Origin of the sequence: Oceanobacillus sp. FSL W7-1304, from assembly GCF_037969805.1 — a bacterium.
Taxonomy (GTDB): domain Bacteria; phylum Bacillota; class Bacilli; order Bacillales; family Amphibacillaceae; genus Oceanobacillus; species Oceanobacillus profundus.
Window position 1 is genome coordinate 4,092,227 of the sequence record NZ_CP150211.1, and the last position, 115,343, is coordinate 4,207,569.

The following is a 115,343-nucleotide window of genomic DNA, read 5'->3' on the forward strand; positions in this document are numbered from 1 at the left end:
TGCTGACTTTGCACCAAACGCTAAAGTTGCACATATCGATATCGATCCGGCAGAGATCGGAAAAAATATCAAAACGGATATTCCGGTTGTAGCTGATGCGAAGAAAACCTTGATTGCATTATTAGATAGTAAAATTGATATGCAAAATAATATCCAATGGCTTAAGGAGCTATCCAAAAATAAGCAGGATTATCCACTGTGGTACGAACGCACAGATTCACCAATATCACCACAATGGCTGATTGAGCAAATTTATAACATATCAAGTGGGAAAGCGATTGTTACTACTGATGTAGGTCAGCACCAAATGTGGGCAGCACAGTTCTATAAATTTGATAAGCCAAATAATTGGGTAACTTCAGGTGGGCTTGGTACGATGGGCTTTGGTTTTCCAGCAGCAGTTGGTGCACAGTTAGGAAGACCAGATGATTTAGTTATTTCGATCGTTGGTGACGGTGGATTCCAAATGACGTTACAGGAATTATCCGTAATCAAGGAACGAAATCTCCCGGTGAAAGTAATTATCGTTAATAACGAGGCATTAGGTATGGTTCGACAATGGCAGGAAAGCTTTTATGAAGAACGTTATTCAGAATCACTGTTTTCAGAAAACCCGGACTTCGTAAAATTGGCAGAAAGCTATGGTGTCCGCGGTGTGAAAGTTGACAAGGAAGCAGATGTAATCCAAACATTACAAGACATCTTTGCTTATGATGGTCCTGTGGTTGCTGATTTCCGAGTTGTACGAAAAACCTGTGTCTATCCGATGATCGCACCAGGAAAAGGAATTCATGAGATGGTTGGGGTGACAAAATGAAACGAATTATAACAGCTACGGTTCAAGACCGTGGCGGGGTTCTGAATCGGATTACGGGTATGTTACACAAACGTCAATTCAACATTGAAAGTATATCTGTCGGAGCATCGGAGGTAGAGGGTGTCTCTAAGATGACATTTGTAGTAGAAGTCAGTGATGATCAGAAATTAGAACAGCTGACAAAGCAATTAAACAAACAAATTGATGTGTTAAAAGTATCCGACATAACGGATAGAGCAATGGTCGCGAGAGAATTAGCACTCATTAAGGTTGTTAGTACTGGGCAGACACGTGCTGAAATACAGGGGATTATCACTCCGTTTAGAGCATCTGTCATTGATGTAAGCAAGGACAGCTTAATCATACAAGTTACAGGGCGTCCTGATAAAGTGGATGCACTTATCGCATTACTCAGACCATATGGCATAAAGGAATTAACGAAAACTGGTGTTACAGCATTTTTAAGAGGACAGCAGCCAGAACAGGTAACAGAACTAAATTCGTTGTCCATCTAAATTGAATGCAAAATATAATTAACTGATTTTTGTAACGATTCAGGCTTGAAACAAATAAATTGCGAGTTAAGTATTTATACTTTACTAATAAAAAAACTACTAATTAATGAGAGGAAGATATTAATGGCTAAAGTACTTTATGAAAAAGACATCCAAAAAGAGGTATTACAAGGAAAGAAAATTGCGGTAGTAGGATATGGTTCACAAGGGCATGCGCATGCATTGAATCTCCGTGAAAGTGGTTATGATGTTGTTATTGGTTTAAGACCAGGAAAATCTCAAGCTAAAGCAGAGGAAGATGGTTTTAATGTATATTCAGTAGCAGAAGCTGTTGAACAATCGGACGTTGTCATGATTCTTCTTCCAGATGAAATGCAGCAAAAGGTTTATGAAGAAAGCATTAAACCAAATCTTAAGGCTGGAAATGCGCTTGTTTTTGCACACGGGTTCAATATTCACTTTTCACAAATTGTACCTCCATCTGATGTAGATGTATTTCTAGTAGCTCCAAAAGGACCTGGTCACCTTGTAAGAAGAACGTATGAAGAAGGTGCAGGAGTACCAGCTCTATATGGTGTGTATCAAGATGTAACAGGTAATGCAAAAGAGCTTGCATTAGCATATGCACAAGGAATTGGAGCAGCAAGAGCAGGAGTTTTGGAAACTTCTTTCCAAGAGGAAACAGAAACAGATTTGTTCGGTGAGCAAGCAGTACTATGTGGCGGGGTTACAAGCTTAATCAAATCTGGCTTCGAAACATTAGTGGAAGCTGGATACCAGCCAGAAGTTGCTTACTTCGAATGTATGCATGAAATGAAATTAATCGTTGATCTTCTATATGAAGGTGGACTAGAAAACATGCGTTATTCCATCTCAGACACAGCACAATGGGGTGACTTCGTATCTGGACCACGTGTTGTAAATGAAGATACAAAGGCACGTATGAAAGATGTTCTAACAGATATTCAAGATGGTAAATTTGCAAAAGGTTGGATTCTTGAGAACCAGGCAGGTCGTCCACAATTTAATGCAATCAATAACCAAGAAAATAAACATCAAATTGAGACTGTTGGAAGGGAGCTCCGTGACTTAATGCCTTTTGTTAAACAATCCGTTAAATCAAAACAGAAGGATGTGAAGGAACATGTCACTAATTAAGATTTTTGACACGACTCTAAGAGATGGCGAACAATCACCAGGGGTTAACTTGAATAAGCAAGAAAAGCTGGAAATTGCAAGACAGCTTGAACGTTTTGGAGTTGATCGGATGGAAGCAGGATTTCCTGCTTCCTCCAAAGGTGACTTTGAGGCAGTAAAAGCGATCGCCGATACGATTAAAAATACATCCGTTATTGCACTTGCAAGAGCGGTTAAATTCGATATTGACATTGCTTGGGATGCATTAAAGGGGGCGGAGAAGCCTGCGATTCATGTATTTCTTGCAACATCACCAATTCATATGACTTATAAATTGAAGAAGACTCCCGAAGAAGTAATGGAGACAGCAGTCAGTATGGTCACCTACGCAAAAGAAAGGTTTTCTGAGGTCGAATGGTCTGCCGAAGATGCTACACGTTCGGACTGGAACTTTCTAGCCCAAATAATTGAAAAGGTTATTGATGCTGGTGCAACGGTCATAAATTTACCGGATACGGTTGGCTATACGACACCAAAAGAATATGGTGAACTATTCCGATTTATCCGTGAAACCGTCCCGAACATTGATCAGGTTGCATTATCCTGTCATTGTCATAATGATCTTGGATTGGCAGTAGCAAACTCCATTGCAGCTGTTGAAAATGGGGCCACTCAGGTCGAAGGAACAATTAATGGTATTGGAGAGCGTGCTGGAAATGTATCCTTAGAGGAACTTGCAGTTGCATTCAAAATTCGTTCGGATTTTTATTCCTTTGAAACAGGCTTGAAATTAAATGAGATAAAGCGTACGAGTGACCTTGTTTCCAAACTTACTGGTATGTACGTTCAAGCAAATAAAGCAATTGTAGGAAGAAATGCATTTGCCCATGAATCTGGAATTCATCAAGATGGCGTGCTGAAAAATGCTGAAACCTATGAAATTATTACACCAGAAATGGTTGGCGTTAGCTCAAACAATCTGTTTTTAGGTAAACACTCTGGTCGCCATGCGTTTAAAGATCGTGTAAAAGAATTTGGAATCGAATTTACAGAGGATGAATTGAAGCAAGCCTTTGATCAATTCAAAAAGCTTACGGATCATAAAAAAGAAGTTACAGATGATGATTTATATACAATTGCAATGGAAGTCAAGACAGATTCTTCAGCAGTGAGTAAGTATCAATTAGAAAACTTCCAAGTACAGTATGGAACAGAGAATGTTCCAACAGCTACTGTCATTTTAAAAACACCAGCAGGAGATGTTGTAGAGAATTCTTGCTCTGCTCCAGGTAGTGTTGAAGCTTTGTATCAAACCATTGATAGTTTAGTGGAAGAAGATGTAAAGCTAGTAGACTACCAATTGAACTCAGTTGGTGGAGGGAAGGATGCTTTAGCAGAATCACATGTTCAACTAGTTGTAAATGGTGAAACCGTAAATGGAAGAGGTTCAGCACAAGATGTGCTTCAAGCATCTGCATCAGCATTTTTGAATGCAGTAAATCGTTATATTATCAAAGTAAAAACAATAGAAAAGAAAGAACTTGTGAAATAACCAAGAGCGCAAGCGCCCGGAGCTAGTTATAAAATCGGGCGTGAGCTTTCTTAAAAATACTTTGAAAAAGGAGGACCCCGAGTATGGAAAAGCAAATCATATTACTTCCTGGTGATGGTATTGGGAAAGAAATTATGGATTCTGCTAAGGCTGTGTTACTAGCAATTGCAGCTGAGTATAACCATCATTTTACTTTCGAGGAACATGCAATTGGTGGAAGTGCGATTGATACGCACAATAACCCGTTACCGGAGGATACAATACAGGCTTGTAAGAGCGCAGATGCGGTTTTGCTTGGTGCTGTTGGAGGTCCAAAATGGGATTCTAATCCGGCTCATTTAAGGCCAGAAAAAGGTTTATTAGGTATCCGTAAAGCCCTTGGATTATTCGCAAATATTCGTCCTGTAAAAGGATTTTCCCCTCTGTTGCATGCTTCTCCATTAAAGGAAGAAATCATAAAAGACAGTGATATTTTGATCATACGTGAATTAACCGGTGGTTTATATTTTGGTGAACCGAGTGAAAGAAGAGAGAATGGTAATGCAGTCGTCGATACACTCTATTATAAGCGGGCAGAGATGGAACGAATTATTGATAAAGGTTTCCAAAGTGCAAGGATTAGGAATAAGCACTTAACCTCTGTAGATAAAGCAAATGTTTTAGAATCCAGTCGTATGTGGCGAGAAATTGTTGAGGAAAAAAAGCAGGAATATCCAGATGTTACGGTTGAGCACGTATTAGTAGATGCAGCCGCAATGAAATTGATTACACAACCAAATCGATTTGATGTTCTTGTAACGGAAAATCTATTTGGAGATATTTTAAGTGATGAAGCATCCGTATTAACTGGATCACTTGGCATGTTACCGTCTGCTAGTCTCAGGACAGATGGTGTTGGAATGTATGAGCCAGTTCACGGATCTGCACCTGATATTGCAGGTAAGGGGATTGCGAATCCATTTGGGATGATTTTATCTGCTGCATTGATGCTGCGTTTCTCTTTTGGATTGGAGGAGGAAGCTTCTGAAATTGAAAGAGCAGTAAATGAATGTCTTGAGCAAGGCTACCATACGGCTGATTTGCAGATACAAAACGGAAAACAGGTTGGAACTAAGAAAATAACAGAAATCGTACTAGAGAATTTAACTACGAAGAGTATTTCAGATTCAATTTGCAATATGTACGTGTAAAAGATTCATACGTATTTTAAAGAGTGAGGTGTTAGGAAATGGGAAAACCGGAAACAATCATTGATAAAATATGGAAGAAGCATGTGGTACACCAAGAAGAGGGAAAACCAGACCTTCTATATATTGACCAGCACCTTGTTCATGAAGTAACTTCGCCACAAGCCTTTGAAGGTTTACGGATGAACAATCGAAAGGTTCGTCGCCCTGATTTGACATTTGCGACGATGGATCACAATGTGCCAACTATAAATCGACAAGTTGTCAAAGATGAGATTTCAAAAAAGCAAATGGAGACATTAAAGCAGAATTGTGCCGATTTTGGAATTAAACTTGCAGATATGTTTCACCCAGACCAAGGTATTGTTCATGTAATCGGACCACAGCTAGGGTTGACACAGCCAGGAAAGACAATCGTATGCGGGGATAGTCATACTTCTACGCATGGTGCATTCGGCGCGTTAGCTTTTGGGATTGGCACGAGTGAGGTGGAGCATGTACTTGCAACTCAAACGATCTGGCAAGAACGCCCAAAATCATTGAATGTTAAAGTTATTGGTGATCTCGGTCCAGGTGTAACTGCAAAGGATTTGATTCTAGCTATTATAGGGAAATTTGGAGTTCGCTTTGGTACAGGGTATGTCATGGAATATACAGGTGAAGCAATTCGTAACTTATCCATGGAAGGAAGAATGACTGTTTGTAATATGTCAATTGAAGCAGGTGCGAGGGCAGGATTGATCAGCCCGGATCAGAAAACGATTGATTATTTAGAAGGAAGAGAATATGTTCCTAATGGAGAAGCATTCTATAAAGCAGCAGAAGAATGGCTTGCTTTAGCAACAGACGAAGGTGCTACGTATGATCACACCGTGACCATTCAAGCTGATGAAATTGAACCACAGGTTACATGGGGGACAAATCCAGGAATGTGTGTACCTGTTGGTGGGAATACACCGGTTGTTGCAGATTCGGACCATAAAGAAGATGTGAAGCGAGCTCTTGAATATATGGGTCTGGAAGAAAATCAGCCAATTACTTCTATTGAAATTGATCATGTGTTTATTGGTTCATGTACAAATTCAAGATTAAGTGACCTAGAAAAAGCAGCGGCAATTGTTAAAGGTAGAAAAGTGAAGGATCATATTAAAGCAATCGTCGTTCCTGGTTCCTTTAGTGTAAAATTACAAGCTGAAGCAGCTGGCTTGGATAAAGTTTTTACGGAAGCAGGATTTGAATGGCGAGAATCAGGGTGCAGTATGTGTCTTGGAATGAATGATGATATTGTTCCAGCTGGAGGACGTTGTGCTTCCACTTCGAATCGTAATTTTGAAGGAAGGCAAGGAAATGGAGCACGTACGCATCTTGTCAGTCCCGAAATGGCAGCAGCCGCAGCGATTGAAGGGCGATTTGTAGATGTACGTAACTTTGCAGGAGTACTTAGCTAGGAGATGACGAACAATGGAAGCAATTCAAGAGCATAAAGGATTAGTATACCCATTAGATCGCTCAAATGTGGATACGGATCAAATTATTCCTAAGCAGTTTTTGAAAAGAATTGAGCGTACAGGTTTTGGAGAATTTTTATTTTATAACTGGCGATTTGATGATTACGGTAACCCAAGAGAAGACTTTACGTTAAATCAACAGCAATACAAAAACGCATCGATTTTAATAGCAGGTGAGAATTTTGGCTGTGGCTCTTCAAGAGAACACGCGCCGTGGGCACTGACAGACTTTGGTTTTAAGGTGATTCTTGCACCAAGCTTTGCTGATATCTTCTATAATAATGCATTGAAAAATGGAATTATTCCGATTAAGATGGAAGAAGAGCAACTTCATGAATGGATGCAAGATGCTGCAGATTCACAATTTGTTTTGCATGTTGATTTACGGAACCAACAAATTTCTGATGAGAAGGGGAATGTCATAACCTTTGATATCCCTGAATATCATAAGGAAAAGCTGTTGAATGGCTGGGATGATATTGCATTAACCTTGCTTCAAGAAAATAAAATATTAGCATATGAAGCCAACAGAAATTAAATGAATTTTGAACGAGAAGAAGGAGTGAATGGTCTTGGGGATTTCTTAAACGGTGATAAGGTCTACCATGCAATGAAGCGGCTGACCCCCATTGTTCATCGTACACCATTATTAACATCACATACGACAGATAATATAGTAGGAAAACACGTCTATTGCAAAATGGAAAATCAGCAAAAAACAGGAGCATTTAAGTTTCGTGGAGCAAGCTTTAAGCTGATGCAGCTGTCAAAAGAACAGCTTGCTAAAGGTGTGCTTACTGCCTCTGCAGGAAATCATGCACAAGGGGTTGCGCATGCAGCAGCGAAGCTTGGCGTGAAAGCAACCATCTTTATGGCAGAAGGTACGCCACTTGCGAAAGTGAATGCTACACGAAACTATGGTGCTGAAGTAGTATTAATTGGTGAGAGCTTCCAGGAAGCATATCAGGCATCCATCGAACATCAATCGGTATCTGGGGCAGTTTATATCCATCCTTTTGATGACTATGATATTATGGCAGGACAGGGAACCATTGCAATGGAGATGCTTCGGCAAGAAGACAGAATGGATACGATCCTCGTCCCAATCGGTGGGGGAGGATTAATTAGCGGTATTGCTGTTGCTGCGAAGCATGTGAACCGGAATATTAGAATAATCGGTGTTCAAGCAGAAGGGGCCCCGGCAATATATGAGAGCTACCATGCTAATTCGGTGATGAAATCGAATAAGGTTTCAACTATAGCAGAAGGAATTGCTGTTAAAGAACCAGGAAGTCTAACCTTACCAGTTATCAGGGAGTATGTAGACGATATAGTTACAGTGACAGATGAGCAAATTGCTTCAGCCATTGTGTATATGCTCGAACGAAATAAAACACTAATGGAAGGAGCGGGAGCAGCTGCCTTGGCAGCCTTATTCGCCCATAATGATAAAATAAAATCAAGGCACTGTGGTGTGATTGTAAGTGGAGGAAATTTGGATATTGGTGCAATGTCCAATATTCAGCAGCTTGCCGAACAAAAAACCCCAAAAAAAGAAAAAGCTTACATGGCATTATAAGAAAAAGCTTCTTGGTATTTATTTTCCAAGAGGCTTTTTTTCTGTTTTTAGGAAAAACGGTAAGCGGATACATCCGTTGAATTGTCAGAGTTTGTCAGATTTTAGGCGAAAAAAATTGATTTAGTCAATTAAATTTATCTGCAAAATTAGCTATTAAGATTTAAAATTTTCATATAATGCGAAAAAAATTAATTAAAAAAATATTTATATGTTTACTTGTTAAACCCTTAATAATAAAGACTTTATAAAGAGAATTCTTATTAATAACGAAAATTATCAGAATTTATTACTGTTAAATTTTATCAAAAGATATTGCTTTTATAAAAATATTCACTTATAATCTTCTAATATATTAAGAAATATTTACGATTTGATTTCGGATAATACAAAATGTTTAAAAAACAAATATAAGTTTCCGAATAAGTCGATAAAGAAATACAACTTTTTTGTCTTTGTATTGACTCAGGATGTGAATTATTAGAAAAATCACAAAAGCTAATATGCTAAAAATAATTACAAAATAGTTATAAGTCTATTATATTTATTAGTTAGGAAGACTTTTTATTTTTTAATAATTATCAGAACCTTCTGTTTAGAGGGGGTGCAGTAGATTAAATTTTTTAAGTACCATGTAGCTCTTTTATATCAATCATACTTCATAGTAGAGGTAAATTAATACATTAGGGGGATTAATTTGAGTAATAAATTATTGGAAATTAAAAACCTATCAACCTCATTCCGCATCGGTGATGATTATTATGCTGCAGTGGATGATGTTACATTAACGCTAAATAAAAACGAAGTATTAGGTATTGTTGGAGAATCGGGTTCGGGAAAAAGTGCACTTGCATTCTCCATAATGAGACTCCACAATAGGGCAAAAATAGAAGGAAGTATTCTGCTCAATGATCAGGATATTGTAGACATGTCTGCTGCTAATTTAAATAAATTACGTGGTGACGATATGGCAATGATTTTCCAAGATCCACTGACAGCATTAAATCCGCTAATGGAAATTGGAGAACAGATTAGTGAAGCATTACTTTTACATAATCCTAGAATGACACAGAAACAACGTAAGCAAAGAGTTATAGAATTATTAAATTTAGTAGGAATTCCACGTCCGGAATTTGTATATGAGCAATTCCCGCATGAATTATCTGGGGGGATGCGACAACGAGTTGTTATAGCGATTGCAATTTCGAATAAACCAGAATTATTAATTGCAGATGAGCCGACTACAGCACTAGATGTAACGATTCAGGCGCAAATACTGGATTTAATTCGCAAGCTAAAAGAAGAAATGAATGCCGGAATTATTCTAATTACGCATGATCTAGGTGTTGTTGCTGAAATGGCTGACCGGGTAGCTGTTATGTATGCTGGACAAATTGTAGAAATTGCTGAAGTACATACATTGTTCGAAAATCCATTACATCCTTATACCAAATCATTACTGAATTCAGTACCAACGGAAGGACAAGACAAGCTTCACGTCATTCAAGGGATTGTCCCATCGTTAAAAAATTTACCGCGTAAAGGGTGCCGTTTTGCATCAAGAATACCTTGGATTGACGCCTCTGTCCACGAAGAAAATCCTGTATTGCATGAGGTTAAACCAGGTCATTTTGTAAGGTGCAGTTGTCACACGCATTTTTACTTCTCTGAAGAAAGTAAGGAGGCTGAGAAGAATGGCATTTCTTGAGGTTAAGGATTTACAAGTATACTTTCCGATTAAAGGCGGAGTTTTCAATCGCACCGTTGGCCATATCAAAGCCGTTGATGGTGTTTCTTTTTCTCTGGAACAAGGTAAAACATACGGGCTAGTTGGAGAATCAGGTTCAGGGAAGTCAACCACTGGAAGAGCAATTATTGGTTTAGAAAATGTAACTTCTGGACAGATATTATTTGAAGGTAAAGATATTACATCAATGAAAAGTAAGACAAAAGATTTAAGAAAAGATATTCAAATGATCTTTCAAGATCCGTATTCGTCTTTGAATCCTAAAAAGCGTGTTCTCGATATTATTGCAGAACCATTGCGAAATTTCGAAATGCATTCTAAACAGGAGGAAAAAAAGAAAGTACAAGACTTATTGGAACTTGTAGGATTGAGTCCAGAGAGTATATTGAAATATCCCCATCAATTCTCTGGTGGACAGAGGCAACGGATTGGTGTTGCAAGGGCACTAGCTTTAAAACCAAAGTTAATTATTGCTGATGAGCCTGTTTCAGCATTAGATGTTTCTGTTCAAGCCCAGGTACTTAATTTCATGCGAGAAATTCAAGATCAACTAAACTTGACATACCTATTAATTAGTCATGATTTAGGTATCATTAAACATATGTGTGATCACATAGGAATTATGTATAAGGGACGTTACGTGGAAGAAGGGACAAAAGAAGAGATTTTTACGAAACCTCATCATATTTATTCGAAACGTCTCGTTGCTGCAATTCCTGATATTAATCCGCGAATGCGTGAAAAGCAATATCGATATCGTCAAGAGGTACAAGAAGAATACAACAGTTCCTATAATGATTATTTTGATCATGAAGGATTAGCGTACAGCTTGCAATCGATATCGGATACACATAAAGTTGCTTTGCCGAAGAGAGGTTGATTCTATGTGGAAATTTATTGTTAGACGACTTTTTGTAACTTTTCCTCAAATTGTAATACTTAGTGTTATTATTTTTATTCTAGCGCAAATGATGCCGGGAGATGCACTTACTGGCTTAATCGATCCAAATATTGATCCGGCTGCAATCGAAGAGCAGCGTGAACGGCTAGGTCTCAACAATCCATGGTATGTTCAATATAGTGACTGGGTTAAAGGCGTCGTACAAGGGGATCTTGGACAATCATTTCGATATAAGATGCCCGTATCTGATCTGATTGAACAACGGATGATTAACACATTTTGGTTGTCACTTCTTACACTAATTTTTACATATGCAATGGCGATTCCGTTGGGCATTATTAGCGGACGCTGGAACGATACGTGGTTAGACCGTGCAATTACAGGCTATACCTATATTGGATTTGCAGCCCCACTGTTTATTACCGCCTTATTGATGGTTTGGGTTTTCGGTTTTCATTTTGGTTGGTTTCCAACAGGTGGAAGTGTTGCACCAGGACTAACACCAGGAACATTTGAGTATTTTATAAGTAAGTTACAACATTTATTATTACCTGCATTTTCAATGGCAGTAATTACCACAGTTTCTACGGTTCAATATTTGCGAAGTGAAATAATTGATACGAAACAGAAAGACTTTATTGTAACTGCGAGGGCTAAGGGAGCTCCTGAATCGAGAGTATATAATCGACATATTTTCAGGAATTCATTATTGCCAATTGCTGCTTTTTTTGGCTATGAAATTTCAGGGTTAATCGGAGGATCTATATTTATTGAAAGTATATTTTCTTTTCCAGGAATGGGGCAATTATTCCTTGATTCCGTACTTTTACGAGATTATAGTGTCGTAACTTCAGTTGTATTAATTTTTGGTATTGCTGCCATATTAGGTGCTTTGCTTTCTGATATTATTTTAAGTATCGTTGATCCAAGGATACGCATCAAGTAGAATCCGAGAGACACTGAGGTGAGTTAAAATGGAAATGAACAAGGTTAATGCAGACGTTCAAGCGTCTGATCAAGTAAGAAGTCCCTCCGGATTTTCAATTTTATGGAGGGAAATTGTCCGAGATAAAGTTGCGTTAATATCTTTAATCCTGTTGATACTTACATGCATGTTTGTATATGGTATTTCTTTATTTTTAGATCAAGGGGAAATTGTAAAAGTTGATTTATTTGCAATACATGAACCTCCAAATGATCAATTTATATTAGGTACGGATTATGGTGGTCGTGATGTGTTTGGCCAATTAATTATTGGAACGAGAAACTCGTTATCTATTGGAATATTAGTTACTTTAATATCAGGAACAGTTGGGATTTTGCTCGGCTTAATTTCTGGGTATTTTGGAGGCCATATTGATAACGCTGCTATGCGGTTAGTTGACTTTTTCATGGTTTTGCCAACATTAATGATCGTTATTGTTTTTGTAACCATTGTATCTGATTATAGCATTTGGTCTTTCTCTCTTATTATGTCCGCCTTTTTATGGATGGGGATTGCTAGGCTTATTCGTTCGAAAGCATTACAGGAAAGGGAGCTCGATTATGTTCAAGCTTCGAAGACTTTGGGTTCGTCCAATTTTAAAATTATGTTTGCACAAGTTCTGCCTAACTTAAGTTCTATAATTATTGTTACAATGACATTAAACTTAGCAGCGAATATTGGAATTGAATCTGGTCTTTCTTTCCTTGGATTTGGCTTTCCGGAAAGTACACCAAGCCTTGGAACACTTATCAGTTATGCTAGAAATCCGCAAACGCTTGAATTTAGATGGTGGATTTGGCTACCGGCAGCAATACTCATTCTAATTTTGATGCTTGCTATAAATAATGTTGGCCAGGCATTAAAACGCGCTACTGATGCAAGGCAGCGAAGAGGTTAATAAAGGATGGTTGTGTACACATCTTACTTTGGTACCTACATTAATACCTTTATTCAAATCGTATTAATGTTAGATATATAATTTCAGTCATTAAAAACTGAAATTAAGAAAAAGCTTTTAAAAAAAGGGGAGGTTAGAGTTATGGGTAAGTCAAAACTTATGAAGGCGCTGTTAGCACTAATGTTGGTTCTTTTAGTTGCATTAGCTGCTTGTAGCGGGGACTCTGATGATGGTCAAAGTGAAGGGACTGATAGTGGTTCTGATTCTGGGGATTCAGCAGAGGCTGATGATGGAGGAGAAAGTGATAGTGAAAGTGAACTTTATTCAATTGAAGATTTTAATCAAATTAAGACAAATGAAGGGGAAGCAATTGATGGAGGAACACTTACATTTGGTTTAGTTTCGGATACTGCATTTGAAGGAACGCTAAACTGGAATTTCTACTCAGGAGATCCAGATGCTCAAATCTTAGATTGGTTTGATGAGGCTTTGCTAACTTGGGATGAAAACTATGTGTATACAAATGATGGAGCAGCTACGTATGAAATCAGTGAAGATGGGCATGTCTTTACGTTCACGATTGGTGATAATGTAAACTGGCATGATGGTGAGCCAGTCACTGCTGAAGATTGGTTGTTCGCGCATGAAGTAATTGGCCATCCAGACTATGATGGCCCACGATATGGTTCAGATTTTACTAATATTGAAGGAATGGAAGAGTACCATGCAGGTGAAGCGGATACGATTTCAGGTATCAAAGTGATTGACGATAAAACATTAGAGATCACCTATATTCAAGCAACACCATCACTAGTAACTGGTAGTATTTGGACATATCCATTAGCGAAGCATATTTTTGGTGATATGGAAGTAGCAGAAATGTCTGCATCACCAGAAGTACGTGAAAACCCAATTGGATTTGGTCCGTTTAAGGTAGAAAGCATTGTACCGGGGGAATCCGTAACCATGGTTAAAAATGAAGACTACTGGAGAGGCGAGCCAAATTTAGATGGTGTTACTGTAAAAGTAATTAACCCGAATGTGGTAGTACAAGAGCTTGAATCCGGTGGTGTTGATACCGTGAGTGCATTCCAGGTGGATCAATACCCTGACAATGCAGAAATGTCCAATGTTGAATATTTAGGAAGAATTGATAGGTCATATTCATATATTGGATTTAAATTAGGTACTTGGGACAAAGAAAATGGTGAAGTTGTGACAGATCCTGAAGCAAAAATGGCAGATGTTAATCTACGTAAAGCAATGTGGCATGCAGTAGATAACACGACTGTTGGTGAACGTTTCTATAACGGTCTACGTTGGAATGCAACAACACTCATTCCACCGTCACATCCAGAATTCCATGATGATTCAAACGCTGGAGTTTCATATGATCCAGAAGCAGCAAAACAACTTTTGGATGAGGCTGGTTATGTAGATGTAGATGGAGATAACTTCCGCGAAAATCCTGATGGCGAAGAGCTTGTTATTAATTTTGCTTCTATGTCTGGAGGAGAAGTGGCAGAACCATTAGCTCAATACTATATCCAGGCTTGGGAACAAGTTGGTTTAAATGTGCAGCTTTTAGATGGACGTTTACAAGAATTTAATTCATTCTACGATCGTGTAGGTCAAAATGGTGATGATGACCCAGCGGTTGATATTTACTCAGCAGCTTGGGGCGTTGGAATCGACGTAGATCCTAGAGGATTGTATGGCCGAGACGCGATCTTCAACTTCTCTCGTTATTCAAGTGACAAAAACGATGAATTACTGGCTGCTGGAGTTTCGGAGGATGCCTTTGAACTAGAGAATCGTCAAAAAGTATACAATGAGTGGCAGCAATTCATGATTGATGAAGTTCCTGTATTCCCAACATTATACCGTTCAGAGCTTGTACCTGTAAATAATCGAGTTCATAATTACTATATCGGTGATGGAACAAACATGTATCGTTATGATATTGCAGTTACGCAAGAAGAACCAATTGTAGCTGAATAAATAGTAAATGAAAAGAAGGCTCGTTTTGTGAGTCTTCTTTTTGTGCGGTTACGTATCTAATATAAATTTATCAAACTTGCGATTTGAGTGTATTTATAAAATTTCTCCTGATTTTGCTGGACGGGTCGAATAAGCTATAATAATTAATAGATATATAATCAAGGAGGCGTAAGTAATGCTAACGGAACAAGATCAAATGAAAAAAGCAGTTGGAGAAAAAGCTGCGACTTTTGTAAAAGATGGTATGAAAATAGGTCTTGGATCGGGATCAACTGTATATTGGATGGTACGGAAGCTAGGTGAGCTTGTTGATGCTGGTGTAAATATTGAGGGAATTCCATCATCAAAACAAACAGAGAAATGGGCGCAGGAATTTGGCGTACCACTTACTGATTTTCGGGAAGTAAAGGAATTGGATATTACAATTGATGGTGCGGATGAAGTAGATGAAAATCATCAACTCATCAAAGGTGGAGGTGCAGCGTTATTTCGTGAGAAAATTATTGCACAGGCTGCTAAGGAACTGATTATTATTGTGGATGAATCAAAAATGGTTTCACATTTGGGAGAGTATCCACTGCCTGTCGAAGTGCTTCCATTTGCTTGGGAACGAACAGCAAATGAAATTTCGAAACTTGGCTGTGTGCCAAAGCTGCGTACGCTTGATGGAGAAATATTAGTTACCGATAATGGGAATTACATATTGGATTGTCCGTTCAATAAAATACCAGATCCAGATCAATTAAATAAACAATTGAAGCAAATTGTTGGAGTAATAGAAACTGGCTTATTTATCGATATGACAACGAAAGTAATAATTGGAAATAAAGAAACGGTTACTGTTGTCGAGTAAAATGATGTAATAGAAGAGACACCCTAGAGGAGATTCTTTGGGTGTTTTTACCACGCATTAACGAGCTGTGATATCTCGACTTCCAATCCTGAAGAAAATCAGAATGTTGAGGATAGGGGATAAAACAGCCCGTAAATTCCTGATTCTGTTCAAGGGCCTTTAGGTCATACCCTTGTGGTACTAACATTTAGTTGGAAGGAGTCTCCCCGCTAAATGAAGTCTCACTTTCACTTTATCCGGCTTTTTTGCATACGATGAGAAGTAGACTTAAAAATGTGGGTGGAAAGGGTGGCATCATTTGTGTGGAATAACTGGATTTGTTGACTGGAAGAGGCATGCGCATACACGACTAGCGGTTTTGGAGAAAATGACAGATACGTTATCATTACGGGGACCTGATGAAACAAATCATTGGATCTATGAACATACTGGGTTTGGACATAAGCGGCTGTCGGTTGTTGATTTAGAAGGCGGAAAACAACCAATGCGTAAGAAAAAGAATGATTTTACTTATACGATTGTTTATAATGGAGAGCTTTACAATACGGAGGAATTACGCCAAACGCTTCTTCAAAAAGGTTATGTATTCCAGACCTCATCTGATACAGAGGTTTTGCTGACAGCTTACTTGGAGTGGAAAGAAGATTGCGTCAATTATCTCAATGGCATTTATGCATTTGGTGTCTGGGATGAAGAAAAAGAACAGCTTTTTATGTCGAGAGACCGTTTAGGTGTAAAACCGTTGTTTTTTTATGAGGAACAAGAGCAGTTCATTTTTGGCTCAGAGTTGAAAGCAATTCTAGCTCATGATGCTGTTGATGCAGCAATAGATCATGAAGGTTTATCGGAAATCTTTGGTCTAGGGCCGTCGAGAACACCTGGACACGGATTATTTAAAGGTATACGTGAACTTCGTGCAGCGCATTCATTAATCTTTTCCAAAAATGGGTTAAAAGTTTGGCGTTATTGGAACATGGTCAGTAAGCCACATATTGATTCACTGGAAGATACTGCGCAAAAGGTAAGAGAACTAGTTGTAGATGCAGTGCAACGGCAGCTTGTAGCAGATGTACCTGTATCTACTTTGTTATCTGGTGGATTAGACTCTAGCGCGATTACAGCTATAGCTGCAGACTATTTTAAGGAAAAAGGAAAGGGAACATTAACGACTTTTTCAGTAGATTATGCTGGAAATGAGCAACATTTTCAGTCAAGTACCTTCCAGCCCTCTAGTGATAAGCCTTGGATTGAACAGATGGTTAATGTATTTTCGACAGATCATCATGATGAAATTATCTCTGGACTTGAGCTTGCTGCTTTACTGAAGGAAGCGGTAGATGTTCGAGATCAGCCAGGGCAAGCGGATATTGATTCATCTTTATTATGGTTTTGTCGTCGGATTAAAGAAAGAACAACGGTGGCATTGTCCGGTGAGTGTGCTGATGAAATCTTTGGTGGCTATCCATGGTTTCATGATCCGTCGGCCATTCAAGATGGTTTTCCTTGGATGCGTTCTTTAGATGCGCGAATCGACTTGCTTCATTCCCAATGGCAAAAGAAATTAGATTTAAAAAGCTATGTTCAAAATCGTTATCAGGAAACTATTCTGGAAACGCCAAGGCTGGATGGTGAATCACCTGAAGAAGCCAAGCGCAGAGAGCTTTTTTATTTAAATATGCAATGGTTTATGGCGCAGCTGCTTGACCGGAAGGATCGGATGAGTATGGGAGCCAGTCTAGAAGTACGTGTCCCTTATGCAGATCATCGTATTGTGGAATATGTTTGGAATATCCCATGGGAAATGAAAAATCTCGATGGACGTGAAAAAGGAATTTTACGCAAGGCGCTGGAAGGTATTGTACCAGATGATGTTTTATATCGAAAAAAGAGTCCATATCCGAGGACCTTTCAACCAGAATATACGAAGCAGGTAATAGCGTGGATGGAAACAATTTTAGCAGATCCGAATGCTCGTTTATTTGAATTTATGAAGCGTGAAAAAGTGGAAGCTATTGTAAACAGTGAAGGGAAGGAATTTAAGGAGCCATGGTATGGTCAGTTAATGCGCGGCCCCCAATTAATTGCACACTTATGTCAAATTGATTATTGGCTACGTAAATATGATGTGAAGATTCAAGTTTGATAGAAAGGTTCTCTTAAAAGGATTGGCTCCCTTTTAAAAGAACCTTTTATTATGTAACTCTTTGAAAATTGCGATATAATAATGCTAGTTTCAATTAGGAGGGGGATACATATGAAGTATTATGCTGCATTTTCACCAATGAAGAATGCTGAAAAAAGCAGGCAGTACCGTCAAGATCATTTAGACTATTTAGGCAAGTTAGCCGAACAGGGGAAAGTTTTTGCTAAAGGTCGTTTTACGGATAGTACTGGTGGACTTGTTATTTACATCGCGGAAAGCTTTGAAGAGGTTGAAGAAATTGTGAAAAACGATCCATATGTTGTTTATGGAGCAAGAGGGTATGATATTCATGAATGGGAAATGACTACGGAAGCAGTTTTACCAGGAAAGTAGATTACATGTAAAGTCAGGGCCCTTTTTCAAAGGAGAGTCCTGACTTTTTGTTATGCATTTAAAATTTGTATTGCATTTTGAACGCGTGCATCTGTTGGCGGTTCGACAGCGTCAAGCGGATATTCTAACCCTAGTGCTTCCCACTTATATACGCCCATTTTATGATAAGGTAATACTTCGATTTTCTTGATATTAGTTAGTGTATGAATAAAATGAGATAAATCCTTTAAATCCTCTTCATTATCACTATGTCCAGGAACAAGCACATGACGGATCCAGACAGGAATATTTTTTTTATCTAAATAACGAGCAAGTAGGAGAATATGATCGTTAGACATGCCAGTTAGTATTTTATGCTTCACTGGATTAATCTGTTTGATATCCATTAACACTAGATCAGTTAGTTCCAAGAGTTCGTCAAGCTGCTTCAGAAATGCAGGAGATTTGGAGAAACAGCCACCGGCAGTATCAATTGCTGTATGGATACCTAATTCTTTTAGTTCTTTAAAAAGGGCTATCAGAAACTTAACATGGAGCAATGGTTCTCCGCCACTTACGGTAACGCCTCCACCAGATGCTTGGAAAAAGGGGAGGTAATCCTTGATGTCCGTGACGAGTTCATTTACCGTCATTTCCTTGCCATCGCCCATTTTCCATGTGTCTGGATTATGGCAAAACTGGCAGCGGAGCGGGCAGCCTTGCATAAAAATTATATAGCGCAAACCTGGACCATCGACGGTTCCACATGTTTCGATAGAATGAATTCGACCTTTCACTTGAAAAACCTCCCCATTAAAATTGTTGACGTAATAGGGTGCTCCCCTTAAACAGGGAAGCGAGAACCTATATCATCTAACTATTGCATGCTTTTTTCCTTACAAGTGGTTTGCTTACATCCCTTTATGGAATGTTCGATTAATAACATCTAATTGTTGTTCTCTCGTTAATTTAATAAAGTTTACCGCATATCCAGATACACGGATGGTTAGCTGTGGATATTGTTCTGGATGCTCCATTGCATCGAGCAATGTTTCGCGATCAAACACATTGACGTTTAAATGATGTCCACCTTTTATCGTATATCCGTCTAGCATTCCTGCTAGATTTTGAATTCGTGTACTTTCTTCTCTCCCTAATGCTTTTGGTACAATGGAAAAGGTGTTGCTTATTCCGTCTAATGCGTATTCGTAAGGCAATTTTGCGACAGAGCTGAGGGATGCAAGTGCTCCTTTTTCGTCACGTCCATGCAATGGGTTCGCTCCAGGAGCAAAGGGCTCTCCAGCTTTTCGTCCATCTGGTGTATTTCCAGTTTTCTTCCCATAAACGACATTGGAAGTAATTGTTAATACAGAAAGTGTTGGTACAGAATTTCTGTATGTTTGATGCTTTTTGATTTTATTCATGAAGGCTGTGACAAGTTCAACTGCAATAGCGTCAACTCGGTCATCATTGTTTCCGTATTTCGGGAAATCTCCTTCTATTTTGTAGTCGATGGCATAGCCAGCTTCATTGCGGATTACTTTTACCTTTGTGTGCTTAATGGCACTTAGTGAATCAGCTGCAACTGATAATCCTGCAATCCCAGTTGCCATTGTCCGGAGAATGTCTCTATCATGTAATGCCATTTCAATTCGTTCATAGCTATATTTGTCATGCATGTAGTGAATCACATTTAGTGTATTAATATATAATCCGGCAAGCCATTCTAGCATTTGGTCATATTTTTCCATTACTTCCTCATAGTGTAGATATTCGGAAGTAATTGGTTCATAGTTCGGTCCTACTTGAGTGAAGGATTGTTCATCTACCCCGCCATTAATTGCATATAGCAATGCTTTGGCTAAGTTAGCTCGTGCACCGAAGAACTGCATTTGCTTGCCAATTTCCATTGCAGAAACACAGCATGCAATTCCATAATCATCTCCAAATTGTTTCCTCATGAGGTCATCATTTTCATATTGAATTGAACTTGTTTTAATGGACATAGATGCACAGTATTCCTTAAAAGGGCGTGGTAATTGATCAGACCATAAAACCGTTAAGTTTGGTTCGGGTGCAGGCCCAAGATTGTCTAATGTGTGTAAAAATCGGAACGAATTCTTTGTCACAAGCGGTGTACCATCTATAGCAATACCACCAATTGATTCTGTAACCCAAGTTGGATCTCCACTAAATAATTCATTGTAATCTGGAGTTCTTGCAAATTTTACAAGTCGTAGTTTCATTACAAAATGATCGACAAGCTCTTGTGCTGTTTCTTCTGTAATGACACCATTTTGAATGTCACGCTCAATATAAATATCTAAGAAGGTAGAAACCCTGCCAAGACTCATAGCTGCGCCGTTTTGCTCCTTGATAGCTGCTAAATAACCAAAATATAACCATTGGAACGCTTCGATTGCATTTGTAGCAGGATTGGAAATATCATATCCATAATCTGAACCGAGCTGTTTTAATTCTTGTAAGGCACGAATTTGTTCAGAAAGCTCTTCGCGGTCACGAATGATTTTCTCGGACATCACACCATTAACTCCCGTTGCTGCAAGTTCTTTTTGTTTATCTGCGATTAGCCTGTCAACACCATATAAAGCAACTCTTCGGTAATCGCCAATGATCCGTCCGCGTCCATAAGCATCAGGAAGACCTGTAATAATTCCAGCTTTTCTTGCTGCTCGCATTTCAGGTGTGTATGCATCAAAAACACCTTGGTTATGTGTCTTCCGATAATTGTTGAAGACATGCTTTACTTCTTCATCTAACTCATATCCGTATGCATGTAGAGCATCTTCTGCCATTCTAATACCACCAAATGGTTGAAGAGAGCGCTTAAAAGGTTGGTCTGTTTGGACACCAACAATTTTTTCAATACCTTTATTTAAATAGCCTGCTCCATGTGACGTAATGGTTGATACAATTGATGTGTCCATATCCAATACGCCACCATTTTCTCGTTCTTGCTTTGTTAAATCCATCACTTGTTCCCATAAAATTGTCGTGTTCCTTGTCGATCCTGCTAAAAAGCTTTCATCACCAGTATAGACAGTAATGTTTTGCATAATAAAGTCGCGAACATTAATTTCCTCTTGCCATTTTCCACTTTTAAAATCCATTTTGTTTTGAGCAGTTACAACCATAATAACCCTCCTAAAAAAGATATTGTGAAACATTGAGCATTCTTTATATATTTATCATATCACATATTTTTAGATGAAGTTATTTAAAATGTTAAAGAAGTGTGTCAGAATTGTAACTATATCGTGTCGATGAAGAAGGAATGAAATATTTAAAAATATGTTTCATTCACGTATAATGGTATAAATGATTTGAACGTCATATTTAAGGAAATCATAAATGGATGAGTGCCCTAATGAGAAGAGAGTAAGTATATTTGGTCATTCATAGAAGTGATGAGTGCCCGAATGAGAAGAGAATAAGTTTATTTGGTCGTTCATAGAAGTGATGAGTGCCCGAATGAGAAGAGAGTAGGTTTATTTGGTCGTTCATAGAAGTGATGAGAGCCCGAATGGGAAGAGAGTAGGCTCCTTTGATTGGTCAAAGATGAGTTACCAATCAAAGGAATGATAAGTTCATTCTGTAAGTTATGTAGGCTATGAGCTTCTTGGCGCAGTGAGTTATTTGATTATCTAAAGCGAATGGGGTTCCAGCATTAAGAGAGCATCAACATTTGGGGCCTATTTACTGGATTCACGGGCTTACTCGAAAGCTCATCACTGGATAGGCTGGCAACATACTAAAAATAGATAAAGGTTTGTGACAAATGAAAACACATTGGAATTTATTTATTGCTTTTTTTCGTGTTGGTATACTCGGATTTGGGGGAGGACCTGCTTCGATACCGCTTATTCAAAAGGAAGTAGTTGATCACTATAAATGGATGGATAACGAGGAATTTGGTGATATTCTTGCTTTAGCAAACACATTACCGGGTCCAATTGCAACAAAGCTACCTGGTTATATTGGTTATCGGGTTGCCCGTATACTAGGAATGATAAATGCCGTTCTTGCTACGATTGTACCTACGATTTTATTAATGATTGTTTTACTCACTACACTTTCACAAGTTAAAGAATTTGATTGGGTGCAAGGAATGACGGCAGCAGTCGTTCCAGTAGTGGGGATGATGATGGCTGTCTTGACATGGCAATTTGCCCAAAAAGCTGCTATTGGCTTGGGATGGGTAAAGACATGTATATTTCTTGCTATTTTCTTTATCACTTTACAAATTCTTCAGGTGCATCCAGGAATTTTGATTGCTGTTCTACTCATCCTGGCGCTGTCTCTGCCAGTCCACAAGAAGCAAAAAAAGAATAAAGAAGGTGAAGATGTATGATCTATATTGATATTTTTGTCGCCTTTTTTATTCCGGGTATTCTGGGCTATGGGGGAGGACCTGCTTCCATTCCCCTTATTGAAAATGAAGTGGTATTACGATATGGTTGGATGTCAGTGCAGGAATTTAGTGAGATTTTAGCGCTTGGAAACTCTTTACCAGGTCCAATTGCAACGAAGATGGCAGGGTACATAGGCTATGAAGTAGGAGGGGTTATTGGGTCGATTGTAGGCGTATTTGCTACTGTGGCTCCATCTCTAATTTTATTAATATTCCTTGGTGGACTGTTGTTAAAATATAAGGACTCTCCTAAAGTAAAGCGGTTAACGCTTTTTGTTCAGCCGGTCATTGCTATATTGCTCGGTGTTATGGCATGGAGGTTTTTCAGTGAATCTTATATAGGAATTGGAATTTGGCAGACGGTACTACTGGTTGGCGTTAGTTTTCTATTAATCGAGCGTTTTAAAATACACCCTGCATTTGTAATTGCCGGAGCTCTTATTTACGGTGGCTTTCTTTTATAAATAGATCTAGCCCTTATCGCCTCCATAAGCCTCAACTTATGAAAAAAAGCAAAACCCCTTGATTGTTGGGTTTTGCTTTTTATATTCCCATTACTCGATAACCCCGAGCTTTTTTAAGCCGTTATAGATACCAGAATCACTAACAGATGTGGTACGGTGCTTTGCGTAAGTAAATAGTTCTGGATGTGCATTATCCATTGCGAATCCTTCGCCTACAGCTTGCAGCATTTCACAATCATTCATTCCATCTCCAAAAGCGATAGCTTGCTCCATTGGTATACCGATGCGCTGAAGAATTTTTGTAACGGCTTCTCCTTTATTGACGTTCTTTCGAATAATATCAAAGGCCTTTGTTGCCCCTTCTACATTTACTTGTGACAAGCGAATATTTTCTTCTATTTCATAAAGTGATGCATCTCCTGGTTCAATATTCAATACGGTAGCACCTATGATTTGATCTGCAACTTCCTCAGTAAATAACGCATTTTGTTTCAACTGGAAAATGTCATTGAATTTTTTAACAAATGGATGGTTAAGATCTGTGAAGTAGTTTTTTTCCTTTGTATAAAGAACAAGTTCATGATTATGCTGTTTAGCGATTTCGATGAATTCTTTTACAATCGTTGGATCCATTGGTTCATTGACCACGGTTTGATCTTGATAGATTGCATATCCGCCGTTATAAGCAATAAATGAATCAATAGTTAATTCTTCAGCAAGATCCTGAATTTCAATATATGGTCTGCCGGTTGCAATAAAAACTTCAACCCCATTTTGCTTTGCTTGTTCAATAGCATCTTTTGTTGAATCTGTGTATGTGTGATCTGGTTTTAGGATGGTACCGTCGATATCTAGAAAAAGTACTTTATAACTCATAATGTTCTCCTTTATGTATGCTTTGTAGTCTATTCTAGCATAAAGGAAATTTGGATTGTACTAATACCAATTACGTTTACATAATATTAACTTTTGGGTTTTAGATACACTAAAAAAAGCAGTATCCAATTCGGAATACTGCTTTAAAATAATATTATAATGATTTATCGTCCACAGAATCGAGCCAATCTTCAATTGTTTGAATAACTGCTTGGACTGTTCCTGCCTCGAACGGAGAATTCAGTTTTGCTGTCTTTACAAGATTAAGGAAGGACTGTGAGCCGCCTTGTTTACTGAGGTTTAGATAGTCTTTCCATGTATCCTCATGGTTTTCACGCGACTTTTCCCAAAATTGGAAAGCGCAAATTTGAGCAAGCGTGTAATCAATATAATAGAAAGGTATATCATAGATATGTCCTTGACGATGCCAATACCCACCAGAAGCTAGATATGCATTGCCGTCGTAATCACGGTGTGGTAAATAGATTTCTTCAAGTTTTCTCCAAGCATCTTTACGTTGTTCTGGTGTCCAGTCTGGATTGTCGTATACAAGATGCTGGAATTCATCAACAGCAACCCCATAAGGAAGAAATTGTAGGCCATCAGCTAAATGGGAGTACTTATATTTATCGGTATCTTCCTTGAAGAAAAGCTCCATCCATGGCCATGTTAAAAATTCCATGCTCATGGAATGAATTTCTGCAGCTTCACTTGTAGGAAAAACGTATTCTGGCACTTTCAGATTCCGACTAGTATAGACTTGGAAAGCATGTCCTGCTTCATGTGTTAGCACATCAATATCACCAGAGGTTCCATTGAAATTGGCGAAGATAAATGGAGCCTCGTAATCCTCAATGAATGTACAGTATCCGCCGGCTTCTTTTCCTTTTTTTGCTTCAAGATCCATCAGATTACGATCAAGCATAAAATGGAAAAATTCATTTGTTTCATTGGATAATTCCTTGTACATTTTTTGGCCGTTTTCAATAATCCATTCTGGGGAACCTTTTGGTTTAGCATTTCCACTTTTAAATTGAAAGCTTTCATCATAAAATCTTAATGTATCAACACCGATGCGTGCTGCCTGTTTCTCATATAGCTTTGTAGCAAGTGGAACGATGTAGTCCCGAACTTGCTTACGGAATGCGGCAACCATTTCAGCATTATAACCAATTCGCTGCATTCGTAAGTAACCAACTTCCACAAAATTTTTGTAACCAAGCTTCCCAGCAATCTCATGTCGCACTTTTACGAGCTGATCATAAATGGAATTAAATTGATCCTCATGGCTCGCGAAAAAGCCTGCATATGCAGTGACTGCTTGCCTCCGAACTTCTCTATCTTCGTTTTGTGCAAATGGGGCAAGCTGTGCCAATGTATAGGTTTCACCTTGAAAGGCTACTTCTGCTGAGGCTACAAGCTTTGAGTATTCTGAAGAAAGCTTGTTTTCCTTTTGTAATAAGCTAATTATTTCAGGTGAAAAAGCTTTAATTTCGTTATCGACAAGCTGAAAGAGCTGAGAACCGAACTGCTTTTCTAAATTCTTGCGATAGGGAGAGTTAACCAGTTCTTTATAAAATTCGGTGGTCATTTCTTTTAGGTTTGGTTGAATCTCATCGAAATAGTCACGTTCCTTTTGATAAAACTCATCTTTTGTATCGATTGATGCACGTATATAGACCAAATTAAATAAAGTTGATAGTCTGTTACGAAAAGCATTGATGCTTTCTGTGCCAGCAATTGCTTCTTCAGCTGATTGTGCATCTGTAAATTTCTTTAATAGCACTTTAAATGTCGCCTGTTCCTCATGGAGTATAGGTCTTTCATAAACATATTCTTCAAATTTTAGCATGGTGGACCCCCTCAAATATATATCATTTAATAATTCGACTTCTTGTGTAAAGAAACCTCTAAATTTAAGTAATCCTTTTTAAAATTTATGATTACATAAAATTCTAAAATTATGATATATAACGTTTTCATAAGTATTTGGTTATGATATATAACCAAATTCGCATTGTTATTTAGAAGTATTACTATGCTATAATTCTTTTAATTGAGATTAAAAAAAGCTTTCTACTACATAGTAAAATGGAAGCTCTCTCATCCGAAATGGGTGAGAGTTTCTTTGTAGTGCTTTTGAATGGGTAATTAATTCCTTTCATAAGCAACCAAATCAAATATTATCAGTCTATTTACTGGGGGTTATATGATGGAAGAATCAGAGAAATATGGACTTGACGAGAAGGGGTCTTCAAGGCGTAAATTCCTTAGAAATTCTGGAGTAGCAGCTGGCGGGGTAGTAGTTGGTAGTGTGCTTGGAGGCTTAATTGGTTTTGGTGGTGAAAAACAGCACCAAGCACCAAAAACTGAGCACGAACATGCCGCTCCTGCAGCAAATCCAAATGCTGCATTAATGTTTTTCACACCTGATCAGTACCAAACTACAATTGCTGCAACAGAGCGGATTTTCCCTGCAGATGAGAATGGACCAGGTGCAGCTGATTTAAATGTAGCTATTTATATTGACCATCAATTGGCGAGTCCTTGGGGAATTAATGCAAAGGACTATATGTTAGGTGCATTTTATAAAGCAGAGGCCACTCAACAGGAACAAGTACGTATTTTACGGAAAGATTTATTCTTATTGGGGTTAAAGGGACTGGATGACTATAGTGGGAATAAATTTGACAGTAAATTTACTTCATTAGAAGGCGAACAGCAGGATGAGATTTTGACCGAGTTTGAAAATGGGGAATACAAACTTTCCGGCGTATCGAGCAGTATTTTCTTTGACTTGCTTCGTATATTAACGATCGAAGGTGCGTACGCAGATCCAATGTATGGCGGGAACAAAGACATGGAAGGCTGGGCAATGCGCAAATTCCCGGGTTCTCGAATGAACTATAACAATGAAGTGGTAAGCAAAGAATTTATTGAATTGGAACCTGAAAGTTTACAAAGCCATATGGGGCACTAAATTGAAGAGGGACTTGAAGAAAGGAATTGACAAACATGAGCACAAAACTACCTAAAGTGCCTGCGGTTATTGTTGGAATGGGATGGGCAGGAGGCATTATTGCTTCTGAACTGACAAAAGCAGGAATTAAAGTTGTAGGCATTGAGCGTGGGAAAGAGCGAACTACAAATGACTATTTAATGGGACATGATGAGCTTCGCTTTCAACATCGAACAGAATTAATGCAAGACTTATCGAAAGAAACCATTACACATCGTAATGATCCCAATATGCGTGCACTTCCAATGCGCAGTTACGGAACATTTATTGTTGGAGATGGTGTTGGTGGAGCAGGAAGTCACTGGAATGGTCAAACCTATCGATTTCTTCCATATGATTTTGAAATTAAATCCTTGACTGAAGAGAAATATGGCACAAATAAACTAGGTTCAGAGTATACATTACAGGACTGGGGAATTACATACGATGAAATTGAGCCATATTATGATACATTCGAAAAAATGGCTGGGATTTCTGGTGAAACGGTAGAAATGTATGGACACCGTTCAAATCCTTATCCAACAGGACCAATGGTGAAGACACCTACTTTTGAATTGTTTGAGGAAGCAACGAAAAAATTAGGCTATCATCCGTATATGTTGCCATCAGCTAACCTATCGGAAAACTATACGAATCCTGATGGTATCTCACGATCAGCATGTCAATACTGTGCATTCTGTGAAAACTTTGGGTGTGAGTATGGAGCGAAGGCCGATCCAGTAGTTACGGTTATCCCGGTTGCTAAGGAAACAGGTAACCTCGATCTTCGAACACATTCCAATGTAACGCGCATTTTAAATGATGGAACAAAAGCAACAGGAGTTGTTTATGTAAATACAATTACTGGTGAAGAATTTGAACAGCCAGCTGATGTTGTTATTGTAACAAGCTATGTATTTAATAATGTTCGTTTACTATTAAACTCTAACTTAGGTACACCATATAACCCAGAGACTGGGGAAGGATCAATTGGCAAAAACTATTGCTATCAAGTAAGTGCAGGTGCTACTACGTTATTCTATGAGGATAAAGCGTTTAATAACTATGCTGGGGCTGGGGCCTTAGGAATTGAAATTCCTGATTTCGCTGGAGATAACTTTGACCATTCAGATGTAAACTTTATTCATGGTTCAGGGATTCGCATGACGCAATATGGCAACCGACCAATTGCCATTAATCAAGTACCAAGCGGAACACCGTCATGGGGAGCAGAGTTTAAAAAGCAATCGATTAAATACGCAAATAGTACGTTACAGGTGAAATCACAAGGTGCAAGCATGCCACATAAAGACAATTATCTTGATCTTGATCCTGAGTATAAAGATGCATATGGCATGCCATTATTACGCATGACATATGACTATACCGAACAAGATAAAGAATTAGTAAAATATATGTCTAAAGTAACTCGTAAAATTGCGGAGAAAATTGGCGCGGATCATTATGAAACTACTGAAGAACAAGCAGCCTTTAATGTGAATGTGGATACAAATACTCATAACACTGGTGGCGTAATTATGGGGGCTGATTCGAAAACATCGGCAGTAAACTCTTATTTACAAATGTGGGAAGCCGAGAATGTATTTGTTATTGGTGCTTCCGCATTTCCGCATAACAGTTCATTTAACCCGACAGGTACGATTGGTGCGCTATCTTACAGAGCTTCAGAAGGCATTATAAAATATCTTAAAGATGGTGGCGGATCACTCGTTTAATTGTTGATTAGAATATATTCCCCAAAATATTTCACTGTGTGACAGCTGTTGTAGTGCAAGTATTAATATATTAGAATTAAAAGCACTTTCTTTTTTTGTGAAAAAAGAAAGTGCTTTTGCCTTATCCATATTAGAATGCAGCAGTCCAGCCGCCATCAACTGTAAGAACTGTTCCATTTACAAAGCTCGCTTCATCTGTAGCAAGGAAAAGTGCAGCATTTGCAATCTCTTCTGGTTCCCCAACTTTCGGAATAACACCTTGAACTGTTTTGGTTCGCTCCATCCCAAACGGATTAATATTTTTCATGGAAGCAGAAATATTTGTATTTACTGCACCAGGAGCGATTGCATTGCAGCGGATACCCTTTTGTGCGTACATATAACCTGTGTTCTTCGTTAAACCAACAACTGCATGCTTGGAAGCACCATAGGTTGCTCCCGCATGTGCCCCATTTAAGCCACCTGTTGATGCGATATTCACAATGACACCAGCGCCTTGCTTAAGGAATAACGGAATTGCTTTACGCATCGAACGCATAACACCTTTCGTATTTACATCGAATATTAAATCCCAGCGTTCGTCCGTAATGTCAGCAACTGGCTCAAACCCATCCATAATTCCTGCATTATTTACTAAAATATCTAATTTACCGTATTCATTAACAGCTGTATCAATCATGTGATCAATATCTCCTTGGTTTGCCACATTAACCTGAACGGCCACAGCAACCCCATTATCTGCAATGATTTCTTTTACAACTTCTTCAGCACCTTCAAAATTAAGGTCAGCTACAACTACTTTAGCACCTTCCTTAGCATATAACTTCGCAATTGCTTTTCCCATACCTGAAGCAGCACCAGTTACAATCGCAACTTTTTCTTGTAATTTCATTTAATTTCCTCCTTCATATTGATGAAGATAATGAACACCTGTACAATAAAATTATATATGGTCTAATAAGAAAGCGCAATCAACAGAAAATCGAGAAATGCTGATTAATATACGCTTATTAAGAAATATGTTGATTAAAGGTGGAGAAAAAGTGAAAAAAGATTTACGTATTATAAAGACTGAGGAAAGCTTGCGAAAGGCACTGCTCACACTATTAAAAACAAAGACTTTAGAAACAATAACAATTTCAGAGCTATGTAGGTTGGCGCAAATTAATCGAGGGACCTTTTATCTGCATTATCGTGATGTCCATGATGTGTTTCGTCATTACTTTGAAGTGATTGTGGAAGATTTTAGAAAGGCATATGAGAAACCATATTTGAATACAAATTTTAATATAAATAATATGACACCTGATATGATTGATATTTTTAATCATGTAAAAAAATATAAAGCATTTTATCAGATTATATTTGATGGAAAATCTCCAATGACTTATTATTATCTCGTCTTTGATACAATTCGTAAATTTATGGAAGAATCCTTGAGCATAGATAATAATGCAGTGTATTTGGATGTTGACTTCGATTACCTCATAAGCTACCACGCCAATGCAATAATCGGAATTATCATTGAGTGGCATAAACAAAACTATACAACACCGATAGAGATACTGAATGAGCAGCTAATCAAGCTCATAACAAACACTAGGTCATATAGGTGATCATCTTGAACCTTTAATAGGGTTGAGGAGGTATGAAGAAGTATAAGCATTGTGACTTCTATAAAAAAAGGCCCCCGTGGAGAAGGGGGGAGGCTTGTTCTTTCAGTAACGTGCATTTTGTTCTTAATTGACCTGTTCCTTCACAATGTCAATAAACAGCTTGGTCGCTCGCGAAACGTGCTGTAGTGAAATAGCAGCTAATGCGATATTTCGACGATAATCGGTCAAAATTGGACGAGCGTATTTCCACATTTCCGTATCTTTTATAGCAAGTTCAGGGAGTATGGATAAACCAAGCCTTTCTTGAATCATTCCGAGCATTGTATTTAAGTTTGAAACGGTATATTTTTGATGATAGGGAAGTCCTTTATCGATAAATAGTTGTTCAATCGCTTTTGGATCTCCCCACTTACCAACAATCAATGATTCATTTGATAGATCTGACAACGTAATTAATGACTTTTTAAGTAAATGATGTTCAGGAGGAAATACTGCCATATATTTATCTTCCACTAATGGAATAATATCCAGGCTGCTATGTGGAGAGTAAATAAATCCAATATCAACCATACGTGATGTGATCCAGTTAAAAACTTCTTCGACAGACCCTTCAAATAATTCGATGGTTATATTCGGATATTTTTGCTGGATTGCCTGAATAATCTTAGGCAGAAAACGTGCGGATACATCGGGAAAACCAGCGACTTTGATTGTGCCAGTTTCAAGACCTTTTTCTGCCGCAACCTCCTGATCAATTATTTTAAGGCTGTTTTCAATCGTACGGATTTGCAGAAGAATCTTTTCACCGATGTCTGTCAGAATGAGTCCCCTTGATTTATCTCGGATCAATAGTGACACACCAAGTTCAGCCTCAAGACTGGAAACAGCCTGACTGACAGCTGGTTGTGTCATTTTTAAGGCTTGACCTGCCTTCGTGAAATTGCCGATTTCAATAACTTTTGAAAAAATATGAAGCTGTGTAATAGTGGCCATATGTCTTGTTTATTCCCTTCATCAATTTCTAGTGCATTATATTGTATACTAAAAGCAGAAAGTTTTACGAAAATAATCATACGCAGTCATACACGCTATGAATGATAACCGTGCATTTTTCTTTATTTTAGTATATTATGGCTAACGGTAGAAGTAAATGAGATGCTTAAAATCAGATTTTTGTTAAAGAAATGAAGTTAGGGGAGGGAATAGCAAGATGATAGTTGATGGAAGATATCGAAAAAATATTTATCCTGGGCAAAAAGCAGAAATCGTATTGAAGCAAAATCAACGCACAGGAAAAACAACGGCAGGAGTTGTGAAAGATCTTTTGACAAAATCAGAATTTCATCCACATGGAATTAAAGTTAGATTAGAGGACGGTCAAGTTGGACGAATCCATGTAAAATAGGGATGACTTAACTAGAGGAACCGCTTCCAAAAAGACGACACGATCCACCTGAAAAGCGATATTCTAATTGACTTTGATTTCTTTCAATTGTAGACTATAGGTAATGTCATTTAATATTTATGGGGTGAAAGTTATGATTTTGGCAGTTTTTACAATCGGGGGAATTTTAACAATCGTAACACTTCTTGCAAACGTTCTACTTGTTAAAATGACCGCAAAAGAATCAAGGTCTTGCTATTATCCAAATATCTTCTTAGTGATTGTTGGATTATTACTACTAGGAGTAGCATCGATTGCTCCTAAAGTAGACATACTAGGAGCAGGATTTGGTGGTTGGGGAATTGCAGCATTATTCTCAGCAGCAATTGGATTTATTATTACATCAATTATTGACGCTTACCAAAATGTAACTGCATAAAAAACACAGCATCTTTTGAAAGATGCTGTGTTTTTTACTTTAAATAAGTCATTCCATCACGTTGTTCCACTTTACCTTCTTTTAAAAGTTTGCCTAAAGCTCGTTTAAATGCTGCCTTGCTGATACGAAATGTTCCACGGATGTCTTCTGGATCACTCTTATCGTTAAAGGGAATAACACCATTGTTTTCTTCCAAATGTGCTAAAATGCTCGTAGCATCTTCTCCGATACTATCCTGTTTTAATGGGCGAAGGGAAACATTTAATGTTCCATCTTCCTTCACATCAATCACACGCCCATGAACGAATTCACCGAGTCTTGGCTCTTCTTTACGTTCTGTATGATGAATGAATCCGCGATAATCATCTTCGGTTATAATAGCGGATCCTTCTTTGCTTGTATGATAAACGGTTCCGCTTATCGGCTGATTGTATAGTTCTTCTGGTGCTAGTTCGATTTCTCTAGCAATGACACCCTCCGTAGCAGGTATTGCAAGCAGACGTCCATTTTGATCTTTACCTAGAGTAATAAAAAGTTTATCTCCTGGATTTGGCCAAACAGCTTCGAATAATGGAAGGTCGTCAACAGATACTAGCATTTCCTTTGCGATACCAATGTTAACAAAAGCTCCTAATTTAGGAATAACTTCTACTACTTCAGCCCAATCATAGACATCCATTTGAACGGATGGCAATGTCGCTGTAGCTGCAATGTTTCCTTTTTTGTCATTATAGAGAAAAACATCAATTTCTCTTCCTTCGTCGTAAGTATGATTGGCTTCATTATGATGTAAAAGCGCCTCTTGTCCGTTTTTTTCTAATACATAGCCGGTGTCAATTTTTCGAGAAACAGTCATTGTTTGTACCTTGCCTATTGGTAATGTATGCATATATTTACCTACTTTCATTCTTTTCTAAAGTGTCCTAAATGTGCGCAATCCTAGTATGTATTGGAAAAGGAGTACCCTCATTATTAAGAGTACCCCTTTGATTTAAAAGTAACACATAAGTTTAATTTTATTTTATTATCCCGATTGTTTCGGGTGGGAAATTCTTGTTCATCAGCTATTAATTGATAGCGTGAGAAAGTGTATTACTTGTTTTATTCAATAAAGTTATTTTTCAAAAACGTAGTATTTACCAAGTCTTCTATGCAAATATTCATTGCAATATACAGATAGCAGCATTTATTCTTTTCTATCTGCCAAGAATTTCACTTAACCGCGGTACGTGTTCCACTGGATGTCCTCTAACTTAAGCAACGTAGCCCTACCTGCTCTACGTCCTTGCGACCCCTAAGTCGCGCCAGTGTGAATAAGCATCTTCAAAAACATTGTAGAATGCCAGAATTACTTATTTGTTACTAGATGAGTAATCATACCATGCATGAGTACTTCTGTCAAATCATAATTTTACACCTGAACGAAGGGGCAAGGAGCTTACGATAAAAAAGGGAGACACGATGAAATATTAGATGCTAGAAAATAAGATAAATAGTCTTTCATTCTAGAAGTGCCAAAAATTGTGATAAACTAGTGAATAGTTCTAATAAAATGGAGATGTCATGGATGAGTTTATTTCTGAATATTATTGTACCGATTATGGCAGTTTTTGCTTCAGGTTTTATATTGCAACGAATTCGTATTCTAGATGTAAGGTCGGTATCAGCTATTTCGCTTTACATATTGTCACCAGCACTTATATTTGTAACCTTATATGATACTGAGTTTAATAGTGGCTATATGGTGATTGTAGTTTACATGCTTGTATTATTTTACATAATGGTTGCCATCAATAAAATATTGGCAAAAATATTCAAATGGGATCCAAACACAGAAAGTGCTTCGATTCTAGCTTCAGGTTTTATGAATTCAGGTAATTATGGTTTGCCTGTTGTACTGTATACAGTAGGAAACGCTGCATTACCGTATGCTATTTTCATAATGGTTGTTCAAGCATTACAAAATAACTTTTTTGGTGTTTATTATGCTTCCAGAAGTAAAAGTGGTTTTCGACGCGCGTTTGAGAATGTATTGAAAATGCCTACTACTTATGCGGCGGTTTTGGCATTTGTTTTCCAGTTTTTTTCTGTTGAAATTCCTGATTCGGTTCATTCGACATTAGACATGGTTGGAAGTGCGGCTATTCCGGTAATGATGATTATGCTTGGAATGCAGTTAGCTTCGATAACAGCACTGAAACTTAATTGGCAGGTTGTTATTTCTGCAGTGACATTGAAAATGATTGCTGCTCCGATAATTGGGATAATCTTTGTTTCAATTCTTGATGTAGATCCAGTAATTGCCGCTGTTATCATTATCATTTCTGCAATGCCAACGGCTGCTACAACAACAATGTACGCCATTGAGTTTGATACAGAACCAGACCTAGTTTCAAGTATTACATTCATTGCAACATTAGTTAGTATTGTAACACTTAGTATTCTGTTAAATATCATTGTTTAATTTAGATGTTTGGTATGGAATTATAAGGGGAAACTTCTTATTAAGCTCAGGCATTCCAGAAAAGGGAGATTAATATGATTCGAACAATACTAATGATAATTGGAGCAATAGTAGTAATCGGGTTTATTATTTCATTGCTTTAATGAAAAAAGAATAAACACGTGACTTGCCCGAAGACAATTTGTCTCGGGCATTTTCGCGTTGTGTTCATGTTAAGGATTAAGTGATTAAGTTTACTCGTATTCATTATGATTTTTGCTATAATTGAAAAAAAGGTAAATAGGGAGGTTGTTCCGGATGGATTTAGAATTAAAAGGAAAGTCAGTGATTATAACAGCAGGAAGCAAAGGACTTGGGAGGGCAATTGCAAAAGAGTTTGCAAAGGAAGGTGCTCATGTTTTATTAAGTAGCAGGGATGAAGAAGCATTGCATCTTGCAGTTCAGGAAATTAAGCAGGAAACAGGAAATGAACAGGTTGATTATACTGTTTGCGATATGAAGGATTCAGAGGCGATTGATCGACTTGTTGAAAAAGCATTGTCCTGGAATGGTACGATTGATGTGCTCATTAATAATGCAGGAGGACCACCAGCGGGTTCATTCATGGATATGTCTGATGATGATTGGTATCACGCATTTGAATTAAATCTGCTCAGCTTTGTCCGAACAATAAGAGCAGTCGTTCCATTCATGCAAAAACAAAACCGTGGTCATATTGTAAATCTTGCATCATCATCTATTAAACAAAGCCTAGACCAATTAGTACTATCGAATACAATGCGTCCAGGTATTGTTGGGCTTTCTAAAACATTGGCACAGGAATTAAGTGCTGATAATATTTTAGTCAATACAGTTGGTCCGGGAACGGTTGAAACGGATCGGATACTTGAGCTATACAAGGTGAGAGCGGAAAAGCGTCAAGTAAGTGTTGAAACAATCATAGAAGAGACGGAGAATCAGATTCCAATGAAGCGATTCGGCCAGCCAGAGGAGTTTGCGAAAGCAGTTGTCTTCTTAGCATCTGGTGCAAATACATACATTACAGGACAATCTCTCATTATTGACGGTGGACAAGTGAAAGCATTATAAATGGACGTCAAAGAGGATCAGGTGATTGAGCCTGATCCATCTTTGGCAGATAAGAAAGTTTAAACTTTTTTATCCGCAACTAAGGCATTCGATGAAAAGGCTTGGCAAATGCCTTGGTTTTCTAATGATTGCACGTTTATCAGGCATTTGGAATGACCCTTAAAAAATATTAAAAATCCCGATCGCAATTAAAATAACGGGTGGCAGAAAGGTTAGGCGCTGCAGTTTCTCTTGCTGTGATAAAAAAATTCCTAGCTTCATACCGAAAAATAAAAAGAAACCACTCATACACGCTGTAAGAACGGCAGTCAGTGCAGGGGAATACCCAAGCATTGATGCGCCAATTCCAGCACCAAATGCATCAAGTGCAAGTGCTAAGCCAAGCAGGAATGCTTCTCCGGCTGAAATGGACCCGGATTGATCTAAATCAGCTTTATCAGGTGTTGTCATTACGGTTTTAATATCTTCTATTCTAGTCGTGTGAGCCTTATTAGTAGAAGTCGCATTTATTAATTTTGCTCGGATAACATTAATGAATGAAAATAAACCGATCGCGATTAAGATAATACCTCCAAGGATCTTTGCCACTTCTTTTGAGATAAAAAAGCTAAGCAAATCGCCAACCAGCATGGATGTATAAACTATAATACCTGAACAGAGCATGATGATGATTAATGCAATCACAGGTACTTTAATTTTTCGCAGTCCATAAGTGATTCCTACGCCGAATCCATCTAAACTAACTGCTGTAACTAATAAGAGTAATCCAGTATAATAAAGCATCTAACCATATCCTTTACAAGGTTCTAGATTATAGTATGGAAAGGATGGTTACGTTGTGCTTGCGGCAGTTATGCCTGCACGAAAGAGTTAATTTGTGATAAAGTATCTTTAGATGTTTCCTTCATTTCATAACGAAACAAGTAAGTGAAATCCGAATGGATCGTTCATATAGAGAGGATTTTTTGATGAGTAAAATAGTTGTATTAGCAGAGAAACCATCCGTTGGTCGTGACATTGCAAGGGTGCTTGGATGTACGAAAAAGGGGAATGGTTATTTTGAAGGTTCAAGGTATATTGTAACATGGGCGCTTGGTCATCTGGTTACATTGGCAGATCCAGAAGTCTATGATGATAAATATAAAACGTGGCGTATGGAAGATTTGCCAATGCTCCCGCCGAAATTAAAGCCAGTCGTTATTAAGAAGACAGGTAAACAATTTCAGGTTGTCAAATCCCAATTAACACGCAAGGACGTCAGTGAAGTCGTTATTGCTACTGATGCCGGACGTGAAGGGGAGCTGGTGGCCCGCTGGATTTTGGAGAAAGCCCGAATTAAAAAGCCGACTAAACGTCTATGGATTTCCTCGGTTACGGATAAAGCGATACGTGAAGGTTTTAAAAATCTCAAGCCTGGTGCAAAGTATGTGCATCTGTATGAATCGGCAGTTGCAAGGTCTGAAGCTGATTGGTATGTTGGTCTGAATGCAACACGTGCATTAACGACAAAGCATAATGCCCAATTGTCCAGTGGGCGAGTTCAAACGCCAACACTAGCGATGATTGCTGCAAGAGAGCAGGAAATCAAAGAGTTTAAGCCGAGGGCATTCTACGGTATCGAAGCAAAAACAGACAAAGGATTTAAATTAACTTGGCTGGATGAAAAAAATAATTCGCGTATTTTTTCTGAAGATAAAGCAAACCTTTTGCTTAATCAATTGAAAAATGAGTCCGCAACTGTTGTCCAAGTTGATAGGCAGCATAAGAAAAAATTTGCCCCACAGCTTTATGATTTGACGGAATTACAGCGAGAAGCCAATCGGATTTTTAATTTCTCTGGAAAACAGACGTTGTCGATTATGCAAAAGCTTTATGAGCAGCATAAGGTTTTGACATATCCACGGACCGATTCACGCGTTATTTCTTCAGATATTGTTCCTACATTAAAGGATCGCGTAAAAGCTTGTGGCGTAGATGAGTACGCAAAATCAGCTGCGAAAATTTTAAAAAAGGATTTGAAGCTTTCCAAGGCAGTTGTCGATAATGCGAAGGTATCGGATCACCACGCGATTATCCCCACGGAACAGCCGGTTCTGTTAGCGGATTTAGATGATAAGGAAATTAAAATCTATGATCTTGTTGTGAAACGTTTTTTAGCGGTGCTTTCAGATGCCTATGAATATGAACAAACAACAATTACAGCTGAAATTGGACCAGAGCGTTTTACTGCGAAAGGAAAAGTGATTAAAAAGCTCGGTTGGAAAGAAGTCTACAATAACCGAAGAAGTGAAGATGATCTTCAAGATGACCAACGTTTACCAGTTATGCATAAAGGTGATAAGCTAACGGATATCCGTATTTCTCGTACGGAAGGAGAAACGAAGCCGCCAGAACGATTTACAGAGGGTGCCTTATTACAGGCGATGGAAAATCCAGTTCGTTATATGAGCTCGGATGAAAAACATTTGGCAAAAACAATTAATCAAACAGGCGGTATTGGAACGGTAGCGACAAGAGCGGATATTATTGAGAAGTTATTTAATAATATGTACATGGAGCTAAAAGGAAAATATATTTATTTAACTCCTACAGGTCGTCAGCTGCTTGATCTTGTGCCAGAAGATTTGCGTTCTCCGGCCTTGACTGCGGAATGGGAGCAGAAGCTAGCCTTAATTGCAGAAGGCAAGCTTGCAAAGGATAAATTTATTTCTGAAATAAAAACCTATACGAAACAAGCTGTTCAGGAGATTAAAAATACTGGGGACACGTTCAAGCATGATAATATGACGGGAACGAAATGCCCTAGTTGTGGAAAGCTCATGTTGGAAATTAAGAATAAGCATGGACGTAAACTCGTTTGCCAAGATCGTTCTTGTGGGCATAAGAAAAATATTGCCAAACAAACGAATGCCCGCTGTCCAAACTGCCATAAACGTATGGAACTTCGCGGTGAAGGAGAAGGGCAAATGTTTATATGCAAATGTGGACACAGAGAAAAACTTTCCACATTTAATGCACGTAAACAAGAAGAGAAAAAACATAAAGTATCGAAAAAAGATGTAAATAAGTATTTGAAAAAGCAGGATGATGGCTTTAAGAACAATGCACTCGCTGATGCGTTGGCAAAGCTGAAGAAATAGAGGTTTAGGGATAGCTTACAGTAGATAAGCTATCCCTTTTTTGTGTGTTGTGATTTAATACTTCTTTTCTTCCAAAACATTATGATATTCATCTTGTATTTCGACAATGCTTGGTGTGTTTTCCTGTGCCAATTGTTCTGCTGCCTCAATGGCTTCTGACTTAGTGTCGTAGACTTCCTCTGGTGCAACGTCCTCCAATTTTACAAACCAAGCACTTGCATCTACATTTGGTGTGACACTATACGTTTTCAATTAAAAAACTCCTTTATTTCTTAAGTTATAATTTATTTTCCCATTTGTATTGAAACTAAAACATCATCAACTTTATATAAACAAAATATATACAACAGGTTAAAAATTCTGTATAATCCATTTTAACGGAATATTAAAGGTAATTTTCCGTAAATGAGTTATATTTTTGGAGGTAGATTAATGCAACGAAAGTTAGACACATATTTGAAGCAAGTGGAACAGGAAATTATCGCTAACCGACGTCATTTGCATCAATATCCAGAGCTTAGTAATCAAGAGGTCAAAACATCCCACTATATTCAACAGAAGCTAACAGATTATGGAATTCCCTTTAAAACTGGCTTTGCCGAACATGGGGTTTTGGGGATTATTAAAGGTAAAGATTCCGATAACATCGTTGCGTTACGTGCAGACATCGACGCATTACCAATACAGGAATTAAATGAAGATGATTTTGTATCTAAACACCCAAATGTGATGCATGCCTGTGGACATGATGCTCATACAGCTATGTTACTTGGTGCAGGATATGTTCTTCAGCAACTAAAGGAGGAGATTAACGGAACAGTGCTGCTTGTTTTTCAACCGGCAGAAGAAGCATCACCAAAAGGTGGAGCGCAGGTCATGATGGAGGATGGTGTATTTGATACATACAAGCCGGATGTAATTTTTGGCCAGCATGTGTGGCCATATATGCCAACGGGTACTGTCGGTGTGCATGACCGGGAAGTAATGGGAGCGTCAGATCGTTTTAAAATAATTTTAGAAGGGCGAGGTGGTCATGCAAGCATGCCGCATCAAGCAAATGATGCTGTTATAGCAGCAGGGCATTTGATTACTGCATTGCAGACAATCGTTAGTAGAAACCTAGATCCTATGGAGTCTTCTGTTGTTACAATTAGTATGCTGGATGCTGGCAGTGTACCGAACATTATTCCGCGAGAAGTGACGCTGCAAGGATCTGTTCGAACGTATCATTCAGAAATTAGAGAGCGATTAAAAGAACGCTTTTACCAGATTACAAACCAGATTGCGGAAGCCTTTAATACAAAAGCATATATTGAATATACGGATGGGTATCCAGCAACAATTAATACACCACAATGGGCTAAACTTGCCAGAAGTTCTGCTCAGAAGATCCTTGGAGAGAATGCAACACCTTCACAAAAGCCGTCTTTAGCAGGAGAAGATTTTGGAAGATTCCTACATAAATACCCTGGTGCATTTATTTGGCTTGGAACACAATTGGAAGATAAGGAAAAGCAGACACCACTTCATGATGCGAATTTTAAATTGAATGAACGTGCCTTGCCACAGGGAACTAAGCTATTTGTCCAATTTGCAATCGATGCATTACAAAAATTAAATGAGGAGTGAGTATATGTCTGATTTTGTAAGCCATATGGAACCAAAGTTGATTAGTTGGCGACAATCCTTTCATTCATACCCTGAACTTGGTTTTATGGAATATGTAACAACGTACCGTCTTGGAAAAGTTCTAGAGGGACTTGGATTTACGATTCATTTAGGAGAAGAAGCACTAGAGCGTGATGCGAGATTAGGAGTTCCAAATAAAACTGAATTGGATAAACATGAACTCCAAGCAAAAGCAAAAGGAGTGGAAGAGTCCTGGCTTGCTAAAATGCGTGGAGGTCTTACAGGACTTGTAGCAACATGGGATACTGAAAGACCCGGAGACCATGTGGCATTCAGATTTGATATCGATGCCTTACCAATTACGGAAACAAAGGATACGAATCATATACCTGCAAAAGAAGGTTTTCATTCTATGATCGACCAAACCATGCATGCTTGTGGCCATGATGGCCATATGACAATTGGTTTAGGGGTTGCCTCCTACATTGCTGCTTATCAATCAAAATTAAAAGGAAAATTTACGTTATTGTTTCAGCCAGCTGAAGAAGGTGGACGAGGTGCTAAAGCAATGACTGAAAAAGGGTGGTTAGATAATGTCGATTATTTTTATAGCGGACATATTGGCATCCAGTCCTTGCCAATTGGAACCATTGCTGCAACGGTAGATGGATTTCTAGCATCCTCAAAGTTCAATGTCACATTTTCTGGTGTTGCTTCTCATGCAGGAATGCACCCGGAGTTAGGAAAGAATGCTTTGCTCGCTGCTGCAGTATCAGCAACAAATCTTTATACAATTCCTAGGCATAGTGATGGCATTACTCGAATTAATGTTGGGAAAATGGTTGCTGGTAGTGGTAGAAATATAATTCCAAGTGACGCCTTTCTGGAAATGGAGACGAGAGGAGAAACTAAAAAAATTAATGAATATATGCTAACAGAAGCAACCCGAATCATAAAAGCAGCAGCAGACATGCATGACGTGACTTGTGAGATCACTCCTGTCGGTATTACAGAGGAAATGATTTGCAGTGAAGCATTAATACCAACAATAATAGAGGCATGTAAATCAAGTGATTATGTAAAGGAAGTTCTTCCGGTAGCGAAGGTTTCGGGTTCAGAGGATGCAAGCTTTATGATGAATCGTGTACAGCAACAGGGTGGGAAAGCAACTTATTTGTTATTTGGAACAGAGTTGAATTACCCGCATCACCATCAAGCTTTTGATTTTCAAGAAGATGTTCTTCCTATTGCATTGGATGCATTTATCAAAATCATTGAAGGAGGGTCAGGAATTGAGTAATTTGACTAAATGGCTAGAGGACAAACTGCTAGCCCTCAATGTGACGGATACAATGGCACGTCCAGATGGGTTTACGAGGCTTAGCTTTACAAAGGAAGAAAAAGCAGCGCATATCCAATTTGAACAAATCGCTGCTGAACTCGGTTTGAAAACATATCAAGATCAAGCAGGGAACTGCTGGGCTGTTTGGGAGGTTGATCCGTCTGCATCAACAATTGCAATGGGATCGCATTTAGACACCGTTGATTGTGGTGGTGGCTATGATGGGGTTGCAGGTGTGTTAACAGCATTAACTGCTGTTAAAGGATTACAGGACATAGGATTCCACCCGATAAAAAACATCGCTGTCATCTGTTTTATTGCTGAAGAATCTGCCCGATTTGGTGTGTCGACGATTGGAAGCAAAGCAATCACGGGTCAACTAAAACTAAAGGAAATGGAAGCAATTAAAGATCGTAATGGAATTAAAATGAAACAAGCAATGACAGATTATGGACTTGACTGGGAATCTATCGAAGCGGCTGTCCTCTCACTTGATTCATTGGAAAGCTTTATTGAGCTGCACATTGAGCAAGGAATGGAGTTGCAAGAAACAGGTGCAGAAATTGGTATTGTAAAGGGGATCGCGTGCCCAGTAAGACTTGTAATTACTGCAAAGGGAATGGCCAATCACACTGGTACAACCCGGATGCATCAAAGGCAGGATGCTTTTGTAGCCATTGCACCACTCGTAAATTTTGTACAGGAGGAAGCACTAAAAGTAAATGAAAAAAGTGAAGTTCCACTTGTAGCTACAGTAAGTACAATCCGTTTACATCCAAACGCAATGAATGTAATCCCTGGAGAAGTTGAACTTGGTATTGATATACGAAGTGTTGACGATAGATTAAAACGGGATTTCGCTGAAAATATTCGTACTTTTGTTTCTGAGCTTGAAGTGAAAAAGCAAATTAGGATTGGCGTAAAGACGCTTGTAGATAATGATTCAGTCAAGATGGATAACATAATGCATGCAAAATTAACCCAAGCAAGTAAAACAATTGGGTATGAAACATTGTCAATGAATAGCGGGGCTGGTCATGATGTAATGAATATGGCGGCGAACTGGCCAGCAGGTTTAATTTTTATTCCGTGTAAAGATGGATTAAGTCATCATCCACGTGAATTTGCATCGATAGAAAGTCTTGAAAAAGGAACAAAGGTTATGATGACATTCTTACAACAGGAAGCAGGAGAACCAATATGAAAGTAAGAATTGGGGTCATCGGTCCTGCTGATTCTGTAAATCAAATTATGACTGTTGCAAAGGAATTTAGCGATACATCAATTGTCCCATTTACCTATGAATCGCTCGAGGAAATAGACGAAATATTGAAGAATAATAAAAATCAATTTGATCAATGGTTCTTTTCGGGAATAATGAATTTTTCTTATGCAATGGAGCATACGCTTTTGTCAATGGATCATGCAATCTATCCAGATATGAATGGATCAGCTTTTTTAGGGACATTGCTTGAGGCGCAGCTTGATGAGGATAAGGTCTATAAAAAAATAAGCATTGATACGATTGAAAATGAAGAAATAGACAAGTTATTATCCTTTTATCAGTTACACTCCATGATTTATAATAATATTCCTTTCCAAGGATATGAACATAACGAAAAGCAAATTGCTTTTCATGAGGAACTATATGAAAAAGGTAAATCGGAAGTTGCTATTACATTTATTCGTTCTACTTATATCGCTTTGAAAGAGAAAGGAATTCCTGTTTACAGGGTAATGCCATCCTATTTATCGATCGAACAATCGTTTAGACTATTAATTCAACGGGCGCTATCCAGTCGCTATAAAAATGCCCAATTGGCTGTAATCGGGTGCAATGTAGTGTTTAATACGAATGAAGAAGCGATGTATTATTCGTTCAAAATGAAACATAAAGAACTCGAATTGCGGAAAACATTGCTTTTTTTAACAGAAAAAATAAATGGATCATTAATGCAGCTAGGTGATGGATTATTTTTTATATTTACAACCCGGGGAGAAATTGATGATCAATTCGAAGTGGCGATATTTGAAATAATGGAGGATGTTAAAGTCCAGGAGAATATTCAATTGACTATCTCGATTGGATTTGGTGAAACAGTATCCCAAGCAGAAGACCATGTAAGACTAGGATTCCACCAACTGGAAACAGAGAAATCAACATCCATTATTATTGTCGATGAAGACCAGTCAATCACAAAAAAGAATGCAGATAATGAAACAATTGCATTTAAAACGATGGAGTTAGATGAGGAATGGCAAGAAAAAATTAGACACAGTGGTGTAAGTCCAAGTATCGTTTCAAAGATAAGAGCTTATTCAAGAAAATATAATCGATATGAATTTACAGCTAGTGATGTGGCCAGGTGGCTGAAAAGCACAGAAAGAAATGGGAGAAGGATTGTCAGCCTGCTAGAAAAGGCTGCAATTACAGAGCAATGTGGAGAGGTGCAATCAAATGTACGAGGCAGGCCCAAAAAAGTATTTCGTTTTTGTGCATTGAAATAAGAGAAAATAGAAGGGATGGATTTGATGGCAAGAGGACAAAAAAGGTTTGGCATGCAAAGTTTTTTGAACGGAATTGAAAGAGTGGGGAATAAATTACCGGATCCATTTATGTTGTTTGTCATTCTTGCAGGTATCGTTATCGTATTATCATGGGTAATCTCACTATTTAATGTCACGTTCACATTACCAGGTGAGTCTGAGGTGCTCGCTATAAAAAGCTTGATCTCAGCTGAAGGGCTGCAATATATTTTAACATCGATGCTGGACAATTTTGTTGGTTTTACACCATTAGGGATTGTTTTAGCGATGATGCTGGGAATTGGCCTGGCTGATAAGGTAGGGCTTTTAGAGACTGGAATAAAGAGTACGATTCTAAAGGCACCAAAATCATTGGTTACATATGCAGTGGTTTTCACTGGTATTTTGGGGAATATCGCATCTGATGCTGCGTTTGTTATTATTCCACCACTGGCTGCAATGGTTTTCTATAATATTGGCAGACACCCTCTCGCAGGACTTGCTGCAGGATTTGCTGGTGTGGGCTCCGGTTTTACAGCTAATTTAATGATTACTGGCACGGATGCATTGCTATCTGGAATTTCAACGGAAGCGATTCGTACTGTAAATCCAGATCTCTATGTAACACCTGTTGATAATTGGTATTTTATGTTGACATGTGTGTTTATTTTAACTTTTGTTGGCGGATTTGTTACGGAAAAGATAGTAGAGCCACGCTTAGGTACCTATGCAGGTGGAGCAGCCAAAGAAGTAAAGGGAACAACTTCCTTGGAAATAAAGGGATTGCGTAATGCTGTGCTTGCGGGTGTTGCATATGTTGCATTAATTGTTACAGTAATTCTTATTCCTAGTTCCCCACTGACGAATGAGGAAGGCGGAATCATCCCTTCACCATTTTTATCTGGAATTGTGCCATTAATTTTGTTTTTGTTTATTCTAGTTGGTACGGTCTATGGGGTAACAGTAAAAAAGATTAAAAGCTCGAAGGATATCGGGACCTATATGGGAAATGCAATAAAAGACATGTCCGGATTTATCGTACTCGTATTTGCGGCAGCTCAATTTATCTCCTATTTCGAATGGACAAACATGGGAGCTTGGATTGCTATTAGTGGAGCGAACATGCTGGAATCCATTGGTTTAACAGGAATTGCTGTTATATTAGGGTTTGTTATTTTAACAACACTATTGAACTTGTTTATATTTAGTGGATCTGCACAATGGGCGTTAGAAGCACCTATTTTTATACCGATGTTTTACTTTTTAGGATACAGTCCAGCATTTGTTCAAGCGGCATATCGAATTGCAGACTCATCCACAAACGTAATCACACCGATGAACCCGTATTTGATTATCGTGCTTGGATTTATGAAGGAGTATGATAAGAAAGCAGGAATTGGTACATTGATTGCATTAATGTTACCATATACGATTTTCTTTTTGATTACATTTACGATTCTTCTGTTAATTTTCTTCTACTTTGGAATTCCGTTTGGCCCAGGAGTAAGTGTTTATGTATAATGTTGTCGGAATTTCGAGTCAAATGGTTTACTTCAAGACGTTTAAGCATTATCATTTAATAGAGAGAAAGTGATGTATGTAAGGAGGTAAATCATAAATGGCTTTTGTAATATTGGATCCATGTGGACCGGAAAAGGCAGCAGAATGTGTGAGTGTCTGTCCGGTTGATTGTATAGAAGAGGGACCAGATCAATTTTATATTGATCCTGACATTTGCATTGACTGTGGTGCGTGCAAAGCAGTTTGTCCTGTTTCAGCGATCGAGGAGGAATACGATTTGACTCCTGATCAAGAAGTATTTTTAGAAAAGGCGGAAGAATTCTTCGCGAATAGATAGATTTATTGGATAGTAGACGAAATGTTCTAGAAGAAACGTCTATTTGTTCAACTAGCAGTGCTGTTAGATTGGCAGTGCTAAAAATATGCATTATAAATAGTCAACCCTGCTATTCACAGTAAAGAGTCACGAAGTGTATCCAGCTGGGTTGACATTTGTATTTAGTGGGAAAAAATCGGGTAGCAATATGCGAGGTTTGTACTGTATTACAGTTGCGTTTAGAAGATTGAATCTCATTAAGCTTCCTGGTATACCTATTTCGCGCTCATGCTTATTGCTTTTCCCAAAGAAGATTGTTATCTACTCTAATAATGTTTACTGCGTCTATAACCTCATGATGCCAGGTGTTATTCTTTTCTTTTATCGATGTGATATCCCAGCCCGCTTCAGTTTGTTATTCGATGTCTGATCCAACAGTTTTAACTAAAGAAGTAAGCATTTTTTCCATACAATTTAACTGTTCTGGACGCATCAATTGCGGAAGGTTATAGCTTACTTTTCATTTTTAACTTCTTCTGCCAAATTACTAGCAATCCACCGCTTTGCTGTCGTTTCATCAATTTCATATACTTTGCCTGCTCGCAGCAATTCACCATGATATGCTGTCTGTACGTTCATTTTTACTTTCATTATTTAAGACCTCTTTCTATTTTTTCTAGTTTTAGTATACATGAAAATGGTATTTTTTTGGTTCGAAAATAAAAAAGCTGTGTGAAATCTAGCCTACAACTCGTCTTTAAACTGTATTATTTGAAAAATCCAGACTTTGCAAATTTTTCTATTTGTGGTAAAGTAATGATAAGTAAATACGTAGCGTTATTCACTAGGGGAACCCTTGATAAGGGCTGAGAAAAAAGTAGTTACTTTGAAACCCTCAAAACCTGAACAGGCTAGCACCTGCGTAGGAATGTGGCAAGGGCAAATTGTATTGTTAGTTTCATTATACAAATACGATACCACTTTCTGTGTGCAGGAAAGTGGTTTTTTTGTGTGCATAAAAGCTGTAATTGCATTATTAGGTAATGATTCTTGATGAAACCTGAAAGAAAGGGGCGGGAGTTTGATGAAGCTAATTGCTGTAACCGCAGATAGCATGACTGTTGAAAAGCTAACAGATACCATTATTGACATCATCGACGAGATTGATTTTCTCCAAATTCGTGAAAAGTCAAAAACAGCCCGTGAAATTTTGCAGCTACTAGATTATCTGCAAATGAATGGGGTTGATAAAGAAAAAGTAATTCTAAATAATCGGCTTGATATCGTACTGCTTAGTGACATCCCAAATCTTCACCTGCCAGAACATGGCTTACCAGTAAAAACAGTGAAGAAGCAATATCCGCATCTAAGAGTTGGTTGCAGTGTACATTCATTCGAAAAAGCGAAAGAAGCTGAAGCGGATGGGGCGGATTATATAATATTTGGTCATTGTTTTGAGACAAGCAGTAAAAGGGGAATACCTCCAAATGGAATTTTGCCAATTGAACGAATGAAAAGAGAAATTCACATCCCAGTTTATGGTATCGGAGGAATTTCATTAGAAGAGGTGCCGTTAATGAAACAGACAAAAGCAGATGGAATTGCAATCATGTCCGGTATTTTCCATGCCGATGCACCAAACGTGATGATAAAAAAATATAGGGAGGCAATTTCAAAGTGAAACAGCATTATGAAGTAGTCGTAATTGGTGGTGGTATTATTGGTTGTTCGATTGCCTACTACTTAGCGAAAGAAAAGGTTGATGTTGCGTTATTTGAAAAAGGACAAATTGGTTTGATGACTACAAGTGCTGCGGCTGGTATGCTCGGTGCTCATTCTGAAAGCAATGGCGAGGATACAATATTTTCGTTTGCCAGATCGAGTCAACAAGCATATCTCAGGTTGAAGGATGAGCTTTATCAATTAAGCGGCATTGATATTGGATACAAAGAAGGTGGAATATTAAAGCTTGTATTTTCAGATACAGATAAGCATCAGCTTACTCCGCTTCTGAAGCAACCAACTGCAGAATGGTTGGATAAAGAAGAAGTAAAGAAAAGGGAGCCATTGATTGCTCCAAATATATTAGGAGCAGCATATATAAAGGATGATGTGAGTGTTATACCAGATCAAACCTGTGAAAGCTTTGCTAAAAGTGCTCGATCCCTTGGTGCATCCATTATGGAAAGCAACGGTGTTTATCAAGTGGAAAAGAAAGATGGCAACTATCTTGTCCGAACAATGCATGGTGATGTCGAAGCAAATTATGTTGTCTTTGCTACAGGTGTATATGGTAATGGGCTATTTAGGCAAATTGGATTAGATGAAGAGCTCATACCAATTAAAGGTGAAAGTTTAATCGTTCATAGTGAACAGCATGTATTAGAGTATACCCTATTTCATGAAAGCTGTTATATCGTTCCTAGAAATAATGGAAAGCTTGTTATTGGTGCAACCATGATCAAGAAGGATTGGAGTGATACTGTAAGCCTTGAAGGAATCAAGTTTTTAATTGAAAAGGCAAAAGCCATGATTCCATCTGCAATCGAATGGAAAATCGATCACGTTCAGGCAGGATTGCGACCAGGCACGTTTGATGGCAACCCATTTATCGGAAGGCATCCAGAGGAAGAAAGAATACTCATTGCTTGTGGGCATTACCGAAATGGAATTTTACTTGCTCCAGCAACAGGGGAAATGATTCGTGATTTTGTTGTTGGAAAAGACATAAATAACGGATGGATGCAGACATTTCGTGTAGATCGTCGTCAAAGCATAGTAGTTTAGGAGGTGATAAAAATGAAATTTCAGCTGAATGGGAAACAGGTGGAACTTCCAGAGGTAGTGGATTCAGTCGGAGAGTTGCTGGCACACTATCAATTACAATCTCGGATTGCTGTCGTAGAGGTAAATAAGGAAATTGTTATGAAGGAAGAATACGAAACAAAAAGGCTTTTCAATGGGGATATCGTAGAAATTATTCATTTTGTAGGAGGCGGATGATTATGTTAACCATTGCTAATCGTACTTTCCAATCTCGTTTATTATTAGGCACAGGGAAGTACCCATCATTTGAGGTTCAAAAAGAAGCAGTAGCAGTATCGGAAACAGAAATTTTAACGTTTGCTGTTAGAAGGATGAATATTTTTGAAGCAAGTCAGCCAAACTTCTTGGAACAATTGGACTTAACTAAATATACGTTACTTCCGAATACAGCTGGAGCAAGTACGGCCGAAGAGGCTGTTCGTATAGCGAAACTTGCAAAAGCGTCTGGTTTATGTGACATGATTAAGGTGGAGATCATTGGGGATAAGCGCACGCTTTTGCCAGATCCAATAGAAACTTTAAAAGCATCCGAAATGCTCCTTGAGGAAGGGTTTATCGTGCTGCCATATACGTCAGATGATGTTGTTTTGGCGAAACGTCTGGAAGATTTGGGAGTTCATGCTGTTATGCCAGGTGCAAGTCCTATTGGTTCGGGAAAAGGAATCATTAATCCTTTAAATCTAGCATTTATTATTGAACAATCCAATGTACCCGTAATTGTTGATGCGGGAATTGGATCTCCTAGGGATGTGGCATATGCAATGGAGCTTGGAGCAGATGGAGTGCTTTTAAATACTGCGGTTTCTGGAGCAAAAGATCCAATCAAGATGGCGAAAGCTGTAAAATATGCGCTGGAAGCTGGCAGGCTGGGGTATGAAGCGGGAAGAATAGAAGAAAAAGACTATGCAGTGGCAAGCAGTCCGACAACAGGGATGGTAGGAACGTGAAGACACGCTACTCTCGCCAAGAATTATTTTTAGGAAAGAAATCGCAAAAGAAAGTAGAATCTGGAAGTGTTATTATCATCGGAGCAGGTGCATTGGGTTCCAGCAGTGCAGAAATGCTTGCAAGAGCAGGTGTTGGTAAACTAACAATTGTTGATAGGGATTATGTTGAATGGAGTAATCTACAACGACAGCAATTATATAGCGAGGCGGATGTCCGGGATAAGCTTCCTAAAGCATTCGCTGCAAAGAAGAGGCTTGAGCAAATCAATAGTGGGATAGATATTAACAGTCTTATTGAAGATGTCCACGGTTTAAATATTGAAGAAATGATAAAGGGTCATGATGTTATTCTCGATGCTACGGATAATTTTGAAACGCGTCTAATCGTAAATGATGCAGCTGTAAAACATGACATTCCATTTATCATGGGGGCATGTGTTTCGAGTTACGGTTCCACATTTCCAGTTATTCCAAATGTCACACCTTGTTTGCATTGTTTACTAAATCATTTACCGGTGGATGGCATGACGTGTGAGACGGTAGGGGTGATCAGTCCAATTGTTCAAATGGTTACTGCAACACAAGTAACCTATGCTTTAAAAATTTTAACTGGAGCCCAGATATCGCCGGTGCTCAGGTCGCTTGATATGTGGAAGGATGAAAAGGCTGAAATAGATGTGACACGTCTTAAAAATAGCCATTGTCCAACATGTGGGGAGCAACCAACGTATCCTTACTTGAAATTTGAGAATCAAATGAAATCTGATGTGTTATGTGGAAGAGATGCGGTGCAAATTCGGCCTGCTACTTCAAGAGTGTTTGAATTAAACGTCTTCATGGATAGGTTAAAAGGAAATGCAACAAACCTATTAATCAATCCTTTCTTACTTTCCTGTGTTTTTGGGGAATTTAGGATTGTTTTCTTTCGGGACGGACGTGCAATTGTACATGGAACACATGATAAAAGAATAGCCCGTTCCGTTTACTCTCGACTTTTGCAGTATTATTCAGCGTAAAATAAGCGTTTCTTATAGCCTTGGACTTGACCGTGTGTTTAAAGTTCAGGGCTATTCAGTGTAAGTTCATTTTAATGTTCGTAAAGCTTTCGCTAGCCTCCAATATTTCACCCACCATTGATTAATTTTTCTATAAATGTGCAATCGTTTTCCTGTAATACTCCCTTATTTAAATGACATCTTTTTTTAGGTAATCTTGCTAAATAGCAATATTTAATCTAGATACTATTTAAAAACAATTGCCCTTTTATATTTATCGTGCTACTATTGTAATCGAAGCAATTAGTGCAAACGTTTTCGCTGGTGTTGCACAGTTGCAATAACTAGCTTTTTAATATTGTATGTGAAAGCACTTGAATTCATTGAGCACGTTAGTGAATTGAGTTGAAGGTTAAGAGCCCGGCAAAATCTATCAGAAATTACCATACGTCAGCTAATAGAAGGTATACGCTATGATAGAAGAGGTTTACCATTTTCTGCATTTTATCGACATGTGGAAACTTAAAAAATCATTTGAATCAGCAATAGAAAAAGGGGGATAAAAATGAAGAAGATATGGTGGAAAGAAGCAACCGCTTACCAAGTATATCCGCGAAGTTTTATGGACTCAAACGGAGATGGCATCGGAGATATCCAGGGAGTTATTTCTAAGCTTGATTACTTGAGGGAGCTTGGTATTGATGTGATTTGGATAAGTCCAATCTATCAATCTCCAAATGATGATAATGGTTATGATATTAGTGACTATCAGGCAATCATGGATGAATTCGGGACAATGGCAGACTTTGATCAACTACTTGAAGCCGCTCATCATCGTGGAATGAAGCTAATTATGGATTTGGTTATTAATCATACATCTGATGAGCATTCCTGGTTTATTGAATCACGTGCTTCTAAAGGTAATTCGTATCGAGATTATTATATTTGGCATCCAGGTAAAAATGGTAAAGAGCCGAATAATTGGGAATCTATCTTTGGTGGTTCAGCGTGGGAATACGATAAAGAAACAAAGGAATATTATTTACATGTGTTCTCCAAAAAACAGCCAGACTTAAATTGGGAGAACCCAATTGTCCGTGAAGAGCTGTACACAATGGTAAATTGGTGGCTCAATAAAGGAATTGATGGGTTTCGAGTAGATGCGATTTCCCATATAAAAAAGGTTGCTGGATTCCCAGACTTGCCGAATCCGAAAAAGATGAAATATGTTCCTTCCTATAAAGGTCATATGAATCGACCGGGCATTCAAGTTTTTTTAGAGGAATTGAAGGAAAAAACCTTTTCTAATTATGACATTATGACTGTTGGGGAGGCAAATGGTGTACGTATGGACGAAGCGGAAGAGTGGGTCGGAGTGGAAAAAGGGAAATTCGATATGATTTTCCAATTTGAACATTTAGACCTTTGGGGTAAGCATACCGATACAGGCTTGGATATACATGCCTTAAAGAAAACATTGACTAAATGGCAAAAAGGATTGGAAGGTATTGGATGGAATGCATTATTCTTAGAAAATCATGACCAGCCTCGTTCCATTTCAACATGGGGGAATAGTAGGGAATATCGTGTGGAATCTGCCAAAAGCTTAGCGACAATGTATTTTCTTATGCAAGGAACGCCATTTATATATCAAGGGCAGGAAATTGGGATGACGAATGTTCAGTTTCCATCCATTGATGATTATGATGATGTTGGGATGAGAAACTATTATCATGAAGAGCTGAGTAAGGGAACCCCCATTGAAAAAATCATGAAGGTAATTTGGAAAACTGGTCGTGATAACTCAAGAACTCCAATGCAGTGGACACATGAAAAGCATGCCGGTTTTACAAATGGAACTCCATGGATGAAAGTGAATCCGAACTATACGGAAATAAATGTGGAACAAGAAATTCAAAATCCAGATTCAATCTATCATTATTATAAAAAACTAATTAAGTTGAGAAAAGAGAATAGTGTTTTTATTTATGGGAACTACGAACTGATTTTAGAGAATCATGATCATGTTTATGCGTATACGAGAACATTGGATGATGAGGTTGTTATCGTAATAACCAACTTATTTGCGAAAAAGGTAGAAATAGAACTTCCAGCAGAGTTAAAGTCTATTAAGAAAGAATTACTTCTGTGTAATTATAATAAATTAGAAGAAAATGTATTGTGGCCATATGAGGCGAGGGTTTATCGGTTGTTGTAGCTTTTTGTACCAGAGGGGGACAAAAATCTGTATGATTGTCCTCTTTCAATAAATCTTAATGAATAACGTTTGCACAATATAAGCAAAAAAATAGGTGAGCAGATAAAATTATGAATATGTTCATATTATTTTTGTAACCGGTAACAAGAGCGATAATTAATTATATTTTGATATTGATATTTTCATAAAACAATGTATAATAAATACTATATAGTTGCGCAAACGTTTTCATTAAAAAGGTGAAAACGCTGCAAATTATAATTTTGGGGAGGGAAATTAGATGAAAAAGTGGTTGAGCATTAGTGTTTTATTTTTACTTATTATGGGAATTTTAGCAGCTTGTGGTCCAGATGATGCAGAACCATCAAATACAGATGGTGGGACGAATACGGATGCAGAAGCAGAGGGCGAAATGCCGGAAAAACCGGAAGCGCTTACGCTATGGGTTAATGCAGAGGAAAAACAGGAGGAAGCTGTAAAAGAAATAACTGATAAATACACAGAGGAGACAGGCATAAAGGTTAATATGGTTCCTGTTGATATGCTCGAACAAGTTGAAAAACTTGATGTGGAAGGGCCAGCTGGAAATGGACCAGACGTTATCTTTCAGCCACATGATCGAATTGGAGACCTCGTATTACGCGGGTTAGTTGACCCAGTCAATCTAGGAGATAAAGAAACAGAGTATACACAAACTGCATTGGATGCTGTTCAATATGATGGAGAATATTGGGGATATCCGGCAGTAATTGAGACATATGCCATGTATTATAATAAATCATTGGTTGCTGAAGAAATTGAAACAATGGAAGATTTGATGGCAATTGCTGAACGGGATACGAATGCAAGTAATGATGAATTTGGTTTTTTAATGGAAGCAGCAAATTTCTATTTTGTCTATCCTTTCTTCTCTGGTAATGGTGCATATGTATTTGCAAACGACGCAGGAAATTATGATATTGCTGATATTGGACTAGCTAATGAAGGATCGATTGAAGGTGGTAACTTAGTTCAATCCTGGTTTGATAATGGTTATATACCACAAGATCTTACACCAGACATTATGAATGGATTATTCCAAGAAGGCAAAGTTTCATCTGTAATTAATGGACCATGGATGGTTCGTGATTATTCAGAGGCTTTAGGTGATGACTTAGCAGCAGCACCACTGCCAATACTCGATAATGGTGAAAACCCGAAATCATTTGTTGGAGTAAAATCGTATATGCTTTCCTACTACTCTGAGAATAAAGAGTGGGCTGAAGACCTGATGGCTTACATTACAAACTTTGATAATTCAATGACATACTATGATGTTGCTGGTGAAATTCCAGCACGTGACGATGCCATGGAGGACTCAATCATTGCGGATGATCCAATATTCTCTGCATTCGCTGAGCAAACAACATATGGAGAACCAATGCCTAGTGTTCCAGCAATGCAGCAAGTATGGGATCCAATTAATAATGCACTTAGTTTTATTTCTAAAGGTGAGCCTGTTGATGAAGTGTTAGAGGAAGCAGTACAAACGATCCAAGATCAAATTGCAGCTTCTGGAGCAAATTAATTAGAAAATAAATATATGGGAAGGGTTCTTCCCATATATTTATTTATGCCTTTTGCATGAGGGGGAAGACAAATGGCGAATAGTCAATCCAACAAAACTAGTAGAAATGTTGCTACATTGTTATCGATAGTTATTCCAGGTTTAGGTCAAATCTATAACCGGCGCTTTCTAAAAGGAATATTATTTTTACTTGTGGCTATCTCGTTTTTAATCACAACATGGGACCTTATTGATATAGGTATTTGGGGATTGTTTACATTAGGAACCATTCCACGAGAACACCACTCCATTCAATTGTTAATCCAAGGATTAATAGCTTTAATCGTACTCGCATTCGGCATCGCAATCTATGTTTATAACATTATGGATGCTAGAAAGGATGCAATTGCCCGTGCAGATGGAAAACCAATTCCAACACTATTAAAAGGAATCAAAAACTTTTATGATAATGGATTTCCGTACTTTATGATTTTGCCAGGACTATTGATGCTATTATTTGTTGTAGTTTTGCCATTATTATTCATGGTTAGCTTGGCATTTACCGATTATAATCAATACAATTCACCACCTCGGAATCTATTGAATTGGGTAGGGTTAGATAATTTTGCAGCATTAGGAAGTGTGAATATATGGAAGGATACCTTTTTAAGTGTATTCACATGGACAATTGTTTGGACTGTTGTTGCTACGACATTACAAATTGGTCTTGGTTTATTTCTTGCACTACTCGTTAATGACAAACGAGTTAAATTTAAACGTACTATTCGCACGGTACTGATTTTACCTTGGGCAGTACCTGCATTCGTATCCATCTTAATCTTTTCTGCATTATTTAATCCGACATTTGGGGCAATTAACCGCGATTTACTTAGTCAATTTGAAATCATGATTCCATGGCTATCTGACCCATTTTGGGCAAAAGTTGCCTTAATTATGATTCAAACCTGGCTAGGTTTCCCATTTGTATTTGCCCTGTTTACTGGTGTTTTACAAAGTGTGCCGCAGGATATGTATGAAGCCGCTGATGTTGATGGGGGAACGAGGTTCCAAAAGTTTCGACATATTACATGGCCGCATCTATTATTTGCAACTGCTCCACTTTTGATCATGCAATATGCGGGTAACTTTAATAATTTCAATATCATTTACTTATTTAATGAAGGAGAACCAGCAGTTCGTGGTCAAAATGCTGGAGGTACGGATATTTTAATTTCATGGGTTTATAAACTGACATTTGTAACGAATAATTATAATATGGCTGCAGCGATAACAATTATCATGGGATTACTTATCTCAATATTTGCCTTCTTTCAATTTAGAAAAACAGCAGCATTTAAAGAGGAGGGACGTTACTAATGGCTATGTCTACTAAGAAAAAATCAAAAATCGAAGTAGCGTTCATCTATCTGTTCTTACTAATTATGTTTATTATTATAGGCTATCCATTATTTTGGGCATTAATGATGAGTGTGAATCCTGGGTCGAATATGCTTGTAACCGAATTATTCCCAAGTAATCCAACATGGGAACATTATGCCTGGTTATTTACAAGCCCGAATAGTGATTACCTACTTTGGTATAAAAATAGTATGTATATTGCAGTTGTGAATTCTGTCGGTTCGGTGATTATAACGTCATTAATCGCCTATGCATTTTCACGCTATCAATTTATTGGTCGCAAATATGGTTTATATATGTTCTTGTTACTGCAAATGTTCCCAGCATTAATGGGAATGGTGGCTCTTTATATTTTATTAAATACAATTGGGTTAACAGATTCTCTTTATGGGCTGATGATCATCTATCTGGGAGGGCAAATTCCATTTAATGCTTGGCTTGTGAAAGGGTATTTGGATACCATTCCAAAAGAGCTGGATGAGGCAGCAAAGATAGATGGGGCGGGTCATTTGAAAATATTTTGGACCATTATATTGCCGTTAGCGAAGCCGATACTTGCAGTGGTTGCATTGTTTAATTTTATGGCGCCATTTATGGACTTTCTATTACCGCGTATTGTGTTAACAAGTCCAAGTAATTTCACATTGGCACTTGGATTATACAACTTTATTAATGACCAATTTTCAACAAACTTCACTCGATTTGCAGCTGGATCCATTTTGATTGCAGTTCCAATTGCTCTTGTATTTTTATTATTGCAACGATATCTTATATCTGGCTTGACATCTGGGGCAACAAAAGGATAATAATGATATAAATTCAATCTTTGAGATGAGGGTGGGAATAATGGTAACGATAAAAGATGTAGCAAAAGCAACTGGAGTAGCACCCTCTACTGTATCGAGAGTAATTGCTGATAATCCGAGGATAAGTGTAGAAACAAAGAAAAAAGTTCGTAAAGCGATGAAAGATTTAGGATACCATCCGAATATAAATGCTCGGAACTTAGTGGCCAAATCGACGAAAGCAATCGGGGTAATCATGCCATCATCTGCTGACAAAGCGTTGCAAAATCCATTCTTTCCCGAAATTTTACGAGGCATTGGTTCCGTTACACATCGTATGCAATACTCTATGACGCTTTCCAGCGGACAAACAGAGGAAGAAATTTTTGAGGAAGTACAGCGATTGGTCCACGGCAGCTATGTTGATGGTGTGATTTTACTTTATTCGCGATTAGAAGACCGTGTAACAAGTTTCCTGAAAGAGATGAAATTTCCATTTGTCATTGTTGGAAAGCCATACGAAAATATGAACGAAATTACACATGTAGACAATGACAATTTTATTGCTGGAAAGGAAATAACACAGCATTTAATTGAAAACGGTCATGAGAAAATTGCATTTATTGGAGGCTCAAGGGATCTATTTGTTACAATAGATCGTGAAGCAGGTTATAAAGCAGCATTGCAAGAAGCTGATTTAGAAGTTAGTGATCGTTATAAAATCCATACGGAATTCCTCAAATCTGGTGGGAGAGAAGCTGTGGAGACTTTACTATCACTAGACGAACCACCAACAGGGATAGTCGTAACAGATGATTTAATGAGTGTCGGGGTGCTTAGTTTGTTAGAAGAATCTGGTGTCCGAGTTCCGCAGGATATTTCATTAGTCAGTTTTAATAATGTGTACTTATCTGAAATTATTCGTCCAGCACTAACGACAGTTGATATACAAATACATGAACTTGGAGTCCAATCAGCTAAGGCTTTAATTGAAAAAACCGTTAATAAATCAGAACCAGTTAAACGAATCAGTATTCAGCACCAGATTGTTTATCGCGATTCGGTGAGTAAACAATGAAAAAGTGATCAGTTTTATATAGAGATACTTAATCCTATTGGACTAAGCATCTCTATTTTATTTGAAAAAAATGTATAAATGTAGTACATATGAACATTGATAAGTATTCTTAAACTATAATTGAAAGTGATTATCATTATCGATTATAATAAAGGTGAAATAAAAAGGAAATACATGGAGGGAGTAGCATGAATAAGATTCTTGTAATTTGTTCTAGTTGTACAGGTAATACAGAAATGATGGCAAAAGCCATTGTTCATTATATACAGAAACAAGAACATCACGTTGTATACAAGTCATTTGAATTTGATGTAATTGACGTGAAGGAGCTGCTTGAATATGATTTGGTACTGATTGGAACACATTCTGCAGATGACGGTCAAATTCCATATGAAGCAGAGGACTTCTATAATGAACTGAATGAAGTCGATTTTACCGGTCGTTTAATTGGAGTATTCGGTTCAGGAGAATCTTTTTATGATGTGTTTTGTGAATCGATTGAACTGATGGGAAATCATCTGGAGCACTTTGGAGCAAAGCTTGTCCCTGATCGATTAAAGGTCGAGCTTGAACCAGATGATGACGATTTAATCCGATGTGAAGCTTTTGCTGAAAAAGCATGTTCCATGATTGATGAGGTTCTGTAATGATAAAAAATCAACCAATATATAATATTAGATAACTATTTTTCAATAATGAACTATATTCGGTCGCGATTGAAGATATATTCATTTCGTGACCGGCATATTCCTACAAATAGATAATCTAATTCATCACATCATTTTAATTAACTAGCGAAATGCCCACTTACTAATCCAAAAGCTGCAAATAAACTTCATAATTAATTGATTTTGCACATATCCCTAACATGATAAGAAATTTTATGTTTCATATGAAGAATTTAAGGTAAAGGTTATGATAAAGGTCTATGACCAATAGGATAAAGTCACAGATATGAAATAGGTTAGGAGAGATAGAGTGAGGAATAATAAAATCTATGGGAATACTCCTTGTTATTTAGGTGGAGAAAAAGTTAGTTTAGGGGATAATAGTTTTAAAGACAAAGATGTTCTTGTTTACGGTGTACCATGGGAAGGAGCGGTTACATGGGGAGATTACACTGGATGCGAACTTGGTCCAAAGGCGATACGAATAAATTCAGCACGCTATTCAGGCTACTTACCTGAATTGAATCATATCGATGTATTAAGTCATTATAAAATTGGTGATTTAGGTGATGTAGATGTTGTCCCGGCAGATACAGCAGAAACGATGAATCGAATTGAAAGTTTTGCAAAAAAGGTATGGAAGACGGAAAAGTTCCCAGTTGTTTTTGGTGGAGACCATGGGATTACGTATCCAATTGTAAAAGCTTTAAGTGAGGAAGTAGATGGCGAAGTCGGAATCATACATCTTGATGCGCATTATGATAATTATCCCGATTATAATGGTGACTTATATGCAAGAAGTACACCATTTCACCGAATTTATGAAAGTGAAAGTGTACGAAATGAAAGTATTGTTCATATGGGGATTCATGGCCCGAGAAACCAACCAGAGACAGGTAAATATGCAAAGGAAGTCGGTGCAGCAACGATTTCTGTAAGAGAAATTCGACAGGCTGGAAATCAGTTAACCGATTTAGCAAAGCAAGCATACGACATTGCAAGTAAGGAGACAGATGCAGTTTATTTAAGTATTTGCAGTGATGTACTTGACTTTGCCTTTAACCCTGGTGGTCCAGTTGATGGTAATGGGCTTACTTCTTTTGAACTATTAGAACTCATTCATGAATTTGCCAAACTTGGAGTCAGAGGAATGGACTATGTGGAGGTCTACCCACAGCAAGATCCAAATGATAACTCCTCCCACTTTGTAACGTATGCCGTGCTATATGCGTTGGCAGGGAAGATACTAGGTGGTGACGGTCAAACTTAATACAACAGTATCAATCGCTTCTTACTTTGTGAGAGGCGATTTTTATTTCCGATTATTAGATTAAACATCAATGGTTTTGTATCCGATATAAAGGATAAGTTTAAAAGCATGGGTAGAAAGTAGGGGGCAACATGTTTGTTAAAAGAAAACAAAGAAATGATGCTGTTTTAGTCGAATGGAGTAAGCAAATGGACCCTAAGATACAAATAGAAACAGGGTCTGATTTAGAGAAGCAATTAAAAATGTTGGATTTTTCAAGGGAAGATTTTGCAATTGCACAGGTGTTAAAGCCTTATATAGAGGCTGAAAATCAGTTCGTTGTTGAGGGATTTTATAAAAATCTAGAATACAACCAAGATTTAATTAAAATCATTGAAAAGAACAGCTCAATTGAAAGACTGAAGAAAACATTACGTACCCATATCGTTGAGATGTTTTCTGGTGAGATGAATGATTCCTTTATTAAGAGAAGAAAGATAATCGCCCATATCCACGTAAGAATCGGACTTACACAGAAATGGTATATTGCATCCTTTCAAAAGCTCTTTGATGGGTTAATCGATATCGTACAAAAAAACTTCGAAAATACGGCAGATCAAATTTTAGCAATTAAGGTTATCAATAAGTTGCTGAATTTGGAACAGCAGATTGTTTTAGAGGCGTACGATGAGGAAGTAATGCGAATCAAGGATCAAGATGTACAAACAAAAATGAACATAGTTCAAACATTAGAGGAAAACTCTACGGAACTTGCAACATTGGCTGAAGAAACAACAGCTTCCATTGAAGAAATGATTGCACAAGTAAATGTCATTACTTCTAATTCGAAAGCGGGTACACAATTTGCAGAGGAAGCAAAAGAAGCAGCCGCAGAAGGAAAATCTCGTTTAACAGTCATGAATCAATCTTTGGAAAATATGCAGCAGAGTACTACAAAGGTAAATGAAGATATGGCAAACTTAGAAAACACATCCACACAGATTAAGGACATTATTGAAATTGTGAAGTCGATTGCAGACCAAACAAATCTTTTAGCATTGAATGCGTCCATAGAGGCAGCGAGAGCTGGAGAGCATGGACGCGGCTTTGCAGTTGTTGCTGAAGAAGTAAGGAAGCTTGCAGAGCAAACTGGAAATTCTGTTACAAACGTGACAGAACTTGTTACGTTAACGAATGAACAGATCTTTAATAGTGCTTCTTCTTTACAGGAAGTTCAACAATTTCTAACCAATGTAAAGGGGCAGATGGCAAATACTGAAGCCGCGTTCCAAAAAATTGATAACACTATGGATAAAACGAAAAACAGTAATGAAACAATTCAAACTGATCTTGAAGTATTTGAACAGGGCATAGAAGCAATTGAACAATCGGCAGTTACAATTTCCGGGTCCGCAGATAACTTAAATAAAATGATGGAAGAATGTTTACTTTAGAAGGCTCTGGGGTTCCTATGTTCTTTAGGGGAATCCTTTTTCCTTTGACTGTACTGTACATATTTTAGCTTCACTGTCTCAAAATTGTACAGATAATAATACCTATTTAATTATCTTAAATTCATACTAATTACACTTGTGAAATGGTGCACGAAAAGCGTAAACTAGCAGTATAGGAGGGGGATGTGTTGACCCAGGAAATGATTAACGAGTTGTTAGCGGCCATCACATTGTTATTAGAGGATTTGAAAGATATACAAGAAAATAGCTATCATATGGATCAATTATTTAATCAATTAGAATCTGATATAAATGATGTTGAGATAACAATCCTTGGCTTAGAACAAAATGCGCAGAATCTGGATGAAAGACTTGCTCAAGTACTTCAATGTATGATGAGCAAAGCAAGAGACAACACAACAAACTTTAAAGCAATTAGCTAAAAGCGTGCAACTGCAGGCTTATTTTTTTTTGCGAAAATACGATGCGGGGACATTTTCCTTGGTTCTACCCACTGTCTCTGCTAGCATAAGCTGTAAGAATTATTCGAAATGGGGAACAATGGTGGGGAAATTTTTAAATCGGATACAGGAAAATAAATTTGTTTTGTGGAGCTTAATACTAACGATAACAGTTATTTGGGGATACGCATGGGTGCTCATGAAGGAGTCTCTTAATTTTATGGGACCCTTTGTATTTTCTTCTTTTCGATTTGGGATAGGGGCTGTAACGCTCTTGTTAATGGTAGTTTTTCTAAAAGTTGGTTTTCCTCCAAGAGAATCATGGAAGCACCTCCTTGTAGTTGGCTTATTACAGACAGCAATTGTGTTTCTGCTTGTTATGTTTGCTTTGAAATTTGTCGATGCTGGAAAATCGTCTGTACTCCTTTATTCCATGCCGATTTGGAGCAGTATCCTGGCGACAAAATTTTTGCATGAAAAAATCACGCCGGCCAAGCTAACTGGATTGTTTCTAGGCATGCTAGGACTGTTAGCAATTCTCGGTGGGGACATTTGGATGGGGCAAGATATCGGTGTCATATTTGGAGAACTATTAATAATTATTGCTGCTATATCGTGGGGGATATCGAATGTTTATTATCGTCTTCATGTCCAGCACCTATCGAAAATACAAGCGACAGCATTTCAGATGCTGTTTGGGGCAATCGTCATTCTCATAGTAACGCTTTTTATGGAATGGGGGGAACCTATCCAATTTAATGCAGTAAGTGTTTATTATATTCTATTCACAGGTATACTGGCATCCGCACTTTGTTTCTTCGTTTGGTTTGTTATAATTAGTGTGGTGGATATCGTAACTGCAACACTATCAACCTTGCTTGTCCCATTATTTGGGCTCTTGTTTAGCAGTTTCTTCTTAAATGAAACGATGAGTTTTAGTATGATTATTGGATTTATCTTCATTATTTTTGGTATTGCCGTAGCACAAATAAGGAAACCCCGGCGTGTATAACGTCTCGGGGTTTCCTTATTAAAATAGTAAAAGGCCAAGTGCAATTGGAATAAAACTAAACATTAAAATCATTACACAGAACCCCATAATATCTCGGATTTTTAGTCCTGCAATAGCAAGAACCGGCAGAGCCCAGAATGGCTGAATCATATTTGTCCATGCGTCTCCCCAAGCAACTGCCATAGCAGTCTTTGCTGTATCCGCACCGATTTCAAGTGCTGCTTGAATCATTATTGGTCCTTGCACAGCCCATTGTCCACCACCAGAAGGAACGAAAACATTCACAATACCAGCGCTGATAAATGTGAAAATTGGCAATGTGGCTGCTGTAGAAAAGCTGACAAACCATAATGAAATCTGTTCGGATAATCCAGATGAATCCATCATTCCCATGATTCCTGCATAAAAAGGAAATTGTACGATAATACCTCCCGCATTTTTAACTCCATCACTAACAGTATCGAGAAAACGGCGGGGAGTTCCGTGTAGAATAATCCCTAAGAAAAGAAAAATAAAATTAACTATATTTATATTTAAGTCAAATCCATTCATCACAAAATGATAACCTACAAATAGCAGTCCCATTAAACCGATTAAGAGTGAGAGGACCCGGCTATTCTCCATTCGTTCAGCAGGTGTTGTTGGTTGCGCAACCGCTGCGTTCACGATTTCTTTCGATTCTTCTTTCCATAATGACGTATTTGTTGGACTTATCGGATCGGCACCTTTTAATAAATATCGATTAAAAAATGGCAATGTAATTAATAGTGTAATAACAATAAATATATTAAATGGACTAAACAATGTATCTACGACTGGGATTATACCCATTGTATCTTCTAAAAAGTGTCCAGGGGTAGCTATGAGAAGTGGTACCGATCCTGAAAAACCACCATGCCAGATAAGCATTCCACTGTATGCGCTTGCGATTAAGATCCGATAATCGACTGCAGGAACTCGTTTTGCGACGTGAACAGCAAATAATGCCCCTACAACTAGCCCAAATCCATAGTTTATTAGACAAGCTACTAAAGCAACAAATGTAACAAGCATAACCGCCTGACCTGGAGTTTTTGCTAAATCACTAAGCTTAGCTAAAAAGCGTTTCACAACCGGTGTACTTGCTAAAATAAATCCGGTCACAACAACGAGGGACATTTGCATGCCAAAAGCAAGGAGATCCCAAAAACCATTTCCCCAATGGGTAACCATTTCCATTGGACCATTGTCCGTTAAGATAACCCCTAAAAAATAGACGAAAATGGTTAAAATAATTGCAAATAAAAATGCATCTGGTAAGTAACGCTGAACTAATCTGTCAAAAAATGACGTTAAAAATCTCAATAGAATTCCTCCCTTTGCAAACATTTTTTAAAATAATAGTACCATAAATACAAAAATTATCATGCTGAAATATATGCTCGTCCTTAGGGAAATAGTATGATTTTGCAAGATAAGATAATCAAAAATATGGTTAAACGTGTCGATTTTGTTTGTATAACACACATAACTTGTTATTTTTGTGTAAAATAGAGCTTGGTGTTTTGGAGGATAGGAAAGCATAAAAACTTTACTATCTGTATAAGTGCAACGAATGCATTCGTCTAAAGTCTTGCATTTTAACGTATAAGTTCTACTAAGAATGCTTTCTACGAATCCCATTTACAAGTACCAGGTTTTCTAAAAATACCACATTAATTTGGAAAGAGATGATATATCATATGAATGGAACAGCACATGTTGCAATTGGAGCGGCTGCAGGCTTTGTCGTTGCGAATCAATTTGCATCGTCTCCTACGACAACATTACTTTTCGTTGGACTAGGAGGTGTTTCAGGCTTAATGCCTGATTTGGATATCGATGGAAAACTTCGAAGCAAAATAACATTCTCCCATAAAGTAATTCAATCAGCGGCTCAGTTAATTGGTGCATTGATGATTATGTACAGTCTTTATGAAGGAACAGCAACAGAACGACTTTTTGGGATGGGGATCGGCATAGCGATGATGGCATTATCAGCTTTGCTTAAACAAAAACATATGTTAATTATTACGGGGATAGGTATACTTGCTGGCAGTATTACGTTACAAGAAAAATGGCTAATGTTGCTTGGAGTTTACATATTAATAGCATCTTTCGTTTCTCATCGGAGTTACACACACTCCATTATAGGTACTATATTCTTCGGAATTATTGCTTTTCATTTACAGGAGTCTCTTGGAATCGAAGGTGTCTTCTATGCTTGTTTAGCTGGTTATATTAGCCATCTAGTTGCCGATAGCAAGTTTCTTCCGGTTAATAAGCGGGGAATTAAATTGTTTCTGCCTTTTTCCTCAAAGGAGTTTTAGCATGTGAAGTAGATTGTTGAATACTTCCAAACGGTTTGGAAACTTCCCTATAATTAGTAGTCGAATCTATGGATTTGGCTACTAGTTTATTAGCTTCAATTTTGTCCAGATATTCCATTGAATAAATATTGAAATTTTTCTGAAATAATATATAATTAGTGTAAGGATTGGCTAACATTGGAAATTTACATAGTATTTAAGAATATCCGAAAAGTAAACATGATAAGGGGTTGATGGTGTGTTCAAAAGAATATTTTTGTTAACGCTTACATCTATTTTATGCTTATTTTTACTTATAGCCTGTGGTGGGGGAGGAGCAAATATTGCAATTGGTCCGCCTGCAAGTGAAACAAATGCGGTATCCAAATTAATTTTGGATGCCTATGGTATTGAAGATAGTGATTATAGTGCCTATCAAGAAGGCTTTGGAGACGCAGCAGATGGTGTACAAGACGGAAACATCGATGTTTCTATTGGTATTCTAGGTTTGCCTGCCGGTAATATTGAAAGTTTGCAAGCGTCTGTTGGTGATGTGAAAATGATTGGGTTATCAGATGATGCGATAGCATATATGGAAGAAAACAGTGGATACATGCGATACACGATTCCACAGGATACGTATGATTTTATGGATGAAGATATTGAGACCGTTACGGCATTTGCTGTTTTAGTAGCAAATACAGATTCAATTGGTGAAGAGCTTGGATATGAGCTTGCGAAAAGTATGGTGGAAAATGCAAACGAAAATACACATGCACAGTCCGTGCATATGACGTTGGAAAATGCACTGCAAGGAGCAGAAGGCTTACCGATTCATCCTGGTGCTAAGCGTTATTACGAAGAGCAAGGGTTGGCGGTAGATAATGAAGTTGCAGTACTAGGCGCAACGGAACGAAAGAATGATTTAATTTTGGGAACGGGAAGTCAGGGCGGTACCTATTATCCACTCGGTGGAGAAATAGCGACGATTTGGAATAAGAATATTGAAGGATTAAATGTGACGAATACAGAAACGGGTGCTTCCATTGAAAACTTAGCCAGTATACGTGATGGGAATATGGATCTTGGTATGACAGTTCATGTACCGGCACTGGATGCAGTGCATGGAGAAGGTGACTTTGCAGAAAATGAAGTTACAAATGCAGCATTTATCGGTCATATTTACCCTGAAGTCGTTCAAATTGTTACACGGGAAAACACAGACATCACGAGCCTGGACGATTTAGAGTAATTTATATAGAGGTACTTGGTTCCATATTTTAATTGCTATATAAGAATACAAAGAAGAGGATCTAGTAATTAAACCGGGATCCTTTTCTTACTATTTTATAAAGGTGTGATCGAATGAAAGAAAACTCCCAACTAGATGCTAAACAAATTTTAGAAAAATATGATCGCGAGAGCAATTACCGTGTAAACATTGGAAAGTGGGCTTGGGTCGTTTCATTTCTTGGTGTAGCTCTTACGCTATTCCATTTATATACAGGTTATTTTGGTACACTTCCATCACAGCAGCAAGGAGCAATTCACTTAGGAACAGCGCTTGGTCTTATGTTTTTACTGTTTCCTGCAAAAAAAGGATTACAAAAAAAACAAAAAACCGTTCCATGGTATGATGTGCTTTTAGCATTTACTGCAATTTATGTAACGTACCATAAGATTATTTTCTTTGAATCGATTCTTCAAAGTCGTATTTCTGGATATGGTACGTTAGATGTTATTATTTCTATTCTTGGAATTTTATTATTACTGGAAGCAACTCGTCGAACAGTAGGACTTCCTATTGTCATTGTAGCGAGTGTTGCGATTTTGTATGCTGTTTTTGGTAACTTTATGCCGACACAAATACTGTCACATCCAGGATTCGCCGTGGATCGAATTACAACAGATTTATGGTATAAGGAGATCGGTATTTTTGGTACGCCGATTCAAATATCAGCCAAGTTTATTTTCTTATTTCTTTTCTTTGGCGTTATTTTAGTGCACACGAAAATCGGTCAGTTTTTTAATGATATTGCACTTGCTTTAACGGGAAGATTTACGGGTGGTACTGCTAAAACAGCTGTAGTAGCAAGTGCACTGCAAGGTATGGTATCTGGAAGTTCGGTTGGGAATACAGTTGCTTCTGGATCGTTTACCATTCCAATGATGAAAAAGTCAGGGTTTAAGCCAGAATTTGCTGCAGCGACAGAAGCTTCTGCGTCTACTGGGGGACAAATTATGCCACCAATTATGGGAGCCGCGGCATTTATTATGATGGAATATTTAGGTGTGTCCTACGGAACAATTATGTTAGCAGCAATCGTTCCTGCTGTATTATATTTTACAGGTATCTTTATTGGAACTCATTTTGAAGCAAAGAAAATAGGTGTTATCGGATTACCGAAGGCTCAGATGCCAGTTTTCAAGGAGTTAATGGTGAAAAATGGGTACATGCTTCTGCCGCTATTCATTATTATTGGAACGATTATGGTTGGTTTTACTCCACAACGAGCAGCATTAATGGGGATTTTCACTGCTTTTCTTGTTAGCTTAATTCGAAAAGACACACGAATGAGCGTTAAAAAAGTGTTTCTTGTTCTGGAGGAAGGTGCACGGGTGGCACTGCCGGTAATTGCAGCAGTTGGAACGGCAGGGATTATTGCTGGAGTTGTAAGTATTACAGGCTTGGGAGCTAAATTTGCCGCAAGTATCATTGCGCTATCAGGTGGCATACTATTTTTCTCCTTAATTTTTACCATGATTGCTTGTATTATTTTGGGCATGGGACTTCCAACAACCGCTAACTATGTCGTGACAGCGACCATTGCAGCGCCTGTTCTAATTAATGATTTTGGGGTTTTACCGATAGCAGCTCATATGTTTGTCTTTTACTTCGGAATTGTTGCAGATATTACACCACCTGTTTGCTTGGCTGCATATGCTGGGGCTGGCATCGCTCGAGCAAATCCATTTAAATCGGGGGTAACAGCTGTGAAATTAGCCATAGCTGCATTCATTATACCGTATATATTCATTTACAATCCAATATTGTTGTTACAGGATATTACACCAATAAGACTCATTATTTCCTTATTAACTGCAATTATCGGAATGACCGCAGTTAGTAGCGCTGTGATTGGATTTTTCATAAGAAGTTCCTATTCATGGGAGCGTCTGATTCTGTTTATTGCAGGTGTTATGCTTATTGTACCTGATTTGGTTATTAGTTTAATTGGATTATTACTCCTTCTCGGGGTTTGGTATATACAGAAACAGCGCAAGGATGACTCTGGAGAAATGAAAGCACGTTTATCTGTGTGAATTATTGAGTCCTATATAAGAGCTTTGTAAATGGAGAGTTGCGCTTTAATGTAACTCTCCATTTTATTTTAAGCTACACTTTCGTTATATAAGAAAATTTCGAGTTGAGTTTAAATAATGATAGCGAATACATGACGAAATTCGACAAAAATTTCAGATATTGTATTGATTTTTGAGAGGAAATGGGTTTATAATATCTAAAATTGCTCTAAACATTGGTTGCTATTATATAAAGGACCTGCTTGCATGGAGTGAATTTTCATAATAATAAAACTTTACATCTTAGATACGGAGGTCTTTTTATGCTAAGCAATCCACTTATAGCTACAACGCTTATTTTTGCATTGATTGCACTTGGAGAGTGGCTTTCGATCATCTCCAAAGCAAGAATTCCAATGCTTCTTACCGCGATGGTAGGTTATTTGATTTGTATTTGGACGGGAATATTCCCTAAAGATATTCTTGCAACATCACAATTCGCTGCATTAGGGGCGATGTTAGTTGGACCTGCTATTTTACACATGGGCACAATGATTCCTTTTTCACTCTTGAAAACCCAGTATAAAGCTGTATTAATTTCATTAGGAGGGATTATAGTTTCTGGTGTACTCATATTGGTTATTGTCTCATTTCTTTTTGACTATCCAACTGCGGTAGCGGGAATTGGGCCGCTCAGTGGAGGAGTTGTAGCACTAATTATTACTTCTGAAAAGTTAACAGAGATTGGGCTGACAAGCTTAGTAGTTATTCCAGCATTGATCGTTGCGTTTCAAGGATTATTGGGAATGCCGCTCGCGCAATATTTTCTAAGAAAATATGCGTTTACGATTCAAGAGCAGATAGATAATGGAACATTTAAGCCGATGGAAGATACTAAGCTTACAGCTACAAAGGAAACAGCTGCGAAGAGTCCAATTAAATCGAGTATGACATTAAAATTATTCTTTGTATTTGTAGGTGCAGCAATTGGTACGGCACTAGGTGAGGTAACACCAATCCATTACAGTCTTTGGTGTCTTGCATTTGGTGTAACAGGATTGAAGCTCGGTATCTTTGAACATAAATCACTGGAAAAAGCGAATTCATTTAACTTAACGATGATTGCAATTATATTTGTTGTTATTGGTACAATGGCTGATGTTAGTCCACAGGATGTATTAAACAACCTGCCTAGTATCATTGTTTTGCTTTTGCTTGGTACACTCGGTATTTCATTAGGTGGATTTATCGTTTCGAAGCTGCTGAAGTGGCACCCATATAAGGGAATGCCTGTTGCTTTAACAGCATTATTTGGATTTCCGGCTGACTATATTCTTTGTGAAGAAGTAAGCAGAAGTATTGCAAGGAATAAAGAGGAAGAGGAAACCATTTTTAATGAAATGCTGACACCGATGCTAATTGGCGGGTTTACGACCGTTACCATTGCATCAGTAGTCATCGCGGGAATATTAGTTCAAACATTATAGGAATCGTTGGAGGGAAATAAAATGGGAAAAACAATAATTAAAAATGGATTGTTGATAGATGGAAATGGTGGAGAAATTCAACAAGGTGCAATTGTTGTTGTAGAAGGTAATTGTATACAATACGTTGGTCCCGAAAGTGTGTATACTGCAGACGGTAATGAAGCAGTTTTGGATGCGCAGGGTGGAACGATTATGCCAGGTTTAATAGATACACACGTTCATATGATGCTCGAGTTTTCACCGGTTGCAAAAAGGCTGACAACTCCATTTTCTTTTATGTATTACCAAGCAGCAAAATACCTGGAAGCAACATTACACGCAGGCATTACTTCTGTTCGTGATGCACTTGGAGCAGATCTAGGTGTGAAAAAAGCAATTGAAGAGGGGCTTATTACAGGACCAAGAATGCAATTAAGTATTAACGCACTGACGATCACTGGCGGGCATGGGGATGGTTATACAGTCTCGGGTATAGAAATGGATCTTTTACCATCGGGTTATCCAGGAATGCCAAGTGGAAAATGTGATGGAGTAGAAGAGGTTCGCAAAAAAGCACGTGAAATGCTGCGTGCAGGTGCAGAAGTTATAAAGGTGCACGCAACTGGTGGTGTAACAAGTGCAACAGACCACCCGGAATTCACGCAATTTTCTCAAGCAGAATTAGAAGCGATTGTTGAGGAAGGAAAGTTTAGAAAAGGTGTCAAGGTAATGGCACATGCACAAGGTGCAGAAGGTATTAAAAATGCAGTAAGGGCTGGAGTACATTCGATTGAGCATGGAATCTTTCTGGATGATGAGGCAATTGAGTTGATGCTTGAAAAAGGTACATATCTCGTACCAACATTACTTGCTCCTGTTGGTGTTTTAGAAACAGCAGAGGAAGCAGGTATGCCTGATACTGCTGTAGAAAAATCAAAGGAAGTTATTGAAATTCATAAAGCAAGTATTGCAAAAGCTTATCAAGCCGGTGTGAAAATTGCTATGGGGACAGATGCAGGAGTTGTGAAACATGGAATCAACTTACGTGAGCTAGGTTTAATGACGGAGATTGGAATGTCACCGATGGAGTCCATTGTAGCTTCTACAAAAACTGCTGCAGAATGTCTCGGATGGGAAAATAAAGTTGGGACAATTGAAGCTGGAAAATTAGCAGATATTATTATCGTAAAAGGCAACCCGCTGGAGGATATTTCCTCTCTTGCTGACAATGATACGATTCAGATTGTAATGAAAGATGGAAAAGTAGAGAAGAACCTACTAAACTAATAAAAATAGCTTCCCTTTAAATTTTAAGGGAAGCTATTTTTAATTTTATATCCTTCAACAGGTAACTTCATTTTAATCCCTCCTAATAAATTATTATTTTACATTTAATAAACACCTTCATTACTCTATAAATTTGCCGATAATTAAATATAGAAGTTTATATGAATCTGACACAGATTTATCAGGAGGTCAACAATGGATAAAACATCAATTATTGGATTAATATTAGGATTAATTGCAGTAGGAGTTGGAATGGTGCTAAAAGGGGTAGGTGTTACAGCACTGATAAATCCTGCTGCTCTATTAATCATTATACTAGGGACAGTTGCTGCTGTCACAATAGCATTTCCAACGAGTACACTTAAAAATGTACCTACTCTATTTAAAATTTTATTTACGGAAACGAACAAAACAAATACGAGGGAATTAGTTGAAATGTTCAGTAGCTGGGCAGATCAAACACGTAGAGAAGGTATCTTATCGTTGGAAGAGCAGGTAAATGAAGTAGAGGATCCATTCCTAGCATCTGGGCTGCAACTAGCAATTGATGGACAATCTCCAGATTTCATTAAAGATATTATGCTGGAGAAGATTAGTGCGATGGAGCAGCGACACGAAGAAGGGGCTGCCGTTTTCACACAGGCTGGCACCTATGCACCTACCCTTGGAGTACTGGGGGCGGTTATTGGTTTAATTGCGGCCCTTGGTGATATGTCTAATATGGAAGCATTAGGTGCTGCTATTTCGGCTGCCTTTATTGCGACATTATTAGGAATTTTTACTGGTTATGTATTATGGCATCCATTTGCAAATAAGTTACGAGAGAAATCTAAAAAAGAAGTACTGCAAAAGGAAATCATGGTAGAAGGAATTCTTTCTATTACTACTGGCGATTCCCAGCTGATTGTACGAGAGAAGCTTGGTTCACTGCTTTCTTCTAAAGAATTAGCTGCGATGAAACAGGTGAATTCAGATGAGTAGAAGGAAGAAAAAGAAGCAATCACATATTGATGAATCTTGGCTTCTCCCATACTCTGATTTATTAACGCTTCTAGTTGCTCTATTTATTGTATTGTTCGCAATGAGTGATATAAACGTACAAAAGTACGAACAGCTTTCAGGTGTATTTCGTGATCAGTTTTCTGGTGGAGGCAGCGGGATTCTTGAGAATCATGAAATTCCAGTCAAGACACCAGTTGATTCTGGAGAACTTGAAAAAGACAATCAAGAGGATTCGGAAGAAGAAATGGATGAAACAATTTCGGATGGGGAGGGTGAACTTCTGCATCTTGAAGAACTAAACTCGACAATCCAAAACTATATTTATGAAAATAACCTAGCCGATGCGTTTGGTACAGAACTCACAGAAGAAGGGTTATTAGTTACAATTGTGAATGATGTATTTTTTGATTCAGGTAGTGCTGAAGTGAAGCAAGAAGGAATATCGATTGCACAGGAAGTTTCCAATTTACTGTACACAGAGCCTCCACATCAGATTGTAATTAGCGGGCATGCAGATGATGTGCCAATTGGCGACTCGCCGTTTGAATCCAATTGGGAACTGAGTGTTACCCGTGCACTTAACTTCATGCGGCTTGTTTTAGAAAATGAATCGCTTGACCCAACGCTTTTTAGCGCAAAAGGTTTTGGAGAGTATAAACCAATTGTTCCCAATACAAGTAAAGAAAATAGGGCGAAAAACAGACGAGTTGAGGTTTTGATTTTACCTAACTATGAAATTCATGTGGAAGACTAAATAATAAATTTCTAACAAACTAACAAGACAGCAAGGAATAAAAAACTACTATATCAATGTGGAGTTTTATGTGAGCTTAGGAGCTAAACTACTGATGTTTAGCTCCATTTTATTGTGTGGAAAAATATAAAATTTGAATGCTGTGGATAACTTAAATTCCGCTGCAGCAGCGTCCACAAAGTCGTATCGAGGCTTCACTCGACTCATGATACGATAAAGAAGACTTGACTACTGGCTAAAAATATTCCAAAAAATATAGCTAGTTTGCTACAAATTCTCCCGTATGTTCCGATATAGATAAAGTATTAATATTATATAGTTCTTTTTAACCAGTCCAAATTGACTTGTTAAACATAAATAATAGGGGGTACCCAATGATATCAACAAAAGAGGAACGTAATCGTTCAGTCGTATTTTTATTAAATGGAATGAATACATCTTTGAAATCAATCATTCCGATTCCATGTGAAATAGCAAAGCCCACATTGGTGGGAACTTCATTATCACTATCTTTTGGCGTTTTAATCGGATTTACAGGAGATGCCAAAGGAAAGCTGATTCTTGCAGGTGACCCATCTGTTTTTGCGGCGATAGGTGAAGCGATGTTTGGAATGGCTGTGGAAGGGGAGATGCTTGCTTCCTTTAGTGGTGAGCTAGGAAATATGCTAGCTGGTAACCTTTCTACAACGATTGTTCAAAATGGTATCAAGACAGACATAACAGCACCAACTATTTTGCAAGGAACTACTACTTTATCAGGCTATGAAAAAGCAGTGGAGCTCTCTGTAGAATTTGAAAAAATAGGGAAATTAGATATATATTTATTACTAGATTGATGCATATTGCTTCAATGGTAATTGGTACGAGTCAAAGAATATATTAATTTTCTGTTTATCCTCTAGGTAGAATTGCGGGATTCCTAAAATACTCCTTTATAAATCGTGTTTTTTGTCGATATAAAAGATAGGAACTTTAACCTACATAAGATAATGATAAAGGTTTTGTGTATAGTAATTAACTATGCTTAAAATCGTGGTAGAATTTATCACGCGTTAACGGACTGTAATACCCCAATTTCAAATCGTGAAAATACAAAAAACGTGAAGGTGAACAGTCTGTAAACTCCTTATTCTGTTCAACTAATATGCAGTGGAGGAGTAAGGGAAGGGAATCCCCTACTGCATGAATTTTCTCTTTATACAACCTTAAATTGACAAAATGGAAATAGAAAGGAAATGCTTTTATGGATACGGATCAATATTTAGAGGTGTTTTTGGAAGAAAGCCGAGAACATTTACAGGCAGTTAATGACAGTATACTTCAATTAGAAAAGCAACCCGAAGATTTAAATTTAGTGAATGAGATTTTCCGTTCCGCACATACATTAAAGGGTATGGCTGCAACAATGGGATATGAAGATATTGCATCCCTAACACATAAAATGGAAAATGTACTAGACATGATTCGCAACCATAAATTGAATGTTTCAACGACCATAATTGATGTTATCTTCTTAGCAATTGATGCTCTGGAAGACATGGTTGGTTCCATTCAAGCGGGAAACGATGGAAAGAAAGATGTTTCCGAATTAGTTCATCGTTTGGATCAGATCGAGAATGGCAAGCAAGATGTGCAAATAGAACGGCTTGCTACAGCCGAAGAAGTAAACACAGTTCAAACAGATATGCTTGGACTTGATGAATTCCAAGTTACAATTGTTGAACAAGCAAAAGATCAAGGGTTTTCACCATACCAAATAACAGTCGAATTGACGGAAGAATGTATTTTAAAAGGTGCACGTGCTTATATGGTTTTTGAAGCGTTAGAGGACCATGGAGAAATTATTCATACCAATCCATCTGTTGAAGAAATTGAGGAGGGGAATTTCGGACAAAGCTTTTTAATGATTTTCCTATCAACAGTAGCCCCAGAGATGGTAAAAGACATTATAAGCAAAGTATCAGAAGTGAAAGATGTAGAGATGGAGAGCTTGACTACAACCGTTTCTGAAGAGCAGCAAGAAGAACCTATTTTAGAAGAAAAGCTAGATGCGCAAACAGCGGCGGAAGAGGTTGCAGCAACTACTGAAAAAAGTGCGCCAGCTGTAGTGAATCATGCCTCCAAAACGATCCGTGTTAACTTGGAAAAGATTGATAATCTATTGAATTTATTTGAAGAGGTTGTTATTGATCGAAGTAGATTGGAAGTAATTGCTGAAGGTATGGAGAACCAGGAACTAACGGACACGGTCGAGCACATTAGTCGGGTTTCAAGCGATATGCAAAGTCTTATTTTAGCGATGCGAATGGTGCCAATTGACCAAGTATTTAATCGTTTCCCTCGAATGATTCGCGGGCTTGCAAAAGATTTAGGAAAGCATATTGATTTGGAGATTATTGGAGCCGATACAGAGCTTGATCGTACGGTAATTGATGAGATTGGTGATCCTTTAGTTCATTTAATTCGTAATTCAGTCGATCATGGCATTGAACTGCCGGAAGTACGAAAGCGAGCAGGAAAGTCGGAAGAAGGGAAACTGACACTTCGAGCTTTCCATAGTGGCAACCATGTTTTCATAGAAATTGAAGATGATGGCGCTGGTATTAACCATGAAAAGGTTAAGAAAAAGGCAATTGAAAATGGGATTATTACAACAGCTGAAGCAGACATGCTGACAAAAGATGAAATAGCTAACTTGATACTTTCATCTGGTTTTAGTACAGCTGATAAAGTATCTGATATTTCTGGTCGTGGTGTTGGTTTAGATGTGGTGAAAAATAAAATTGAATCGTTAGGTGGTCAAATTGCAATCGAGTCACAACCGGGTAGAGGAAGTATATTCTCGATTCAATTGCCACTTACGCTATCCATTATTTCAACACTACTCGTAAATGTGCAAAAGGAAATCTATGCAATCCCGCTTTCCTCGATTATAGAAACAGTTATCCTGGAAAAAGATCAAATGATGTTTGCGCATGGGAAGAAGGTTATGGATTTCCGTGGTAAAGTAGTTCCGCTTGTCTCACTGGCAACTGTTTTTGAAGTGCCATCACAGAAAGAGGATGAAAGTAAAGAGTACTCTGTTGTGATTGTGAAAAAAGGAGAAAAACTAACCGGGCTTATTGTTGATTCCTTTATTGGACAACAAGAAGTAGTATTAAAATCACTAGGAAATTATTTGAAAGATGTTTTCGCCATATCTGGTGCAACGATTCTAGGCAATGGAGAGGTTGCGTTAATTATTGATCCAAATGAATTGATGCCTAAGTAGAGTGGAGGAAGTTAAATGGCTGAGGAAGTAACAAAGTTTATTGTGTTTAAATTAAATAATCAATCCTTTGGTGTTGCAGTGCAGCAGGTTATTTCTATTGAAAGATTGCAGGAAGTTACAGCGGTTCCGCGTTCTTCGAAGTTTATTAAAGGCGTTACCGAATTGCGTGGTGAAACAACCCCAGTTATTGATTTAAAAGAACGACTAATGCTTACTGAGTCGGCAACAACAAATGATACCCGTATTTTAGTTGTTTCTGTTGAGAATATGCAAATCGGATTAATTGTTGATGCTGCGACAGAAGTAAAAGATATTGAACAAAATCAGATTCAGGCAGCACCAAAACTGGTTGCTGGGATTCATGAAACGTTTTTAAAGGGTGTTGCGAAGGTTGATAATCACCTGCTCATATTACTTGATCTCGAGCGTATAGTTGATTTGAATGAATCCAATGAGCTGCGGGAAGCGATAATGAGAGAAAGCTAAATATAAGTAAGAGGACTGCGTTCAGTTTGAATGCAGTCCTCTTTAACTTTAGAAGAATAATAGATCTAGTAATAAAACGATACCCAATCCGACAATAGATGTAGTGAATAGTAATAATCCCCATGTTTTGAATGTATCTTTAATGGATAGGTTGAAGTACTCTTTAAATAGCCAGAAGGAGGCATCATTCACATGTGTAATTGTGTTACTGCCAGCTGCTGTTGCCAATACCATTAAAACAGGGTTTACATCAAAGGTTGTAATCAAAGGCCCTACAATACCAGCAGCCGTAATTGCGGATACAACACCAGTACCCGTTGCGATACGAATTAATGCTGTAATAAACCACGCCATAATTAATGGTGAGACAACCGTGTTTTCCATCATCCCAGCAATGTAATCGCCTACACCTGAATCAAGAATGATTTCTTTAAAAGCCCCACCAGCACCAACAATAAAGATAATCATAGCAATGCCCTTAATAGCACCAGAGAAGGAATCCATTACTTCATTCATTGTACGTCCTCTGCGCAGACCAAATACATAGACCGCAATTAATACAGCAAGCAGCAGACTTGTTTCCGCACTGCCTAGGAAGTTGATTAGATCATGAAAAAAAGTACCTTCATCAATAAACATATTTATAATTGTTGCTGCGGAAATCATAATTGCAGGAATTAATGGAATGATAACACTTGTAGCAAACCCTGGCATTTCATCATCAGTAAATTCCTTAGGTTTTTCCAATAGTGGTGGAACAGGACGATCCAGATTTTTCATTAGTCTTGGTAGAATAATCCCGGCAGCAATAACTGCTGGAATAAACACCACAATTCCAAGCATGTAGACCATTCCCATATCCGCACCATAAGCTTCAACCAATGCTGTTGGTCCTGGTTGTGGTGGGAATAGACTATGAGATAAAGTTGTAGCCGCTACCATTGTAATCCCAAGTTTCATATATGGTACCTTGGCTTCAATTGCAATGCTGATTACGAGAGGGGCAAGTATAATAAATGCAACCTCATAGAATACGGATATACCAAAGATAGCACCAACAATAATGAGAGCCCATTGAACATTTTTTACGCCAAATTTATTTAATAGAGTGGAAGCAATACGTTGTGCAGCACCTGAATCAACCATTAATTTCCCAAGTACAGCACCAAACCCAATGATTAATGCTAAACTTCCAAGCGTACTTCCTAAACCGGCTTTAATCGTATCAATAATTGCGGTAAGCTGCATACCATTTAAAAGTCCAACTAATATTGCTGATATGATTAGAGCTAGTACACTATTAAGCTTCACTTTCATATTTAAAAACAAGAGTAAAGCAACACCGAGTACAAGTGAGATAATCGGCATATTATTCATAATCCAATCCATGCTATTTCCTCCTAAAATTAAGTTTATTAATCCGCTTACAATAAAAAAATCGAAATAGGGAAGTACTATTCTTCCAAAATGTAGCGCTATCATTAATTTGTTTGCTAAACCAACTAATGAATTTATAGTATAAAACTTTCTTTTAATAGTCAATGGAGTGGAAAGAAGAAGTATAGTTCAGAATTCATAGAATAAGGAGGGCGGATATTATTAGACCTTTTGTATCTAGTGAGAAAAGGCTTATTACATGTAATAAGCCTTTATTTGCTATTCATCATCATTTTCAACTACATGCTTAAGAATTGATAATTTGTTAGTCCAAAATTGTTCATAATAAGCTAACCATTGTTTTATTTCTGTGAGCGGTTCTGGCTGCAATTGATAAATCTTTTCTCTGCCTATCTTTTCACCACTTACCAAACTTGCCTCAGAAAGTACGTGAAGGTGTTTAGCAATAGCTGTTCGACTAACGGGAAATTGAGATGCTATTTCAGAGATAGCTCGTTTTTTGGTCGAGAGCAAACGAAGAATTTCTCTTCTGGTTGGATCAGAAATGGCTTGGAATACATCATATTTTAGTGCTGCCACTTATGCTTCAGTAACCTTTCGAAGTTTGTTATGAATAATATTCGACCAGCCATTACTCATCCTTTCATGAATGATAGAGCTTTTCTCGTTTGCTTTTTGAATAACGGTATCCTCTGTTTTCCAGCCACTATGTATAAGCGTAAATTCCGTTTTTTTACCTAAGTCTTTTAATAGAAAGGAAATAATCCAACCTTCTGTATCCCATGAAAATATTATTTTGTTTGGCTCATCTATTTCCAGTACTTTACATGGGGATGGACCAAATGGGGATTGTAAGTGGAATTCCTGTCCAACAATTGGTTCAAAATCATTCGGCATAAACCATGATGCAATACCTTCTGATGTAGATACAGTATCCCATACTTTTTGTATCGTTGCATTTACAATAACAGTTTGTTTAATATCTTGTAAGTTTTCTATTTTAACTGCTCCTTCCATATAACACCTTTTCGTTTCGTAATTACTATATAACACCAATCGGTTTCATGTCAAGGCTTCTTAAGTAGATCTTTTGCACCGTCTTCACCGTGTATTTCCTAGGAAATACTGTAAATACCATACATATTAATCAGAAATATAATTTTTAATTTTTGCATAAATTGTGCTATAGTAAGAGTTAAAACCATTAGCATAATTAAGTACATAGGAAGTGTAGTGTAATGAATACACAAAAATATCATATAAAAGATTACTATTTTTGGAAAATATCTTTAAGCTTAGCATTTGCATCCTTTTTTGTTTTTGCGAGCATGTACATTGTACAGCCGCTTTTACCGTTGTATGTTAGGGAATTCAAAGTATCTGTATCAGAAGCGACGTTAACCTTATCAGCGACGATTGTAGGTTTGATTATTGGTTTAATCATTCTTGGTTTTTTCTCCGATCGAATTGGGAGAGTAGCTATTATTAAATATTCTTTAATCGGATCGGTTATCCCATTTCTATTAATTCCTATGTTGGATTCGTTTTACCTTTTTGTGTTATTACGGTTTATTCAAGGTTTTGCGCTAGCTGGATTACCTGCTGCATCTCTTGCTTATTTAAACGAGGAGATAGACCGTTCCAGTGTCGGAATTGCAACGGCGTTGTACATCGCTAGCAATGCACTTGGCGGGATGGCTGGGAGAGTTTTGGCTGGCTATCTAACAGATATATATGCCTGGGAAACTGTATTCTATATTTTTGCAGGCGGTGGATTACTAATTGTAGGACTTGTTTTTATTTTTTTGCCAAAGTCTCGATTCTTTAAAGCGAGCAATCTATCATTTCGTAAAGACTTGGAAGGGATGATTTTTCATTTAAAAAATCCAACTATTATTATGATTATTGGAATGGGGGCTGTACTCCAGCTTTCGTTTACATCTATATGGACCTATTTGCCGTTTCATCTGGAAGCAGAGCCGTTTTCACTCTCGACAAAAGCAATTTCTTACACCTTTTTTGCCTATGGATTTGGAGTAATAGGAGCTCCGATTGCGGGCTGGCTAGCGGGTGGGATGGGGCTTAAGGTCGTACGTATCATAGGAATCCTTGTCCTATCGACTGGTATTTTAATGACATTCAGTTTATCCTTGCCAATAATCATAATTGGCTTATGCGTATCCTGTTTAGGTTTTTTTACCGCACATTCATTGACGGCAACCTTTGTCGCAGAGGAGGCTGCACATCATAAAGGTGGAGCATCGAGCCTGTATTTAGTGGCATATTATGTTGGTGTTACGCTTGGAAGTTCTGCAGTCGGACCAATCTGGAATATAGCAGGGTGGAATGCAATTGTGGGGATAGCAGGAATACTACCGGTAGCTTATTTAGTTTTAGTAATAGTCGTACAGAAAAACGTGCGATAAGCCTAGTTGCATGCAAATCGATAATAGAAATAAAACGAGAGATGGTACAAATCCATCTCTTTTTTCAGTAGAAAACTATAAAATTTGAATGCTGTGGATAACTTAGTTACCTAAACGGCTACGTCCAGCTCCAGCGCCCAGCGACTAGCGAGACTTCCCTCACCTCCGTACGATAAGTCAACATCGACTCCCTGCGGTCGCCGTGTTTCCTTTATCTCCTACGGCTCAGTCCAGTCCGTACGTCGCTAACCGGGCGCTTGCGCTTTTGTTCGTAGAAAACTATTTATCACGCTGAGCTGGTTATTAAATGATCACCTTTTTTATTATTAGGATGCGATACAAGAATTAGATATGTTAATCGAATATTTATTAAATTTATCGTATAATAGATTTAAATGTAAAGAGGGAGTTGCAGTAATAGAATGAAATTATTATTGACTGGATTTGAACCTTTTCTAAATAACGCAATCAATCCAACAGAAATGATTGTTAATGAACTGCATGGTCAAAGAATAAACGATTATCAAATTATCGGTGAAGTTTTACCAGTTGAATTTAATAAATCAGGTAAGCAATTCATTGAATTGTTGAAGAAGCATAAGCCTGACGCTGTCATTTCACTTGGTTTAGCAGCAGGGCGTAATCAGATTACGCCCGAGCGAATTGCGATTAATTGTAATGATGGCCCAGTTGATAATCTCGGATATAAGCCGAATGGAGAGAGAATCTTTGAAAGTGGTCCGGACGGTTATTTTAGTAAGCTCCCAATCCATGAAATAGTAGAATCGTTAAAAAAGCTTGGGTTACCAGCGAAAATCTCGAACACAGCAGGAGCTTACCTATGTAATAATGTCATGTATCATGGTTTGCATTATTTTGAGGAGAATGGTCGAAAAGTGCCTTCTGGCTTTATTCATATACCGGCATCTCATCCGCTAGCGGTTGAAAGAGATATACCAAGCTGGGCTGATGCTGATTTAATTAAAGGAATCCAAATCGCAATTGCTTGTTTATGATAGGAATTCATGTGAATCAATCTATTATTAACAGCTGAGTTTCTCTTGGAAATTCATCTATTTATGATCTGCCTTTTTGATAATTAATTCGTTTAACTTGCTCTGGATGAAATAAACTGCTAGGAAGTATTGATTTGCGTCCTGAAATGGATTAAACTGGTCTAGTTAATCATGAATGAAGGAAGATGATAAATATGCCTAGGTATATTTGGCTGCTAGTGATTGCAACTGTAATCAACGTAACTGGTGGCTCTTTTCTATGGCCTTTAAATACGATATATATGCATAATGAGCTTGGTAAAAGTCTTGCTTTTGCTGGGTTCATTTTAATGTTCAATCAAGGCGCATCCATTGTGGGAAACTTGCTTGGCGGAGCACTTTATGATAAGTATAGTGCGTATAAAACAATTCTTGCAGGAACATTTCTAGCAATGATTGCTTCCGTTATTCTAGCGTTTAATCATGGTATCGTGGCTTACTCCATTTTATTAATTATTATTGGGTTTGGAAATGGTATCACTTGGCCAATTATGTTTGCGATGGCTGGTTCCCTATGGCCAGACGGTGGCCGTCGAGCATTTAATGCCGTATATGTTGCCCAGAATTTAGGTGTAGCACTTGGAGCATCACTTGGGGGCTATGTGGCAAGCTTTTCATTTGATTATATTTTTATTGCAAATGCGCTTGTGTTTATTCTCTTTTTCCTGTTAGTACTGTTTACGTTCAAAGGAATGGATCAGTCAAAAGATCGTCAAATGCATACGTCAGTCCTTGAGCAGCGGGCAAAAATTCACAATAAAACTGCTTTTATTTCATTACTAATTTTATGTAGTGGATTCTTGGTTGTATGGATTGCATATAGTCAATGGCAGTCAACAATTGCTTCCCATACACAATCGATTGGCATCCCGCTTGAACAATATAGTTCTCTATGGGCAATAAATGGTTTTCTTATCGTTCTGGCGCAACCTCTGGTAAAATGGTTTACAGATAGAATAACTTCACCAAAACAGCATATTCATATTGGAACCTGTATCTTGATAATTTCCTTCACGATTGCCATGTTTGCTGAGAATTTTACAATGTTCGCTGTTGCAATGGTCATCTTAACAATAGGTGAGGTCCTTGTGTGGCCAGCCATTCCAACACTTGCAAACAAGCTTTCTCCAAAAGGACGTAGTGGATTTTATCAAGGAATCGTTAATAGTATTGCGGCATTAGGAAGAATGATTGGACCTGTTCTTGGTGGATTTATAGTTGATTTCTACAATATTCAATTATTATTTATCATTGTAATTGTATTACTGTTTATTCCTTTTATTACAACGAAATTTTTTGAAAAGGATAATCAGATGAAAAGACAAACCATGTAAAGAAAAGGAGCATTTAAATGACAGTAGAAAAGAAAGCTATTCAGTTAATTGCACTAGATATGGATGGGACATTATTAACAAGTGATCACGAAGTATCTCATCGTACACAAATGGCGATAAAGCAGGCTTTGGAAAAAGGGATTCATGTAGTCCTAAGTACAGGGCGTGGGATTCATACGTGCTACCCATACGCAGAACAGCTGCAGCTTCAATCTTATTTAATAACTGCAAATGGTGGACAAATATGGACAGTAGAAAAAGAACTATTGGATCAGCATCTTTTGGATGCGGCGTTAATCGAGAAAATGTATAATCTTGGTACACAAGTCGGGGTAGAGATGTGGATGATCTCTACAAGCGGTGTATTTCGAGAAGAAACTCCAGGTAATTTCAATGACTATGAATGGTTGAAGTTTGGCTGCCAATCTGAAGAAAAACAGAAATTAGATATTATGATTTCGGAGCTTTCCAAGTATGAGGAGCTGGAGTTAACGAATTCCCTGCCAATAAATGTGGAGGTCAATCCGAAAGGTGTAAGTAAAGCGAGAGCACTACAATTCCTTTGTAATAAGATCGGTATAACGATGGATGAAGTAATGGCTGTTGGCGATAGTCTAAACGACATCAAGATGATTCAAGAAGCCGGTATTGGTGTTGCAATGGGAAATGCACAAGAAGCGATTAAAAAAGTAGCAAATCACGAGACAGATACGAATAATAATGATGGTGTTGCTAAAGCGATTGAGAAATTTGCGTTATCAAAATAAGCTAATGAAAGTGAGCTGCAAGATGAAATGCAGCTCACTTTTTTCAATCTCTGTGATAGTGAGTTATTTTAAATACCTGCAATCCAATACATCAATACTGATACGAGCACAGATGTGATTAACATTGCATAGAACGGACGAAGTGCTTTACTTTTCACATCCTTTAAGCTGACGTTTAGCCCCAATCCAACCATTGCGGAGGTTAAGATGAAGGTCGTAGCAATACTAATACCATTCATAACACTGTCTGTTACTGGAATCGCATTTCCAAGAACATAGCTTCCAATAATACTCATTGCGATAAAGCCTAATAAAAACATAGGGAATTTAACTTTTGCATGATCAACCCCGGCTTGTGATTTACGGCTCCTTATCCAAAGAATCATGACAAAGCATAACGGTACTAATAAGAATACACGCCCAAGCTTAGCTAAAAGCGCCATAGCGAGTGCTTCTTCACCTGCAGGATCTGCAGCCAATGCTACGTGTGCTAGCTCATGTAAGCTTAGACCAGACCAAATGCCGTATTGCACATCAGAGATTGGAAGAATCGGCAACAATAAAGCGTAAATAATGGAGAAAACAGTACCGACTAATGCGATAATCCCGACGCTGATTGCTGTATCCTCTGCTTTGGCCTTTACAATAGGTGCTACTGCCGCAATTGCAGCTGCACCACAAATTCCAGTTCCAACACCGAGTAACAGTGCAATCTGAGTGTTCCCTTTAAATAATTTTGCCAAATACACAGTGACTAAAATAGCGAAGACAATGGTTATTGCTCCTTTTACAAGAAGACCAATTCCATCCTGGAAAATTACATCGATATTCAATTTTAATCCATATAAAATAATTGCTAAACGTAATAAATATTTTGATGAAAACTCAATACCCTTTCGAAAAAATTCCGGATAACCAAAAGCTTGACGATAAACGATTGCCAAAAGGATTGCACAAGCTAATGGACCAACTCGGTTTAAACCGGGAATTAAGGATAGTAAATAGCCAGCCAAAGCAAAAATAAATGTAAATCCAATACCTAACAGAAGACTTTTCCAATGATTGGATTTGTTCGTTAATGTACTCATTCTCATTCCTCATTTCATTATTCTATACACAATTATAGATCCAGTTGTATAATAAGGAAAATAAATTATTAGAATAATAATAATAAGCAAACCTTATTATTAAACTTTCCTAAGGGTTAATAGAGTCGGTCAGAATATCTTTCATTCGTAATGAGAATAATGGTTCTTTAGCCTAGCATTGATTCATACTATTGAAAGAGGTGGATATTTTAGTGGATCAGCATTTGATTGTTTTTAAGGAAGTAGCACAGCGGAAAAACTTTTCAAGAGCTGCCAAGGAATTACACATGTCACAACCGGCAGTCAGTCAATATATTGCAGCTTTAGAAAAAGAGCTTGGTGTTCGACTACTAGAAAGAAGTAATAAATTTGTAGAACTGAATAGAGCTGGAGAAATTGTTTATCAATATGCCCAGAAAATTTTACGTAACTATGATCAGATGCGAATTCTTGTTTCTGATTTAGAAAATGAACCAAGCGGTCAATTGAAAATTGGAGCCAGCTACACAATTGGCGAGTATGTTCTTCCGAGGTTTTTAGCTAAATTGCAAGAAGAATTTCCTAATATCATTCCAACTGTAACAATAGGGAATACAGAAGACATTGGAGCAAAACTTGTACAGCATGAAATCGATATTGGATTAGTTGAGGGAAATTTTACACATCATCAGGTTTCCACCCGGCAATTTGCGACAGATGAAATGTATATAATTGCTGGGACAGGCCAATCCTTTAAAGAGGAAGCATGTATTTCTATAAAAGATTTAGAAAATGAAACATGGATTATTCGCGAGGAAGGTTCTGGAACGAGAAAAATGCTTGAGGATTTTTTTCAACGAAGTAATTTAGAGCCAAAAAGGATTTTAACATTTGGAAGCACACAAACGATCAAAGAAGGGGTTGAATCCGGCCTTGGGATAAGCTTGCTTTCCAATCTAACATTTAAAAAGGAACAAAAGCTTAAAAAAATCCAGAGAATCTTTGTTGAGGGTACACCAATAAAGCGAAAGTTCTCTATCATTAAAAATTACCATGAGTTCCAGCCAAAAGCACTGCAGGTATTTGAAAACCTGGTAAAGCAAGAAGCATAGTTGATTCATTTCAGATACCCTTACATTGATGCTGAAAAAGGAGTATAATAAGTAGTGTAGAAGGAAAGGGGATGCTATCATGTCATTTTCTCGCGGACCAAGAGAACCGGTTCCAGAGGTGGAAACAAACGTATGGTCATGTACTAGTGATGACTGTCAAGGCTGGATGAGAGAGTCATTCAGTTTTGCTGAAGAACCAACATGTCCATTATGTAACTCAACAATGGACCGGGAAGTTCGAGTAATACCGGAAATGAAGTAGGAAATAGTATCTCAGGCAGTTGTATAAGTTTCAGCATAGAAAATCCCAGTCAGGTTGATTGGGTTTTTCTTTTAACTATGTATTCAATTATGGGAAGTAGGTACAGCACATCTATGTATGTGCCATGAAATTTTCACTTGTATAATTCTATAATTTCGTGTAAAATTAATTAACTGAAAATTTAGATTGACAGGTTTATAAAACTAGGAGGTGGAAACTATGGTAACTGTTAAAATGCTAAAGCCGTATTACATTAAAACAGAAGAGGAATACGTCCGAGTTATACTTGCATATCAATATTTTTCGGTAGTGATTAATAAAAAAGTTTATCAATTTATTCCTGTAGAAGCTAATGAGATTCGAATTAACCGTAAAACGAAAAAAGTGGAGAATCTAGATGCGGTTTTTGCTTTTCAAAACGGAAAAGACGTTGTAAATGTAACAATGTCCAAGCTCATCTCCATTCCTGATTTCCTTCAGCAGCTACATTCTATCGCAGAAACGTATTACCAAAACGATGACGCTAACATAATTAAAACAGAGCAAGAAAAAATGACCCTTCTTTTTATTCGTGAAATGGAAAGAGAAAATGTTAAAAAATTAATCGACATTGCTTTAGATAAATATGATGAAGATGCATTTTATAAACTGACAAAGCTCTTATAAATCGATTTAAAGTAAGCGCTTACTGTAATGAACTAATTCTAAATAGGTTATTCTCTTACAAAAAAATCTACTTCTCACATATTGAGAAGTAGATTTTTGGTGGTTGAAAGGTTCAATACGAATAGCTTTATTTAATTGCCTTAAATGCATCTGTAACCTTTTTCGTAGCGAGACCACTTTCTTTATCTTGTACCTGTTCAACCATCATTGCAATAATCATATCTTGATCATCTGTAGGGTAGCCAACAAACCAACCATTTTCATCACCAGATGAATCATTCGTTAATTTCAACTCAGCAGTACCGGTTTTCCCCGAAATCGGAAAATCTGCATCCTGTGCGTTTCGAGCAGTACCATCTGTAACAACTTTTCTTAGTGCATCCTTTATCGCATTTGCATGTTCAGAAGTAACTAACTCATCTTTCCACACTTGTCCAGTTTCTTCACTTGTAAGCAAGGTTGGTTTCACCATTTTTCCATCATTTAAGAATGGTGCATACGTCATTGCTAAATGAAGGACATTCATTTCCAGCTCACCTTGTCCATAACTAGCGTTTGCTAGCAAGACTTCATCATCTAATTTGCCGCTTGATGAAATAGTTGATGCGGTTATTGGGTATTCAAAAGGGAAGTCCTCTTCAAAGCCAAAGTCTTTTAATCCAGTTGTGTATGCTTCGGCACCCATTTCAACTGCTTTTTTCGCAAAAAAGATATTATCGGAGCGTATTAATGCATCGGCAAGATCAACAGGACCGTTAGAAGTAGAAACTCGACGAACTTCATAATCTCCCCAGCCTTCTCCATTACTCCATGTTAGGCCGTTAATCTCTATACCTTCACCAAGCACAATGGAACCATTTGACAATCCAATTGATCCTGTAATTGGTTTAATTACAGAACCAGGTGCGAAGGTAGCGGAAAATCTGTTGAGTACAGGGTTTCGTTCGTCTTCCTCTAATTCGCCCCAAAGGTTACCAGATGTACCATATAAAACTTCATTCGGATCGAAGGAAGGACTGCTTACAAGCGCTAACGTTTCGCCAGTCTTTGGATCAACTGCAGCAGCTGTACCAGCATCTTCTTCAAACGTATTGAATATTTTTTCTTGTATATTAATGTCAATGGTCGTCGTAATAGTCTTTCCATCTTCAACAGGAATCTCAGCAAGAACAATATCCTCTTCATTCTCATTTGCAATAAGAATACTTACACCTTTTTTTCCTTTTAGCTGTTCTTCATAAAGCTGTTCCAACCCACGTGACCCTATTTTGTCGTTTGCACTGTACTGATCAGCGTCAAGTGTTTCTAAATCATCGGATGTTACATTACGGATATAACCGACAAGATGAGTTGCTGCTTCACCTGCAGGATAAACACGACCAGTAATTTCCTGTGATTGGACACCTTCAATGGCTAACAATTCGGACAGAAAAGATTCTTCTGGAAGTACACTTTTTAGTGGGACAAATAAATTATCCTCAACCCATCCCGCGTTCAAAGCCGTATCGATTGTTTCAGTGCTCATTCCTAGAAGATCCGCAACCTTCTGTTTTGACTGTTCAGGATTGTCACCCAGATTGCCTGGAACAATACCAATCTCATAAATCGTATCATTAATCGCTAGTGGCATTTGATTACGGTCAAGAATTTCTCCGCGTTTTGGATTCGTTGTCTGTATACGAATTTGACCATTTTCTTTTAAATCAGGAAAGATAAAGCCAGTTTCCCATTCAATATACCAATTCTTTGAATCTTCATCTTCTGTTTCATCATCTTGCTGAATAAGGGTTGCTTCATGTTCAAAACTAACCGGTCCAGCAAGTGTTTCTAATTGGACAGAAAATGGAATAGTTGCCGTTCCTTCTTCCATAGCTACGTCCAACTGTTCTTCCGTTAATTCCTCAAAACTCACTTCAAGGTCAGATACACCTATATCTTCATAGATAGTTTGTGTGCGTAATACAGACTGTTCTTCAGAGTATGTATTAGCTGCATTTACAGAAAATAAATCATACATTTCATCAAATTTAAGTTCGTTCCAGTGTGTTACATAGTCTTGAAAGCGATCATTCGGTGTTGCTTGATCTTTTTCAGAGCATGCACCTAGAATGAGTAGAAATGCAAATAAAATAATAATTCGTTTCATACCAATTCCCCCAAGTCTTATTTAACTGAAAAGATGTTAGTTAAATAAGTTTATTAGTTTGTCCAGAGAAGAAAAGCCACACTGTTTATTTCAAGATACAGGTGACTTTTCTAGTAATTACGGGTATTGTTATTTTGCTTCCATATGAGCTGTTATGTCTGATGTGATTCGGCTAAACTCTTCATCTGGAACCATATAATACCAAACACCACCAATAGTTTGTCCCGATCCATTTATCTCCATTGTAGTGATGCTTCGTCTAGCACCAGCATAGTCTGTAAATAACGTTTGAATTTTCTTCATATCTAAATCTGTTTGTACATTATCGCCTAAAATGGTAAGAATCTCTCCGACCTTTGTAATGCTGGTAAAACTAGCTGCTTCATTCATTGCTGCAGCAATAACATTACGTTGCCGTTCATTTCTCCCCATATCGCCACGCGGGTCTTCATAACGCATACGAATATAGTCAAGTGCTTCTTCGCCATTCAGGCTAATTTGGCCTTCAGGGAACGTGTGTCCACCACTTGAAAACGCCAAGCTGTTGTTAACTGTAACTCCGCCTAAAGCGTCAATTCCTTGTTGAAATCCTTCCATATTCACTCTCGCATAAACATGAACAGGTAAATTAAAAGCTTCTTCTACTGTTTGAACAGATAAATCAACTCCACCAAATGCATACGCGTGATTGATTTTATCCATACCGCGTCCCGGGATATTTACATATGTATCTCTCGGAATACTAAGCATGATGATTTCATTTGTTTTTGGATTTATGGACATTAGAATCATTGTATCAGAACGACCTTTATCTCCTGAACGTTCATCTACACCTAAAAGTAAAGCATTTAGCGAGTCTTTATTTGAAAAAATCGAATCGATTTGCTTTTGGCGATCCGGATCTTCGTCTCTCGCTAATGGATTATGCATCGTTTCAATCGTTGCCCCCACTTCATTCCATAAATAAAATACAAATCCCCCAATTAGCAAAAATAATCCAACTACGATTCCTACGACCCATCGCAGCCATTTCCGTTTTTTCTTATTTTGTTTTTTGTCAGATCTTGATACCACGTGTATTCTCCTCTTTATTAAAATGTAAAAATTATAGGACTTCTTAATGATGAATGATGTAAAAAAATATCAAATCTTGGATAAATTATAAACGAAATAGTGAATTTAGTCTATGAAAAATGTATGAAGATTTCATAAGTGCTGTATAGATTTTTTTTGGCAGAAAAGAAAGTGATTGCATATTTCTTTCCACATCAGCGCAACTAAGACATTCGCTAAAGGCGTGCGATTGCCTTAGGTTTCTAATAGAAAATTGCAAGTCTACTCATTTATGTCATTAGAAACTGGAAGCGCAGTAATAATATACCGGTCTGGTGCACTACCTATAAATGAAAAAGGGTAGCAGGTTGTTAATGTTAACACTTCCTCATCATGCGGAACAATAATTGTACGATCATCAGCATCCACTATTTTGGTATCTGTAATTTCATAGGAAAATTCTCCATAAGGTAATTGAATTGTTAATATATCACCAATCTCTAGTTCTCCCATTCGACGAAACACTGTATCCCGGTGTCCAGATAATACAATTTGGTCGTTTTGCAGAGGATAGGCAGTCCCTTGATAATGTCCGACACCTTTAGCAAGCTCGTCCTCATGTGTACCTTCAACGATTGGAAGGTCTGCCTCCAATTTTGGAATATGTAGGATACCAACTGTTTCCCCAGTATCTGGCGAGAAATCCTTAGCTAGTTCAGATTGATCTTTGGATGGGGCAGAAATGAAAGATGCTTTATCATCAAGCAAAGCTTGTGCTTCAGCGATGCTTTCTTTTTGCGCCGTTTCCGTTTGATACCATTGAAATCCACCAAAAGCAAGGAATGCAAAACCGATAACAATAATAAACAACGAAATTTTCTTCATAGGACATGCTCCTTATGATTAGGCTTACATTAAGTATAGCCAATTTAAACGATACTTTAAAGGCTAAATTTTTAAACGAATTATCAAAAAAGAGTAGGGTGTTTGAAAGAAAAAAACTGTTGTTCATTATAAAGGTCGTTAAATAATTAAAAAAATTAAAAATGTCAGTATATTTAAGAAAACGGGAGAATTTAAAAGTAAATAGTTCTTTATAACGGATAAATGAACGAATTTGAGTGTTTCTTATTTGAGGAAAATAAATTATACTCCAATTAAATCGTTCGTTATTAAGAATTAAAAACAGCTAATAAAGAACGATAGCGGTTTGTCAGGTTACATATGAAAGGAGGGTTGTTGCTGTATCCAGCTTCGTTCGTTAAATAGTATTCGTTTTAGCAGTAAAAGTAGTAGCTTATGAGCGAACAGCGACAATTGAGTGTTAGCTACGTGGGATATAAAAATTCCCATTTTGCATGTTGCTTAGGTTTCCATTTAGGAATCTTTCACATGCCAAGTTTTTAAGAAATCATTTTATAAAATTAAAGGAGGAATTTTACAATGAGCTTAAAGAAAAAATTAGGTGCAGGGGTAGCAACAGCGGTATTAGGATTAGGATTAATCGGTGGGGGCGTATTTGCTTATTTTAGTGACTCGGAAACTACGAATAATACGTTTGCAGCAGGTACTTTAGATTTATCAGTAGATCCAACTGTAATTATTGATGTAGATAATTTAAAACCTGGAGATATAATGGTTCGTGAATTTGTATTAGGAAATGAAGGATCACTTGATATTTCAACAGTTGATATATCTACAGTAACTAATGTTATTGATGCGAAGGGTGACAATACTGATGATTTTGCTAAACATATTAAAGTACTATTCCTAGAAAATGCGGATAAAACTGGCGATGGCTGGGTTATTGGAGATTATAATGATGTAATTTCTGAAACAACTTTATATGATCTTCAAAATCAGACTCCTGATGGCGTAGAAAACGTCCAAAGTTGGGTGACTCATTTCTTTGGATTGAATGGTGAAGATAGTGGCTTATCAGCTGGTACAAGTGACAATATGTACGTAGCATTCGAATTTGTTGATAATGGTAAAGATCAAAATGAATTCCAAGGCGATGCATTAGAGCTTGAATGGACATTTACAGCTCATCAAACAGAAGGCGAACTTAGATAAGTTGAAACAGGAGGAGAGTATTTCTCCTCCTACATAAGTATCAAATTAAAAATACCATAATCATAAGCTAATCAATAAACCCATGAGAGGAGAATCTTATTGAACATAAAAAAAAGTTTAACCGTCAGCTTCATTACTGCTGCACTAGGTATCAGTTTGGTCACGGGTGGAACATTTGCCTACTTTAAAGATACAGAGGAAACTGCAAATACGTTTGCAGCGGGACTCTTGGACTTAGGGATAAACAAGGAATCCATCATTAAGATAGAAAACATCGTCCCTGGTGACACCATTAATGGAAATTTTGAACTTACAAATGACGGAACAGTAGACATGAAGGAAGTTATCTTGAATTCCTCCTACGAAGTTATTGACAAGGGCGAAAAAAATAATGGAGACGATTTAGGTGATCACATACTTGTAGAATATTTATATCATGTGAATGGAAAAGAGAACGTAGTATTTAAAGAAACGCTTGCGGATTTGACTGATAACCCAAAAACGATTTTAGAAGATTTCACGGTGAAAAGTAATCCTAAAAAATTTACTGTACGATTCAGTTTTGTAGAAAATGACAAGAACCAAAATCATTTTCAACAAGATTCCCTAAAACTGAAATGGGAGTTTGAGGCGATTCAAAGGGATGGGAAACCTAATTTTCAATAAATAATGAATGAAGTAATTGCATGTAGAGGGAGATTGTATTTTCATTCTCCTTCTAAATTAAATTTATACATATTCATTAGCATAAAACGTAAAGTTACATGCTAATGAATATGTATAAAAGGTAGATATTTTGAAAGGCGGAGATAGGTTTGCGAATGAGTCGTTTAAATAAATTTAAACAAAAGAATCAATTGCTATTCCTGCTATTAAAAGTTTCGTTAATTTGGTATGTTCTTCTATTTTCAATTAACTATGTAACTTCCGATACAGCAGCACACTTTACGAATTCGAAAGAAACATCAGGTGATGTAACGATTGGCACTTGGGAAGACCCGGATAGCTATTTACGTTTTACCTCCAAAGGAAATGACAACATAAAAGCTTGTAAGGCCGTAAAAATTTCTACAGATATAAAAAACACTGGACCTGGAGATATGAAAGAAAGCAGTTCTTATCACGTGTATTATATTGAAAATGGAAATCCAGAAAAACACGGAAAGAAACTAAAATTAGGTAAAGGTGAAGGGGTAATCCCTCCGCTTGATAAAGGAAAATCAACCAAACTTAATTTCCAAGCAAGTTCACCTGGAGTCTATGTATTTACGACAAAAGAGATTGCTGGGGATTCTAGTAGTAAAACGATTTGGAGTAAGTGGATAAAGATAAATTGTCCTTCCTCGAAAACGGCTGATAAAGAAGAAAATCCTCTAGATAAAAGTACTGAGAATACAGAAGAAAAAGAGTCAAAACCGCAAACGAATGAAACGAAAGATAATGGTGAGAAGCAAGTTGAATCCGAATCAACTGTAGAGGAAACCGAAAGTACGGAAGAAAAAAAGGAAGATAAAAGTAAAGAAGACAAAGATAAAGAAGAAAAGGTAATTGAAGAAGAAGTCGAAACGGAAGTTGAAGAAGTTAAAGAAGAGGTAAACGCGTCAGTGAAAAGCAAAGAACAAAATCTTAAAGAAGCAGAGAATAAAGAAGAAATAACAAACGAACAGGAAGGTGAGAAAGAATGAAAGCAAGGAAAGTCTTAAAGTGGATAAATCGAATTGTTTCAAATGTTCTTGTGATTTTACTGATTTGTGTAGCAGCTCTTGTACTATCAACTAAGTTGACAGGTGGGGAACCAGAGGTATTTGGCTATCAATTGAAGACGGTGCTTTCTGGGTCAATGGAACCTGATATTCAAACAGGATCAATAATTGCTGTACGTTCTATTACAGAAGAAGAAAAAAGCAATTTCGTAAAAGGCGATGTCATTACGTTTATGGAAGAAGATAATAAACTGATTACGCATAGGATTACAGAGGTAAAAGAAACAGGAAGCGGTGTTCTTTATACGACAAAAGGTGATAATAATAATGCTGTAGATAGCAATCCAGTTTTGGCAGATAATGTTGTAGGTGCATATGAGGGATTCACTATTCCTTACGTTGGATACGTCGGTAGTTTTGCTCAATCACCTAATGGAAGTATTGTATTTATGATCGTTCCGGGAATATTGATGCTAGGCTATTCTGGATTTACGATATGGCGAGCGTTAAGAAAATTAGAAGAAAAAGAGAATGTTGCAGATGCAAAATAGGCATACATGTCAATGATACGAGGAAGGTGCTTATGAAACTCCCAAAAATAATTCCGTTACTATTAATTGTACTAAGTGCTTTCTCTATGAATATAACAAATCCATCATCGGTTTCTGCTGCTGATGAAATAACAATTGATATTTTACCAGAAGAAGTACTACTTAACATTGATAACATGAAACCTGGAGATTGGGCTCCAAGATCTGTTGTTGTACAAAATAACGGTATATTGGATTTTGATTATTTCGTATCCGTTAGACCATATGGGGATTCAATGAAACTTTATAATGAATTATTACTGGAAATCAGCGACTCGGATGAAATCCTTTACAATGGTAAGCTGCAAGATTTTAATGGATTAGCCGCTCGTACGTTAGAGAGTTCCCGTGAAGAGACGTTGGAATTCACAGTGCGATTTCCAGAACATTTGGGTAACGATTTTCAAGGATTGAATGCAAATTTTTATCTGCTGTTTACAGCCGAAGGGGAAAGCGATGACCGAGATGAACAATCTATTGCTGGCGCAGTTAGCAGTGGAGGAAACTCGCCTCACGACGGTTCTCCACTTCCAAGTACAGCAACCGACATTTTTAACTTTCTTCTTATCGGGCTGATTCTGTTATTAGCAGGTACGATAATCTATTTTTACAATAGAAAAAGAGCATTATAGTACTTATTTATCAGGTGGGAAAGGTGTACGGATAGCGTGCGAAATAAGTAACAATTTTAATTTCTTATACTACAAAACTAGTGTCTATATGACAAAACAAGTCACCCAATTAATGCTAAATATATAGTAAAATATGCTTATGTATTGATTGTTATAAGTAATCGCGTTTGAGGTTGAGGCAGGATTTTTAGTCAAAAGCCTTACTGGTAATAACTAAATTATCTGGATTAGTGATGGAGGCGGAATTGTGGATAAGGTAATTGAAATTGTTGCGTTTGATCAAGAATGGATTACATTAATAAAAAGTGCGAAAAAACTAGGTATATCGTTAGAGGAAGTTCGGCAGTTTCTGAATAGTGCAAGTAAAAAGATATAAGTTTGATTTAATTTTTGCTAACAATAGAACTCTTCACCGTAATTATGATATAATTCGCAGAGAAAGTAGGTGAAGAACTTGATCGGTGAAAAAATCAAACAATTACGAAAAGAAAAGCGGATGACGATTTCAGAGCTTGCTGAAAAAGCGGGAGTAGCGAAGTCCTATTTAAGCTCGATTGAGCGAAACCTTCAGTCAAACCCATCGATCCAGTTTATCGAGAAAATCAGTCAAGTGTTAGGCGTTTCTGTGAACGATTTGATAAATGATAGTAATTCGATAGTTGAAACAGAGTTAGATAGTGAATGGATGAAAATAGTAAAAGAGGCAATGGAGTCTGGAGTTTCTAAAGAACAATTTAAGGAATATCTTGAATTTAATAAATGGCGACAAGAACAAGATAAATAGGTCACCTAACCGTTTAGCACCGTGCTTTACGGTTTTTTGATGTGCAACGTAATACACGTTCCCTGCTCTTGTGAAATAAGAAGCTCAAGTAACCATTAAATACCCAATGAAGAAAACGCATAAGATATATATTGAAATCTTTAAAGATTGGAATCCATATTAACTTTGTAAGATTATTGCCGATATAAATAATATATAGCAAAGGTGTACAAACAGTTATAGAAATTGAATTTTATAGCTTGAAGCGTATTTTGATAAACGATTAATCTAGATTTTTTACGGAGGAAAACATTAATGAAACGTAGAGAAACTAGGAAACGGAATGAGAGAGGTACACCGAAATGGATGGTTACATACTCAGATATGGTTACCCTAATTCTCGTTTTCTTCATTTTATTATTCTCCATGTCACAAATTGATTTGAATAAATTTAAAGCGATATCGCAATCTTTTCAAGATAGAATGATACTTGATTTCTCTTCATCAGCTGTGCCGATGGATAATCCAACAGAGCAAATTAACCAAGATGATGATTTGGGGGAAATGCCGAATGAATTTGAATTTCCATCACAGGATAAAGAGGTGATGAATCAAGAAGAGGCAGAAAAGGAAGATCCATTAAATGGTTTATTAGAAGATATCGAATCCTATTTGAATGAAAATGATTTAAATGAGGTTATTACCGCTAATAGAACAGAACGAGGCATTGTATTAGTGTTACAGGACAGCATTTTTTTCGAATCTGGTGAAGCAGACATTTTAGAAGAAGGGGAGCCCTTTTTGCAAGAAATCGGCTATCTGCTTATGGAAATCCCTAATGAAGTAAAGGTTGAAGGGCACACGGACAGCCGACCGATGAGCAGTTTTCGTTATCCATCAAACTGGGAACTATCTGGTGGGCGAGCAAGTAGTGTCGTACGGTATTTGATTGAGGAGTTTAATATTGATGAATCTCGCTTTTCAATAGCTGGATATGGTGAGACAAGACCGAGGGTACCGAATGATACAGAAGCGAACATGCGGGAAAACAGAAGAGTGGAAATAATTATCTTGAATACAGGTGAGGAATAGATTGTTTCCATTTGAACTGTAAAGGTATTAGCTTATAGATTATAGATATAATGAAAAAGGCTATGGTATTGTATCATAGCCTTTTCGTTTGACTTGTCTTGGAGAATTTACATGTGCGGATTCTTAAGATTTACTTCATACCATTTCTTATCCAATGATTCAGTTTCCGCTATGGCTTTCATGCTGGCGTTTGGAAAAATCTTTTTGACATTTTCAACTTCACTATCAGTTAACCTTAATTCTCTATGGTACGTACCATCCTTGAAGGAGTCTCTAATGAAAGATTCGAACGTTACATTCTGGCTTAATTTCAACACAATTTAATTCCCCCTAAATTACGGATTACTAATGGTGTGGTGACGATTTAAAATGGAGCTCTTAAGTGATTTTCCAGATAAGATAATTGAATTTTCTACAAGGACTTCCATCGGGTCTACACAATATTTTTTAATCTCAGGATCTAAGTAGACAGAAGATAATTCTGTACAACCTAAAATTACAGACGAACAATTTTCATTTGTAATCAGATGTTGAATCATATCCTCCAACTCATAAGGCTGATAATTAACATCTGCTTTGATGTTGTAGATCGTACGCATAATTCTTTGTTGATCGAATTCACTCGGGTGATACGGCCTAAGGTTAAAATTCAAGCATTCTCTTTCATATATACCAGTAGCAATTGTGCCATCTGTAGCTAAAATACCAACTTTACTATTCTCTCCATATCTCTTGTTAATAAACGCTGCAGTTTCACGGACCATATTAATAATGTTTACTTTTGTCATATTTTGCATTTGTTCATAAAAATAATGCGATGTATTACAAGGGATAGCTATATTTTCTACTCCTGCCTTTTCCAGAAGTTCAATATCTGGTTTGACTGCATTTAAGAAAGACAATTCTTTACCTTCTAAAATAGCCTTGGTTCTATCTGGCAATGTAGCATGGTTAAGAATAATCATATCGATATGATCTTGGTCTTTGGATGCAACCGTATTTTCTATTATTTTCTCAAAAAATACTTTTGTGGCTAAAGAACCCATTCCGCCAATCACACCTAGCTTTTTGTCTGTCATTATACCACCACCGGTTATTAAAATATTTATTAGAGTGAAACTTTTTCAGCTAAGGCATCTAAAATAATTTCTTTTTCATTAAAAGGAATTTCTGTATCTCCTATAATTTGTGTTGTCTCATGCCCCTTACCAGCAATTACGATCATATCATTGTCTTTGCTAATACGGATTGCATGCTGGATTGCTTTTTCTCGGTCTGGTATTGCTTCAAAGTCACCATTGTTACGAATGATAGCTTCTGTTGTTTCATTTATCATAATGGATGGATTATGTTGTTTTGGATTATCAAGTGTCACAATAGAAAAGTCAGCAAATTCAGCTGCAACCCTACCCATACCTTGTCGTTTTTCTGTTCCATTTTCACTTGTATCAGCGTATACGCCAAACACTAATATGATTTTTCCTTTAACGAAGGGTCTCATAATACTTAATGTTTTTTGGAGTGCGTCTTCCGTGTGTGCAAAATCGACAATAACTTTGAAATCATCTTTTTCATAGATAACTTCAAATCGTCCTTGAATTGTTTTGATATTGTTTATACCCGATTGTATTACTTCCAATGGAATACCATTACTATAAGCACATGCAATAGCTGCTAGGCTATTGAGCACATAAATATCGCCAGGTAAATTTACTTTAATTCTTACACTGCCAGTCGGGGTATTAACTGTATATAGAGTATGATCGAAAGCATAATGGATATCCGTTGCACAGATATCTGCTTTACTATGAATACCATACGTGATTAACTTTGGATTATCGTTCTTAACCATTTCAATCAATTGTTGTCCATAGTAATCATCGGCATTTATAATGTTGTAATCGCTGGTCATTTTGAACAACTTTGCTTTTTCCCCAAAATATTCCTCCATATTTTTATGGAGTTCTAAATGGTCAGGTGATAGATTTGTAAAAATTGCCGTATTGAACTTACTATATGCTACACGCTGTAGGCTTATTGCATGGGATGATGCTTCCATAATACAATTATCGATCTTTTCCGTGACCATTTCTGAGAAGAAATATTGAAGATCTAATGACATAGGCGTTGTGTTTTTATTTTTAACTACTTTATTATTCATCACGGTTCCTAGTGTACCAATAAGCGCAATGGACTTTCTTGCTTCTTCATAAATAGATTTAACAAAATAAGTAGTTGATGTCTTCCCATTTGTCCCTGTTATACCAATCAAATTTAGGTTTTCTGTAGGATTATTATAAAAATTACTGGAGACATTTGCTAACGCATTTCTTGAATTAGCTACTTTTAAAACGGTTATCCCTTTATCAACTGTTATCGCTTTTTCAGAGATGATAACCGAAGCCCCCTGTTTAATTGCATTATGAATAAAAGCATGTCCATCAAATTGAAAACCAGAAATCGCAACGAATATACCATCCTTTGTAACGTTTCTAGAATCGTAGGCAATTGCTTTAATATCTTTATTTAAATCACCTTGAACTATATCAAACTGCATGCCCTGTATAATGGATGTTAATAACATAATTGAGCGCTCCTTTTATTACCTATCGTTTTGTAACCTTATGAAATACTTTTCCGAACAAATTTGCAGCAAATGAAAATGCAGGCTTCGGATCGTTCCAGTCCCAGATTGCATATGCTTTTGGTCTAAATAAAGATTTAAGAACCGTCATCGCTGACAGTTGACCAGTCTTAATATAATCTTTAACTGCTAACATATCTTCATAAAAATACCAAAATGCTGTATTTGTATTATGATTTACAGCTTTTGGTTCAAGAGGTTGTCCAGTAAGTTCCATATACGTAATGTATGGGAAGTTTAATCCGACTTTGTACAGTAAACTATTCAGGTTTGTAATCCTAGCATTAATTTCAATTAGGTAATAATCACCTGTTTCTGCATCTTTTTTAAATTCGATTTCGGCAAAGCCTTTAAATTTTATTGCTTCTAAAAAGTTAGCACCTAATTCATATAGCTCCGGTACATGTTTTTGAACGGTATAGACAGAAGCCCCAAAATTAATTGGATATTGACGAAGTTTTCTACATGTAGTCCAATGGGTTACTTTAGCATCTTGATTAAGATATGCATCAAAGGTATACATATGATCATCAAAACCAGGGATGATTCGTTGGATGATAACTTCAAGATCAGCATTTTTTGCTAGCTCTATTTTTTCTTCCAGCTCTTCCATTGAGTGCACTTTAAATAATTTTCTTCTAAACTTCTTTACAAAGTTAGGGGAGTCTACTGGCTTAACTAAACACGGAAACTTAATAATACTTTCGACCTTTTCATGAAAGTTTTCTGTGTCAATCGTTAGTGTTTCAGGAACTTTCATACCTTTTTCCTCTGCTAACTGATGTAGTTTGCCTTTATCCATTACCGTTGTATATAGCCCTTGTTCGGTTTGCGGGATTAGGTAATATTCACGAATCTCATCTAAATAAGCGTCAATAGCTTCCACATATGAATCGTGACAAGGTATAAGAACTGGTTTCACGTCCTGTGACTTTGCATAATCAATTAAAGCATCAATAAATTCTTTTGTTTCATTTTGATAGTGAGGGACAATTAGCTTTTCCGAAACATATTTTGATTCAGCTGCATATCTATTCTCTTCTGAATAGTCCACTGCAACAGTGTGTATGCCATACTTTCCCAAACAGCGAATAGTGCTCAGTCCTAAATAGTAGTTATTTCCTAAAATTACAGCTTTATTATTCATTACTTTCGACTCCTTAACAGAATACGTTTGCGTATATTATTTACTTGTTATATGTCAATAGGTGTTAATATAATATGTTCATAGATTATTAATTATAAAGGTAACTAATCTTAATGTCTATATGAGTATAGTTGATTCTCGACAAAGTTCGCTTGTATATTCAACTTACAATGAAGAGAAATAATTTGTTTTTATAAAAAAAAAAGCTATATAAAGCGTTATTTTTAAAAAAACTATATAAATTGTGCGGATTTCATTATAATTACCTTATAATAAATTTTCGCGGGGATTGTATTTTTTTGGGAGGTTTGGTAGATTAATGATGACAAAGTACTACTATTGGGTTCTCCCAATCAGTTGGATGTGTATTATATTTTTTTCTTCAGCAACTCCATATGAGAAGCAGGACATTAAACCATTCCTGAATAATATGGTAGATTTAAGTTTTTTAGAAAGTATAGTGGGTTGGATATCTTTTACGTTTAATAAATCGGTTATAAGTGTGGATACACTTGGTATAAATGGCTTTGTCGAGTTCTTTATACGTAAGGGTACTCATGTGACGGTATACTTTTTATTAGTTTTGTTTTTTTACCTTGCTTTTCGAAAAACTATTGAGAATACAAAGCGTTGGCATTGTCTCGTTTACTCTTATCTGCTGACAGTTTTATACGCTGTATCAGATGAGATGCATCAGGGGTTGACGCCGAATCGTACCGCTTATATTGGCGATGTTGGATTAGATAGTTTAGGTGCGTTGCTTGCAGTACTTGTAATTGCATTGTGTTGGAGGAAAAACAGAAGAACAGACAGAAATGTTAAATTTTGACGAAAGATATGATGAACGGAATTTTATTTTTTTATTTTCGACACACTTCGACACCGTTCTATGTAAAATTATGCTACAGTTCTCATTAAATGTAAAAACATAACCTAGAAAACAAGTAAAAGGCGGGAATTTGATGAAAGAGCAAGAAAAGTATAAAGAAATGCTAAGCAAGATGATCGATGAAACAGAGAAGAAAAAAATAATTAGTTCAGAAGATTTAATTAAAAAGCTAATTAGTGAGCTTTCTCGTAGTGAGCGTTTATCAAAATATACACATTCCCAAGTTATAGCAAAATAAAAAAACTGCATCCTCATGCTTGAGAACGCAGTTTTTTTATTCATCTTCTGTTTCGTTCGATGTAACATCAATTTCAATGTATTTTTGATCGATTGTTTTTAATTCTGCTTGCCCGTTTGTTAAATCAATCATCCAATTTTGAAATGCTTCTGCCTCATCTTGTTTCACGTACACAATAAATTCAACATTTTCCACATAATTTATTGTTTCAAGAAGATGCTCGGAATTTCGGAGTTCATTTTCTGTTTTGCCAAGTAAAGTATAATCGACTGTAATAGAAAAGCCTTGCATCAGTTTTCTTCTTACAATGCCGGTTGCTTTAATCGCCTGAGAGGTTGTACCACCATATGCACGAATTAATCCGCCTGCTCCTAGCTTAATGCCACCGAAGTATCTTGTGACGACAACAGCAGTATCCTTCAACTGTTGTTTCTTCAGAACCTCTAACATCGGCACTCCAGCTGTTCCGCTTGGCTCCCCATCGTCATTTGCCTTTTGAATTTGGTCATGCTCGCCGATAATATATGCTGAACAGTTATGTGTAGCATCTGCATGCTTTTTCTTAATTTCTTGTATAAATTCATGGGCAGCCTCTTCAGTTTCTACTCTACGCACATAACCAATAAACCGCGATTTTTGAATGATTAATTCATCATTTCCATTCTTTTTAACAGTTAAATAGCTTTTTAGCATCTTGATTTTCTCACCTCAAACGAACATGATAGTAGATGTATCGTCTTTCTAAACGTTAAAAAAATAAAAAAATATCAATTACCAGATGAAATTTACGGTTAAAAGGGAAAAGACCCTTTAAAAAATAAAACGATGTACGTATAATTATAACACAGGTTGGTGGGGAATGATGAGTGTAAAAATAACTGAGAAGGCTTTGGATCATGTTATTGATGATATGGTCGAAGTTGTGGAAAATAGTAAAGATGAGATTTTTAATATTAGTGAAGAAGCACGCAAGGAGCACGACCACCTTGTTTTGGAACTGAAAGAAACGAAAGAAAAAGTGCTGCAGCATATTGAAAATGGGGATAAGTTAGAAGAACGCGTACGATTTTCAAGGAAGCGGTTAGCAGAGGTTAGTAAATACTTCGAGCGCTATTCTGAGGAAGATATTCGCGAAGTGTATGAAAATACCCATCTCATGCAAACCAATTTGGCTATTTTACGTCAGGAAGAAAAAGCTTTACGTGATAAACGAGACGAATTAGAAAGAAGGTTAATTACGTTAACTCATACGATCAATCGAGCAGAGGGTTTGGCTGGGAAAATTTCTGTTATTCTTAATTATTTGCAGGATGATTTTAGACAAGTAAATGAAATGATTGAAAATGCTAAGGAAAAACAGGAATTTGGTCTTAAGATAATTGAAGCGCAAGAAGATGAACGACGAAAAATATCCAGAGAAATTCATGATGGACCAGCACAAATGCTTGCGAACATTTTACTTCGGTCTGAGATTGTTGAACGAACTATTCGTAATGGTTCGATGGACGATGCGATAGAAGAAATTAAAAGTGTTCGAAAAATGGTACGTTCCTCATTGTATGAGGTAAGAAGAATCATTTACGACCTTAGACCAATGGCATTAGACGATCTTGGACTTGTGCCTACCATGAAAAAATACGTTGACAGTATTTCAGACTACAGCAAAGTACCGATAGAGTTTTCAGTCTTTGGAGAAGAAAAGCGACTTAATTCAAAATATGAGGTTGCATTTTTTAGATTAATGCAAGAATCCATTCAAAATGCAATAAAACATAGTGAAGCTAGTCAAATTCAAGTGAAGTTAGAAATACGTAGAAACAGCTTAACAATGGTTATTAAAGATAATGGAAAAGGCTTTGATGTTAGCTTGAAAAAGGATAAATCTTTCGGTTTAATTGGGATGCGAGAAAGGGTGGAAATGTTAGAAGGAGAGTTACATATTCAGTCCTCCCCAGGTAAGGGGACAGCGATTATCATAAAAGTTCCCTATTAATCAGGTTACGTATATAATAGGTTATATAGAATTATTGATGCAAATAAAATGAATGAAACATGCATCATTAATCTCATAAAAGAAAATTCATATATAGAGAAAGAAAAATGATCTGTCATAATCATAATAGGGCGTAAAAGAACTAGTATTTAGTATGTGGGAGGAATAAAGGCAATGAATACAGAGAAAAAAATTAGCATTGTATTAATAGATGATCACAAATTATTTCGTGAAGGTGTAAAAAGAATACTAGATTTTGAGCCATCTTTTGAAGTAGTAGCTGAAGGTGATAATGGTGCAGTAGCGTCTAAACTGGTTAAAGAGAACAATCCGGATGTTGTCTTAATGGATATAAATATGCCGGAAATAAATGGAGTGCAGGCGACTGCTGATTTAGTAAGATACTTTCCAAATACGAAAGTAATTATTCTATCTATTCATGATGATGAAAGCTATGTGACACATGCATTGAAAACTGGAGCACAAGGCTACTTATTGAAAGAAATGGATTCCGATTCATTAATTGAAGCGATTAAAGTGGTCAGTGATGGCGGTTCTTACTTACATCCGAAAATTACACATAATCTAGTGAAAGAATATCGACGTCTCGCTAGAGAAAACAGTTCAAGTATCGCTGATAAAGGTATTGAATACCGCAAACCATTACACTTGCTTACAAAGCGTGAATGTCAGGTATTGCAGTTACTGGCCGATGGCAAAAGTAACCGTGCAGTAGCTGAAACCTTATACATCAGTGAAAAGACAGTAAAGAACCATGTAAGTAATATTTTACAAAAAATGAATGTAAACGATCGTACACAGGCAGTAGTTTCAGCTATCCGTAAAGGTTGGGTTGAGGTCATCTAGCTGCATTGTTCTTAAAATACCCTGATGGTACTGATCATCAGGGTATTTTTTCGTGTGTATCTATAGGGTAATTATGATTGAACGACTAATCCGCGAATTTTCGATAAAAAGAAATACCTCTTTGCATGCATCATCAACAAAATTGCGCTCCTAGATAGGTTTTCTACCAATCTCAAAACATACATGAGAAGAAACTGAATAACAAGTGCTTTTTAGAAAAAGTTGAGGTAAAATAAAAAATGACATAAATCGTATTAGAGGTGAAGATAGGTTATGAAAGTTGCTGTAATGACAGATAGCACAGCATATATACCTGCTGAAATAAGAGAAAAAGCCAATATTCATATGGTTCCGCTTAGCGTTGTCTTTGGAGATAAATCCTATGAGGAAGAAATAGATATTACAACAGAAGAATTCTATCAAAAAGTAAGAGAAACAAAGCAATTACCAAAAACCTCACAACCTTCCATCGGATATGTAACGACCAAATTAGAAGAGCTAAAAAAAGATTATGATGCAGTTGTGTCCGTCCATCTATCCAGTGGCATCAGCGGGACGTATCAAACAGTTATTAGTGCTGGAGAAATGATAGATGGGATTGATGTTTATGCATATGATTCCGAAATGAGTTGTATGGTACAGGGTTTCTATGCATTGGAAGCAGCAAAAATGGCTGAACAAGGGAAGGCAGTTGGGGAGATTATTCAACGATTAGATGAGATGAAAGAAACCATGAAAGCTTATTTTATGGTAGACGATCTAACTAACTTGCAACGTGGTGGCCGTCTTTCAGGTGCCCAGGCATTGGTTGGAAGTCTCTTGCAAGTAAAGCCAATCCTCCATTTCTCTGAAAAACTTATCGTACCATTTGAAAAAATTCGTACACGTAAAAAGGCGATCAACCGAATTATTGGGATGCTTGAGGAAGATGCCAATAAAGGAAAAGACCTTTCTGTTGTTTTCATCCATGGTAATGATGAAGCATCTGCACTGGAACTACGAGATGCATTTTTACAAAAGTATCCTTCGATGGAAGCGACAATTAGCTATTTTGGACCTGTTATTGGCACCCACCTAGGCGAAGGGGCTATCGGTGTTGGTTGGTATGTGAAATAGTCAGCTGACCAATATAAAAAATAATCGTCATTTCCAGCCGTGAGTCTGGGAATGACGAAATCATGAGAAAGAGAGTGAATTCATGGCAAACAAAATTACGATAAAACAGGATGAATACCACTTGCATTTCGCTGGAAAATTATTATTAAGAAGAGAAATACCTCTAGATGATACAGCCTTCAAACAGTTACTTGCAACGAAACAATTTACTCCGCTAAAACCCATCAAAGAAAAAAACTTCCATCTTCATTGCGAGCGATGTGGCAATGAAAAGTCCTCTCTTTTTGGAAAGTTTCCGTGTACTCAATGTGAATCTACCCATGTTTACTGTCGTAAATGTATTGAGATGGGGAGAGTTAGTGAATGTGAAAAACTTTATTTGTGGACAGGCGAAAAGCCGATTTGGCCGCGGCATGAAAGTCCTTGTACATGGGAGGGAAGTCTTACAGTTGCGCAACAAAAAGCTGCTGATCGTATTGTTAGTGCTATCCGTATAAATGAAAAGGAAACGCTTATTTGGGCTGTATGTGGGGCTGGTAAAACAGAGATGCTATTTCCAGGCATTACAGAGGCATTAATATGCGGGAAGCGCGTTTGCTTAGCCACACCACGAGCTGATGTGGTGAAAGAATTATACCCCAGACTGCAACAGGCATTTCGAGCAGTAACGATCCAAGCATTGTATGGTGGTAGTTTAGATAAAGCTGGAACAGCTCAGCTGATTATCGCTACAACACATCAATTACTTCGTTATCAGGAAGCATTTGACGTCATAATCATTGATGAAATCGATGCGTTTCCATTTCACGCAGACCCGTCCTTGCCATATGCTGCAAATCGAGCCAAAAAGTCCGAAAGTGCTACGGTTTATTTAACGGCAACGCCACGCAGTAAACAGCGCAAACGAATCCAACGTAAACAATTACCACACATATTCGTCCCACTTCGCTTTCACGGCAAACCTTTACCTGTCCCCAAAGCTAAAATGTGCTTTAGTTTAAAACGTGATCTCCAAAACTTAACAATTCCAAAAACAATTATAAACTGGTTGAAAAACCGGAAAAACCCAGGCAGACAGCTATTGATATTCACTCCAACAATTATGCTTGCTGAAAAATTGCAAAAACCATTTGAAATTCTCCTGCTGCAAACTGGATTACTACATTCAGCTAAGCAGCTGCAATCTGTCCATGCCCAAGATCCTGATAGGGGAATAAAAGTTCAAGCTTTCAGAGAAAAGGAAATAGTTGCTTTGATTACGACAACCATTTTGGAACGTGGGGTAACATTCCCTTCTGTCGATGTTGTCATATTGGATGCGGGGCATGATGTCTTTGATGAAGCGGCACTTGTACAAATTGCTGGAAGAGCAGGAAGGAGCCCGGATGATCCGACGGGGGAAGTAATCTTATTCCATCAAGGGAAGACAGAAGCTATACATGAAGCCATTACTTCTATAAAAGAAATGAATAAGAGAGGAGGATTTTAAGAATGGATTGTATAGCTTGTCAAAGTGAGATAATTATGCAGATTACCTGGGCTAATTTATTTCAGTTGTCTCTGCCTCGCCCTATTTGTGATGAATGTGCAGCAGGTTTAAATCTGTTAGGAGGAAAGCAATGTAAAAAGTGTAGTCGTCCGTCGATAGAGAAAATTTGTTCAGATTGTCTGTGGTGGGAGCAGCAAGAAGAAATGAACACTATTGAATTTAATCACTCCATATTTTCCTACAATGAAAAAATGAAGGCAATTGTTGCAACCTGGAAGTATCGGGGAGATTATGTGCTAGGAGAAATATTCCGAGATTATGTCTCCAAAGCTTTTCGAGAAAGGTTTTCTTTTTTGGGAAAAGAGTCCCTAGCAGTCCCAATTCCATTAAGTGGAGAACGAATTTTGGAGCGGGGGTTTAATCAAGCACTCCAATTGTGCGAGTTCTTACCAATTGAGCACGCAGGCATCCTCTCGCGCATTCATGGAGAAAAGCAGTCAAAGAAAACGAGACACGAACGAATTACTTCAGAAAACCCATTTTTTATAAAACAACCTATTAACAAAGCTGTCGTACTTGTCGATGATATATATACAACAGGTACAACTTTACGTCATGCAGCTCAATTATTAAAGCAGCATGGATGTCCGACTGTGTATGCATTTACACTGATTCGAGGATAGCTTTTAGGTGTGCTATAATTATGGAAAGTGGGAATAAATATGGCTGAGTTAGCTAATTGTGTCCGGTGTAATACGGTTTTTGTAAAAGGGTTGCGTGATATTTGCCAGAACTGTTATAGAAAAGAAGAGGAAGCATTTCAAACAGTCTATCGTTTTTTAAGAGAAAGAAAAAACAGAGAGGCAACATTAATTGAAATCATCGAAGCTACTGGAGTAGAAGAATCGTTGATTATCAAATTTATAAAGGAAAAACGACTTCTCCCGTCTGATTTTCCAAAGCTTGCTTATCCATGTGAAAAATGTGGAAATGAAATTACTTCTGGAAAGCTATGCATTTCATGCACGGAAGAATTAAAAAATGATTTAACGGCATATGAAAAAACAGAAAAGGTTATGGAAGAAGCACGTAAAAAAAGTTCATCTAATATTGATACGTATTATGCAATTGATAAGCATAAAAAATAAATATGATTTTGCTGTTTCAGTACTGGCGATAAATCAAACTAAAAGTATTTAATAAGTTGACTAAGCTGCCGATAAATAAATAGAGAGAAAAGATGATCGTTGAAATAAATATTTAGAACAAAACGGGGTGAAGTTCAGGATGAAGATAAATGGTCCAAATCAAACAAATTTTAATCCTTATAAGCAGCAAATACAAAAACAATCTGAACTAACAAAAGGGGCGAAGCAAAAAGATCGCATCGAAATTTCCAACGAAGCAAAGCAGCTGCAAGAAAGTGGAAAAACGAATGAAAAACGAGCAGCTTACGTTCAAGAAATTAAACAGGCAGTTGATTCTGGAGAATATAAAGTGAACCCGGAGAAAGCAGTGCAAAAGATGCTGCAATTCTGGTCGAAATAATAGCGTAAGGAGGACTGGAGATTGTCCGCAGACACAATAAGAGAGTCATTGGAAAAGTTAGTTCAAATTCATACAGATTTATTAGCTGTTTCTGAAGACAAGACACGTATCGTAAAGGAAGGCGCCATTGAAAATCTGCAAAAGCTTCTAGTGGAAGAACGAAAACAATTACGACTATTGGAACAAGCAGAGAATAAGAGGCAGCAAGCTGTAAGTAACTGGTGTGCATTGAATCATATTCAAGCAGAGGATGCTACGATTACAAATATTTTAAAGCACATCACGCTTGAAAAGGAGCAAGTCAAACTTGAAAATGCAGCAACAAAGCTTACAGAACTGATTACGAAACTAAAACAGCAAGAGCAGTTGAACCAAGTTTTAATTAGTCAGTCAATGCAGTTTGTCCAAGTGTCACTTGATTTGATGAGTCCAACATTAAAAAGCATGAATTACGGAGTCAAAAATGAAACCGATGTATCGAATCGGTCCGTTTTTGACTCGAAGGCATAAAGGAGTAAAGCTAATGAGCACATTTCATGGCTTGGAGATGGCAAGGCAAGCCCTTGCCACACAACAAGCAGCACTATATACAACGGGTCATAATATAGCGAATGCAAATACAGAAGGCTACTCAAGACAACGCGTTAATTTTGAAACACTATCAGCTTTCCCAGCTGCATCACGTAATCGTCCGCAAATACCAGGGCAAATGGGAACTGGAGTAGAAGCTGGATCGGTTCAGCGTATTCGCAATCAGTTTTTAGATAATCAATTCCGTGGTGAAAATAGTACTTCGGGATACTGGTCAACAAGAGCAGAGGCATTAAGCCGTATGGAGTCTTTATTAAACGAACCTTCCGATGCTGGTCTATCTAAAACAATGGATCAGTTTTGGCAATCCTTACAAGATCTTGCAGTTAACCCGGAAAATTCAGGTGCAAGATCTGTCGTGCTCGAGCGTGCCCATGCAGTAGCAGATACATTTAATTATATGTCAGAGTCGCTGACCAATATACGCACGGATTTGCAAAAGCAGATTGATGTAACCGTGAAAGATGCGAACACATTGATTGATGGAATCAACGAGTTAAATAAACAGATTAAGCATTTGGAAACACACGGTTATAGTGCCAATGATTTATATGACCGCAGAGATATGTTAATAGACAATCTTTCTGAAATCGTAAGCATTGATGTTTCATACGATAAAAGTCATCTTCCGCCGAATAAACAAGGTGATGGTGTTGCAACGATTAATCTTGTAAATGAAGCAGGAACGTCAATTATGGATACGCCGTTAATTGACGGAGTATCTGGAGTTGCTCAAGCATTTGACGAACCTAACTATGAAACAGCAGAAGGATTACTTGCTGTTACTAACCTTACAATTGGTGGTACAGAAGTTGATATTTTGGCTACAGAAGGTTCACTCAAAGGTCTGATAGATGCATTTGGCTATGTGGATGAATCCGGTGAAGTTGTTGGGGATTATCCTGAGATGCTGCGTAACCTGGATAAAATGGCATATGCGTTTGCAACTGCATTTAATGCACAGCATCAGGCAGGTAAAATTGGTGATGAAAATGGAGCTGCATTCTTTACTGAATTTGGCACGGAAGAAGATGCTTATATTGGTGCAGCTGGGGCAATTTCGGTATTGCTTGAAGATGGAAGTCAAATAGCAACGAGTACAACCGGCGATTCTGGTAATGGGGATAACGCATCGATGTTAGCAGATGTTTTCAACAAGAGTGATGCTACATTAGATGGTGCGAGTATTAAAAAGTACTATGAATCTGTGATTGGAGACCTTGGCGTAACAGCTGAGCATGCAAACAGAATGACAGAAAATACAAACACACTGTTAGGACAAGTGCAGAACCAGCGTCTGGCTGTAAGCTCAGTTTCGTTGGATGAAGAAATGTCGAATATGATTAAATTTCAACATGCATATAGTGCTGCTGCAAGAAGCATGACAGCAATGGATGAAATGCTGGATCGAATTATAAATAGTATGGGATTAGTAGGAAGGTAGGAGATTTGAATGCGTGTGACACAGGGAATGATTTCGAATAATATGCTCCGTAACTTAACGAATAGTTATGGGAAAATGGATACGTATTTGCACCAGTTGAGCACCGGTAAAAAGATTAACCGTCCTTCTGATGACCCAGTTATTGCGATGAAAGGCATGAGCTACCGCACAGAGCTTGTAAGAGTAGAACAATATATTCGGAATACAAATGAAGTGCATAATTGGATGGATAATACCGATGCAGCACTTGATAAAGCTACTTCTGCAATGCAGCGTATACGAGAGCTCGCTGTACAGGCAAGTAACGGGACATACGATAAAGAAGAGCTTGTTAATATCAGTGAAGAAGTAAAGCAATTAAAAGAACATATGATTGAGATTGCAAATACAAATGTAAATGATAAATATATCTTTAATGGTACAAAAACGGATACAGCTCCAATAAATCAAGAAACTGGTGCAGTTGATTTTGACAATTCCCCTGTATTAATTGAAGTTTCCAGTGGAACAGCATTAAAAGCAAATGTTGACGGAAATGAAGTTTTTGGTGGTGAACCAAGTATTTTTGATGCGATTGATACATTTATTGAAAAGCTTGAAGCGACTGGTGATAGTGATTTAGATAATGAGGCTATTGATGCTAGTATCGCTGAATTGGATATTGGTATAAATAACATCGTCAATGCCCGTGCAGAGCTTGGAGCACGCATGAATCGCTTGGAGCTGGTCGAAAATCGTTTAAGCGAACAGGAAGTTATTGCAACACAGACCATGTCACAAAATGAAGACATTGATTACGCAAAAGCAATTACAGAATTAATTACCCAAGAAAGCCTGCACCGTGCAGCGTTATCAGCAGGAGCAAGAATTATCCAGCCATCTTTAGTAGATTTCTTAAGATGATAACAAAAGCATAATTGTCCTTGCAGGCTCAGTACGCAATGTCCTGTGTGTCGTTGGATGCTAAGCTGTACGGACGTAAAACATAAGCCCTGGCCCGTTATAGGGTTCAGGGTTTATGTTGCGTTTAAACTATTTTCAGTAAAATATGGTCTTAGATAGAAGGAGTGCGCTGCATATGCAAATTCCACAAATACGGATGCAATCACAACAGGCACAAATTGAAATTCAAAATACAGATGCAAAACTAGAAATTTCTCAACCGCAAGCAGAACTAAACATCCAACAGCCACAAGCAGAACTATCGATACGAACTACTCCAGGGAAGCTTCGTATTGATCAAACCCAAGCATGGGCAGACTTAAACTTAATGCATATCACCGAGCGAAATGAACGTTTTGCAAGAGAAGGAAAAAATTCACTCATGCATGGGATTGCGAGACGTGCTCGACAAGGTGATGAGTTGATGAAAATTGAAAATGGTGGAGATCCATTAATTAATCAAGCGATTCAAAATAGTTCAGATCCAATGAAGTCTCTTGGAATTAAGTTCATACCTTCTCATTTTTCAGTGAAAACAAGCTATCAGCCAGCTGAAGTACATATCGATGTTCAAACCAAGAAACCAATTATAAATGCAACACCTCGAAGTCCGGAATTTACCTATGAGGCTGGTAATGTCACAACAAGTTTGAAACAAAGGCAGTATCTAAAAATCAGTTTTACTAATTTATATGTATAGGAAAGGACGACTCGAAATGAATATACAAACAAAATATCTAGGGGAAATTGCAATAGATGAACGTAAAATAATTCATTTTTTAACTGGTATTCCTGGGTTTCCTAACGAAAAGGAGTTTGTATTAATGGACTTGCCTGACACACCAATTTTTCAGGTTTTACAGTCTATTAAAACGCCAACAGTAGCATTTATCGTTTCAAATCCATATCAAATATACCCAGATTATTCAATTGAACTAGATGATAATCTTATCGAGAGCCTGCAAATCAAGGAGGAAAAGGAAGTTGCAGTTGTAGCTATTGTAACGTTGAAACAACCTTTTCATATAAGTACATTAAACCTTAAGGCACCGATTGTTATCAACACAAGTCTAGGACAAGGGAAACAATATATTTTAAATACAGAAGCATATTCTTCAAAAGCACCAATTACACCTCAGTCAGTTGAGAGAGAGGGGTAAAAAAAATGTTGGTTTTAACAAGAAAACGAAATGAAGCAATTCAAATTGGCGAAGATATTGAGATTAAGGTACTAGCAATTGAAGGGGATCAAATTAAACTTGGTATAGCTGCACCACAATCTGTTGATATTTATCGTAAAGAAATATACTTGGACATCAAACAGCAAAATAATGAAGCAGCAGGTGTATCTCTAGACCTATTTGAGATGCTTAAAGAAACAAAAGAATAATGAAGTATTTTTATTTAAAGCTTTAGAAAGTATAGGGTGTAACCGATATAAAAAGAAAAAGTTTAGGAGTGCATTGACATGGCGTTAGATAAAGTAATGTCAGCACCTCAATCTCTGCTAAATAACGAATACAACACGAAATTAATAACAGAAATTGGGAGTAAGGGAATAGGGGCAGACACGCATTATAAGGTTGAAGACAAGATAGATAAAAATGAAGTTGACATGGTCGTTCAAAAGCTAAATGAATTTATGGAGCCTATTAGAAGGAACCTTAAATTTGAACTGCATGACAAATTGGATAAGTACTACGTTACAGTCGTTGACTCGAATACGAATGAAGTGATTAAAGAAATCCCGCCGAAAAAAATGCTTGATATGTATGCAGAAATGGCAGATTTTATGGGGATTTTAATTGATAGGAAGATTTAAGGGAGAGGATCAAGAGTATGCGAATTGGTGGATTAGCCAGTGGTATTGATACAGATACGATTATTAAAGATCTGATGAAAGCTGAACGAATGCCTTTGGATAAAATGGAACAGGATAAAATAAAATTTGAATGGAAGCGAGATGCTTTTCGAGATATTAATAAGCAAGTAGCTGAAATTGAAAAAATGATTACCGACATGAGATTAAATAGTAGTATGATTAATGCCAAAACAATCAGTTCTACAATGGGAAATGCAGTAACTGCTACAGGTTCTTCGTCTGCTACCAATGGTTCGTATGAGATTGCAGTAACTCAGTTGGCTAAGAATGCGATTAATGTGAGTACTGGTAAAGTGGGGAAAGATGTTGATCTATCTAATTATGTTGATGAGGAAATAACATTCTATACGTATGGTGAAGCATATACAACAGAAGATGGTACTGAGGTAGCTGAGGGAATGCAAGCGCGAACCTTTACAATTAATGAAGGTGATACATTAAAAGATGTGTTAAAAAAAATAGAAAGTGCAGATAAAAATGTACGTGCTTTTTATGATGAGCAGACACAGCAAGTTGTATTGGAAACGAAGAGGTCCGGGGATTATAATACAGATTCTAATAAATATGGCGGTAAGGAAATCGGATTTGATGACGATTCCTTCTTTACTAATGTATTAAAAATGGATCTAGGAGAAGAACAAGGCGGTACAAACGCCAAATTCACATATAATGGTGTCTTGGAGTTGGAATCAAAAGAAAACAGATACACATTAAACGGTATTACCTTTGAATTCAAAGATACAACAGGAACAGTAGATAATCCTCAAAGCGCCAAACTTACAGTTTCAAATGACGTGGACACTGCTGTCGAGAATATAACAAAACTCGTTACAAAATATAATGAATTAGTGGAATCGTTAAACTCTTCACAGCAAGAGCAGAGATATCGGGATTTCCCACCATTAACAAATGCACAGCGCGAAGAAATGTCTGAAAATGAAATTGAACTTTGGGAAGAAAAGGCAAAAAGTGGACTTCTTAAGGGAGAATCTATTATTACATCTTCTTTATTTGATGTACGCCAAGGTTGGTATCAAACGGTTGAAAATGGTAGTCAATTTAAACTATTAACAGATATTGGTCTGTCAACAACGAAGGATTATTTAGATGGTGGTAAACTCGAGATCAATGAAGGGGATTTGAGAACCGCACTCACAAATGATCCGGAAAGTGTCCAAAAGCTACTGTTAAATAATGTAGAAGGCGAAGGTCGTGGACTATTAAATCGCCTTGAGGATTCTCTTGAAAATACAATCGGCCGAATTGAAAAGCATGCTGGTAAAGGTTCCTATACATCTGAAATGTATACAATCGGTAGACGTATGGATGATCTCGATGGTCGAATCTCTGCATTTGAAGACAAACTTACAAGAATTGAAGACCGATACTGGAGACAGTTTTCAGCAATGGAGCAAGCGATTTCCAGGATGAATAATCAATCCGCAATGCTCATGAATGCTTTTGGCGGAGGAACGATGTAGCTCATTAAGGAAGGAGTGAACGGCTAATGGGAGCAAATAAAGCGTATCAAGCCTATCAAAATAACGCTGTAAATACGGCATCTGGTGGAGAGCTAACCTTAATGCTCTATAATGGATGCATGAAATTCATTAAACAGGCAATGAAAGACGTGAATGACAACAATTATGAAGCAAAAAATAAAAATATCCAGAAGGCACAAAACATTATTCAG

At 37.4% G+C, this 115,343-nt stretch carries 113 protein-coding genes and 1 riboswitch (2 of these 114 running past the window's edge); of the genes, 90 read left to right on the top strand and 23 right to left on the bottom strand.

The genetic code is table 11. The annotated features are described in order from the left end of the window. The 16 genes from ilvB to NYE61_RS20175 all read left to right on the top strand — a co-directional run. A protein-coding gene (gene ilvB, locus NYE61_RS20100; protein ID WP_095310737.1) for a biosynthetic-type acetolactate synthase large subunit crosses the window boundary here: on the top strand, window positions 1-817 show its end. Its footprint begins 905 nt before the window's first position; 817 of the gene's 1,722 nt are visible here — the last part of the coding sequence; its start codon lies off the left edge, out of view; its stop codon occupies window positions 815-817. Then, window positions 814-1,332 (top strand): acetolactate synthase small subunit, encoded by a 519-nt coding sequence (gene ilvN, locus NYE61_RS20105; protein ID WP_095310735.1) that lies wholly within the window; start codon window positions 814-816, stop codon window positions 1,330-1,332. The genes ilvB and ilvN overlap by 4 nt, the downstream gene beginning before the upstream one ends. Window positions 1,333-1,455: 123 nt before the next feature. Continuing rightward, window positions 1,456-2,490 (top strand): ketol-acid reductoisomerase, encoded by a 1,035-nt coding sequence (gene ilvC / locus NYE61_RS20110; protein ID WP_095310733.1) that lies wholly within the window; start codon window positions 1,456-1,458, stop codon window positions 2,488-2,490. Then, the gene (locus NYE61_RS20115) at window positions 2,477-4,021 is read left to right on the top strand and encodes a 2-isopropylmalate synthase (RefSeq protein ID WP_339316463.1); all 1,545 of its coding nucleotides are present in this window, start codon (window positions 2,477-2,479) and stop codon (window positions 4,019-4,021) included. Before ilvC ends, NYE61_RS20115 begins: the two co-directional genes overlap by 14 nt. 83 nt (window positions 4,022-4,104) lie before the next feature. After that, window positions 4,105-5,211 (top strand): 3-isopropylmalate dehydrogenase, encoded by a 1,107-nt coding sequence (gene leuB / locus NYE61_RS20120; RefSeq protein ID WP_095310729.1) that lies wholly within the window; start codon window positions 4,105-4,107, stop codon window positions 5,209-5,211. 38 nt (window positions 5,212-5,249) lie between these two features. Continuing rightward, entirely contained in the window at window positions 5,250-6,656 is a 1,407-nt protein-coding gene (leuC, locus tag NYE61_RS20125; protein ID WP_095310727.1) for a 3-isopropylmalate dehydratase large subunit, read from the top strand. 13 nt (window positions 6,657-6,669) lie between these two features. Continuing rightward, entirely contained in the window at window positions 6,670-7,254 is a 585-nt protein-coding gene (leuD, locus tag NYE61_RS20130) for a 3-isopropylmalate dehydratase small subunit (RefSeq protein ID WP_339316466.1), read from the top strand. After that, window positions 7,255-8,295, top strand: coding sequence for a threonine ammonia-lyase (ilvA, locus tag NYE61_RS20135; RefSeq protein WP_240033814.1), 1,041 nt, complete (start codon window positions 7,255-7,257; stop codon window positions 8,293-8,295). A 694-nt stretch (window positions 8,296-8,989) separates the two neighbouring features. Continuing rightward, window positions 8,990-10,000 (top strand): ABC transporter ATP-binding protein, encoded by a 1,011-nt coding sequence (locus NYE61_RS20140; RefSeq protein WP_118889899.1) that lies wholly within the window; start codon window positions 8,990-8,992, stop codon window positions 9,998-10,000. Further along, window positions 9,987-10,919, top strand: coding sequence for an ATP-binding cassette domain-containing protein (locus tag NYE61_RS20145; RefSeq protein WP_095310721.1), 933 nt, complete (start codon window positions 9,987-9,989; stop codon window positions 10,917-10,919). Before NYE61_RS20140 ends, NYE61_RS20145 begins: the two co-directional genes overlap by 14 nt. 4 nt (window positions 10,920-10,923) lie before the next feature. Continuing rightward, on the top strand, window positions 10,924-11,886 hold the full coding sequence (opp4B, locus tag NYE61_RS20150; RefSeq protein WP_095310719.1) for an oligopeptide ABC transporter permease: 963 nt from the start codon (window positions 10,924-10,926) through the stop codon (window positions 11,884-11,886). Between the two features lie 34 nt (window positions 11,887-11,920). Then, on the top strand, window positions 11,921-12,823 hold the full coding sequence (locus tag NYE61_RS20155; RefSeq protein ID WP_095310831.1) for an ABC transporter permease: 903 nt from the start codon (window positions 11,921-11,923) through the stop codon (window positions 12,821-12,823). A 141-nt stretch (window positions 12,824-12,964) separates the two neighbouring features. Next, a complete protein-coding gene (gene opp4A, locus NYE61_RS20160) occupies window positions 12,965-14,824 on the top strand; it encodes an oligopeptide ABC transporter substrate-binding protein (protein WP_095310717.1) in 1,860 nt (619 codons plus the stop codon). Between the two features lie 175 nt (window positions 14,825-14,999). Further along, window positions 15,000-15,677 (top strand): ribose-5-phosphate isomerase RpiA, encoded by a 678-nt coding sequence (gene rpiA, locus NYE61_RS20165; RefSeq protein WP_095310715.1) that lies wholly within the window; start codon window positions 15,000-15,002, stop codon window positions 15,675-15,677. Between the two features lie 298 nt (window positions 15,678-15,975). Continuing rightward, complete coding sequence (gene asnB / locus NYE61_RS20170) at window positions 15,976-17,820, top strand: asparagine synthase (glutamine-hydrolyzing) (RefSeq protein ID WP_339316471.1); 1,845 nt, start codon at window positions 15,976-15,978, stop codon at window positions 17,818-17,820. Window positions 17,821-17,931: 111 nt separating this feature from the next. Continuing rightward, window positions 17,932-18,213: a YciI family protein gene (locus tag NYE61_RS20175; RefSeq protein WP_095310712.1), complete on the top strand. Its 282-nt coding sequence runs from the start codon at window positions 17,932-17,934 to the stop codon at window positions 18,211-18,213. 50 nt (window positions 18,214-18,263) lie between these two features. Here NYE61_RS20175 and pflA read toward each other — a convergent pair whose 3' ends face one another. Together pflA and pflB are read right to left on the bottom strand one after the other, a co-directional pair. Then, on the bottom strand, window positions 18,264-18,989 hold the full coding sequence (pflA, locus tag NYE61_RS20180; protein WP_095310710.1) for a pyruvate formate-lyase-activating protein: 726 nt from the start codon (window positions 18,987-18,989) through the stop codon (window positions 18,264-18,266). Between the two features lie 114 nt (window positions 18,990-19,103). Then, window positions 19,104-21,347: a formate C-acetyltransferase gene (gene pflB, locus NYE61_RS20185; RefSeq protein ID WP_339316473.1), complete on the bottom strand. Its 2,244-nt coding sequence runs from the start codon at window positions 21,345-21,347 to the stop codon at window positions 19,104-19,106. 644 nt (window positions 21,348-21,991) lie between these two features. On the opposite strand from pflB, the gene NYE61_RS20190 reads away from it, so the two are divergent. Together NYE61_RS20190 and NYE61_RS20195 are read left to right on the top strand one after the other, a co-directional pair. Next, window positions 21,992-22,564, top strand: coding sequence for a chromate transporter (locus tag NYE61_RS20190; RefSeq protein ID WP_339316475.1), 573 nt, complete (start codon window positions 21,992-21,994; stop codon window positions 22,562-22,564). Then, window positions 22,561-23,088, top strand: coding sequence for a chromate transporter (locus NYE61_RS20195; RefSeq protein ID WP_095310705.1), 528 nt, complete (start codon window positions 22,561-22,563; stop codon window positions 23,086-23,088). The genes NYE61_RS20190 and NYE61_RS20195 overlap by 4 nt, the downstream gene beginning before the upstream one ends. A 90-nt stretch (window positions 23,089-23,178) precedes the next feature. Here NYE61_RS20195 and NYE61_RS20200 read toward each other — a convergent pair whose 3' ends face one another. Beyond that, window positions 23,179-23,964 (bottom strand): HAD family hydrolase, encoded by a 786-nt coding sequence (locus tag NYE61_RS20200; protein ID WP_095310704.1) that lies wholly within the window; start codon window positions 23,962-23,964, stop codon window positions 23,179-23,181. 154 nt (window positions 23,965-24,118) lie between these two features. Further along, window positions 24,119-25,816, bottom strand: coding sequence for a M3 family oligoendopeptidase (locus NYE61_RS20205; RefSeq protein WP_339316478.1), 1,698 nt, complete (start codon window positions 25,814-25,816; stop codon window positions 24,119-24,121). 357 nt (window positions 25,817-26,173) lie between these two features. Here NYE61_RS20205 and NYE61_RS20210 point away from each other — a divergent pair, with 357 nt between their 5' ends. Together NYE61_RS20210 and NYE61_RS20215 are read left to right on the top strand one after the other, a co-directional pair. Next, entirely contained in the window at window positions 26,174-26,944 is a 771-nt protein-coding gene (locus NYE61_RS20210; RefSeq protein WP_339316480.1) for a gluconate 2-dehydrogenase subunit 3 family protein, read from the top strand. 35 nt (window positions 26,945-26,979) lie between these two features. Continuing rightward, window positions 26,980-28,698 carry a GMC family oxidoreductase gene (locus NYE61_RS20215; protein WP_095310698.1) on the top strand — a complete coding sequence of 573 codons (1,719 nt, stop codon included), beginning with the start codon at window positions 26,980-26,982 and terminating at the stop codon, window positions 28,696-28,698. Here the strand turns inward: NYE61_RS20215 and NYE61_RS20220 are convergent. Both NYE61_RS20220 and NYE61_RS20225 read right to left on the bottom strand, forming a co-directional pair. Then, window positions 28,687-28,854, bottom strand: a complete 168-nt coding sequence (locus NYE61_RS20220) for a hypothetical protein (RefSeq protein ID WP_339316482.1) — start codon at window positions 28,852-28,854, stop codon at window positions 28,687-28,689. The genes NYE61_RS20215 and NYE61_RS20220 overlap by 12 nt on opposite strands. Next, window positions 28,829-29,590 (bottom strand): SDR family oxidoreductase, encoded by a 762-nt coding sequence (locus NYE61_RS20225; protein ID WP_339316484.1) that lies wholly within the window; start codon window positions 29,588-29,590, stop codon window positions 28,829-28,831. Before NYE61_RS20225 ends, NYE61_RS20220 begins: the two co-directional genes overlap by 26 nt. Before the next feature lie 151 nt (window positions 29,591-29,741). Between NYE61_RS20225 and NYE61_RS20230 the strand changes: the two genes are divergently transcribed. Continuing rightward, window positions 29,742-30,314: a TetR-like C-terminal domain-containing protein gene (locus NYE61_RS20230; protein WP_303450444.1), complete on the top strand. Its 573-nt coding sequence runs from the start codon at window positions 29,742-29,744 to the stop codon at window positions 30,312-30,314. A gap of 123 nt (window positions 30,315-30,437) precedes the next feature. On the opposite strand, the gene NYE61_RS20235 is transcribed toward NYE61_RS20230, so the two are convergent. Beyond that, window positions 30,438-31,307: a LysR family transcriptional regulator gene (locus NYE61_RS20235; RefSeq protein WP_118889908.1), complete on the bottom strand. Its 870-nt coding sequence runs from the start codon at window positions 31,305-31,307 to the stop codon at window positions 30,438-30,440. Window positions 31,308-31,524: 217 nt separating this feature from the next. On the opposite strand from NYE61_RS20235, the gene NYE61_RS20240 reads away from it, so the two are divergent. Together NYE61_RS20240 and NYE61_RS20245 are read left to right on the top strand one after the other, a co-directional pair. Then, on the top strand, window positions 31,525-31,719 hold the full coding sequence (locus NYE61_RS20240) for a YwbE family protein (RefSeq protein ID WP_095310690.1): 195 nt from the start codon (window positions 31,525-31,527) through the stop codon (window positions 31,717-31,719). Between the two features lie 133 nt (window positions 31,720-31,852). After that, a complete protein-coding gene (locus NYE61_RS20245; protein ID WP_095310688.1) occupies window positions 31,853-32,137 on the top strand; it encodes a hypothetical protein in 285 nt (94 codons plus the stop codon). A gap of 34 nt (window positions 32,138-32,171) precedes the next feature. Here NYE61_RS20245 and NYE61_RS20250 read toward each other — a convergent pair whose 3' ends face one another. Next, window positions 32,172-33,026: a S1-like domain-containing RNA-binding protein gene (locus NYE61_RS20250; protein ID WP_339316488.1), complete on the bottom strand. Its 855-nt coding sequence runs from the start codon at window positions 33,024-33,026 to the stop codon at window positions 32,172-32,174. 678 nt (window positions 33,027-33,704) lie between these two features. On the opposite strand from NYE61_RS20250, the gene NYE61_RS20255 reads away from it, so the two are divergent. Both NYE61_RS20255 and NYE61_RS20260 read left to right on the top strand, forming a co-directional pair. Beyond that, complete coding sequence (locus NYE61_RS20255; protein ID WP_095310682.1) at window positions 33,705-34,601, top strand: AEC family transporter; 897 nt, start codon at window positions 33,705-33,707, stop codon at window positions 34,599-34,601. A gap of 297 nt (window positions 34,602-34,898) precedes the next feature. Continuing rightward, window positions 34,899-35,690, top strand: a complete 792-nt coding sequence (locus NYE61_RS20260) for an SDR family oxidoreductase (protein ID WP_118889911.1) — start codon at window positions 34,899-34,901, stop codon at window positions 35,688-35,690. A gap of 159 nt (window positions 35,691-35,849) precedes the next feature. On the opposite strand, the gene ytaF is transcribed toward NYE61_RS20260, so the two are convergent. After that, window positions 35,850-36,473 carry a sporulation membrane protein YtaF gene (gene ytaF, locus NYE61_RS20265; protein WP_095310678.1) on the bottom strand — a complete coding sequence of 208 codons (624 nt, stop codon included), beginning with the start codon at window positions 36,471-36,473 and terminating at the stop codon, window positions 35,850-35,852. Between the two features lie 185 nt (window positions 36,474-36,658). Between ytaF and topB the strand changes: the two genes are divergently transcribed. Next, entirely contained in the window at window positions 36,659-38,830 is a 2,172-nt protein-coding gene (gene topB, locus NYE61_RS20270) for a DNA topoisomerase III (protein WP_095310676.1), read from the top strand. Window positions 38,831-38,884: 54 nt separating this feature from the next. Here the strand turns inward: topB and NYE61_RS20275 are convergent, their stop codons facing one another. Continuing rightward, window positions 38,885-39,082, bottom strand: coding sequence for a DUF2188 domain-containing protein (locus tag NYE61_RS20275; RefSeq protein ID WP_095310674.1), 198 nt, complete (start codon window positions 39,080-39,082; stop codon window positions 38,885-38,887). A gap of 180 nt (window positions 39,083-39,262) precedes the next feature. Between NYE61_RS20275 and NYE61_RS20280 the strand changes: the two genes are divergently transcribed. The 6 genes from NYE61_RS20280 to NYE61_RS20305 all read left to right on the top strand — a co-directional run bounded on the left by NYE61_RS20280 (window position 39,263) and on the right by NYE61_RS20305 (window position 46,185). Next, complete coding sequence (locus tag NYE61_RS20280) at window positions 39,263-40,459, top strand: M20 family metallopeptidase (RefSeq protein ID WP_303450465.1); 1,197 nt, start codon at window positions 39,263-39,265, stop codon at window positions 40,457-40,459. A gap of 4 nt (window positions 40,460-40,463) precedes the next feature. Continuing rightward, window positions 40,464-41,759, top strand: coding sequence for an amidohydrolase (locus NYE61_RS20285; RefSeq protein WP_339316493.1), 1,296 nt, complete (start codon window positions 40,464-40,466; stop codon window positions 41,757-41,759). Next, window positions 41,752-43,005, top strand: coding sequence for a M20 family metallo-hydrolase (locus NYE61_RS20290; RefSeq protein WP_118889915.1), 1,254 nt, complete (start codon window positions 41,752-41,754; stop codon window positions 43,003-43,005). The genes NYE61_RS20285 and NYE61_RS20290 overlap by 8 nt, the downstream gene beginning before the upstream one ends. Further along, window positions 43,002-44,309, top strand: a complete 1,308-nt coding sequence (locus tag NYE61_RS20295; protein ID WP_339316496.1) for a hypothetical protein — start codon at window positions 43,002-43,004, stop codon at window positions 44,307-44,309. The genes NYE61_RS20290 and NYE61_RS20295 overlap by 4 nt, the downstream gene beginning before the upstream one ends. A 24-nt stretch (window positions 44,310-44,333) precedes the next feature. Then, a complete protein-coding gene (locus NYE61_RS20300; protein WP_339316498.1) occupies window positions 44,334-45,848 on the top strand; it encodes an AbgT family transporter in 1,515 nt (504 codons plus the stop codon). Between the two features lie 97 nt (window positions 45,849-45,945). After that, on the top strand, window positions 45,946-46,185 hold the full coding sequence (locus tag NYE61_RS20305; protein WP_095310664.1) for a 4Fe-4S binding protein: 240 nt from the start codon (window positions 45,946-45,948) through the stop codon (window positions 46,183-46,185). A 492-nt stretch (window positions 46,186-46,677) separates the two neighbouring features. Here the strand turns inward: NYE61_RS20305 and NYE61_RS20310 are convergent, their stop codons facing one another. Continuing rightward, a complete protein-coding gene (locus NYE61_RS20310; protein ID WP_168927295.1) occupies window positions 46,678-46,815 on the bottom strand; it encodes a hypothetical protein in 138 nt (45 codons plus the stop codon). Window positions 46,816-47,000: 185 nt separating this feature from the next. After that, window positions 47,001-47,110, top strand: a riboswitch (TPP riboswitch). Window positions 47,111-47,248: 138 nt separating this feature from the next. On the opposite strand from NYE61_RS20310, the gene NYE61_RS20315 reads away from it, so the two are divergent. From NYE61_RS20315 to NYE61_RS20385, 15 genes are all read left to right on the top strand, one after another. Further along, on the top strand, window positions 47,249-47,845 hold the full coding sequence (locus tag NYE61_RS20315; protein WP_339316500.1) for a thiamine phosphate synthase: 597 nt from the start codon (window positions 47,249-47,251) through the stop codon (window positions 47,843-47,845). After that, complete coding sequence (gene thiO / locus NYE61_RS20320; RefSeq protein ID WP_339316502.1) at window positions 47,842-48,951, top strand: glycine oxidase ThiO; 1,110 nt, start codon at window positions 47,842-47,844, stop codon at window positions 48,949-48,951. Before NYE61_RS20315 ends, thiO begins: the two co-directional genes overlap by 4 nt. A 12-nt stretch (window positions 48,952-48,963) precedes the next feature. Beyond that, on the top strand, window positions 48,964-49,167 hold the full coding sequence (thiS, locus tag NYE61_RS20325) for a sulfur carrier protein ThiS (RefSeq protein ID WP_118889920.1): 204 nt from the start codon (window positions 48,964-48,966) through the stop codon (window positions 49,165-49,167). Then, window positions 49,164-49,937, top strand: a complete 774-nt coding sequence (locus NYE61_RS20330; protein WP_095310656.1) for a thiazole synthase — start codon at window positions 49,164-49,166, stop codon at window positions 49,935-49,937. The genes thiS and NYE61_RS20330 overlap by 4 nt, the downstream gene beginning before the upstream one ends. Then, complete coding sequence (locus NYE61_RS20335; protein WP_339316505.1) at window positions 49,934-50,953, top strand: ThiF family adenylyltransferase; 1,020 nt, start codon at window positions 49,934-49,936, stop codon at window positions 50,951-50,953. The genes NYE61_RS20330 and NYE61_RS20335 overlap by 4 nt, the downstream gene beginning before the upstream one ends. Before the next feature lie 544 nt (window positions 50,954-51,497). Continuing rightward, entirely contained in the window at window positions 51,498-53,150 is a 1,653-nt protein-coding gene (locus tag NYE61_RS20340) for an alpha-glucosidase (protein ID WP_339316507.1), read from the top strand. A gap of 280 nt (window positions 53,151-53,430) precedes the next feature. Beyond that, a complete protein-coding gene (locus tag NYE61_RS20345) occupies window positions 53,431-54,717 on the top strand; it encodes an extracellular solute-binding protein (protein WP_339316509.1) in 1,287 nt (428 codons plus the stop codon). A gap of 72 nt (window positions 54,718-54,789) precedes the next feature. Next, on the top strand, window positions 54,790-56,073 hold the full coding sequence (locus NYE61_RS20350) for a sugar ABC transporter permease (protein WP_118889924.1): 1,284 nt from the start codon (window positions 54,790-54,792) through the stop codon (window positions 56,071-56,073). Between the two features lie 5 nt (window positions 56,074-56,078). Further along, complete coding sequence (locus tag NYE61_RS20355; protein ID WP_095310829.1) at window positions 56,079-56,921, top strand: sugar ABC transporter permease; 843 nt, start codon at window positions 56,079-56,081, stop codon at window positions 56,919-56,921. Window positions 56,922-56,961: 40 nt separating this feature from the next. Next, complete coding sequence (locus NYE61_RS20360; protein ID WP_095310645.1) at window positions 56,962-57,978, top strand: LacI family DNA-binding transcriptional regulator; 1,017 nt, start codon at window positions 56,962-56,964, stop codon at window positions 57,976-57,978. A gap of 188 nt (window positions 57,979-58,166) precedes the next feature. Next, a complete protein-coding gene (locus tag NYE61_RS20365) occupies window positions 58,167-58,625 on the top strand; it encodes a flavodoxin domain-containing protein (RefSeq protein ID WP_339316512.1) in 459 nt (152 codons plus the stop codon). A gap of 331 nt (window positions 58,626-58,956) precedes the next feature. Further along, window positions 58,957-59,916, top strand: a complete 960-nt coding sequence (locus NYE61_RS20370) for an agmatinase family protein (protein ID WP_118889926.1) — start codon at window positions 58,957-58,959, stop codon at window positions 59,914-59,916. Window positions 59,917-60,047: 131 nt separating this feature from the next. Next, window positions 60,048-61,349, top strand: a complete 1,302-nt coding sequence (locus NYE61_RS20375; RefSeq protein WP_095310639.1) for a globin-coupled sensor protein — start codon at window positions 60,048-60,050, stop codon at window positions 61,347-61,349. Between the two features lie 188 nt (window positions 61,350-61,537). Next, on the top strand, window positions 61,538-61,792 hold the full coding sequence (locus NYE61_RS20380) for a hypothetical protein (RefSeq protein WP_187393169.1): 255 nt from the start codon (window positions 61,538-61,540) through the stop codon (window positions 61,790-61,792). A gap of 118 nt (window positions 61,793-61,910) precedes the next feature. After that, window positions 61,911-62,822 (top strand): DMT family transporter, encoded by a 912-nt coding sequence (locus NYE61_RS20385; protein ID WP_339316515.1) that lies wholly within the window; start codon window positions 61,911-61,913, stop codon window positions 62,820-62,822. Between the two features lie 18 nt (window positions 62,823-62,840). Here the strand turns inward: NYE61_RS20385 and NYE61_RS20390 are convergent, their stop codons facing one another. Then, window positions 62,841-64,166, bottom strand: a complete 1,326-nt coding sequence (locus NYE61_RS20390) for a short-chain fatty acid transporter (protein ID WP_118889929.1) — start codon at window positions 64,164-64,166, stop codon at window positions 62,841-62,843. Between the two features lie 377 nt (window positions 64,167-64,543). On the opposite strand from NYE61_RS20390, the gene NYE61_RS20395 reads away from it, so the two are divergent. From NYE61_RS20395 to NYE61_RS20440, 10 genes are all read left to right on the top strand, one after another. Continuing rightward, window positions 64,544-65,170 (top strand): metal-dependent hydrolase, encoded by a 627-nt coding sequence (locus NYE61_RS20395; RefSeq protein WP_095310635.1) that lies wholly within the window; start codon window positions 64,544-64,546, stop codon window positions 65,168-65,170. A 238-nt stretch (window positions 65,171-65,408) separates the two neighbouring features. Then, window positions 65,409-66,401 (top strand): TAXI family TRAP transporter solute-binding subunit, encoded by a 993-nt coding sequence (locus NYE61_RS20400; RefSeq protein WP_339316518.1) that lies wholly within the window; start codon window positions 65,409-65,411, stop codon window positions 66,399-66,401. Between the two features lie 113 nt (window positions 66,402-66,514). Further along, window positions 66,515-68,473 carry a TRAP transporter permease gene (locus NYE61_RS20405; RefSeq protein ID WP_303450512.1) on the top strand — a complete coding sequence of 653 codons (1,959 nt, stop codon included), beginning with the start codon at window positions 66,515-66,517 and terminating at the stop codon, window positions 68,471-68,473. A gap of 302 nt (window positions 68,474-68,775) precedes the next feature. Then, the gene (locus tag NYE61_RS20410; protein ID WP_095310628.1) at window positions 68,776-69,939 is read left to right on the top strand and encodes a hypothetical protein; all 1,164 of its coding nucleotides are present in this window, start codon (window positions 68,776-68,778) and stop codon (window positions 69,937-69,939) included. Window positions 69,940-69,960: 21 nt separating this feature from the next. After that, window positions 69,961-71,205: an amidohydrolase family protein gene (locus NYE61_RS20415; RefSeq protein ID WP_303450516.1), complete on the top strand. Its 1,245-nt coding sequence runs from the start codon at window positions 69,961-69,963 to the stop codon at window positions 71,203-71,205. Between the two features lie 195 nt (window positions 71,206-71,400). Next, entirely contained in the window at window positions 71,401-72,186 is a 786-nt protein-coding gene (gene motA, locus NYE61_RS20420; RefSeq protein ID WP_095311067.1) for a flagellar motor stator protein MotA, read from the top strand. Beyond that, complete coding sequence (gene motB / locus NYE61_RS20425) at window positions 72,179-72,961, top strand: flagellar motor protein MotB (RefSeq protein WP_118890436.1); 783 nt, start codon at window positions 72,179-72,181, stop codon at window positions 72,959-72,961. Before motA ends, motB begins: the two co-directional genes overlap by 8 nt. 374 nt (window positions 72,962-73,335) lie before the next feature. Beyond that, entirely contained in the window at window positions 73,336-73,797 is a 462-nt protein-coding gene (locus NYE61_RS20430; RefSeq protein WP_095311070.1) for a chemotaxis protein CheX, read from the top strand. Between the two features lie 407 nt (window positions 73,798-74,204). Beyond that, on the top strand, window positions 74,205-76,232 hold the full coding sequence (locus tag NYE61_RS20435; RefSeq protein WP_118890437.1) for a chemotaxis protein CheA: 2,028 nt from the start codon (window positions 74,205-74,207) through the stop codon (window positions 76,230-76,232). A gap of 15 nt (window positions 76,233-76,247) precedes the next feature. Next, complete coding sequence (locus tag NYE61_RS20440) at window positions 76,248-76,718, top strand: chemotaxis protein CheW (RefSeq protein ID WP_095311073.1); 471 nt, start codon at window positions 76,248-76,250, stop codon at window positions 76,716-76,718. 48 nt (window positions 76,719-76,766) lie between these two features. On the opposite strand, the gene NYE61_RS20445 is transcribed toward NYE61_RS20440, so the two are convergent. From NYE61_RS20445 to NYE61_RS20455, 3 genes are all read right to left on the bottom strand, one after another. Next, entirely contained in the window at window positions 76,767-78,107 is a 1,341-nt protein-coding gene (locus NYE61_RS20445; RefSeq protein WP_095311075.1) for a gluconate:H+ symporter, read from the bottom strand. 267 nt (window positions 78,108-78,374) lie between these two features. Then, complete coding sequence (locus NYE61_RS20450) at window positions 78,375-78,695, bottom strand: metalloregulator ArsR/SmtB family transcription factor (RefSeq protein WP_095311077.1); 321 nt, start codon at window positions 78,693-78,695, stop codon at window positions 78,375-78,377. Continuing rightward, a complete protein-coding gene (locus tag NYE61_RS20455; RefSeq protein WP_118890438.1) occupies window positions 78,696-79,133 on the bottom strand; it encodes an SRPBCC domain-containing protein in 438 nt (145 codons plus the stop codon). A 221-nt stretch (window positions 79,134-79,354) separates the two neighbouring features. Between NYE61_RS20455 and NYE61_RS20460 the strand changes: the two genes are divergently transcribed. The 4 genes from NYE61_RS20460 to NYE61_RS20475 all read left to right on the top strand — a co-directional run bounded on the left by NYE61_RS20460 (window position 79,355) and on the right by NYE61_RS20475 (window position 83,698). Beyond that, window positions 79,355-80,542 (top strand): MFS transporter, encoded by a 1,188-nt coding sequence (locus tag NYE61_RS20460; RefSeq protein ID WP_118890439.1) that lies wholly within the window; start codon window positions 79,355-79,357, stop codon window positions 80,540-80,542. Between the two features lie 422 nt (window positions 80,543-80,964). Continuing rightward, window positions 80,965-81,558, top strand: coding sequence for a pyroglutamyl-peptidase I (locus NYE61_RS20465; RefSeq protein ID WP_118890440.1), 594 nt, complete (start codon window positions 80,965-80,967; stop codon window positions 81,556-81,558). Between the two features lie 194 nt (window positions 81,559-81,752). Continuing rightward, window positions 81,753-82,931: an MFS transporter gene (locus NYE61_RS20470; protein WP_118890441.1), complete on the top strand. Its 1,179-nt coding sequence runs from the start codon at window positions 81,753-81,755 to the stop codon at window positions 82,929-82,931. Between the two features lie 17 nt (window positions 82,932-82,948). After that, window positions 82,949-83,698 (top strand): Cof-type HAD-IIB family hydrolase, encoded by a 750-nt coding sequence (locus tag NYE61_RS20475; protein WP_118890442.1) that lies wholly within the window; start codon window positions 82,949-82,951, stop codon window positions 83,696-83,698. 68 nt (window positions 83,699-83,766) lie between these two features. On the opposite strand, the gene NYE61_RS20480 is transcribed toward NYE61_RS20475, so the two are convergent. Next, entirely contained in the window at window positions 83,767-84,786 is a 1,020-nt protein-coding gene (locus NYE61_RS20480) for a putative sulfate exporter family transporter (RefSeq protein ID WP_339316524.1), read from the bottom strand. 200 nt (window positions 84,787-84,986) lie between these two features. On the opposite strand from NYE61_RS20480, the gene NYE61_RS20485 reads away from it, so the two are divergent. From NYE61_RS20485 to NYE61_RS20495, 3 genes are all read left to right on the top strand, one after another. Continuing rightward, window positions 84,987-85,877, top strand: a complete 891-nt coding sequence (locus NYE61_RS20485) for a LysR family transcriptional regulator (protein WP_339317534.1) — start codon at window positions 84,987-84,989, stop codon at window positions 85,875-85,877. A 79-nt stretch (window positions 85,878-85,956) separates the two neighbouring features. After that, window positions 85,957-86,139 (top strand): cold-shock protein, encoded by a 183-nt coding sequence (locus tag NYE61_RS20490; protein ID WP_095311092.1) that lies wholly within the window; start codon window positions 85,957-85,959, stop codon window positions 86,137-86,139. 219 nt (window positions 86,140-86,358) lie between these two features. After that, entirely contained in the window at window positions 86,359-86,805 is a 447-nt protein-coding gene (locus tag NYE61_RS20495; RefSeq protein ID WP_303448185.1) for an IDEAL domain-containing protein, read from the top strand. Window positions 86,806-86,932: 127 nt separating this feature from the next. On the opposite strand, the gene NYE61_RS20500 is transcribed toward NYE61_RS20495, so the two are convergent. The 3 genes from NYE61_RS20500 to NYE61_RS20510 all read right to left on the bottom strand — a co-directional run bounded on the left by NYE61_RS20500 (window position 86,933) and on the right by NYE61_RS20510 (window position 90,889). Further along, on the bottom strand, window positions 86,933-88,951 hold the full coding sequence (locus NYE61_RS20500; protein ID WP_303448184.1) for a penicillin-binding transpeptidase domain-containing protein: 2,019 nt from the start codon (window positions 88,949-88,951) through the stop codon (window positions 86,933-86,935). A 129-nt stretch (window positions 88,952-89,080) separates the two neighbouring features. After that, a complete protein-coding gene (locus tag NYE61_RS20505) occupies window positions 89,081-90,025 on the bottom strand; it encodes an LCP family protein (RefSeq protein WP_303448183.1) in 945 nt (314 codons plus the stop codon). A 261-nt stretch (window positions 90,026-90,286) separates the two neighbouring features. After that, entirely contained in the window at window positions 90,287-90,889 is a 603-nt protein-coding gene (locus NYE61_RS20510; protein WP_095311100.1) for a class D sortase, read from the bottom strand. A 558-nt stretch (window positions 90,890-91,447) separates the two neighbouring features. On the opposite strand from NYE61_RS20510, the gene NYE61_RS20515 reads away from it, so the two are divergent. The 8 genes from NYE61_RS20515 (at window position 91,448) to motS (ending at window position 96,860) form a co-directional block, all read left to right on the top strand. Beyond that, on the top strand, window positions 91,448-92,080 hold the full coding sequence (locus NYE61_RS20515; RefSeq protein ID WP_303448182.1) for a TasA family protein: 633 nt from the start codon (window positions 91,448-91,450) through the stop codon (window positions 92,078-92,080). Between the two features lie 99 nt (window positions 92,081-92,179). Then, on the top strand, window positions 92,180-92,746 hold the full coding sequence (locus NYE61_RS20520) for a TasA family protein (RefSeq protein ID WP_158586316.1): 567 nt from the start codon (window positions 92,180-92,182) through the stop codon (window positions 92,744-92,746). 155 nt (window positions 92,747-92,901) lie between these two features. Further along, window positions 92,902-93,765, top strand: coding sequence for an amyloid fiber anchoring/assembly protein TapA (gene tapA, locus NYE61_RS20525; RefSeq protein WP_303448181.1), 864 nt, complete (start codon window positions 92,902-92,904; stop codon window positions 93,763-93,765). Further along, the gene (locus tag NYE61_RS20530) at window positions 93,762-94,334 is read left to right on the top strand and encodes a signal peptidase I (protein WP_095311107.1); all 573 of its coding nucleotides are present in this window, start codon (window positions 93,762-93,764) and stop codon (window positions 94,332-94,334) included. The genes tapA and NYE61_RS20530 overlap by 4 nt, the downstream gene beginning before the upstream one ends. 32 nt (window positions 94,335-94,366) lie before the next feature. After that, window positions 94,367-95,005, top strand: a complete 639-nt coding sequence (locus NYE61_RS20535; protein ID WP_251659212.1) for an LPXTG cell wall anchor domain-containing protein — start codon at window positions 94,367-94,369, stop codon at window positions 95,003-95,005. A gap of 247 nt (window positions 95,006-95,252) precedes the next feature. Next, on the top strand, window positions 95,253-95,381 hold the full coding sequence (locus tag NYE61_RS20540; protein WP_251659211.1) for an anti-repressor SinI family protein: 129 nt from the start codon (window positions 95,253-95,255) through the stop codon (window positions 95,379-95,381). Between the two features lie 78 nt (window positions 95,382-95,459). Continuing rightward, a complete protein-coding gene (locus tag NYE61_RS20545) occupies window positions 95,460-95,789 on the top strand; it encodes a helix-turn-helix domain-containing protein (RefSeq protein ID WP_095311112.1) in 330 nt (109 codons plus the stop codon). 294 nt (window positions 95,790-96,083) lie between these two features. Then, window positions 96,084-96,860, top strand: coding sequence for a flagellar motor protein MotS (gene motS, locus NYE61_RS20550; RefSeq protein ID WP_095311114.1), 777 nt, complete (start codon window positions 96,084-96,086; stop codon window positions 96,858-96,860). A gap of 335 nt (window positions 96,861-97,195) precedes the next feature. Here the strand turns inward: motS and NYE61_RS20555 are convergent, their stop codons facing one another. From NYE61_RS20555 to NYE61_RS20565, 3 genes are read right to left on the bottom strand one after another with little or no spacing between them, the layout of a single operon-like run. After that, entirely contained in the window at window positions 97,196-97,939 is a 744-nt protein-coding gene (locus NYE61_RS20555) for an amino acid racemase (RefSeq protein WP_095311118.1), read from the bottom strand. A gap of 29 nt (window positions 97,940-97,968) precedes the next feature. Further along, the gene (locus NYE61_RS20560) at window positions 97,969-99,444 is read right to left on the bottom strand and encodes a UDP-N-acetylmuramoyl-L-alanyl-D-glutamate--2,6-diaminopimelate ligase (RefSeq protein ID WP_303448180.1); all 1,476 of its coding nucleotides are present in this window, start codon (window positions 99,442-99,444) and stop codon (window positions 97,969-97,971) included. A 22-nt stretch (window positions 99,445-99,466) separates the two neighbouring features. Then, window positions 99,467-100,651 carry a carboxylate--amine ligase gene (locus tag NYE61_RS20565; RefSeq protein WP_095311121.1) on the bottom strand — a complete coding sequence of 395 codons (1,185 nt, stop codon included), beginning with the start codon at window positions 100,649-100,651 and terminating at the stop codon, window positions 99,467-99,469. A gap of 319 nt (window positions 100,652-100,970) precedes the next feature. Here NYE61_RS20565 and NYE61_RS20570 point away from each other — a divergent pair, with 319 nt between their 5' ends. Then, on the top strand, window positions 100,971-101,480 hold the full coding sequence (locus tag NYE61_RS20570) for a VanZ family protein (protein ID WP_316246659.1): 510 nt from the start codon (window positions 100,971-100,973) through the stop codon (window positions 101,478-101,480). A gap of 133 nt (window positions 101,481-101,613) precedes the next feature. Next, a complete protein-coding gene (locus tag NYE61_RS20575) occupies window positions 101,614-101,778 on the top strand; it encodes a hypothetical protein (RefSeq protein WP_158586267.1) in 165 nt (54 codons plus the stop codon). Between the two features lie 36 nt (window positions 101,779-101,814). Here NYE61_RS20575 and NYE61_RS20580 read toward each other — a convergent pair whose 3' ends face one another. Then, a complete protein-coding gene (locus tag NYE61_RS20580) occupies window positions 101,815-102,471 on the bottom strand; it encodes a YigZ family protein (RefSeq protein ID WP_303448179.1) in 657 nt (218 codons plus the stop codon). Between the two features lie 169 nt (window positions 102,472-102,640). On the opposite strand from NYE61_RS20580, the gene NYE61_RS20585 reads away from it, so the two are divergent. The 16 genes from NYE61_RS20585 to fliS all read left to right on the top strand — a co-directional run. Beyond that, entirely contained in the window at window positions 102,641-103,771 is a 1,131-nt protein-coding gene (locus NYE61_RS20585; RefSeq protein ID WP_095311125.1) for a sensor histidine kinase, read from the top strand. 174 nt (window positions 103,772-103,945) lie between these two features. Beyond that, on the top strand, window positions 103,946-104,638 hold the full coding sequence (locus tag NYE61_RS20590) for a response regulator transcription factor (protein WP_095311127.1): 693 nt from the start codon (window positions 103,946-103,948) through the stop codon (window positions 104,636-104,638). 273 nt (window positions 104,639-104,911) lie between these two features. Beyond that, window positions 104,912-105,754, top strand: a complete 843-nt coding sequence (locus tag NYE61_RS20595; RefSeq protein WP_303448178.1) for a DegV family protein — start codon at window positions 104,912-104,914, stop codon at window positions 105,752-105,754. 82 nt (window positions 105,755-105,836) lie between these two features. Next, window positions 105,837-107,243 (top strand): DEAD/DEAH box helicase, encoded by a 1,407-nt coding sequence (locus NYE61_RS20600; protein WP_303448177.1) that lies wholly within the window; start codon window positions 105,837-105,839, stop codon window positions 107,241-107,243. 2 nt (window positions 107,244-107,245) lie between these two features. Continuing rightward, window positions 107,246-107,926 (top strand): ComF family protein, encoded by a 681-nt coding sequence (locus tag NYE61_RS20605; protein WP_303448176.1) that lies wholly within the window; start codon window positions 107,246-107,248, stop codon window positions 107,924-107,926. A 39-nt stretch (window positions 107,927-107,965) separates the two neighbouring features. Beyond that, complete coding sequence (locus tag NYE61_RS20610) at window positions 107,966-108,391, top strand: TIGR03826 family flagellar region protein (protein WP_095311136.1); 426 nt, start codon at window positions 107,966-107,968, stop codon at window positions 108,389-108,391. Between the two features lie 139 nt (window positions 108,392-108,530). Then, window positions 108,531-108,791 carry a flagellar biosynthesis anti-sigma factor FlgM gene (gene flgM / locus NYE61_RS20615; protein ID WP_303448175.1) on the top strand — a complete coding sequence of 87 codons (261 nt, stop codon included), beginning with the start codon at window positions 108,531-108,533 and terminating at the stop codon, window positions 108,789-108,791. A 21-nt stretch (window positions 108,792-108,812) separates the two neighbouring features. Continuing rightward, window positions 108,813-109,301: a flagellar protein FlgN gene (locus tag NYE61_RS20620; protein WP_095311140.1), complete on the top strand. Its 489-nt coding sequence runs from the start codon at window positions 108,813-108,815 to the stop codon at window positions 109,299-109,301. A gap of 13 nt (window positions 109,302-109,314) precedes the next feature. Further along, on the top strand, window positions 109,315-110,826 hold the full coding sequence (gene flgK, locus NYE61_RS20625) for a flagellar hook-associated protein FlgK (RefSeq protein WP_303448174.1): 1,512 nt from the start codon (window positions 109,315-109,317) through the stop codon (window positions 110,824-110,826). A 9-nt stretch (window positions 110,827-110,835) separates the two neighbouring features. Next, window positions 110,836-111,729 carry a flagellar hook-associated protein FlgL gene (flgL, locus tag NYE61_RS20630; RefSeq protein WP_095311143.1) on the top strand — a complete coding sequence of 298 codons (894 nt, stop codon included), beginning with the start codon at window positions 110,836-110,838 and terminating at the stop codon, window positions 111,727-111,729. 175 nt (window positions 111,730-111,904) lie between these two features. Continuing rightward, window positions 111,905-112,468, top strand: coding sequence for a DUF6470 family protein (locus tag NYE61_RS20635; protein ID WP_095311145.1), 564 nt, complete (start codon window positions 111,905-111,907; stop codon window positions 112,466-112,468). Window positions 112,469-112,484: 16 nt separating this feature from the next. Then, complete coding sequence (gene fliW, locus NYE61_RS20640; RefSeq protein ID WP_118889663.1) at window positions 112,485-112,928, top strand: flagellar assembly protein FliW; 444 nt, start codon at window positions 112,485-112,487, stop codon at window positions 112,926-112,928. Between the two features lie 5 nt (window positions 112,929-112,933). Continuing rightward, window positions 112,934-113,158, top strand: coding sequence for a carbon storage regulator CsrA (gene csrA / locus NYE61_RS20645; protein WP_095311148.1), 225 nt, complete (start codon window positions 112,934-112,936; stop codon window positions 113,156-113,158). A gap of 78 nt (window positions 113,159-113,236) precedes the next feature. Next, the gene (gene flaG, locus NYE61_RS20650; RefSeq protein WP_095311150.1) at window positions 113,237-113,590 is read left to right on the top strand and encodes a flagellar protein FlaG; all 354 of its coding nucleotides are present in this window, start codon (window positions 113,237-113,239) and stop codon (window positions 113,588-113,590) included. A gap of 17 nt (window positions 113,591-113,607) precedes the next feature. Further along, window positions 113,608-115,131 carry a flagellar hook-associated protein 2 gene (locus NYE61_RS20655; protein WP_303448173.1) on the top strand — a complete coding sequence of 508 codons (1,524 nt, stop codon included), beginning with the start codon at window positions 113,608-113,610 and terminating at the stop codon, window positions 115,129-115,131. Window positions 115,132-115,157: 26 nt separating this feature from the next. Continuing rightward, on the top strand, window positions 115,158-115,343 hold the beginning of the coding sequence (fliS, locus tag NYE61_RS20660) for a flagellar export chaperone FliS (protein ID WP_095311153.1). It continues 216 nt past the right edge of the window; only the first 186 of its 402 coding nucleotides appear in the window; it begins with the start codon at window positions 115,158-115,160; its stop codon lies off the right edge, out of view.

Coding starts and splice junctions, on each gene's coding strand:
- ilvN (WP_095310735.1), top strand. CDS start 814: ATGAAACGAATTATAACAGCTACGGTTCAAGACCGTGGCGGGGTTCTG.
- ilvC (WP_095310733.1), top strand. CDS start 1,456: ATGGCTAAAGTACTTTATGAAAAAGACATCCAAAAAGAGGTATTACAA.
- NYE61_RS20115 (WP_339316463.1), top strand. CDS start 2,477: ATGTCACTAATTAAGATTTTTGACACGACTCTAAGAGATGGCGAACAA.
- leuB (WP_095310729.1), top strand. CDS start 4,105: ATGGAAAAGCAAATCATATTACTTCCTGGTGATGGTATTGGGAAAGAA.
- leuC (WP_095310727.1), top strand. CDS start 5,250: ATGGGAAAACCGGAAACAATCATTGATAAAATATGGAAGAAGCATGTG.
- leuD (WP_339316466.1), top strand. CDS start 6,670: ATGGAAGCAATTCAAGAGCATAAAGGATTAGTATACCCATTAGATCGC.
- ilvA (WP_240033814.1), top strand. CDS start 7,255: ATGAATTTTGAACGAGAAGAAGGAGTGAATGGTCTTGGGGATTTCTTA.
- NYE61_RS20145 (WP_095310721.1), top strand. CDS start 9,987: ATGGCATTTCTTGAGGTTAAGGATTTACAAGTATACTTTCCGATTAAA.
- opp4B (WP_095310719.1), top strand. CDS start 10,924: ATGTGGAAATTTATTGTTAGACGACTTTTTGTAACTTTTCCTCAAATT.
- NYE61_RS20155 (WP_095310831.1), top strand. CDS start 11,921: ATGAACAAGGTTAATGCAGACGTTCAAGCGTCTGATCAAGTAAGAAGT.
- opp4A (WP_095310717.1), top strand. CDS start 12,965: ATGGGTAAGTCAAAACTTATGAAGGCGCTGTTAGCACTAATGTTGGTT.
- rpiA (WP_095310715.1), top strand. CDS start 15,000: ATGCTAACGGAACAAGATCAAATGAAAAAAGCAGTTGGAGAAAAAGCT.
- NYE61_RS20175 (WP_095310712.1), top strand. CDS start 17,932: ATGAAGTATTATGCTGCATTTTCACCAATGAAGAATGCTGAAAAAAGC.
- pflB (WP_339316473.1), bottom strand. CDS start 21,347: ATGGTTGTAACTGCTCAAAACAAAATGGATTTTAAAAGTGGAAAATGG.
- NYE61_RS20190 (WP_339316475.1), top strand. CDS start 21,992: ATGAAAACACATTGGAATTTATTTATTGCTTTTTTTCGTGTTGGTATA.
- NYE61_RS20195 (WP_095310705.1), top strand. CDS start 22,561: ATGATCTATATTGATATTTTTGTCGCCTTTTTTATTCCGGGTATTCTG.
- NYE61_RS20200 (WP_095310704.1), bottom strand. CDS start 23,964: ATGAGTTATAAAGTACTTTTTCTAGATATCGACGGTACCATCCTAAAA.
- NYE61_RS20205 (WP_339316478.1), bottom strand. CDS start 25,816: ATGCTAAAATTTGAAGAATATGTTTATGAAAGACCTATACTCCATGAG.
- NYE61_RS20210 (WP_339316480.1), top strand. CDS start 26,174: ATGATGGAAGAATCAGAGAAATATGGACTTGACGAGAAGGGGTCTTCA.
- NYE61_RS20215 (WP_095310698.1), top strand. CDS start 26,980: ATGAGCACAAAACTACCTAAAGTGCCTGCGGTTATTGTTGGAATGGGA.
- NYE61_RS20220 (WP_339316482.1), bottom strand. CDS start 28,854: ATGGCGGCTGGACTGCTGCATTCTAATATGGATAAGGCAAAAGCACTT.
- NYE61_RS20225 (WP_339316484.1), bottom strand. CDS start 29,590: ATGAAATTACAAGAAAAAGTTGCGATTGTAACTGGTGCTGCTTCAGGT.
- NYE61_RS20235 (WP_118889908.1), bottom strand. CDS start 31,307: ATGGCCACTATTACACAGCTTCATATTTTTTCAAAAGTTATTGAAATC.
- NYE61_RS20240 (WP_095310690.1), top strand. CDS start 31,525: ATGATAGTTGATGGAAGATATCGAAAAAATATTTATCCTGGGCAAAAA.
- NYE61_RS20245 (WP_095310688.1), top strand. CDS start 31,853: ATGATTTTGGCAGTTTTTACAATCGGGGGAATTTTAACAATCGTAACA.
- NYE61_RS20250 (WP_339316488.1), bottom strand. CDS start 33,026: ATGCATACATTACCAATAGGCAAGGTACAAACAATGACTGTTTCTCGA.
- NYE61_RS20255 (WP_095310682.1), top strand. CDS start 33,705: ATGAGTTTATTTCTGAATATTATTGTACCGATTATGGCAGTTTTTGCT.
- NYE61_RS20260 (WP_118889911.1), top strand. CDS start 34,899: ATGGATTTAGAATTAAAAGGAAAGTCAGTGATTATAACAGCAGGAAGC.
- ytaF (WP_095310678.1), bottom strand. CDS start 36,473: ATGCTTTATTATACTGGATTACTCTTATTAGTTACAGCAGTTAGTTTA.
- topB (WP_095310676.1), top strand. CDS start 36,659: ATGAGTAAAATAGTTGTATTAGCAGAGAAACCATCCGTTGGTCGTGAC.
- NYE61_RS20280 (WP_303450465.1), top strand. CDS start 39,263: ATGCAACGAAAGTTAGACACATATTTGAAGCAAGTGGAACAGGAAATT.
- NYE61_RS20285 (WP_339316493.1), top strand. CDS start 40,464: ATGTCTGATTTTGTAAGCCATATGGAACCAAAGTTGATTAGTTGGCGA.
- NYE61_RS20295 (WP_339316496.1), top strand. CDS start 43,002: ATGAAAGTAAGAATTGGGGTCATCGGTCCTGCTGATTCTGTAAATCAA.
- NYE61_RS20300 (WP_339316498.1), top strand. CDS start 44,334: ATGGCAAGAGGACAAAAAAGGTTTGGCATGCAAAGTTTTTTGAACGGA.
- NYE61_RS20305 (WP_095310664.1), top strand. CDS start 45,946: ATGGCTTTTGTAATATTGGATCCATGTGGACCGGAAAAGGCAGCAGAA.
- NYE61_RS20310 (WP_168927295.1), bottom strand. CDS start 46,815: ATGAAAGTAAAAATGAACGTACAGACAGCATATCATGGTGAATTGCTG.
- NYE61_RS20315 (WP_339316500.1), top strand. CDS start 47,249: ATGAAGCTAATTGCTGTAACCGCAGATAGCATGACTGTTGAAAAGCTA.
- thiS (WP_118889920.1), top strand. CDS start 48,964: ATGAAATTTCAGCTGAATGGGAAACAGGTGGAACTTCCAGAGGTAGTG.
- NYE61_RS20330 (WP_095310656.1), top strand. CDS start 49,164: ATGATTATGTTAACCATTGCTAATCGTACTTTCCAATCTCGTTTATTA.
- NYE61_RS20340 (WP_339316507.1), top strand. CDS start 51,498: ATGAAGAAGATATGGTGGAAAGAAGCAACCGCTTACCAAGTATATCCG.
- NYE61_RS20345 (WP_339316509.1), top strand. CDS start 53,431: ATGAAAAAGTGGTTGAGCATTAGTGTTTTATTTTTACTTATTATGGGA.
- NYE61_RS20350 (WP_118889924.1), top strand. CDS start 54,790: ATGGCGAATAGTCAATCCAACAAAACTAGTAGAAATGTTGCTACATTG.
- NYE61_RS20355 (WP_095310829.1), top strand. CDS start 56,079: ATGTCTACTAAGAAAAAATCAAAAATCGAAGTAGCGTTCATCTATCTG.
- NYE61_RS20360 (WP_095310645.1), top strand. CDS start 56,962: ATGGTAACGATAAAAGATGTAGCAAAAGCAACTGGAGTAGCACCCTCT.
- NYE61_RS20365 (WP_339316512.1), top strand. CDS start 58,167: ATGAATAAGATTCTTGTAATTTGTTCTAGTTGTACAGGTAATACAGAA.
- NYE61_RS20375 (WP_095310639.1), top strand. CDS start 60,048: ATGTTTGTTAAAAGAAAACAAAGAAATGATGCTGTTTTAGTCGAATGG.
- NYE61_RS20385 (WP_339316515.1), top strand. CDS start 61,911: ATGGTGGGGAAATTTTTAAATCGGATACAGGAAAATAAATTTGTTTTG.
- NYE61_RS20395 (WP_095310635.1), top strand. CDS start 64,544: ATGAATGGAACAGCACATGTTGCAATTGGAGCGGCTGCAGGCTTTGTC.
- NYE61_RS20405 (WP_303450512.1), top strand. CDS start 66,515: ATGAAAGAAAACTCCCAACTAGATGCTAAACAAATTTTAGAAAAATAT.
- NYE61_RS20410 (WP_095310628.1), top strand. CDS start 68,776: ATGCTAAGCAATCCACTTATAGCTACAACGCTTATTTTTGCATTGATT.
- NYE61_RS20415 (WP_303450516.1), top strand. CDS start 69,961: ATGGGAAAAACAATAATTAAAAATGGATTGTTGATAGATGGAAATGGT.
- motA (WP_095311067.1), top strand. CDS start 71,401: ATGGATAAAACATCAATTATTGGATTAATATTAGGATTAATTGCAGTA.
- motB (WP_118890436.1), top strand. CDS start 72,179: ATGAGTAGAAGGAAGAAAAAGAAGCAATCACATATTGATGAATCTTGG.
- NYE61_RS20430 (WP_095311070.1), top strand. CDS start 73,336: ATGATATCAACAAAAGAGGAACGTAATCGTTCAGTCGTATTTTTATTA.
- NYE61_RS20435 (WP_118890437.1), top strand. CDS start 74,205: ATGGATACGGATCAATATTTAGAGGTGTTTTTGGAAGAAAGCCGAGAA.
- NYE61_RS20440 (WP_095311073.1), top strand. CDS start 76,248: ATGGCTGAGGAAGTAACAAAGTTTATTGTGTTTAAATTAAATAATCAA.
- NYE61_RS20445 (WP_095311075.1), bottom strand. CDS start 78,107: ATGGATTGGATTATGAATAATATGCCGATTATCTCACTTGTACTCGGT.
- NYE61_RS20455 (WP_118890438.1), bottom strand. CDS start 79,133: ATGGAAGGAGCAGTTAAAATAGAAAACTTACAAGATATTAAACAAACT.
- NYE61_RS20460 (WP_118890439.1), top strand. CDS start 79,355: ATGAATACACAAAAATATCATATAAAAGATTACTATTTTTGGAAAATA.
- NYE61_RS20465 (WP_118890440.1), top strand. CDS start 80,965: ATGAAATTATTATTGACTGGATTTGAACCTTTTCTAAATAACGCAATC.
- NYE61_RS20470 (WP_118890441.1), top strand. CDS start 81,753: ATGCCTAGGTATATTTGGCTGCTAGTGATTGCAACTGTAATCAACGTA.
- NYE61_RS20475 (WP_118890442.1), top strand. CDS start 82,949: ATGACAGTAGAAAAGAAAGCTATTCAGTTAATTGCACTAGATATGGAT.
- NYE61_RS20480 (WP_339316524.1), bottom strand. CDS start 84,786: ATGAGTACATTAACGAACAAATCCAATCATTGGAAAAGTCTTCTGTTA.
- NYE61_RS20490 (WP_095311092.1), top strand. CDS start 85,957: ATGTCATTTTCTCGCGGACCAAGAGAACCGGTTCCAGAGGTGGAAACA.
- NYE61_RS20495 (WP_303448185.1), top strand. CDS start 86,359: ATGGTAACTGTTAAAATGCTAAAGCCGTATTACATTAAAACAGAAGAG.
- NYE61_RS20500 (WP_303448184.1), bottom strand. CDS start 88,951: ATGAAACGAATTATTATTTTATTTGCATTTCTACTCATTCTAGGTGCA.
- NYE61_RS20510 (WP_095311100.1), bottom strand. CDS start 90,889: ATGAAGAAAATTTCGTTGTTTATTATTGTTATCGGTTTTGCATTCCTT.
- NYE61_RS20515 (WP_303448182.1), top strand. CDS start 91,448: ATGAGCTTAAAGAAAAAATTAGGTGCAGGGGTAGCAACAGCGGTATTA.
- tapA (WP_303448181.1), top strand. CDS start 92,902: ATGAGTCGTTTAAATAAATTTAAACAAAAGAATCAATTGCTATTCCTG.
- NYE61_RS20530 (WP_095311107.1), top strand. CDS start 93,762: ATGAAAGCAAGGAAAGTCTTAAAGTGGATAAATCGAATTGTTTCAAAT.
- NYE61_RS20535 (WP_251659212.1), top strand. CDS start 94,367: ATGAAACTCCCAAAAATAATTCCGTTACTATTAATTGTACTAAGTGCT.
- motS (WP_095311114.1), top strand. CDS start 96,084: ATGAAACGTAGAGAAACTAGGAAACGGAATGAGAGAGGTACACCGAAA.
- NYE61_RS20555 (WP_095311118.1), bottom strand. CDS start 97,939: ATGACAGACAAAAAGCTAGGTGTGATTGGCGGAATGGGTTCTTTAGCC.
- NYE61_RS20560 (WP_303448180.1), bottom strand. CDS start 99,444: ATGTTATTAACATCCATTATACAGGGCATGCAGTTTGATATAGTTCAA.
- NYE61_RS20565 (WP_095311121.1), bottom strand. CDS start 100,651: ATGAATAATAAAGCTGTAATTTTAGGAAATAACTACTATTTAGGACTG.
- NYE61_RS20570 (WP_316246659.1), top strand. CDS start 100,971: ATGATGACAAAGTACTACTATTGGGTTCTCCCAATCAGTTGGATGTGT.
- NYE61_RS20575 (WP_158586267.1), top strand. CDS start 101,614: ATGAAAGAGCAAGAAAAGTATAAAGAAATGCTAAGCAAGATGATCGAT.
- NYE61_RS20580 (WP_303448179.1), bottom strand. CDS start 102,471: ATGCTAAAAAGCTATTTAACTGTTAAAAAGAATGGAAATGATGAATTA.
- NYE61_RS20585 (WP_095311125.1), top strand. CDS start 102,641: ATGAGTGTAAAAATAACTGAGAAGGCTTTGGATCATGTTATTGATGAT.
- NYE61_RS20590 (WP_095311127.1), top strand. CDS start 103,946: ATGAATACAGAGAAAAAAATTAGCATTGTATTAATAGATGATCACAAA.
- NYE61_RS20595 (WP_303448178.1), top strand. CDS start 104,912: ATGAAAGTTGCTGTAATGACAGATAGCACAGCATATATACCTGCTGAA.
- NYE61_RS20600 (WP_303448177.1), top strand. CDS start 105,837: ATGGCAAACAAAATTACGATAAAACAGGATGAATACCACTTGCATTTC.
- NYE61_RS20605 (WP_303448176.1), top strand. CDS start 107,246: ATGGATTGTATAGCTTGTCAAAGTGAGATAATTATGCAGATTACCTGG.
- NYE61_RS20610 (WP_095311136.1), top strand. CDS start 107,966: ATGGCTGAGTTAGCTAATTGTGTCCGGTGTAATACGGTTTTTGTAAAA.
- flgM (WP_303448175.1), top strand. CDS start 108,531: ATGAAGATAAATGGTCCAAATCAAACAAATTTTAATCCTTATAAGCAG.
- flgK (WP_303448174.1), top strand. CDS start 109,315: ATGAGCACATTTCATGGCTTGGAGATGGCAAGGCAAGCCCTTGCCACA.
- flgL (WP_095311143.1), top strand. CDS start 110,836: ATGCGTGTGACACAGGGAATGATTTCGAATAATATGCTCCGTAACTTA.
- NYE61_RS20635 (WP_095311145.1), top strand. CDS start 111,905: ATGCAAATTCCACAAATACGGATGCAATCACAACAGGCACAAATTGAA.
- fliW (WP_118889663.1), top strand. CDS start 112,485: ATGAATATACAAACAAAATATCTAGGGGAAATTGCAATAGATGAACGT.
- csrA (WP_095311148.1), top strand. CDS start 112,934: ATGTTGGTTTTAACAAGAAAACGAAATGAAGCAATTCAAATTGGCGAA.
- flaG (WP_095311150.1), top strand. CDS start 113,237: ATGGCGTTAGATAAAGTAATGTCAGCACCTCAATCTCTGCTAAATAAC.
- NYE61_RS20655 (WP_303448173.1), top strand. CDS start 113,608: ATGCGAATTGGTGGATTAGCCAGTGGTATTGATACAGATACGATTATT.